Genomic DNA, 114,901 nt, shown 5'->3' on the forward strand with positions numbered 1-114,901 from the left:
AAAGAAATGAAACAGGTTCTTTCCGAAATCCAGGACGGCACGTTTGCCCGCGACTGGATGCTGGAAAACCAGGTAAAGCGTCCGCACTTTATCGCAATGAGAAATATTGGAAAAGAATCTCAGCTTGAAAAAACAGGTGAAGAGCTGCGGGGCAAAATGAGTTGGCACAATAAGGATAAATAAACGGGAAAAGACACGCATTCAACGAGGAGAAAGGCGCTGGCAGCACAATAAGCATATGCTGCCCGCCGGTACATGAGGAAGTTATGAACAGCGATAACATCAAAAAAGGCGTGCAGCGCGCGCCGCACCGGTCCCTGCTTTATGCTCTGGGACTGACAAAAGAAGAAATCGAGCGTCCGCTGATTGCAGTGGTAAATGCGCAAAGCGAGGTGATCCCCGGGCACCTGCATCTTGATACGGTGGCCCGTGCGGTGAAGGATGGAATCCGTATGGCGGGCGGCACGCCCATTCAAGTTCCGGCAATCGGTGTGTGCGACGGCCTTGCGATGAACCATAAGGGCATGCACTATTCACTGCCTTCACGCGAACTCATCGCCGATAGTGTGGAAACATTGCTCATCGCCCATGCGTTCGATGGCGCGGTAATGGTTCCCAACTGTGACAAGATCGTGCCCGGGATGCTGATGGCGGCTGCACGGGTGAATATCCCGGCAATCGTTTGCTCGGGCGGCCCTATGCTTGCGGGCCGGTTCAACGGCCATAAGACGAGCCTGTCCAGCATGTTTGAAGCGGTGGGAGAACACGCAAACGGGACGATGACGGATGAGGAATTGGAAAACTTTGAACAGAAAGCCTGCCCGAGCTGCGGAAGCTGCTCCGGGATGTATACGGCAAATTCCATGAATTGCCTTGCGGAGGTCCTCGGCATGGCACTTCCCGGAAACGGAACGATTCCGGCGGTGTTGTCTGCACGGACAGCACTGGGAAAACATGCGGGCATGCAGGTGATGAAGCTGGTAGAGCAAAACCTTCGCCCGCACGATATCATGAACGAAAAGGCGTTTCGTAATGCAATCACGATTGATATGGCGCTTGGCTGCAGTACGAACAGCATGCTGCATCTTCCGGCCATTGCCAACGAATGCGGAATTCAGATTGACCTTCGCCAGGTGAACGAGATCAGTGAAAAAACGCCGAACATTTGCCATCTCGCTCCGGCGGGCCGCCATTATATCGAAGAGCTGAACGAATGCGGCGGCATTCCGGCGGTGATGGCTGAGATCAACCGGAAGGGATTGCTCGAGGACAATATAACCGTAGACGGCACGGTCATGGAACGGATCCAAAATGCGAAACGGACAGGCGATGTGATCCGCCCGGTGGACAATCCTTATTCTGAGAACGGCGGGATCGCTGTTTTGTATGGAAATCTTGCCCCGAACGGATGCGTAGTGAAACGTGCGGCGGTCGCTCCGGAGATGATGAAAAGCGCATGCACAGCCCGGGTCTTTAACAGTGAAGAAGAAGCGAACGAAGCGATCCTGGGCGGAAAGATCAAAAAAGGAGATGTGGTTGTGATCCGTTATGAGGGACCAAAAGGCGGCCCGGGTATGCGCGAGATGCTTGCGCCAACCGCCAGCCTTGCCGGGATGGGACTCGATAAGGAAGTGGCGCTTATCACGGACGGACGGTTTTCCGGCGCGTCGCGCGGGGCGGCCATCGGGCATGTGTCGCCGGAAGCGGCAGCGGGTGGACCGATTGCCTATGTGCAGGAAGGCGATGTGATCGAAATTGATATCAATGCATATTCCATTCACCTCAAAGTGGATGAGGCCGAACTGAACAAGCGACTTACGAGCTCGCGGCTTTTACCGCCGAAAGTATCGGCGGGATGGCTTGCGAGGTATTCAAGATTGGTATCCGGCGCAGATACGGGCGCCGTATTGAAATAGAGTAAGCGCCTGGAAAATATCCGGCGAAAGCCTGAAAAGTGAATCCCGCCGAAGGCGGAAAAGAAGGCGTTCCCGGGTATCAGGAAGGAAAAACAGCCGCCTGCAAAGCGCTGATTCGGCGCTTTACGGCAAACAGGAAAAGCAAGGCAGGCTGCGACGAAAAGGAGTATGAGCTATGAAAACCATTAAAATTTTTGATACGACGCTGCGTGACGGGGAACAGTCTCCCGGATGCAGCATGAACCTGGCCGAAAAAATCGAGGTCGCAAAGCAACTGGAATTGCTGAAGGTGGACATTATTGAAGCGGGATTTGCGGTTTCGTCGCCCGGCGACTTTGAGAGCGTACAAACCATTGCAAAGACCATCAAGGATTGCACCGTCGCCTCTCTGTCCCGTGCCGTCAAAAAGGATATCGACGCTTCCTATGAAGCTCTGTCACAGGCTGCGGCCCCGCGGATCCATGTGTTTCTGGCAACCTCGCCGCTGCACATGCAGTATAAATTGAAGATGACGGAAGAACAGGTTCTGGAACATATCAAAGAGTCTGTCAGCTATGCGAGAAGCCTCGTGCCGGACGTGGAATTTTCCGCGGAGGATGCGTCGAGAAGCGATATGGCATTTCTGGCAAAGGCGGTCAAAACGGCGATCGACGCAGGCGCAAAGACAATCAACCTGCCCGATACGGTGGGATATGTCCTGCCGCAGGAAATGTATGATATGATCACGTATATGAAGCAGAATGTAGAAGGCGTGGACGAGATCGACCTGGCGGTCCACTGCCACAACGACCTCGGCATGGCGGTCGCAAATTCATTGGCTTCCGTGGGCGCGGGTGCAACGCAGGTGGAATGCACGGTGAACGGTATTGGTGAGCGTGCGGGAAACGCGTCTCTGGAAGAGATTGTTATGGCGATCCACACGCGCCGGGCGCTGCTCAATGCGGATACGGGTATCAACACCAAACAACTATACCGTACGTCGCGGCTGCTGTCTAAAATCATCGGCGTTTCCATTCCCCCGAACAAGGCGATTGTGGGCGCAAATGCGTTTGCGCATGAAAGCGGCATCCATCAGCACGGCGTATTGGCAAAACGGGAAACTTATGAAATTATGACGCCCGAATCGGTCGGGCTGACAACAAACAAGATGGTGCTGGGCAAGCATTCCGGACGCCATGCGTTTGACGATTTTCTCAAAGAACTGGGTTATAACCTGACTCAGGAGGAATTGGATACGGCATTTGCCCAATTCAAAGAGCTGTGCGACAAAAAGAAGGAAGTGACGGAGTACGACGTGGAAGCGCTGGTCGCCCAAAAGGCAGCGAAAGTTGTGGAGCATTTCCGCCTGAAGCAGTTTGTGGTAAACAGCGGGAATACTATCCAGGCGACGGCAAATGTTACGCTCGAGGATATGAGCGGCGCGTCGCAGGAGCAGGTGGCGCTTGGCGACGGCCCAATTGACGCGGCGTACCAGGCAATTGAAAAAATTGTCCAGATGCCGCTTGTTTTAAACAACTATAAGATCAACGCGGTATCGCACGGTGAAGACGCTCTGGGCGAAGTTGTGGTCAAGGTGTCGTCGGACAACAGGACGGTTACGGGACGCGGGTTATCTACCGATATTATCGAGGCATCCATGCTGGCGTACATCAATGCGGTGAATAAACTCTTAGGATCCTGACCGCCTGCAATATGGCGTATTGTTGAAATTTCCCAGCGCGGCGTATGCGGGGCGCAGCGAAGCCCGGACGCAGCAGGTTTTATGGGAAAGCGGACGCCCGGGTTCCCGCAGGCACGGAAGAAGTGCAAGTGAATAGCAAAGCACGCGGAGGCAGCCGCCGCTTGAAGGCACGGTTTCATCTGAAAGGATAACCAAACAAAAGCGGATTTGGGCGGGAATCACACGATATGTCCCGCAATGCAGCTACCTTATGCGCGGCTGGCAGACGTTTCCAATATGCGAAAAGCTGAAAAGGAAAGAATTTATGAGTAAGAAAATATACACCTTCGATTCCACGCTGCGCGACGGTATGCAGGGGGAAGGCATTGCCTTTTCTGTAGAGGATAAGCTTAACATCGTCCGTGCGCTGGACGCGCTGGGAATTGATTTCATTGAAGCGGGCAATCCCGCTTCCAACCCGAAGGACCTGGAGTTTTTCCGCCGGCTGCAAAGCGAGACGCAAACACATGCGAAGCTGTGCGCATTTGGCAGCACCCGGCGCAAGAATATCCTGCCCGAGGAGGATTCCAACGTAAAAAGCCTGATGGAGGCAGGGACGCCCGCGGTTTCGATCTTTGGAAAATGCTGGGATTTGCACGTCCTTAGGGTGATTAATACCACTCCTGAGGAAAACATTGCGATGATCGAGAGCACGCTTGCCTATATGAAACAAAACGGTAAGTATGTGGTGTTTGATGCGGAACACTTTTTCGACGGATACAAGGCGAATCCCGGATATGCGATGGAAGCGCTTGAAGCGGCGGCAGCCGGCGGCGCGGACGTCCTTTGCCTGTGCGATACGAACGGCGGCACTTACCCCACGGATATCTATGAAATAACGGGACGGGTGGTAAAAGCATTCCCGGACGTACAGGTGGGCATCCATTGCCATAACGATACGGGCATGGCGGTCGCGCAGACGATGTTTGCGGTGGATGCGGGCGCAACGCAGGTGCAGGGAACGTTCGTCGGATATGGGGAACGGTGCGGAAACGCAAACCTTTCCACGATTATTCCGAATCTGGAGCTAAAGCGCGGCTACGACGTACTGGGGGAGGAAAACCTGAGGAACCTTACGGAGACCGCGCGGCGAATCGCCGATATTTCCAATACCTGGCTGCCTTCAGGGGCCCCTTACGTAGGGGCGAGCGCGTTCGCGCACAAGGGCGGTATGCACATTGACGGCGTGGAGAAAATACGCGAGAGCTTTGAGCACGTCGATCCGCAAAAGGTAGGCAACAGCCGCAGGTTCCTGATGAGCGAGGTTTCGGGCAAGGCGACGCTGATAAAGAAAATACAGAAGGTGGAGCCGTCGGTTACAGTAAAAGACCCGGTGGTGACGGAGCTTGTAGACAAGCTTAAGCAGCTTGAATTCGAGGGCTATCAATTCGAGGCGGCGGAACAGAGCTTTGAGCTGGTGATTCGCAGGCTGCTCGGGAAATATAAAAAGTATTTTGAGCTCGAATACTTCAAGATCATCGGCGAGCAGCCCTTGCAGGAACAGGAGTATCCGTCTTCCGCAATTATCAAGGTGAAGGTGGACGGACAGCCGCACATCACCGGCGCAGAGGGCGATGGCCCGGTGCACGCGCTTGACCTTGCGCTTCGGGGCGCGCTCAAGGGCTTTTACCCGGCGCTTGAAACCATGCGTCTTGCGGACTATAAGGTGCGCGTGCTCGAAAGCTCGGCCACTACGGCCGCCAAAGTGCGCGTCCTGATCGAGTCGACGGACGGAAAACATACGTGGAATACCGTAGGAGTATCGACGGATATCATCGAAGCCAGTTTCCTTGCGCTTACGGATTCGATCGAGTATAAACTGACATTAGACGAGGACAATAAGTAGGAGATTTATTCCTGGCGGTTTCGCCGGGAAACAATCCATTTCATAGGCGCATATTTACGCGAAATGGAATATTATTAAACAGGGAAAGGCCGGGAAAGGGTTCTGCCCCTTTCCCGGAGCACCCATAGGGTGCGAGGAGTATGATATTATGGGTATGACAATGACGCAAAAAATATTGGCAGCGCACGCGGGGCTTCCGAGTGTGGTTGCGGGACAGCTCATTTCCGTGAATCTTGATATGGTTCTCGGGAACGACATCACGTCGCCGGTTGCGATCCGGGAAATGGGCAAAACCGGAAAAGAGGTTTTTGATAAAAACAAAATCGCGCTTGTGATGGATCACTTTACGCCGAACAAGGATATCAAAGCGGCGGAGCAGTGCAAGCTGGTGCGTGAATTTGCGCAGAAGCACGGCATCGTGAATTTCTTCGATGTAGGCCAGATGGGCATCGAGCACGCGCTTCTACCCGAAAAGGGACTCGTAGTCGCGGGAGACGCGGTGATCGGCGCAGACTCGCATACATGCACTTATGGAGCGCTTGGCGCGTTTTCCACGGGCGTCGGCTCCACGGATATGGCCGCGGCTATGGCGACGGGAAAGGTGTGGCTGAAGGTGCCGGGATCCATCCGTTTCAACCTGCGCGGCAAGCTGAAAAAATATGTCAGCGGCAAGGATGTGATCCTGCACATCATCGGTATGATCGGTGTGGACGGCGCGCTTTACCAGTCTATGGAATTTGGCGGGGAAGGTCTTGCCTCCCTTACGATAGACGACCGCCTGTGCATTGCCAATATGGCGATCGAAGCGGGCGGCAAAAACGGAATTTTTGAAGTGGACGACCAGACGATAGAATATATCCGTGCGCATTCTGAACGCGAATTCAAGGTGTATGCGCCCGACCCGGACGCAGTATACGAACGCGTTATCGATATCGACCTTAGTGAAATCAAATCAACGGTTTCCTTCCCGCATTTGCCGGAGAATACCAAAACCATCGACGAGGTGGGAGAGATAAAGATCGACCAAGTAGTGATCGGTTCATGTACGAACGGCAGGATCAGCGATTTGCGGGCGGCAGCCGATATTATGGTAGGCCGCAAGGTTGCGCCGAACGTCCGCGCGATTATTTTCCCCGCGACTCAGGCGATTTACCTGCAGGCGATGGAGGAAGGATTGCTGAAAATTTTTGTGGAAGCGGGCTGTGCGGTATCCACCCCTACATGCGGGCCGTGCCTTGGCGGACACTGCGGCATTCTTGCGGAAGGCGAACGCGCCGTTGCAACCACAAACCGGAACTTTGTGGGGCGGATGGGCCATGTGAAATCAGAAGTATACCTGGCGAGCCCGGAAGTGGCGGCGGCAAGCGCAATCGCAGGGAAAATCGCTTCGCCCACGGATATTTGAGGAGGAGATACAAATGAAAGCAAAAGGCAGAGTTTTTAAATATGGGGACAATATCGATACGGACGTCATCATTCCCGCGCGTTACCTCAACACATCGGATTCGAAGGAGCTTGCATCCCACTGCATGGAGGATATTGACGCCGAATTTGTGGGAAAAGTCAAAAAAGGCGACATTATGGTGGGTGTAAAGAATTTCGGCTGCGGTTCCTCGCGCGAGCACGCACCCATTGCGATCAAGGAATCGGGGATCAGCTGCGTAATCGCAGCGAGCTTCGCGCGTATCTTTTACCGCAACGCCATCAATATCGGCCTGCCCATCCTCGAATGTGCGGAGGCGGCGGAAGCGATTTCGGACGGCGACGAGGTGGAAGTGGATTTTTCGACAGGAGAAATTCGGGACCTCACAACCGGGAAGAGCTATCAGGCGCAGCCTTTTCCGGAATTTATCCAGGATATCATTGCATCGGGCGGGTTGATCGAGGCTGTGAAGCAGGATAAGCTTTGATGCGCGGCGGGAAGCGGCATTTCCATGAACCAAAAAGGGACTGCCTCAAGTGAGAAAAGCCGGAAGCAAAAAAACAGGCGGGTGCATGGGCGCAAGCCTGTTTTTCTGTTATTTAAGGATTTAGCCAGCAGGAAACGTAAAGCGTTTAGAACAAAAAACCATCCATTTTACGGGCGGCCATGACAGGATGAATTTATGAGACGTCTATACAATCTATAAAAGACAACGCAATTGCAGCCCAAAAAACAAGCGGCGCTTCCGGTGTGCTGTATGGTGCCCGCAGCAGCTAAGGAAGGGCTGGCCGGCGAATGATTAAGAGAAATAAGCAGCACTGTGCACCGCTCTTTTTTATTGGGAGGAACCGCTTTTCCGCAGGTTCTCTTCCGCATATTGCAGGCATTCGTCATAGTGGGCGATCTTTTTGTTAAGCCGTTCGAGTGTTCGCTGCATGTCTTCCATGCGGGCAAGAAGCTGTTCGCGCTGCTCCAGCAAAATTTGTTTGCGGGCTTCCCGCGTATTATCCCCTTGCTGGAACAAGGCTACATACTCGATCAGCGCCTCCACCTGGATACCTGCCGCACGCATGCATTTGATAAATTCGACCCAGTTGCAATCCGACTCAGAATAATCCCGTATGCCGTTATCCTTACGGCGCACACTGGGAATCAGCCTGATCCGTTCATAATACCGCAATGTATCGGCTGAAAGCCCATACTGTTTACTTACTTCCGCAATTGTCATCACTAGTTACCTCCGGCAAGGCTATTGTAACACCTGGAGTGGACTCCAAGTCAAGCGTATTTTACCGCAAAATTATAATCCGCTCAGCCAGAACGGGAATTTTTTGCCGCGCGGCAGGCAGGCTGTTACCCTGGCCCGCTCGGCTTCCTGTTTCCCGCGCAGGAACGCAAGTTCCTCCGAACTGACAGGATGCCGGCTGAATTTAGCCTTGAGCGCGATGTCTTTCACGCCTTGGGGAATTTCTCCGCCAAACGCACGGAGCTCGTCAAGATATGTATAGATGCCGAGCGCGGCATGGTTGGGATCAGGATCATCCATCAAGCGGGCACGCTTCTTCCGTGCCAGACAGCGGCGGACGAGCGGGACACAGGCCAGGGCCACGATAATGGTCAGGAGGGCGGCAGGCCCCGCATAACTGCCGGATTTTGCCGTTTGCTGCGTACCTGGCTGCACGTCTTCCGGGAAATCGGCGGAGGGGGGAGGCGTTTCGGCCGGGGAGGGGGTTGGAGCAGCGGAAGAAGAGGCCGCGGCAGCGGGAGATGAGGGCATGGCCACGGCTTCACTGGCAGCCGTTCCGCCGGGCGTGGAATCAACCGGGATCCAGCCGATGCCGGGCAGCCAGATTTCTGCCCAGGAGTGTGCCTGGTCTGCCGAAACGGACGCCCAGCCATCGCCGCCAAAAGAGTCTTTGCCTACCACATACCCCTCTACATAGCGTGCGGGAATGCCGAGCGCGCGCAGCATAGCGGTGGTGGCGCTCGCATAGTGGATGCAATAGCCCTGTTTTCCTTCGGTGAGGAAATATTCCACAAAATCGCGGTTTGTGGGCTGCGGGCCGGGATTGGTGGTGTAAGAGCCGCTTTGGGAGATTTCCGACGCGACGAGCTCCGCAGCAATTTCCCAGTAGGGAGGAGAAATTTCCCCGGGAGATTCGTAAAACAATTGCAATGGAACCTGCCCGTCTTCACCGTGAAGGCTGCTCCACCATGCGAGAAGCGTTTCCCGCAGGCCGTCAGGAAGCTGGGTGTATTCATTTTGAATATAGGAAAGGTATCCGGCGTCGGGGGTTTCTTCCGTTTGTAAAAGCCCGTCCTTGTCCGTGCCGCCCATAAAGAAAACATCTGTGAGAAGCGCCTCCGCTTCTTCCATTACGGCGGGGGGAATGCCGCTTCCCTCCGGATAGTAGAGGACTCCGCCGGCGGAAAATATCTCATACCGGAAGGTATAGCCTTCAAGCTCCATGCTGCCCGTGTTCTGGGGAAGCTCTGCCTTGAGCTGCCAGAGGTTGCTGGCACTGCCGGCAGTGATGATCCCATTTCCGTGGGAAGTGTAGGCTTCAAAGGTATAGGATGCCTGCCCGTCCGACGCGAGGTATGCGTCGCCGTGCCACGACGGAGCGGGGTCGGCAGATGCAATATCCACAAGCAGGTAAGGAGTGAACAGGAATTTGGAATCGGTACGGTCGGGCTCGACGGTAACGGTGGTGGTTATGCTGTCTGGGGAAAGAAGATTTTCTGTTCCCAGATATTGCAGCGGCTCGATGCTGACGCCCGATTCCGCAAAGTCCTGTTCATCCGGCTGCAGCCATTCGTGCCCGGTGTAAACAGAGGCGGAATAGCCACGCAAGTACATGGTGTATGGGTTGTCGCTGTGTACGCGCAGGACTTCCCGATCCGCAAACTGCACGCTGCCCGTAGTATCGAGGCGAATCGTGCCGTCCGAACTCGAGAGGGGCATACCGCTTGGAAAGCCGCGTAATCCGCGAATTGAATAACCGAAATCCATCGCTGCATTGGTGAGGTCGAGACGCAGGTTGATTGCGTTTTTGGACGCGTGGTAAGTTTCCTGTGGAGCGGCGGCGAAAATGGTGCAGAATACCCCCGCCGCAAGCGCGAGGCACAGGAGGGAAAAGCCCGGCTTTACATCTTTGTTCATGCGCAGTACCCTCGATTGCAGGATTATGGCAATCCAGAACACAAACAGAAACGCCAGGGAAACGCCCGAGGGACGGGAAAGATTGCCGTAAGAGAATGCGAACAAAGGAACTGTGCCAAGAAGGGAAAGCAGGGCGCTTTTGCGAAATACAACAACCCACGTAAGGAAGCCGGTATAGGGAAATACGCAGTAAACGCAAAAATCTGCACACGCTTTTATCCCGGCCTGCCCGCCCGGAACCGCCGCGAACTCAAGGTGCGTGATTTGCGATAAATACGGGGTGATATAACCGGAGGCGGTTTGTGCGCCAAAGGCCAGATAGTCAAACGAGAACAGTCCGATCAGCAGCCACACGCCAAAAATTCCCAGCAGCAGGAAAGTTCGGGTACGGCCTTTGAATATAAGAAATACGAGCGAAAAGAGGAGGGCGAAAAAAACACCCGAAAGCAAAATATAGCCGATATTCGGAAACCCGGACTGGCCAAAAAAGAGGGAAAGCGTCGCAAGAAGGCCAAAGAAAAGCAGGACAACCTGCACCACTGCGCCAATCCATGAATCCCGCGCCTGCCGTTTCATATAACCGCCCCCTTCCGAAAGCCGTTTTCATACGCCAGAACCGCGTCCGGCTGCATCAGGAGAAAGCGTGCCTCCTGCCCGGTTTCGTCCGAAACAAAGGAAGAAAACCCATTCGGCAGGGGGGATGGAGGCTTTGACAGAGCCTGCCAGAAAATTGCTTCCAGGGCTCCGGCGTCCGGGGAAACATACCGGCGAACCTGTCCTTCTTCTATCCATAAAATGACATAGGGGCCGTGTTCGGAAAAAAAGCGCGCCGCGCCCGATAGGCGGCCGAGGACAAGCGAGAGTTTTTCCGGGGTACCGTTCCATATAACGGCAAGCGTTTTCACGGACGCAGCCGAGAATCCGTATTCGCGTACAATCGGATGGCCCAAGCGTGCGGTGAGTTTCCAGTGGATATCACGCAGTGAATCGCCCGCTCGATAGCCGCGGAGATCGAGGAACTCGCGTTCACCCGCAAATTCCGCAAGCCCTTGGGACGGTACAGACGCAGGCGGCGTTTCTGAAATACGGTCGAGGCCTTCGCCTGAAAAAGGGATTTCCCGCGGAAGGGAAAGCATATCGCAGGGGCCGGGCCTGCGCAGCGGCAAACAAAACAGCCCCAAAAGATCAAGAAGATGCGCGCTTTTGATACTGCAGCGAATCACGCCGCACGCGTTATTCTGATATGGAACCGGCACTGCATTTTCTCCCGGCGGCGTACGCGTGACCCGAATTTCCTGCACTGCGGTTTCCCCTGTAAAAAGGTTCTCAAAACGAATCCGCACACGAACCGGGGTATAGGGCAGAGCGGGAAGAATGTGCAGTACTATGGAACATTCGCGCGCCTGGACGGAACCGGCCTGTAGCTGTATATGCAGCCCACGGCGCAGCAAAAGCGTGATAAGAATGCTCAGGACAGGCAGGGAGACAGCTACGCAAAGCAGGAGCCACGACAGGTATCCCGTATGGAAAATATAATAGAAGAAAACCGCCGTGCAAAACAGCAGGTAAAAAATCCGGCGGAGAAGCATCATTTTAGCCTCAGGTGCGGCGCTTCGGTGGAATCAAGGATATCCGTAAGCACACTTTCGGGCGAAACGCCGTCGTGTTTGGCCTGTGCCTTTAAAATCAGCCGGTGCGCAATACAATCCGTGTAAATACCCTGTACATCTTCCGGGATCACGAAATCGCGGCCGGCAACATAAGCGGAGGCCTGGGAAAGCGCCATAAGCGCGACACTGCCGCGTGGGCTTGCACCTTGCGCAACCGATTCATGGGAGCGCGTCGCGCGTACAAGCCGCAGGATATACCGGTAGATTGCCTTTGCGACATAAATTTCAGATACCTGCCGGCGCATCTCGAGCAGGCCCGCCGCGCTTGTGAGCCGTACGACCGGCTCTGCTTCCCCTTCGCCATGTTTGCGGAGCAGCATTTCGAGTTCGGCTTTTTCATCCGGATATCCAAGGGAAAGGCGCATCATAAACCGATCGGTTTGGGATTCGGGAAGAAGCTGCGTACCTGAAGAGCCGGATGGATTCTGCGTGGCGATGACCATAAATGGTTGCGGCAGGGCGTGGGTTACTCCGTCCACTGTAACCGCGTTTTCCTCCATAGCTTCGAGAAGGGCCGACTGGGTACGCGTAGACGCACGGTTGATCTCATCGGCAAGAAGGAGGTTGCACATAACCGCTCCCGCCCGGTATTCCATTGCCTGCGTATCCTGGCGCAGCATGGTAAAGCCCGTTACGTCGGCGGGCATGATATCCGGGGTAAACTGGATGCGGTGACAGGAAAGTTTAAGCACTTTGGAGAAGGCCATGGCAAGGGTGGTTTTTCCTACGCCCGGCAAGTCTTCCAAAAGGACATGGCCGCCTGCAAGCAAAGTAAAAAGTATCTTGCGGATCGCGGTATCGTTCCCGACAAAGGATTTGCCGACTTCTGCGACGATCAGGTCGCTGATTTCCATATGGCCCGGCCGTATCGTTGTCTCTGGCATAAAATGATCTCCTGGTTTTATTTTTAACGAGCGTTTAAAATAAAAAATGAATTCCAACCTGCTGCCGGATACAAGATGATGTTACTTTTATTTAACACCCGCGTACAGTTGCGGTCAAGGGCTGCGGAAAATTGTTACATTTTTTTAACAAATAAACGCAGGCGGCGCCGCGCACCCAGCCCCGGGCGCCGGATTCCGCATGACCGCAGATTCGCATCTGGAGTCCACACCGGGCCCAGCGTCTTTCGATAAAAATTTTTTCTTGTGTTGAAAATCAGGCATCTTCATTCTTTTTCCTGTCATAGATGTAAATACACGCTACCGTGCCCCGACCTTCGTTGGAATGGAAATACAACCCGGAATTCTTGGAGAAATACAGCTTAATGCGTTCGTCCACATTGTTTACGCCAACGCCGTTCAGGCTGCCTTCCGAAATGTGTTCCCCGCGCAGGATCTGTTCCAGCTTCTCTTCGGGAATGCCTAGGCCGTCATCCACGACCTCGATGAGTACATGGTCTTCATAGCGGAATGCATAGACCGACAGGACGCATTTCTTGCCGGACGGCTTAATTCCGTGGTAAATCGCATTTTCGACCAGGGGCTGCACAATCAGTTTTGGCACGTAAAAATCCGCGACGTCCTGCGTGTATTTGATTTCATAGTCAAAATAGCTGTCATACCGGATTTTTTGGATATGCAGGTAAGTTTCCGTATGCATAAGTTCTTGCGCGAGCGGGACGATATCGTCCCCGCGTGAAAGGGACAAACGAAAGAATGACGCCAGCATATATGCCATATCCGACGCGCCCGCCGGATTGGCTTCCGCCATCCATACGATAGAATCAAGCGTATTATAGAGGAAATGCGGGTTGATTTGTGCTTGCAGCGCGGCAAATTCGGCTTTGCGTTTCTGGTTTTCCGTATCGGAAATATCCGAGATTAATTGTTTGAGCTGCCCCGTCATGCTGTTAAACCCGGCGACAAGATCGCCGATTTCATCGTCTGCGCCCACGGAAAGCGTTTCATCCAGATTACCGCTTTCGATCTGCATCATATGTTTTTTCAAACGGAACAGGCGGCGGAAAACATTGGAACTGATGAACAGTGAGAGCAATACCGACACTACCGATGCGACGATAACCCCTACGATAATCTGCGTTGCACGCAGCGTTACCGCAGGTGAATTGAGCTGGCTGTAGGGGACGACGCCGACCACGTACCAGTCGGTATTTTCCACAGGGGCCGAGAACACAACATTTTTTTCGCCGAGGAGATTGTTGGCGGTGAACGTGGTATCGCCGGAAAGAATTTGCTCATTATAGGCGGAATCCGGTGTGGAGACCGCTGCGGGCTGTTGGAAATCCATCCCCGGATAATAGAGGTATTCGCCTTTGGAATTGATGATATAGGCATATCCGTCGTCGCCAAGCGAAACGTCGTTGCAGATATCCGCAAGGGAGCCGACGTCCAGGTCAATCAGCACCATTCCTACCGGCGGAGCGCCGGCGGCGAGCGTGATGGGCTTTAGGTAGGAAATGACGGGGGTAGCGGCATTGCCCGTAATATATTCAGGGACATGGGGCGGCAGCAGCGTGGCGCTGCGGGGCGTTTTGATCGCATCCTTATACCAGCCCTGCTCACGAAAGACATAAGTGGAATCAAACGGGCTTGAGGAGCTACTGACATAATAATCGTGACGGTCGGAAATAATCGTGACGTATTTGACGTTCTTTTGCGCGGCAGACAGGTTCATCAGATACATGCGGATTGAATTCACCAGTTCATAGTAAGCGGAAAAATTAGGAAAGCTTGGTTCGGACATATACAGGAAATTCAATACGTCGGATTGCGTAGATGCGACGGCGGCGATATTTTCCATAGCCGAAAGGTAATTACTGATATTGATATTGATCTGCTCGAGCAGTTGGAAACTATAATTTTTTGCGTCGTCGAACGAGTTTTCATATAAATTATTTCCGCTGTAAAAGGACAACAGCAAAAAAGCCGTGAAAATGATGATAAACGTAATCAAAAAAACACGGAACATCAGGGAGGGCCTGCGTTTTTTCCAGTTTGCGATTTTCATGGCAATTACCCGGGAGACGCGTCTGAGCGGAATTCGGAGGGAGTAAGCCCCGTATATTTCTTGAAACTGTTGGAGAAATACTGCGGGTCCTTATATCCGACCTGTAAAGCGATTTCATAGGCCTTAAGGCCTGTAGAAAGCAACATTTTTTTAGCGCTTTCCATACGCAGCCTGGTCACGTAATCCACAAAGTTCATTTCACATTTGCGCTTGAAAAGGTTGCTGAGATAGGATGGGGAAACGTATAGGTGCTGCGCAATGACCGAGAGGGAAAGGGCAGGATCGCGGTAGTTTTCCTCAATATATTCAAAGGCCTGCTGGATGAGCCCTTTTTGTTTTTGCTTTCGCTCATCGTCGCTGCGCCGCTTTAAGCTGAGCACGTAATCCGTAACGGCCTCCTGCAGTTCGTCAAGGGTGGTGAGCGTAAATAGTTTGTGGTAAATTTCGCCGTCGAACGAAAAACTCCCATACTCCATGAAAGCGCGGTTCACGTTGCCTACAAGGTCCGCGCATACAACGCGCAGGTACGCGATATCCGTACAGTTCTGGAAACGGATTTCGTCAAACATCGCCTCCATATGGTGAATCAGCACATCCGCCTGTTCGTAGGGGAACGTTGGGGCAAATTTTGCAGACAGGGAAAAAGGAAGCTCGAATTTGCCGCTGCCAAGGAATGCGGATTCGCTGAGCGCATCGTATACATTGCCGTTGCCGCCGATGACCTGGTTGTTCAGTGCGGCGCACGCGCTTTTGTAAGATACGGGCAGGTCGGAAAGGGAAGAAACATCCGCGCCCACCGCGGCGGTAGCCGTAATGGAAAACTGTGCGCGGATTTGCCGGATAGCGCCGGAAAGCCCCTCTGTGATGGAGCGGCGGTCGCTGCTTTCATCACCTGCGCAGAGGATGATATGGGTGCCTTCGCTGTCAAAAAAGCATACGGCATTGCCGGGAAAGAACTTTTGCAGCACATTCTGGACGGCAAAACAGTGAAAAAATTTATCTGCCGGATTTTCAATAGGCGGGTGGGAGAGTACGCACACCGTATAGGTTTGACCGGCGAGGCCGATACCGAGGTAACGGAACTGGTCCCGCACCATTTCTTCAGGATAAGAGTCATAAAGAATGATGAGCAAATATTGCTGCCGGAGAATGGGCAGGCTTTCTTCAAGCTGCATTTCAATATGTTCGAGCTCTTTTTGCCTGTTCGCTTTTTCATCGAGCTGCGCTTTCAGCTTTTGCATTGCCTCCACAAGGGCGTGCGGCCGGATTGGCTTCAGAAGATAATCGGAAGTACCAAGCTGCATGGATTTTTTGGCATAGGAGAACTCGTCGTGCCCGGAAAGCACAATGATGGCGATGTCCGGGAACTGGCTCTTCAATTGCTCGGAAAGCTCGAGTCCGTCTACAAAAGGCATACGGATATCGGTCAGGAGCGCATCGGGCACGAAACCATCCCTGACGATTTCGAGAGCCTCCTTGCCGTCCCGCGCGCCGCGTACGCAAAACCCCAACAGTTCCCAGTCGATTTGCTTAATAATAAGGTCGCGCAGATGATCCTCGTCATCAGCGATCAAAAGATGATACATGTTTTTTATTCTCTCTTATTTCAAATATAGATATAAAACAATACGTTTTCTCTACCATATACAGTTTGCGAAAAAAAGTAAAGCGGATTTAGATAAATTTTACACTGGTTTCATGAAACAGTTCAAATTTTTCCAAGTTTTGCTAAAAATAATCCATTTGTTTTTGGAAAAAAATACACTATAATGACAATCACAAAATAAGATTTTCCAAAAAACAAGCGTATAAAAACCAAATCATTCAGTACTGTATTTGTGTCTTATTCGTGCCGTATGAAGCACAATCAAAAAGAAGAGAGGGAGTTTTAGCATGAGTGAAATGCCAAACAAAACACCGGCTTATGCACTTGAAATGAAAAACGTTACCAAACGTTTTCCCGGAACGCTCGCAGTGGACGGGGTATCGTTTGCTGTAAAACCGGGTGAAGTGCATGCGCTGGTCGGGGAGAACGGCGCGGGAAAATCCACGCTGATGAAAGTTCTGGCAGGGCTGTTTAACGACTACACCGGGGAGATCCTGATCAACGGGAAGGAGTGCCAGCTCCATACGCCTTCCATGGCTAAGGACCACGGCATAGGGATGATTTACCAAGAGCTTAGCCTTGCGCGCTGCATTTCGATTTACGAAAATATGCTTGCCGGACGGCTGCCCAAAAAAAACGCGCTTTTCGTGGATAAAAAAGAGGCGATTGAACAATCTAAAAAGCTGCTGGAACGCGTGGGCCTCGATTACATCGATCCCACCAAGGAAATTTCCGAGATCAGCCAGTGCGAGGCACAGCTCGTTGAAATCGCAAAAGTGCTGGGGACAAGCCCGCATATTATTGTTATGGACGAGCCGACGTCGGCGCTTTCAAGCGAAGAAGTCAAAACGTTGTTCGGGATCATTGAATCGCTGAAAAAGCAGGGACTCGCGATTATTTATATTTCACATCACTTGCAGGAAATTTTTGAAGTGGCGGATAACATTACCGTCATGCGCGACGGGAAAAAGGTGGGAACCTACCCGGTTGAAGAAACTTCGACAGACCACCTGATCGAAATGATGGTGGGAAAGTCGGTCAAGGATTTCTATGCGAAGCGTACGGCTACGATCGGCGAAGAAATGATGCGCGTGGAAAATTTTACCCGCTGGGGATTTTTCCATCACGTTGATTTTGAGGTGCACAAAGGAGAGGTTCTTGCCGTCGTAGGGCTTGCGGGATCGGGCCGCTCGGAAATTGGCCGTGCGCTCGTGGGGGTTGACCCGGTGAATGAAGGCAGGATACTATTGAACGGCAAGGAGCAGAAATTCGGTTCCATGTCGGATGCAATCAACGCTGGAATCGGGTACCTGACGGAAGACCGCAAAGTCGCGGGACTTGCGCTCACGCAGAGCGTGACGGACAACGTCCTCTCAACCATTATCGACAAGCTTGAAAAAGGGCCATTCTATTATCCGAAATCCCACAGGGACATCGTGAATCAAAAGATCAAAGAACTCGATATCTATCCGCCGGAACCCGACCGGATTGTCAACAACCTTTCGGGCGGCAACCAACAGAAAGTGCTGATGGCCAAATGGCTGGCGACGGACGTTTCGATTTTGATCCTCGACGAACCGACCCGCGGCGTGGATATCGGCGCGAAGCAAACCATTCACCAGGCGGTGCTCGATTACGCCGCACGCGGGAATGCGGTGCTCCTGCTGTCGAGCGACCTTCCGGAGGTCGTAGGGCTTGCGGACCGTGCGGTGATCCTGAGGGAAGGCCACATCATCGGTGAGATTAGTAAAGAAGAGATTACGGAGCATTCGCTCCTGATCGCGGCAAACGGGGAGGGGAAACATATATCATGACGAATAAAGCTGCAGATGCTGCCGCCGTGAAAAAGGACGTCCGCAGGACGGATATCAGCAAACGGAGCATCATCGTAAACAAACTCGGAATTTATATTGTGGTCGCAATCCTTCTGGTAGTCGGCCTTATCATCAAACAGGGAGATTATGTATCCATTGACAATCTCCGGTCGATCCTGAGCGCGGTGGCCCTGACGGGCATTTGCTGCGCGGGTCTTGCATTCGTGGTCTATTCGGCGAATTTCAACGATATGTCCCTGCCGATGACCATCGCGCTTTCAGGAATGATGGCGGTGCAATTGATTCCGTTCGGCATTGTTGTCAGCGTGCTCGGGGGCCTTGCCGCCGGAACGCTTGTGGGCGTTGTAAACGGTGTGCTGATCGGCAAATTCCGCGCCAACCCGATTATCTGGACGCTGGCGTTCAACCTGGTGCTTTCGGGCATTGTGCGCGTGGCGTGGGGCGGTTCGCAAATTTATCCGGATGTAGTCGCCGGGGATAGCCCGGCGGCGCTTGCGGCAGCGGAACAATTTACCTCGTTTGCCCGCACGTATTTCCTGAACGGAAGCCTGCCGCTGATGGTGGTTGTGATGATCGTGCTGTTTGTGGTCGCTTATATCCTGCTGACCCGCACCAAATTCGGCAACCAACTGAAGATCGTGGGGTCCAATTACGAAGTGGCGAAGCTGTCGGGGATCAATACGTCAAAAACAATTATCCTCGCCTATGTTTTCTGTTCTTTCTGTGCGGCGGTAACAGGAATCTTCTATGCGTCACAGACCAAGATCGGCGCCTATTCCAACGGCGAGGGTTATGATTTCTCGTGCCTTACGGCTGTGCTTCTTGGCGGCATGATGCTTTCGGGCGGTAAAGGAACGATTGTCGGCGTATTCGGCGGTGTACTGGTTGTCGGCATGCTGAACAACATCATGACACTGATCGGCATTCCGACCTTCCAGCAGTATCTTGTAACAGGCCTTGTGTTCCTGTTCGTCGTGTGGCTGAATACCAATTCTGAAAGAAAGCTGGGGAGGGCATGATGGAAACGACAAAAAAAGTAAAGCTAAACGCGGGTTTTATCAATGATTACAGGGCATATATCTTCCTGGCGGCCGTACTCGTGGCGGGGCTGTTTGCAAATAATTTTTATACAGTATTTAACTTTACCTCGATTTTCAACAGCTCGGCGCTTTATACCTTTATTGGCATTGGCTTCACGCTGTGCATGATCGCCGGGCACATGGACCTGTCTGTCGGCTATATGGCGACGCTGGGCGCGATTATGGTGCTTGGAATGCATACGCTGTCCGGCCTTCCGTGGGCGGTATCCTTTATTATAGCGATTGGCGTAGGCGCACTGTTCGGGCTCTTTAACGGCGTACTTGTCGCAAAGGCGAAAATCCATTCCTTTATTGCAACGCTGGGTACGCAGTTTGTGATTAAGGGCATCATGAATATCTATTGCAACGGCGCGGAAATCAGCGTCAAAGGCGATTACGGGCTTACAGACGCCATGGCGGTGACGGTTCCGGTGCTGCCGTTCTCGGTATACTTCCTGATTACGCTGGCCACGGTTGTTATCTTTGCCGTTGTACTCTCCAAAACAAGGTTTGGCAGGAATGTTTACATACTCGGCGGAAACCTTGAGACGGCATGGCTTGCCGGAATCAAAAGCGATAAGAATACAATCGTTATTTTCATGCTTTCGGGCATTGTATGCGGCTTCGGCGGCGCGCTCTATGCAGTATATACCGGTACGGCGACGCCGACGCTCGGTGAAAAGGGTATCGCCCCCCTGATGGTGGCGCTGACAGCGACGATTATCGGCGGTACGGACATCAACGGCGGTAAGGGAAGCGTGGTCAATACGTTTATCTCTATCCTTGCAATCGTCGCCATGTTCTCGGTAATGACCACGATTGTCGGAAAATTTGAAATGCAGATCCTGTTCATTGGTATTGCGCTTGCCTTCTGCGTCATTTATGAGACGCTCAGCAAGTACAATAAGCAGAAGACGATCGGCCTGCGCCCGAATTTGTACAATGAATACAAAAAAGAGACCGGGCGGCAAAGAATCTAGTTTATGGTGGGAAAATCCTATCTATAAAATAAAAATACAGGAGGAAAAAAATGAAAAAATTTGTTGCAATTATGGTTGCGGTACTGATGGCGGCTGCGCTGTTTACGGCATGCGCTCCGGCGACTGAACCCAGCGCTTCCACGGAAGCGTCGTCGGAAGCTTCGGCAGAAGCTTCGGCGGAGGCGTCTACGGAGGCCAGTGAGCCGGCTGTGGACGGCGGAGACAACCTCGCTGAGTCCATCGAGATGTGGAACACAGCGGTAAAGGAAGAAATGAGCACGGATAACCAGCTTCTGATGCCCGATCCGATCGAGAAGGCTTTTCCGGAGCGCCCGGATGATCCGGCAGCCCTTGCGGAAGACGAATCCGGCCACTATTACGACCAGGAATACGTCGGATGGGATGCAGGCCAGAAATCCGACCAACTTCCGCAATCCCCCGGGGATGGCGCGAAAGGCAAGCACATCATCGTTATCGTACATGGCGACCACGCATGGACGAATGCAAACATGAAGGGATGGGAGCAGGCTTGTGAAGCGCTCGGCATGACATGCGAAATCCTTTCCCCGAACTGGGACCAGGCACTGCAGGATCAGCTGATCGACCAGGCAATCAACGCGAAACCGGATGCAATCGCCCTGATTCCGCTTTCAGCGGAGAATGCGACGCAGCAGTTCCGCAAGATTACCCAGGCAGGGATTCCGGCGTTTGGTTACAACACGCTGACAACCTCTGACGCAATGCCTTACATGATCGCATGGACAGGTCCGGACGACTGGGCACAGATGAGAGACCTCGCCGACACGCTTGGCGAAGCAATGGGCGGCGAAGGCGGCGTTGCCTACATTACGCACAATGTTGGAACTTCCCCATACTATGCACGCACCTATGGCCCGATCACGGAACTGAAGGAAAAATATCCGAACATCAAAACGCTGGATATCCAGTCCCCCGGCTTTGAGGCTGCGGACGTAAAACAGGTTGTTGCGGACTGGATCACCCGCTTTGGGGATGACCTCAACGCAATCTTCCTCGCAGACGACTCCGCACAGGCGACTGGCGCGGTTGACGCGGTGAAAGAATCCGGGCGCACGGACATCAAGATCGTTGCGGCCGGCAACTCCAAGACGGGTCAGGACCTCGTAAAGAGCGGCGACCTGCTGTCGATCAACTATCAGTCGGCTGAAGGCGATGCGGGCCTTGCCGCACGCACGATTGCCCAGTGGTTCAACGGAGAAGAAGTGCTTCCGGTTGGGTACCTCACGACGGCAATGATTACAGCGGACAACGTGGACGATTTCTATCCGACGCAGTGGTAAAAAAGGGTAGGCTGGACTTGAAGAAACGGGGAGGAGCGATCCTCCCTTTCTTCAAAAAAGGAGTATTGAAGTGACACATAAGGAAAGAGCATTGGCGCCGTTTTTAAAAAAGAATATGGACCGATTCCCGATGTGGTACGGCGGTGCGCCCGAAACGACGCAAAATATAGTGGAAGCGCTTGACGCGCGGGATGAGGCGGAGGCGCTTTATGGGATGCTTGATCTCGATTTCAAGACAGTGCATCCAAGATATGCAGGAAGCAGGCGTGAAGTCTATGAAGATGGAACAAGGCTGTGTGAATGGGGCATCGTAAGGGGGGGAGCCCATTACGGACAAGCCCTTACGCATCCGCTTGCAGGCGCGGCAAGCGCGGCGGATGTGGAAGCATACGGCGGGTTTGAAGACCCGGATGAATATGATGTAAAAATTGCGCCCGAAGAACTGGAAGCGGCAGAGGAGTATTGCCTGATAGGCGGTTGCTGGTCCCCGTTTTTCCATGATTCGACGGAGCTTAAAGATATGGAAGAATTTTTTGTGGATATGTATGCTGCGCCGGAGGTATGCGAAGCGATCATCGACAAATGTTTTTCCTTTTATTATGAACTGGATCGAAGGATGTTTGAGGAAAATTCCGGGAAAATCGATATGTATTTTATCGGGAATGATTTTGGTTCCCAGCGGGCGCTTCTGATGGCGCCGGAAATGTGGCGGAAATTTTATAAACCGTATGTCGCCAGGCTGATCGGGCAGGCAAAAAAGAATGGATGTGTGACGGCCATCCATTCGTGCGGGGATATCCACGAGATTATCGGGGATTTTATAGAGATCGGCGTGGATGCAATCAACCCGATTCAGGTGAATGCGGAAAATATGGAACCCGAAAAGCTGATAAGGGAGTTTGGGGACGACTGCGTTTTTTTCGGGGGGATAGACGAAAACGAAATCCTGAAATTCGGTACGGAACAGCAGGTGCGCGATGAAACGCGCAGGATCATAGATATTTTGGGAAGCCGTGGGCGGTATATCGTCGCCGCATCGCACGATTATATCCTGCCGGAAATTCCGGCTGGGAATATTATTGCGATGTTTGACGAAGCCAGAACCTACGGGACGGGGAAATAAGGAGGAACATCATGCTGCATGACCCAAGCCATATAACACCGATACCGGTGGAAGAAGAAATCCATCTTAAACAAAGCGACAAAGATATCCTGAGAAGCCTTGGGGCCGAGCTTGCAGAAATCGGAGCGCGGGACCAAAAATCGGGAAAGGCCGAATTGTGGCGCGACCTTAACGACCTGAAGTCGAAGCGCCCAATGGTATGGATCAATGAGATTCCATGGCATGAGATGAACGTTGAGGACGAACTTACTCTGCGCTGTGAACATGAATGGGCACGGGAGCTTGAGACCGATATGCGGCGGACGATTTACCAGAGCAGGCATATGCCGGGCGATATGGTCGTAAATGACTATATTGAATGCCCAAAGGTGTTCCACAGCACGGATTTCGGAATTTTGGAAGAGGTTGAAACTGCGCATACGGACGCAGAAAATGAGATTTATTCGCGGCATTTCAAGATCCAGATTAAAGAACCGGAAGACATTGAAAAAATCCAAATGCCCAGGATTACGTATTTGGAAAAAGCGACACAGTATCGGTATGAAGCGATGAGAGAAGTCTTCGACGGAATCATCGAGGTAAAAATGGCGGGACAGACGCATATTTGGTATACACCGTGGGATTTCCTCATCCGCTGGTGGGGAATTTCAGAGGCGATGATGGATCTTGTGGTGCGCCCGGAAATGGTGCATGCGGCTTATGAACGCATGGTAGACGCGTGGATGACGGAGCTTGATCAACTGGATGAGCTGAACCTGCTGTCCCTTGACTGCAACAATACGCGCATTGGATCGGGGGGCTATGGATATGTTTCGGATTTGCCGGGAAAAGAATACAACCCGGAGCACGTGCATCCGCACAATATGTGGGGATGCGCGAACGCGCAGATTTTTTCAAGCGTATCGCCCCAGATGCACTGGGAATTTGCCGTGGAGCATGATATGCGGTGGCTTGAGCGTTTCGGACTTACCTACTACGGCTGTTGTGAACCCCTGCACGATAAAATGGAGGTGATGCGCCGCATTCCAAACCTGCGGAAGCTCTCTGTTTCAGCGTGGTGCGATATTGACAAAATTACGCGTGAAGCCGGAGGAGACTATGTCATGAGCAGGAAGCCCAATCCGGCGATTTTTGCGGAATCTGTATTCGATGCGGCGGAGGCGGAACGCCAATTGCGGGAGTTTATGGATGCGGCAAAGGACGGCCATGTAGAGATCATCATGAAGGACATTTCGACTGTAAATTACAAGCCGCAGAACCTATGGGAATGGGAAAAAATTGCCATGCGCATTGCGGAAGAATATGCGCATTGAACTGAAAAAGGAGAGGCGAAATGAACAGTATCGAAAGATTTTTAAAGACTGTGGAACGAAAGCCGGTGGATTATCCGGCCTCGTGGCTTGGGATGCCGGATGTGGAAACGCTGCCGATTTTATTCGATTATTTTAAGGTGGATGATATGGCAGGCTTGAAGGCGGCGGTTGACGACGACGTATACCCGGTGGAAATTCCTTACCAGTCCCCGGTTGCAAATGCGATTTATGCGGCGTTTGATTTTAAGCAGAGCGGCGCGGTGGACTCTCACGACCGTACGCTGACGGAAGAAGGGTGTTTTGCGAAGAGTGAGGATCCGGCGGACGTAGAGAAGTTCGATTGGCCGGATCCGGAAGAATATATTTCCCTCGATGCGTGTGAAAAGCTGTTCCAGAGCGTCCCTAGGGATAAGGCGATCCTTGGAATGGCGTGGTCGGCTCATTTTCAGGATACGTGCGCGGCGTTTGGCATGGAAAATGCGATGATGAACATGATTGCCAACCCGGACCTGTATCGTGCAGTGGATGAAAAAATTGTCCAGTTTTATTTGAAGGCAAATGAAATATTTTTCAAATCTGCCAAAGGACGGCTGCACGCGGTGCTGATTGGAAATGATATGGGCAGCCAGAGAAGCCTAATGCTCTCGCCGCAAATGGTGCGGGATTTTGTAATTCCGGGAGCGAAACGCCTGGTGGCGCAGGCAAAAGAATATGGTCTCAAAGTGATTTACCATTCATGCGGGGCCATCAGCGAAGTGATTCCCGACCTGTTTGAAGCGGGGGTGGATGTGGTACATCCAATTCAGGCGCTGGCCGCAGGCATGGAGCCTGACCGCTTGAAGCGCGATTTTGGAGATATGGGCGCGTTCTGCGGTGGCGTGGATACGCAGGATCTCCTTGTGAATGGGAGACCGGAAGAGATTAAGAACAAAGTGCGCGAACTGCGGGGCATTTTTCCGACGGGCCTTGTGATTTCGCCAAGCCATGAGGCGATTATGCCGGACGTAAAACCGGAAAATATCAAAGCGCTGTTTGAAGCGGCAAAGGAAGCCTAAGGCGCATAAGCGGACGGGATCCGAGCCATGCGCCTGAAGCAGAGAATTGGAGGAAAGCAATGAAGCGGTATGGACAGGTACTCCGGGTGCGCCCGGAAAAAGAGGCATATTATAAAGAATTGCATGCGAATCCGTGGCCGGGCGTGCTGGAGATGATACGGAAGTGCAACATCAGGAATTATTCCATTTACCTGCGGGACGGCTACCTGTACTCGTATTATGAATATGTAGGAGACAACTACGAAAAAGATATGGAAAAAATGGCCGCCGATCCGGAAACGCAGAGATGGTGGGCGGAATGCAATCCATGCCAGCAGCCTGTGGACTCGGCAAAGGACGGAGAGCTTTGGGTAGAAATGGAAGAAGTCTTTCATTTAGATTAATAGCAAAAGCAAAGGAGAGGAAAGGAAATGGTAAAGATAGGAATCAGGCCGACAATAGACGGACGGGAAAAGGGAATCCGGGAAAGCCTGGAAGAACAGACGATGCGCATGGCGAAAGCGGCGGCTAAACTGATCAGTGAAAATGTGTATGATGAAGAGGGCAATCCGGTTATGTGCGTGATTGCGGACAGCACGATCGGCGGACTCGCGGAAGCGGCGAAGTGCAAGGAGAAGTTTGACCGGGAGTGCGTATGCGCGACGCTGACGGTCACGCCGTGCTGGTGCTATGGCAGCGAAACGATGGATATGGACCCGAAGACGCCGAAGGCGATTTGGGGACTGAACGCGACGGAGCGGCCGGGCGCGGTATACCTTGCGGCGGTATTGGCGGCGCACGCGCAGAAGGGAATCCCGGCGTTCTCGATCTATGGGCACGACGTGCAGGATGCGGACGACGAAAGGATCCCGGAGGACGTGGCGGAGAAAATCCTGCGGTTTGCGCGGGCGGCAGTGGCCGTAGGGGAGATGAAAGGGAAATCGTACCTGTCGGTAGGGAACGTGGCGATGGGAATTGCGGGAAGCATGGTAAACCCGGATTTCTTTGAGGAATACCTGGGGATGCGGTGCGAATACAAGGACATGAGCGAGATCATCCGGCGTGTGGAGAATGAAATCTACGACAAGGAAGAATTCGAACGGGCGCTCCGGTGGGTGCGGGAAAACTGTAAAGAAAACGAGGACGTCTACAACGGGGAAAACGGCCACAGCCGGGAACAGAAGGACGCGGAGTGGGAATACTGCGTGAAGATGGCGATGATCGTGCGGGATATGATGCAGGGAAACGAGAAGCTGAAGGAAATTGGATGGAACGAGGAAGGCAACGGGAACCATGCGATCGCGGCGGGATTCCAGGGGCAGAGGCAGTGGACAGACTTTATGCCGAATGGGGATTTCATGGAGTCGATCTTGTGCTCATCGTTCGACTGGAACGGGATTCGCAAGCCGCTTGTGGTGGCGACGGAGAACGACTGCCTGAACGGGGTGGCGATGCTGCTAGGGCATCTTGTGACGAATACGGCGGCGGTGTTCAGCGACGTGAGGACGTATTGGAGCCCGGCAGCGGTGAAGCGCGTGACGGGCTATGAGCTCGACGGATATGCGGAGGACGGAATCATCCACCTGATTAATTCGGGAGCGGCGGCGCTGGATGCATCGGGAGAACAGGAGAAAGACGGGAAGCCGGCGATGAAGCCGTACTGGGAGATCACGGAGGCGGAGGCGCAAAAGTGCCTCGATGCGACGAAGTGGACGCCGGGGAACCTGGGATATTTCCGCGGGGGCGGATTCTCGTCGACATTTAAGACGCGGGGCGGGATGCCGGTGACGATGTGCCGGATGAACCTTGTGAAGGGTCTTGGGCCGGTGCTGCAGATCGCGGAGGGCTACACGGTGGAACTGCCGGAGGAAGTGAACAAGGCGCTGTGGGACAGGACGGACCCGGGCTGGCCGTGCACATGGTTTGCGCCGGTGCTGACAGGGGAAGGCGCGTTTACGGATGTGTACAGCGTGATGGCGAATTGGGGAGCGAACCACGGGGCGTCGGTATATGGGCACGTGGGAGCGGACCTCCTGACGCTGGCGAGCATGCTGCGGATACCGGTGAACATGCACAATGTAAGCGAAGAGAAGCTGTTCCGTCCGGCGGCATGGAACGCGTTCGGCACGCAGGACCGGGAAGGCGCGGACTACCGGGCTTGCAGAACCTACGGCCCATTGTATAAGTAAAGGGGATTCCGGAAATACTTTCCTCCAGATAAAACGCTTAAAGGAAGGACGCGGCCAAAAAGCCGCGTCCTTTCCCTGTTTTGCAGAATTATTGCTGCCAGGCCCTTGAAAGTACATATCCATAAGGATAATATAAAATCAGGAAGGAAACGAAAGTGAAATCACGCAACGATACCCACACTGTGCTTCAGCGGTTTCAAAACTTTAGGTATGGGCTCATTCTGCAGGGCGTCCTTGTGGGCGCGGCAGCGGGCTTTGTTTCCGTACTTTTCCGCCTTGCAATCGAGCGCGTGGATGATTTCCTGGAATTTATCCTGGATGCAGGCAACCAGCAGGTTCTTTTTAAAGTGATCTGGTTTGGAGCGCTTATCGTGCTGGCACTTTTGGCAGCGCGTTTGGTGAAATGGGAACCTATGATCGGCGGAAGCGGTATTCCGCAGGTGGAAGGGGAACTTCACGGCGTATTCAGCCAGAAATGGTGGCGGGTATTGCCGGCAAAATTTGCCGGGGGTGTACTTTCCATAGGCGCGGGCTTATCGCTTGGACGGGAAGGCCCTTCGATCCAGCTTGGCGCGATGACAGGCAAAGGAATTTCGCGTATTTCAAAGCGCATTAAAATTGAAGAAAAATTATTAATGACATGTGGCGCCTCCGCAGGACTTGCAGCGGCTTTTAATGCGCCATTTGCGGGCGTACTGTTTTCACTGGAGGAACTGCACAAAAGTTTTTCCGTGGAAGTGCTCTTATCCACGATGGCGGCTTCCGTTACGGCAGACTTTATTTCGCGTAATGTGTTTGGGCTCGCACCGGTGTTCAGTTTTGATATTACCATGGACATCCCGCTGAACCTCTATTGGGTTATCCTCCTGCTTGGGCTTGCGCTTGGCGCGGTAGGGGTGTTCTATAATTTTTGTATCAGGAAATCGCAGCAGGTTTACGGCAAGATCAAAAAAAAGGAAGTGCGTTTTTTAATTCCGTTTTTATGCGCGGGATTCCTTGGATTTACTTTTCCCGCCGTACTTGGCGGAGGACATAAATTGATTCCAATGCTCGTAAGCGGGCAATTTGCCTTGTTGATGATTTTCGCTGTATTTGCAGTGAAATTTATTTTTTCTATGGTCAGTTTCGGCTCTGGCGCGCCGGGCGGCATCTTTTTACCCCTCCTAGTGCTTGGGGCGCTTCTCGGCGGGGGAATCGGCACACTGATGGTACAGGCGTTTGGTATTCCACGGGAGTTGCTGCAAAATTTTATCGTTTTGGCGATGGCGGGATTTTTTGCGGCGATTGTGCGCGCCCCCATCACAGGGATCATACTGATTTGCGAAATGACAGGATCGTTTACCCAACTGTTGTCCCTGACGCTTGTTTCGCTGATTGCCTATATTATTGCCGACCTCCTGAAATCACAGCCCGTTTATGAACAGCTTCTGGAGCAGATGGCCGCCCATGGACAGGAGGAAGATCAAAAAAAGAAAGAGGAAACTAAAATATTGCTGGAAATTCCCGTGCACTTTGGAGCGCCGATCTGCATGAAAAAAATCAGCCAGGTCGAGTGGCCGGAGAACAGCCTGATTGTCGCGGTGAGGCGGGCAAACCATGAAATTATTCCCAAGGGCACGGTGCGCATCCGGCCGGGGGATATCCTAATCATCCTGTGCAACGACGAGAATTCGTTTGCGGTGCGTGAGCAGGTTGTGAAGCTTGCACAGACGGTGTAAAAAGGAAACGCCCGGCGCATTCCGGGCCGGGCGTTTAGCCGCAGGTTAAACGGAACAGCTTAATCCTGCCTGTTTGCCTTTGCCGCTTCGATTTGCGCGGTTAGATCCTGAATTTTTTCCTGGCATTCGGCAATCCGCGCGAACAAGGCCTCTGCATCTGCGCCAATAGCGCGCTGCTGGTACACGACCATGCCAAGTTCGCGGTAATAGCCATCTATTTCACCGGTGACCTGCGTCCTCTTTGAACTCAGCTTAGTAACGTCCACCATTTCCTTGGATTTCGACGCGACCGTCTCCCCAAAAGAGACAATCCCGTCTTTGGCTTTGCCGAGGAATCCCCCGAATTTTTCCATGGTTGTTTTTTCTGACATAAAATAAAGTTCCTTTCTATTCCACATGATCCTTTCTACAGTATACTACGTTTTTGAAAGAGAAGGAAATCAAATGCTTCGCGTTATAGCTTTCCGCCGGTACGGAGCCTGCTTTTGCAGGCGTACATTCGCCTATCGGCACGGCGCAGTACGGAATGAATATCTTCCCCGGCGGCAGAGGGATCGAACATGGCATAACCAACGGAAAAGCAAGGGGAAAGAGAACCGTCGTTCGGCCGGATGTAGGGCTGCAGAGCTTCATAGCATTGTTTGGCACCTTGCGCGCTGCCCGAATAGATCATAATAAATTCGTCTCCGCCAAACCGAAACAACTGTCCGTATGGACGGCTGATCTGTTTGAGAAGGTTGGCTGTGTTGCGGATAAACTCATCTCCTGCCTGGTGGCCCTTCGTATCGTTTACTTTCTTCAGTTCATTGAGGTCGATCATAAACAAATAGAACGGAACCTCCGCAGTCTGCGCCAGCTTTTCCAAGTCGCGTTCGAAAGCGGCACGGTTTAAAACGCCGGTCAGCTCGTCACGATAGGCCATTTTTCGAAATTCAGACTGCAGGATGAGCTGGTTATGGATTTCTTTTGATTCACTGTTCCATACATACAACATGCACAGTGTGAAAGCGAGGAGCGCCAATTCGAGAAATGAAAAGCGCAGGAACCGGAAGGACATCAGGTAATATGTTACCAGTTCAAGCACGGCGCCGCATGTCAGAACCACAACGCCTGCCCGAAGCGCCTTCATGTGCGGAGTGCGTGCGGGATCCGCGCGGAACACGCTGATTATAATGCATACGATATCCGCAAACAACAACGGGTGAAATATAAACAGGGTTTGCGTAAAATCAACGATGCGGAAAAAGTGGAGCAGGCACGCGCCAATAACGAACAATGTATTGGCGGTAAGGCAGATGAGGAGACGTTTATCCGGCAGGAGAAGACGGCGCTGCACAAAGCGAAGCGCAAAAATCGGCAGGAAGAAAAAGGACAAGAAATCAATGCCGTTGATTAGGAGAAGATTATTTGTAAAGAATTGCAGGAGGCCGGAACGCGCAAGAAGCCAGACTGCCGCAGTGATTGCGAGGAATGTGAGCGGTTGGGTACTGCCTGCGGTTTTTCCTGCCCTTGCAGCGCCGGAGATCAATGTATAAATGAAGACGGCAAATAAAATCAGAACAGCGGCAATTGTAAAAATATGATTGCGCAGGAAGCGTGCCATAAAAGCTGCACCGGGCATAACGGAAGCTTCCGACAGGATTGCGCCGGGTATTCCATTGGAAAAATCCACGGCAATGCGTATTTCACCCGGTCCGTTGGGCAGATCGATGATGTGGAACCCGCTGCCGACGCTTTTGTAACCTGCATCCAGGGCCTGTATTCCGTATTCGTAGATTTGTTCCCCGTTGAAGGAGACCGTAAAAGGAGCCGTATAAAAAAAGATACATAAAGCGCTGTTTTCAGGACGTTGAGCGGAAATATTGCGGGAAAAGAAAACCTGCCCGGCATGACCGGAAAGGACGGAAATGGGCAAGGAAACATTCTCTTTGGTTTCGCCGCCGCGCGCGACGGTCCAACCGTCACCCAGGAAAACCGCCTGGCTGGAACCGAAAGAGACTGAGGCCGGAGCGGCCGCGTTATAGACGAGAACACAAATAATGCACAGCAAAAGAAGGAAGATTATGGCAATCTGTATTTTTTTTGGAGCCGGTTGTTTCATTGTGCAAACCTTTCCTTCGATTCGGCAGTGTGAATTCATTTTACATCCGCAATAATAAAATATCAATACGGGAAGGTATTGAATAGTGGGATGTAAACTGAAAATGGCATATACATTGGTTACAGACCTATTATTTTTGCGTGCGAATTCAGGAAGCGATATTCCCTATGGTACCCGGGTTTACTGCCGCGGGCGTATCATAGCCGCTGACCGTATTTATTTGACCTGCTGGCCTGAGCCTGCGGCGGGGAAGACAGCGGGGGGCCTTCTGCATTTGCGGGAAGAGTGAGAATCTATTAGAGAGGCGCGTCTCCGCAGCCCACCGACACAACCTTTTCCGAACAAGCCACCGCGTTTTTGCCTGTGCCTTTTGGGGGATGTATGTCATCCATAATCCGGCCAGTTCATTTTATATGTTATAGGTATAGTTTAAAAGCAGGTCTCTGTTTTCAAAATAATATATGACTTCGGTAAGAGCGGCATTGCCGCCGACCGTGAAGGACGCCGTATCCATACTTCCCGATACATCTAACAAAGGATACAGGCTTTCCCAATCCTGCCTGAAAACGCCTGTATTCAGTTGGCCGGATACGGAGAGAGCAACATCCGCTGCTATTACAGCATAATTTGCTTTGATCAAATTCTGCGTATATGCTTCGTTTTTGGCAGCCAATACCCGCTCGTCGAATCCAGCCTGCATGGCGCATCCTGTGAGGCAGAATGCCAGAACCAGCAATAAGACAATCCATTTCCGGGAGCTTCATTATAATTCGCCCAGCAAGCGTTTTTTCTTGTCGCTGCCATCCCTCAAAAGATTGCACAGTGCTTCTTCATCCCCGGCAACGATAGCGTCGCGCAGCGCGGTAATATTGCGCTGGAGTTCGTCGATCTCTTTTGCGAGTTCGTCGCCGTTGAGCACAAAAAGCTCTGCCCACATTGCCGGATTGAGTTTGGCTACGCGCGTGAGGTCCATAAAGCTGCCCGCCGAAAAACCGTTAAAACTCTGGGAGGCTTCGCTTTTCACATAGGAGTTTGAGACCACGTGCGCAAGCTGCGACGTATAGGCGATTACTTCATCGTGTTTTTGGGCGCTGCATCTGGTGACACGTCCAAAGCCAAGCTCCTTTGCGAGCGCGGCCAAAAGACATATGGCGTCCGCGTCCGTAGTTTCATCCTCGGTGATGATAAAGCTTGCGCCCTGAAAAAGGTTGGCGTCACTGCTTACAAAACCACTTGTTTCTTTTCCGGCCATGGGATGCGTACCCACATAACGTATGCCGCGTTCCCGAAGAGGTGCGGCGACCTCCTGCGCAATGAAGCGCTTGACGCCGGAAATATCCGCCGCTACGGCATTTTTTTTAAATTCGGTATTTAGCAGATAGGAAACGCAGTCGCGCGGATAGAGGCACACAAAAACGAGGTCGCAGCCTGAAACGTCCGTATCACAATCGATGGCTCCCGCTGCGTAGGCCGCCGTAAGGACATTTTTGTCGCGGTCCACGCCGCATACCGTATGACTTGTATATTTTTTAATTGCCCGGGCGAGGGAACCGCCGATCAGCCCGAGCCCAACCACGCCTATTTGCATAAAATCTCCTTCAAGGCAGAAAGAAACAGGTCCATTTCTTCGCGTGTTCCTATGGTAATGCGCAGGAAATTGCGCGTACGCTTTCCGGAAAACCACCGTACCAGTACGCCGCGTTCGCGCAGGGCTGCAAAGACGGCTTCCGCGGACGGATCGTGGAACCGCGCGAAGACAAAATTTGCGTCGGAAGGCAGGGTAGAGATTCCCAGCTTCCACAATTCGCCGATCGTGTAGGCGCGCGTTTCTACAATTTTTCCGGTTACTTCCCGGCAATAGTCCGCATCGCGCACCGCAGCCTCCGCGCCTGCCTGCGCAAGCATGTCGAGCGGATAGGAATTAAAGCTGTCTTTTACCGTTTGCAGGGCGGCGATCAGGTTTTCATCCGCCACTACATACCCCACACGCAACCCTGCGAGACTGTGTGATTTGGAAAGCGTACGGACGACCGCAAGGTTCCTGTATTTGCTGACGAGCGGAATCGCGGTGGCACGGCTGAAGGGGGCGTAAGCCTCGTCGACCACAGCGACGCCGTCTGTTTTTTGTATTATTTTTTCTATGTTGGGTATGGAAAGCGCAATACTGGTAGGCGCGTTCGGATTTGCAAGGATCATGCCGCTCCCGCCGCACATCTTATCTACATCCACCGAATAGTCCTCCTTCAGGGGAACTATCTCGAGCGGCACATCGAAAAGATTGGCCCACACCGGATAGAAACTATAGCCTACGTCCGGCGTTTTTACCCTGCGGGGAATGGAGGTGCCGGGGAACCAGCCGGCCGCTCCCGCCGCACCGTTCTGGAAGAACGCGGCGTAGCAAAGCGCAAGAGCCTCATCCGAACCATTGGCGCAAAACACCTGCTCCGGCCGCACGCCGTGGTATTCAGCGATGGCGGCGCGCAGGCGATGTGCATCCGGGTCAGGATACAGGCGCAGGGCGCCTGCCGCCTGTGCGATGGCTTCCGCTACCCTTGGGCTGGGCGGATAGGCATTTTCATTTGTGTTCAGCTTCACCAGTTTTTCTTTTGGTTGTTCGCCCGCAACATATGGGGTCAGGCTTTTTGCCTTTTCACTCCAAAATTCTTTCATATTCACAAAACCTTTTCTTAAATTTGTGTAAATTCAATATAATTCTACCATAACCATCGTGAAATGTGTTAATATATGTTCTATGGAAAAATTAGCAAATCCGGGAACGGAAAAAAGAAGGTGCAATTGGGTTACGGATCTGCTGCTGAAAGAATATCATGACAATGAATACGGCAGGCTGAAGACGGACGATGCATCCCTGTTTGAAAAGTTATGCCTCGAGAGTTTCCAGGCGGGGCTTTCGTGGCGCACGGTGCTTGCGAAACGCGAAGCGTTCCGTGAAGTCTTCATGGACTTCGACATACGAAAATGCGCGCAGCTTGAAGACGAATACCTGGACTCCCTGTTGTTTGACAAGCGGATTATCCGCAACCGCAGGAAGATTTTTGCGGTACGCGAAAATGCCCGTGCCACCCTGCGTGTGATTGGGGAGCACGGCAGTTTTTTTAAATATGTATATTCCTTTAAGAGGCCGGAAGCGCTGCTTGCCTCCCTCAAACGGTATGGCTATGTATTCGTAGGGCCTACCATGGCGGAAGCTTTCATGCAGAGCATTGGAATTCTGGAGGCGCATGAGCCGGGATGCTTCCTGTATACATCCGTGCCCGAAGGATAAAAATGATTGGTTAAGGCAGGCGGGAACTTATGCCCACATCACTGACGCATAAAATCGCCGCAGACAATATCCTGGAAAGGATGACGGATCCGCAGGCGAAAAAGATTATTACGGAAAACCTGCCCGCGTACTATTCGGGTTCGCAGGGTGGGGATATTTTTCTGCTCTATAAATTCTATTTCTTCCTGTGCGGCGCGAAAATGAAAATGCTCGGTTGGGCGCTCCACTATACGCGGCCCCAACGCTTTTTCTGCGAGGGTGCGGACTATGTAAAAAAGCAGGGGAGCGATACCCTGAAAAGTTATTTTTATGGCTATATCACACATTATTGCCTCGATATGTTCCTGCACCCGCACATCAACGCGGAGACGAAGCCGATGTCTACCCACAATACGCTGGAATGCGCGCTCGACATCCTCTATGCGAAGGAAAATGGCGTAGACGCCTATACCTTTGACAAAGAGAAGTTTGCACGCGACACCATAGTACATGGGGAAGAAATCGATACCTTTTACAAAAAAATGTCCTACTTGTTTCCGGGTCTGAAAGTGGACGAGCATCCATATACCAAGGCCGCCAATTATTACGTCTATTACAACGGACTTGTGTCGCAGCCGACAAAAGCCGACCTCGCCAAGCTGAAAATGCTGAACATTATTTCGCAGTTAAAGCTCAAAACCATGCTGTACCAGCCGGTCGAAACTTATGAAGGACTGTATGACTATGATTTCTATTTTGGCTTGCTCGATACGGCGGTAAAATGGGCTGTACGCCGCATTGAACTTGTACAGGCCTACTTTGAAGACCGGGTGAATATTACACAGCTCCAGAGCGAGTTTTACAATATTTCTTTCCATGGCAAGGCGATCGTGCCGCAGGAGGAACGCAAACCGTTCAAGCGCCTGTATAAAAAAGCGCCTTTGGTACGGGCGAAGGAACGCCCGAAAAAAGAAGCGGATATGAAGGACGCGAAATGTAAAACCTGAAAAGAGCTGCCGCCGGAAAACCGGGGACAGCTCTTTTTTACAGTGTCATTTATTTTATCCCGCCTGATTTGCCCGCATTCCTCCTCTGCCGGGGCTGCCCATCTGTCTGGAAACGGAGTCTTCCGCCGTTACGCTTCCTTGGGATTCCCCGTCCAGGGAAACATCATAGGAGACGCCGTCTGCAATATCCGGGCTGGTGAACAGAATTGTCTGGCATGCCTGTGTAAGCTCCGTACTGAAAAGTTCCGTACCGTCCGCGCTGATGGAGAGGGTATCGCCGGTTTGTCCTTCTATATTCATAGCAAGAAAGTTCTGGCCACTGCCGGCAGGGAGGGTGATATTCGCGCCCGCTGCAAATACCGTTCCGCCGTTTATGGCAACGCCGCTGTCAGCGTCGAGACCGCCATTTGCATCGTTTATGGAGCCGAAGGTCACGATTTCACCGCCGTTGATCTCAATAGACCCGTTGGAGTCGATTCCGTCTCCGCCGGAATCGATGAAGAGTGTTCCGCCGTTGATGATGATTTCACTGATTCCGTCATTATTGGCATTGATTCCATCGTCGGAAGAGGCGATATTGATTATACCGCTCTCGATGGTCAGGTGCATTTCACTTGCGATCCCTTCTTCCACAGTGCCGTTTACGTTGAGTGTACCGTTTCCGTTGATCGTATAGGAAACGCAGCCGTAAAGGGCACCGTCATAATCACTTTCTCCTGCATCTTCGAGCGTATTGACCGTACCGTCCGCAAGGGTTACGATTGCAGTTTCGGCTTCCTTGATGAGAACGGCGGGCCCTGAACTGTTTTTGATCGATACGCCGCTTAAGATAAGGACAACTTCCTCACCTGCCGCATCAACAGTAATTGAACCATCCGTTGTCTCTCCGGATAACCGGTAGGTTCCCCCGGAAGATACCGTTACGACGGCGCCGTCCGCCTGCGCGCCAGTACCGTCGATTTGTGCTTCGCTGCCGTCCAGTACGATACTTGTCTCGTTTTGTGTGCCGGAAACGGAGGAATCCGTATCGGCAGCGGCAGAGGGATCGGACGCCAAGACAACCGGCTCCGCCGTTTGCGCGCTGCTGCAGCCGATCATTGCGGCCGCTAACAGGGCGATTAATAGAATAGGAATGATTTTTTTCATAGCCGTGTCCGCCTTTCTGTAGGATAAGTACAGTATGGCGAAGGAGTGTGATGGAAATATGTTCGGAGAATGAAAGTTCCGGGTGCGGCGGCTGTAAGGCAGGTGAAGGCAGACGGAATTTTTTCGTGCAGGAATGATCCGGCAATGCAGGGAATAAAAAACGCCCCGGGTTTATTCGGGACGCAAATTGTCAAAAAAAACGAAACGGAGATTGAAAAGGGAATAACCTTTTGAGGTATAAATTTGCGGATAAACTCCGAGGCGGTGCGGCGGCCCCGGCTTTCTTGTTTTACGCCGTGCGTTTCCCACGCCGCGTCCCCGGGGCGGTGAATTTGTATTGGGCGATCATGCCGGCGATGGCAAAAACTACGACCGGAAGGATCAGCATCCATGTAGCCGTATGGTTGAAAACGCTGACGGAAGTAAGGACCTGTTTATAATTTCCGAGCGTCACGGTGCTGAGAATATCGGCGTTAAAGAACAGGCCGATGATGATACCTACGGTGCTGACGAGCGTATATCCGCCGTAAATGGCAGAAAAAATAATCACAAAATGCCTGCGGGAAGCGAGCGTAACCGCACCCAGGACGACAAACAGGCCAAGGCCGATAAAAAACAGGGTGAGGGGTTCCATCCCGGCGAAAGCAGAAGGGAAAGCCTGCTTTAACAGATCAAATATCATCAGGCCGACCATGCCGCCTACCACAAAGATAGCGAATTTCACAAAGAAAAACGCAAGCAGCGCAAAAACAATGCCGATAATCAGGCTCACAAGCCACAGCCAGTCCGCAACTGCGGGAACATAAGCGCCAAGATAGGTATAGGAATAATAAACGCCCATGAAAAACGCATACAGGAATAAAATTACCTTAAGATATTTATATCCCCAAAAACAGTACAGGATTCCCAGTACAAGCATGACAAGCAGTATAATGATGGGAATGATTCCGGTCATAATGCACTCCTTTACAGGATTTTCTTATTCATTATTATAGACAGGGAAACCCACAAATGCAAATAAGCGGTTCAAAAGTAATAAAAAATTAAGATGGACGTATAAATTTTATTTTGTAAAAAAAGCAATTATGCTTTAAAAAAAAATATGTTGTGCTATAATACAACTTGGTAAACATGCGCGGAAGGCCGCGCTACGCAGGATATCCGGGGGGTAAAACATGAGCCTGACATTTGCGGGCGGAATTCATCCGCTCCATCATCTGTACGAAGGAAAAAAACTGACGGAGAAATGCGCAATCGAAGAGATGCCCGCAGGGCATATCGTGAAGATTCCGCTCTCCCAGCATATTGGCGCGCCCGCAAAACCGATTGTGAAAACAGGGGAGCGTGTGCTGATGGGCCAGAAAATCGCCGAGGCACAGGGATTTGTCAGCGTACCTGTCCACGCGAGCGTTTCGGGGATCGTTACGGAAATTACGGAGATTCCTGGCATAAACGGGCATCCGGTGCAGGCGATTGTGATTGAAAATGACGGAAAAGATGAAACGGCATTCGAAGCGCCGGAAAACATGGAAAGCCTGTCACGGGAACAGTTGATCGAATGTATTCGGGACGCAGGAAACGTGGGCATGGGCGGAGCGACGTTTCCGACCCACGTGAAGCTTTCGCCGCCGGAGGGAAAAAATATCAACTTACTGCTGATAAATGGGGCGGAATGCGAGCCGTTCCTCACAGCGGATTACCGGCTGATGGTGGAATGCCCAAAGCGCGTACTGGCTGGGGTAAAATTACTTATGCAGACGCTTGATGTGAAAAAAGCGATTATTGGAATTGAGGACAATAAACCGGAAGCAATCGAAAAAATGTCTGCAGCCGTCGATACCCACGCGATCCGCGTGGTGCCTGTGCAGACGAAATATCCGCAGGGTTCCGAGAAACAATTGATCAATGCCATCACGGGCCGCGTGGTGCCCGCAGGCGGGCTTCCCATGGATGCGGGCGTCGTGGTGGTTAATATTGCATCCGCGAAAGCGATTGCGGACGCGTTTTATGTGGGAGAGCCGTTGATCCGGCGGGTAGTTACCGTTTCGGGCGCGGTGAAGGAACCGAAAAACCTGCTTGTCCGCCTTGGCGTGAGCGCCCAGGAAGTGCTTGACTACGTCGGGGGATTTTCATCTGAGCCGCTTAAAATCGTATCCGGCGGGCCGATGATGGGCCTGCCCCTGCCAACGCTTGAATGCGTAGTGACAAAAGGATTTTCCGGCCTTCTCGTATTGGATAAGGAATATACAAAAAAACAAAAGGAAACAAATTGCATCAAATGCGGCAAATGCGCCGAGGTATGCCCGATGCGCCTGATGCCGATGATGATTTCCGCCTCTGCATTATACGAAGACTTTGACCGCGCAGAGGCGAACCATGCCATGGACTGTATGAGCTGCGGCTGTTGCAGTTACGTTTGCCCGGCGAAAAAGCCGATTGCCCAGAATATCAAGTTTGCCAAAGATATGATTGCGGCAAAGCGCTTGAAGGAGCGGGCCAAGGAAGCAGAACGCAAACAGGAAGAAGCGCCTGGGAAAAAGGCGGAATAAAATTTCATCTGCGTTTTTTTGGATGATTCCCGATGGGAAAAATTCAAGTTGAGATAAGCGTCAATTAATATTTCTGCGAAAGGAAAGGCTATGCAACAAGAGTTGATTTTGTCCGGGTCGCCGCATATCAAATCAACACAGAGCACCACGCGCATTATGCTCGATGTAATCATCGCACTCATTCCTGCGTGCATTGCCGCTGTGTATTTTTTTGGAACCGGCTGCCTCATGACGATCGCACTGTGCATCGGGAGCGCGGTAGGCTGCGAGGCCGCGGTGCAGTTTTTTACAAAAAAAGAAGTCACAATTAGTGACCTGTCCGCAGTTGTGACGGGACTGCTGCTCGCGCTCAACCTACCGGCGAACGTGCCGTGGTACTTGCCGGTCTGCGGCAGTGCGTTTGCGATCATTATTGTAAAACAATGTTTTGGAGGTCTCGGCCACAACTTTATGAATCCCGCGCTTGCGGCGCGGTGTTTTCTGCTGATTTCGTGGCCGGTTGCCATGACGACGTTCATTGCCCCGCATGCCGGGGTAGATGCGGTCGCGTCGGCAACACCGCTCGGTATCTTAAAAGAAGGCGGCGACGCCGTTCCCGGGCTATGGGATATGTTCACTGGAAATATCGGCGGGAGTATGGGCGAAACAAGCGTGATTGCCCTGCTGATCGGCGGAGCATACCTGCTGATACGCCGTGTGATTTCCTGGCGCATTCCGTGCGCATATCTCGGCACGGTCGCATTGATTACGCTTTTGACGGGCCAGCCGGGTATGATTCTTTTCGAACTTTTCGCGGGCGGCCTGATGCTTGGTGCATTTTTTATGGCGACGGATTATGTTTCTTCGCCGTCTTCGCCAAAGGCGCAGCTCGTATTCGGCATCGGCTGCGGCGTAATTACAATGGTCGTGCGTTTGTGGGGCGGGTATCCGGAAGGCGTATCCTTCTCGATCCTGTTTATGAACCTCTTGACGCCCCTTCTAGATAAGGTGCTTCGGCCAAAGGTATTCGGGGAGGTGAAGAAGGTCAATGAATAAGGCAAATAATGACAGCATTGCGAACCTTGTACTTCGTCTCGTAATTATTACCGTATGCGCGGGCCTGATCCTTGGCCTTGTATATGCCGTCACCAAGGAGCCGATTGAGCAAAATAATATCCAAAAGGCTACGGAAGCCCGCCAAGCGGTGCTTTCTGCGGCGCAGGAGTTCAGGCAAATTGCGCTTGACGGCATCGATTACGATCACGAGAAATATGCGGATATTAAAGAAGTGTATGAGGGAACGGCAGACGGCCAGACGGTTGGTTATACATATTCCATCGTTACCAGAGGATACAAGGCGGGACTCACGCTGACTATCGGTATTTCTTCGGACGGCAAGGTGACGGGCGTGGAGATTACTGCGCACGACGAGACGCCCGGATTGGGCGCGAATGCCACGGATCCGGAGTGGCTCGAGCAATTCAAGGAAACGGACGGGCCGCTGGTGGTGGCGAAATCGCCCACCGGTGCGGCAAACGAGGTGCAGGCCCTGACGGGCGCGACGATTACGAGCAAGGGCGTTGCAAATGCAGTTAATCTTGTACGTGAATTCGGCGAGCAATACCTCGGGAAGGGGGCGTGACGGGAATGGATAAACAAGTGATGAAGGGCGTATTCTTAAACGGCGTCTTCAACGAAAACCCAACGTTCCGGCTGGTACTCGGCATGTGTCCGACGATTGCCGTCACAACATCGGCGATCAATGCAGTTGGCATGGGGGCAGCGGTTATCTTTGTATTGACCTGCTCTAATATGCTGATTTCCCTGCTGCGGAATTTCATTCCGGATAAGGTAAGGATACCGTGTTATGTTGTAGTAATCGCAATGTTTGTTACTGTAGTTCAGATGGTACTGCAGGCATTTATCCCATCGTTGTATGAGTCTCTGGGGCTGTTCCTGCCGTTGATTGTAGTGAACTGTATCATTCTTGCACGGGCAGAGTCGTTTGCTGCAAAGAACAGCGTGCTGCCGTCCATGATGGACGGTATTGGCATCGGCGTTGGTTTTACCGCGGCGCTGACGATGATTGCGGCGGTGCGCGAGCTTCTTGGAAATGGATCGCTGTTTGGTATTTCCGTGTTTGGAGCGGACTATCCTCCGGCGTTGATGTTCATTCTCGCGCCGGGCGGCTTCCTTGTATTGGGATTGCTGCTTGCACTGATCAATAAAATTGTGCTCCAGCGTGAAAAAGCAAAAGAAAAGGAACCGAAGGAAAAGACAGCACGGGCAGAGGAGGTGCATGAATAATGGATACTTTTATTCGCATCCTTACAATCCTCCTGAGTTCAATTTTGGTCAACAACTTTGTGCTCTCGCGGATTCTCGGTATTTGTCCGTTCCTCGGAGTTTCCAAAAAAGTGGAAACGGCGGTAGGCATGGGCATGGCCGTTACGTTTGTTATGGCGATGGCGTCGCTCATCACGTGGCTTGTGCAATATTATATCCTGGTACCGCTGGGTGTGGAATACATGCAGACGATTGCGTTTATACTCGTCATTGCCGCGCTTGTGCAGCTCGTTGAAATGGTGCTGCAAAAGACGAGCCCCGGCCTGTACCAAAGCCTCGGCGTATATTTGCCGCTGATTACGACCAACTGCGCAGTGCTTGGCGTTGCAATCCTGAATATTACAGAGCAGTACAACCTTGTGGAATCGTTGGTGAACGGCGTTGGTGGCGCGCTTGGTTTTACGCTTGCCATTGTGCTCTTTGCAGGAATCCGGGAGCGGCTCGAGCTTTCCGCGATTCCGAAGCCTTTCCAGGGATTTCCGATTGCCCTGATTACGGCATCGCTGATGAGTGTGGCATTTATGGGCTTTTCCGGCCTGGTGTAAAAGCTAAAGGCGTATATTGCGATGATTTGCAGCACCGGTTCCCTGTTTTAGGAATAGGGGCAAAGCGCTGGAGTCTATCCTACCCTGCGAAATATTGCCAGTGCGTAATTTTATCCGTTATATACCGTGGAAACAAAGATTACCGCCCTATAGCGCGCTTGCACAGGAGGCATATATAAAGGACCGCGAAATCCGGAAGACAGGTTTTCAGGAGAGAGACGCGGTTCAAAAAGCACAGGCGCAGAATATTGAGTGGGGGGATGCAGGACAATGAATTTCGTAAGGAAGGGATGCAATCGTTCGAATGTGAGGCTTCGTTCATAGGAAGAAGCATAAAGAGCGAATTGTAACGAAAAGAGGAAATGAGTATGTTTGAACCGATTATCTGGTCTATCATTGTGCTGGGGGGGCTCGGCGCAGTGTTTGGGATCATGCTGGGCGTAGCGTCCAAAAAATTTGCAGTAAAAAAAGACGAGCGTGTGGTCGCGGTGCGGGAAAACCTGCCGGGCGCTAATTGCGGTGGCTGCGGATATCCGGGTTGTGACGGCCTTGCAGACGCTCTTGTGGCAGGAACGGCGGAGGTTTCAGCTTGCGCCGTGCTTTCACAGGACGATGCGAAGAAGATCGGCGAAATTCTTGGTGTCTCTGTGGGAGATTTGGTGCCCAAGGTTGCACGCATTATGTGCCTCGGGAGCGAGGGGCATTGCAAAAATAAATTTGAATACGACGGCGCGCTCGACTGCCGGGCGGCCTATGGTATTGCGGGTGGTTTTAAGGCGTGCAAATTTGCTTGCCTGGGGCTTGGGACTTGTGCAAAGGTATGTAAATTTGATGCGATTACGATGGGGCCGGACGGCATAGCCTTTATTGACGATGAAAAATGCACGGGATGCGGCCGGTGTGTGGAACAATGCCCGCAAAGCTCAATCGCGGTGCTCCCCAAAAATGTGGATGTCTACGTCGGTTGTACCAATACGGGACGTGGACGAGAGGTGATGGAAAATTGCAGCGCGGGCTGTATTGGCTGCGGAAAATGTGCCAATTTATGCCCGTTTGGTGCGATTACAATGGAAAACAACCTTCCTGTGATCGATCCGGAAAAATGCAGGAGCTGTTGGCTGTGCGTGGAGCAATGCCCGCGTAAATGTATCCTGACAACGAAACCTGACAAGAAAGCGAAGATCAACCGCCAGAAATGTGTGGGCTGCAACCTGTGCACCAAGGCCTGCCCGTTTGGAGCGATTGAGGGAGAACTGAAAATGACGCACACGGTAACGGATATCTGCCGTGGCTGCGGTTTGTGCGAGGAAGCGTGCAAACTGGGGGCCATTACGATGGTGCCAAAATCGTGATTCTTGCATCTGCCTCCCCCCGCAGGCGGGATTTGCTTGCGTTGATTACGCCGGAGTTTGAAGTGGCGGTATCCGGCGCAGACGAGAGCTGCGATATAGCAGATCCCCGTAAGATGGTGCGGTTTCTTGCGGAAAAGAAGGCGGCAAGCGTCGCACAGGATTATCCGGATGAAACGGTAATCGGCGCAGACACGGTTGTGGAAGCAGGAGGAGAGGTTTTTGGAAAACCCGCAGATTTCGAGGATGCGCGGCGTATGCTCCGGGCGCTCTCGGGAAATGTACATTTTGTGCATACAGGCGTATGTGTGACATGCGGCGGCAGGAAGATTACGGAAGCATTTACGACAAAAGTGTTTTTCCGGCCTTTGGATCCGCAGGAAATTGAGGAATATTTGGCGCAGGAGAACGTGATGGACAAAGCGGGGGCTTATGCGATCCAGGGTTCCGCGGCCAGGTTTGTCGAGGGCATCGAGGGCTGCTTTTTTAATGTGGTTGGGCTGCCGGTTTCAGGCTTGTATGGTATGCTGAAAAAACTGGATCAGGTTTGAGCATTTGAGCGAAATAGACGTGCTTATCACCCGGGAGGTATCTTCCGGGTGTTTTGATTGTGCGTTTAAGCGAGACATAACCCCCCGGCTATGCCGGGGGAGTTAAAAAAGCTTTAGCTTTAAGCAAAAACCTCCAATGCTAGAATGGTGCGAGTCTGGCCAACTGCATTACAAAAGCAAAGGAGGTGTCCAAATGGACAAAAATACATTAGGACACACAACATGGGAATGCAAATATCATGTAGTATTGGCAGAAAAGTTTCGGAGACAGGTAATATACGGAAGGATTAAAACAGATATAGGAAAAATACTCCGCGAATTATGTGCCAGAAAAGGAATTGAAATCATAGAAGCGGAATTATGTCCAGATCATGTGCATATGTTACTGCGCATCCCCTAACAATTTGCGGGTTCATCTCTTGCATCTTAACTGCGGAGACGCTATGGTAAATACACAAAATATGGAAAGAGATTGCGGAGGAAAAGCCGATGGTGCCATGGAACAGGAGGGAGTTGTGGATAGGAACCTCCCAACAGAAGTTTTCACGGATCAAAAACCTGCTTGCAGAAAATGGGGTTCCCCATGATGTTAATGTGAGGTCTACAAGCTGGTCAGGCGGAAGGGGATTTGGGGGACGGAGCGCCGGAATGATGCGCATGGGGGAGGATGCCGCGCAAGTGAATACCTATTATAATCTATGTACATAAATACGACTGCGAGAAAGCGGAGCACATGATACGAAAAGTATTGGAACAGCCAGGTTCAAACGGTGTTAAAATTGTATAAAAATTGCTGCGATTCCCTTGAAAAGAGAAATACAAGGTTCTAAAATGACAGTACACAATCCGTAATGGATTGCAGTACGCGGCGGAGCGCCGAATCCGCAGCATTTAAGATCAAGGAGGAGGATTGCAGCATGATCCCACTAAGCCGGCGGGAGGTACTGGGTACGCTTTCTGCCGAAACATTTTCTGAGGCAAAGAGGCTGCTTACGGGCAGCAGTATCCTGTGTGATTACAGCATCGTCTATTGCGATCATACGGGCAGGCCGGGCGAGATGCACCATCTTTATGTCCGCGATGTGGATTATGGGAAGGCGCAGCGTGTGCTGGCAGGGCTTGGAAAATAAGGGGAGATTCATCCGACGAAAACAGGGGCGCGGCAAGCGCCTTTGTTTTTTAATGTAATGTAAAGCAAACTTGGCATTATGCTGGAAACAACGTATCATAACGGAAAGCAAACGTTCCATATGGAGGATTGGATTTGAAAAACCGGCTGGAGGAAATCAGGAAGGAAAAAGGAATACGGCAGGAAGAATTGGCGGCGGCACTCGAGGTATCCCGGCAAACAGTCAGCTCACTTGAAAATGGACGGTACAATCCATCTATCCTGTTGGCGTTCAAAATCGCACGGTATTTCGGGATGCAGATTGAAGAATTGTTTCTTTACGAGGAGGACGAAAATGAAGAATAAAAAGGCTGTATCTATTGTTCAGGCCGCGGTTGGGGCGATCTTGCTTTTGGCAGGCCTGCTTGTATGCTCAAAGGAAGGGATGTGGGCGCAGTTTGGCGTATGCATCGGGTTTGGAGCGGCGTTTTCCGTACTGGGGATTTCAAATTTGATTTATGGCTTGCGGCTGTCGCCTGAAGAACGGGAAAAAATCGGAAAACAAAAAGAAATTGAGGTAAACGACGAACGCAACGTACGTATCCGGGAAAGAACGGGCAACATGGTTGCCAAAATTATGACTTATGTGTTATGCGCCTTTATATTGATTCTTGCACTATACGGCGCGGATAAAACGGTGGTGCTTATGGCTGTCGGGCTTCTGGCCGTTCAATTCACTTTATTGATTGCGTGTTCCAGCTATTATTTTAAAAAGATGTGAAAAAGCGCTTGACCTTACCCTTGGGGCAAGCTATATACTGGGAACATGAACCGGTTCTGATAGAAAAAGACAGGAGAACAGTTGATGTTTACGATCGGAGAATTTTCAACGCTGTGCATGGTGACAACCAAGACTTTGCGGCATTACGACCGGATTGGCCTGCTTACCCCTGCGCACACCAGCGGTGAGACGGGCTACCGTTATTATGAGGCGAAGCAGTTTCGGGATATGTTTTTCATTTTGAAGTGTAAAGAATACGGATTTACGCTCGATGAAACGGCGGAACTTCTCCATGCCGCGCCGCATGCGGTGGCGGCACGGTTTTCCGCAAAATATGAACGGCGGAAAAAAGAAATCGTGCATCAGCAGAACCTTCTTGCGAAAATGCGGGAAGAGATTGAATTGCTCAAGAAAGGAATTGATATCATGAGCCAGGGAGCACAGGAAGTTAAAATTGTAGAAACAAAGCCGTTTGAGATTGTAAGCGTCCGCGGCAGTATTGCCGTAAAGAATTTCGACATACTATATGATAAGATGATTAAAATCCTGCAGGACAATAACCTACAGTGCCGGGGAGGAGTTGTCGCGCTTTACCACAGCACCGAATTTGACCCGGAAAATACAGATACGGAGGTGGGGGCAATCGTGCCGCAAAAGTGTGCCGTTTCCCGGACGCTTCCGGGCGGGCCTTGCGCAATGGCAGCCCACCTGGGAGCATATGCCAATCTTGGCGAAACATATGCGGCAATTGTCAAATGGATTGAAGACAATGGATACCGTATCATAAACATACCATATGAAAAATACCTCAATAGTCCGCACGAGGTGCCGGAGGAGGAACTTGTGACAGAAATTTATTTCCCGGTTGCAAAGTAAAGCGTACGGAAAATACTGTAAGACGCCAACAAGGAACCCCGCAAAAGAGGCGGCAAAACCGCCGTGGAGCTTGGGCAGGCTGGCACTGCGCCTGACAGCGTCAGCTTGCTGTTTGCTCTTCTATCGCGTCGGTTTCTTTTTCAATTCCCATCAGGTTCGCGCCGGTATCCGGATCAAAAAGATGGATAAAATTTTCTTCAAAACTGAAATGAATTTTCTGGCCGATGCCCAGCGTTCCATACGTTTTCTGGACTTCCAGCATAGGCAAACGCAAAATGATATCCTCTCCGCAAAATTGAATATGGATATAAAGCTCGCTGCTCATCATTTCGTTTACATCGACCGTTGCCTCTATGGCGTTCCCTCCCGGCTGGGACAGGCAGGTGTTTTCCGGACGTACTCCCATCAGAAGGTCGCGTTCGGGCGCCTGGTTTTGCTGGAAGAGCTTCTGGTATTTCTCCGGCACCTGCACGCAATAGCTGCCGGCAGCCACGTAATATTTGTTGTCCTGTATTTTTAGATGTGCGGGGAAAATGTTCATTTTAGGCGTGCCGATGAATTCCGCGACAAACAGATTGGCCGGTTCGTTAAACACCTGCTGCGGCGTACCGATTTGCTGGATATGGCCATCTTTCATAATTACGATCCGGTCCCCGAGCGTCATGGCCTCGGTCTGGTCGTGCGTCACATAGATGAAAGTCGTGTTGATACGCTGACGCAGTTTGATGATCTCCGAACGCATCTGGTTGCGCAATTTGGCGTCCAGATTGGACAGCGGCTCGTCCATCAGGAATACCTTGGGTTCGCGCACGATGGCGCGGCCGATTGCGACGCGCTGCCTCTGCCCGCCGGAAAGAGCTTTGGGCTTGCGTTCCAGCAAATCTTCGATGCCAAGGATTTCCGCTGCCTCCCTGACCTTGGCGGCGATAACCTGCTTGTTTAATTTTTTCAGTTTAAGCGCAAACGCCATGTTTTCAAACACCGTCATATGCGGATACAGGGCATAGTTTTGGAAAACCATAGCAATATCGAAGTGTTGAGCATTTACGGACAAATTTCCTGCCAATGGAAATGCGAAGGAGGCCGGTTCGTGCTGGAAGCGGCGGTTCCCTTTAATACCAGCGCAACCGTGGTGCTTCCCAGCGGAGAGGTAAAGGAAGTGGATTGCGGAAGCTATCGTTTTGAAGAGCCGTATATGGTATAATACGATAAGCGGAATTTCCGGGCAATTGACAACAGGCAGCGGGCTGCCGCGCACAGAAGCGGGGGGAAAAGAACATGAAAGCAGCGGTGTTTTATGGAAAACAGGATATCAGGATAGAAGACATCCCGATGCCGAAAGTGGGCGATGACGATGTCCTCATCCGCGTGAAGGCCTGCGGCGTATGCGGCACAGACGTACATATTTATCATGGGAACCAGGGATCGGCAGATGTGGTTCCGCCACGCGTGCTGGGGCACGAGTTTTCCGGGATGGTCGAAGAAGTTGGAAAAAACGTGACGGAGTTCCAGCCCGGGGACCGTGTGTGTGCAGACCCGAATAAACTCTGCGGCGCATGCTATTACTGCCGCAGCGGAATCGGGCATTTTTGCGAACATATGACTATTTACGGCGTGAGCGAAAACGGTGGTTTTGCGCAGTTCTGTAGTGTGAATAAAAGCCAGGTGTTAAAGCTTGCCGCATGGACGGCGTATCATGAAGGCGCAATGGCGGAGTCGGTATCCTGCTGCCTACACGGTATGGACATGTGCAATATCAAATCCGGACAAAAGGTAGCGGTGATCGGCGGAGGCATGATTGGGCTGATTATGATACAGCTCGCGGTGATTGCCGGGGCATCCCGGGTAGCGCTGATCGAGCCGGTTGAGGGAAAGCGGAAAATGGGTGAGAAGCTGGGCGCGGCAGTATGTATCGACCCGGCTTCGCAGGACGTACGGGGCGAACTTGAAAAAAGCGGAATAGACCGCCTCGACGCGGTCATCGAGTGCGTGGGCCTCCCGGAGACGATGGAACAGGCGATTGAACTTGCGGGCAGGAAATCTGTGGCAATGCTGTTTGGCCTTTCGTCTCCCGAAGCTACGATTACAGTAAAGCCTTTCGACCTTTTTCGCCGGGAGGTGGATATCAAAGCGTCTTACATCAATCCCTATACGATTGACAGGGCGGCGGAGCTTATCAATTCGCGGCGTATCGACGTAGGATTTATGCAGTGTGATCCGCTTCCGCTGGAACGCCTCGCGGATGCGGTTTCCGATCCTGAACTGCGCAGGCAGGGAAAGCTAATCATCGATCCTGCCTTGTAAAAACATGAAAAGCGGAAGCGGCAGCTTCCGCTTTATTGCATAGGCATCCTTTCTTTTCCTGAAAATCGTGGTATAATAAATGCTGCGTGAGGTGAAACAGTGGCATTAAGGGAAATCAGGACGTTTGACGACGAAATATTGCGTAAAAAAAGCAGGGAAGTAAGGGAAGTAACGGACCGCGTCCGTACCCTTTTGGATGATATGGCGGAAACGATGTACCATGCGGAAGGCGGAGGGCTTGCCGCGTGCCAGATTGGTATTTTGAAACGCCTCGTTGTCATTGATGTAGGAGAAGGGCTCATCAAGCTCGTAAATCCGGAGTTTGTGCTTCGGGAAGGCGAGCAGATTGTGGAGGAAGGCTGCCTCAGCTTTCCGGACGTATGGGGCAAGTTAAAACGCCCGGAACGGGTGATCGTCCGCGCACTCGATGAAAACGGAGAGGAGATTACCGTGGAAGGGACGGGTTTGCTTGCAAAATGCCTGTGCCATGAGCTTGACCATCTGGATGGAATCGTGTTTAAAGATAAGCTGATTGAATTTACGGAATAAAAAAGGCCCCCCGGCCTTTTTTATTTAAGTCTGTGACAACGTTTCCAGCGCAGGAGGCTTTTGCGGTTCCCAACCTTGCCGGGCATGCCGTTGCCGCTTCCCAGTTAAATGGCGGACGATGCGGTCCAAAAAATGCATGGCAAGTACAATTGCGATTCCAATGCCAAGCAAAAGGAGCCGGTTTCCAATGGCCGTGGTGGAATCAAACAGCACAAGATTTGCATTAATGGCGCTGATGGTGTTGATGATTTGCACATATTTATATTCCTTTACCCAGGTTCCTATGTAACCGAGGAAAATAATAAAGAAAAAGATGTATTCCTGCGGGATCAGGTACTGGCAAAACAGCAGGAAAAGGAATACGCCGGTGATTGTTGCGATGACGCGGTATTTGATGCGCTGGTGCGTTTCCCTGATGTCGATCTGTGTCAGCGAAAAAACGACAATGCTGATCCACATCGGCTTTTTTAAATGCAGGGCAAAAGAGATGATTCCGGCCAGCGTCAGGCCGAGGGCCATGCGCAGGATAAAGCTTTTATGTCTGATGGAAAGATAAATTTGCTGTCTGAGGCTATGCCGTTCAGAGTTTTTTTGCCTGTACTTCCATGTAAAATAGGCTACGAGGGCAACGGCAAGCCCGCTGACAGTAAGGCACATCATGCGCGACGCAAATTCCCCGGCGTTTGCCACAGGGCTTCCCTGAGAAAAAATGTAACACAGCAGGAAGGTAACATACGGTTTTACTTCCTTCGGTTCAACGCTGAACATCAGGATCAGCAAGACAATGCCGAAGTTGCATAGTATACTCAGCCAGACGTTCATAAGGGAGGCCGCGGCAGCAAATCCAATGAGAGGAAACAGCAAAAAGGTCATGATGGAAAAATGCAGGTGGTTTGTTTTGAGGTCGAGGAGAGGAAACGTCATCAATCCAACGACAATCGCAACGGACGGCAGGATATTCTGCGGCCCGAACAAAAAAAGAAATAAATAAATACATCCCATGCAAAAGGCGAAGGACGCCGTATTTTTGCCAATTAAACTCCAGATTTTTTTCTTTTTTACCGTCAGCAAATCTTTCTCATATCCATCCTGAAAAATTTTCAATGCCATTATTATAAAAAGTTGCGGGATGTGATACAAGTACGTATATTTATGAACAAATTATGAATTTTGCCATTCGGGCGCTTTTGGAAAGGGAAAAACAGCGGATGGAATGCAATAAAAAACAGCGCGCCGCCAAAGCGCGCTGTTTTGCGGCCATTAGAATCCCTGAATCAGGCAGGCTTTGATGAAATCGTCGATATCGCCGTCCATCACGGCATTGATGTTGCCTGTTTCCACGTTTGTACGGTGATCCTTCACCATGGTATACGGGCAAAATACGTATGAACGGATTTGGCTGCCCCATTCGATTTTTTTCTGATCCCCTTTAATTTCCGCCAGCTGGGCCATGCGCTCCTCTTCCCGTTTTTCCGCCAGCTTGGATTTCAGCATACGCATTGCTGTTTCCCTGTTTTGCAGCTGGGAACGTTCATTCTGGCACTGCACGACAATTCCTGTTGGGAAATGCGTAATGCGAATCGCAGAGGACGTCTTGTTGACGTGCTGCCCGCCCGCGCCCGAGGAACGGTATGTATCTACACGAATATCATCCGGCGCAACTTCAATGTCATTATCCGCATCGTCAATTTCCGGCATGACGTCGAGGGAGGCGAACGAAGTATGCCGCCGCGCGTTGGAATCGAATGGAGAAATACGCACCAACCGGTGTACGCCCTTTTCATTGCGCAGATATCCATATGCATTTTCACCCTCGATACGCATGGTCACGCTTTTGATGCCCGCGTCGTCGCCGTCAAGGTAGTCGAGCACTTTTACGTCGTATCCATGGCGCTCCGCCCAGCGCGTATACATGCGCATCAGCATTTGCGCCCAATCCTGCGCCTCTGTGCCGCCTGCGCCTGCATGCAGCGAAATAATCGCATTGTTTGCGTCGTAGGTGCCCGAAAGGAGCGTCTGCAAATGGAAATTATTGATATCTTTTTCGAATTCCGCAAGTTCGGTATTGAGTTCCGCAAGCAGCTCTTCATCCTGCTCTTCGTCTACCATTTCCACAAGCACTTTCAAATCTTCAAGGGAAGAATGAAGTTTTTCACACAAGGTAATCTTAGCCTTAAGCGGCTTTTCCTGCTTCGTAACTTTATTTGCCGTTTCTACATCGTTCCAGAAATCAGGCGCTTCCATTTGAACCGTAAGCTTTGCGAGCTCTTCTTTGAGCGCGGGAAGGTCGAGTGAGGCGGCCGCCTCGTTAAGCTTTTGCCCGGCTTCCTGTATTCTCTGTTTTTGGTCGTCCGTTATGATCATTGTAAAACCCCGTTTTTTGTTTCATTACTGCGGCATTTGCCACCTGATAATCTTATCAATTCCCGGCCCGGCTGTCAACCGAATCGGGAGGGGAACTGTAGGTTGCGGATCGATGTAAAATATGTACCAAAAGAACGTCACACGCCGGGGATTGCACAGAAAATTTCATTCAAATATGGGGTGGGCGTTATTCTTTCCCGTTCCAGCAGTAAGTGCACATTTTGCACGGATCAATCCCCACCGAAGCCTGAAGATCGTCGAGACGGTGATAACGCAGCGAGGTGAAATTCAATTCTTGGCAAACCTTTTCAGCAAGATCCGCATGCCGCGCGCTATTCGGATCGGCATACTCCTGCAGCGTTTCCATAGTGACGTTTTCTTCCTGCCGCGCGATTACCTTGCGGGCGATCAGGTCGAGATCCGAAGTTGAACGGGAAAAATTCAGGTATTTACAACCGAACAATATAGGCGGACACGCCGAACGCACGTGTACCTCCCGGGCGCCGCTCTGGTACAAAAATTCCGTCGTTTCACGCATTTGTGTCCCACGGACAATTGAATCGTCTATCATCAGCAGTTTTTTACCCTGGATCAGCCCCGCAACAGGAATCAGCTTCATATGCGCGATCAGGTTGCGCAGGTCCTGTTTTTGCGGCATAAACGAACGCGGCCATGTAGGCGTATATTTGATAAAAGGACGCGCAAAGGGAATGCCCGAAGCGTTTGCATAGCCAATCGCGTATGCTGTGCCGGAGTCTGGCACACCCGCCACTGAATCGGGATGTACGTTATCACGCGACGCGAGGATACGTCCGCTTGCATAGCGCATTTGTTCCACGTTCACGCCTTCGTAGCAGGTGGTAGGATAGCCGTAATACGTCCACAGGAAAGAACAGATTTTCATTGGTTTTTTCGGGGGCAGTATTTGTTCCACACCATCCGGCGTAACCAATACGATCTCAGCCGGGCCAAGCTCCCGCAGGTCGTGATACCCAAGGTTCAGGTAAGAAAAGCTTTCGGAGGCCACACAATAGCCGTCTTCCTTTTGGCCCAATACGAGGGATGTGCGCCCGACATTATCGCGCGCGGCGTAAATACCGTCCCGGGTAAGCACGAGCATGGTCATGGAGCCGTCGATCATCTCCTGCGCATAGCGAATTCCTTCCGCAAGCGTAGACTGGCTTCCCACCAATGCCGCCACCAGTTCGGTGGGGTTCAGGTGGCCGTTGCCCATCTCGGAAAATTGGGCGAAATGGTTTTTAAAACACCGTTCGATGATTTCATCGGCATTGTTGATGCGTCCTACCGTAGCGACTGCGTAGGTGCCGAGATGGGAACGCACCGTAAGCGGCTGCGGAGCGGTATCCGAAATGCTGCCAATGCCCATGGGCCCGGTCAGGTCTTCCACGTCCCGTTCGAACTTGGTTCGGAAAGGAGAGTTCTGGATTCCGTGGATTGCCCGCAGGAACCGCCCGTCTGAATATACCGTCATGCCACCGCGATAGGTACCCAGATGTGAGTGATAATCTGTCCCAAAAAACAGGTCATATGCGCAATTTCCCTTTAATGCCGCACCAAATACACCGCCCAATTACTTATCCTCCGTTGTTGGTTTCTTTTCCTATTATATCATCTTGGCGCAGGGGGGACTATACAAAAAGGGAAATTCCCTATTAAAGATTAGAAAGTTTTACCACGGAATAATCCGCAGAGGCGCATATTGCCTATGGATATGTACATAATGGAATATAAGTATGCATATGAAAAGATGAGGGGCGTACAGATTGAAAGCGCGCGTGAGGAAAGCAAACAGTGGGTTCTTGCAAGAGCAAGAAGAATACTCTGGACAGAACGTCTCTTCAAAGAAAAATATAAGTGGGTTAAAAAGTGGGTTATTTTTTGCCCGCCGTTAATAGATATGGGATTCCCATGATTCGTCCGTCACGAATTGATAGAAGGTTAAATTATAAAGTTTTACTTGTCTTTATTGCTCCAAATATCAATCTTACCGTTATCTTTTTCAAATTGGTTCATAGCCATTGGCTCGTGTTTGCATGAACCACCGGTGGTTCGAACCTAACGCCATCAAATAAAAAAGCCCGTACCTTCGATACGAACTTTTCTATTTGCTTACCTTTGACAATTTAGATATATTTGCTCGCGATATAATTCATGTTATAAACATAATGAGAAGTTAGTATTAATGCATAATTTTGGAATAACCAATTCGTATTCTGTTAATCAGTATGTGCTTCGTTCCATGTTCTGTTTTCAGCTATACACGCTTGGATTTCCTCCTTGCTACGAAAATCTGCCGGAAACATTATGTTGCACTCAAAGTATGGTAATTGCATTTCGACAGAACATTCATCTTCGTATTTATAATCTGAAAATGATGTAATGTCAGGGTAGTCATATGAGATTTCCTCTGTTGGGTTAAAGCATAAAATGAAGCCCATCGGATATGTAGCAATTTCGGAAATGCAATTGATAATTGGTTTATGGTTCCCACCAGATAACAATTGTACTGAAAGCGGAGCATAACGCTGTAAACCCGGTTTGCATAAGTACATATTAATGCGGTATTTGTTTTTCGGGAGGCAGGTCGCATCTTTGTCGAGAACAAACTCGCGAATATACTTTATGCGACTGTCATTTGCCATACTGCGGTTAACTGAACAAAACATAGAGAGAACCTGCTTAATAAACGGAAGCGGTCGAAATGATTCACTTTTCACCTGAATATAACCGTTGACTGTAATATTGGTACTCTTTATGAGATCGTGAAATCCGCGTGCAACTTTTATATATTCATCTCCGTAAAGCGTTCCGGTCAAACTGTTGCATTTTGAACATAGAGAATAAAAACCTTGTCCCTGCTGACGATTGCTGTACTGAAGGCCATCAAGATTCCATGGGTTCCGTTCGTTAGCGACAGAATTAATCAAAGTGTCTCCGGAAACAGTTTTTGTCGGCGTCCAATTAAATGCTTTGCGAGGGGGAATATGTTCAAATGTAAGGTTGCTCTCTTTTCCGCATAATGCGCAATGACCAATATATCTACGTTTATTTTTCATAAAATTACTTCCTTCAATTTGCGCTTATAGTCTATCAATAGCGGCAGTTAAACATAATTGGTAGTTCAAGTAATGTGTTTAGTAGCATTATAAGAACTCGATCTCTTCAGCTGAGAACCAGCCATTCGAAATAGCCGTGTTTTTAACAGCTTGTTTATTCTCTGTATATGCTACAACTGCTAAGCTTTTTTCTGCTCGTGTACACGCTACATAAAAAAGTCGCGTCGTTCGCATAATTCCCGTATCTTTTCCTTCGCGTTCATTTTTAATATCCGTTTCTGTTTTAGATTTTGCGCCAAAAAGCTTCTCATAACTAAATAAAAATCCTTTGGCCTCAGTATCATCCATAATAACCATGACTCGGGGGAACTCTCGTCCCTTTACTCCTTGATGCGTAGCAAATTGGGTATTGTCAGTTACATATGCCGAATATTTTTCTAACTCATCAAAAGGGACAGAGAGTGCTTCCCTCAAAGCTACTGTTTTTTTATCCTCATCTTTTACTGGTTCGGATAGGATATCGTCTACACGATCGTTGAGGGTGAAAAGGTTAGTTTTTTTGATGGCCTTTAATATTTCAATACAAGTAGGAGTAGCTCCACATTTCCAAAGAAGAAGCAATTCTTCGACTGCATTTTCAGCAGTTTCTAGTAACTTGGTCTGATCTGCGGAATTTTCCTGGAAAGCCTTCTTATCCAGAAGAGGAGAGTGCTGCCGTACAATTCTTGAAACCTCGAAGTCATTGCTACTTTGGTGTGCTTTTACTAATGGAGAAACAACGTTAGATAAAAATGATATTTCAGATATTGACCCATCACGTAAAGATGTGTCAAAAGATTTAGATTCATTAAGCGGTGCATATAGGTCAAAAAAACCAAATCTACTGGCTGCCATGTGATGCTCCAGTATCAGACTTTTATATCTGGCAGCATCAAGCCAGTCTTTATCATTAGCCTTCTTAGCCATAATTTGAGCTGCTCGACATTCCATCTCTTCTTTATTGGCCGAAGAGTCTACTATAAATAGACGCACTGTTCCCCTATCGGCATCAGAGCGTGGACGCTGTTCCTGTTTATCAATGGTCTTCCGAATTGCATTGGCTAATTCCACTATTCGCGTAGCACTCCGATGGTTCATGACCTTTTTTGGTTTTTCCCATTCATCAGGGATACAACATGCTAAATTATCTTTGCCATCCATATATATCCGCTGCATTGTATCACCAAACATGCCAATAACAAATCTGTCCTTGTATTTCTCATAAACAATAAGCAGCGCATCAACAAGTTCTTTCTTTGTATCCTGGCTCTCATCAATTAGTAAGACTGGATATTTACCCACTAAAATTTCTTGCATGGTTTCTTCGATGGCTATAAATTCAGAACCCATTTTGACAACTTCACTATGACTTAGAGAATCATAGCCCACATTATCCCCATTAGGATTGTATGAAAATTTTTTTACAGTTTCAATCTTAGCAAGACGAGTAGTCTTCCTCTTAATTTCGCTTTCTCTTTTAACGGCGGCATCACCGCCACGTCCTTTAGTCTGTTTTTCATTCAGCTCGGCAATTTCTTTTTTTAGGGATTCAATAACCCAGGCCTTTATATCAAGCTGATAATTTTTTATCAGTTCCCATAGGAAACTATGGATAGTTGACACTGCAAAAACAGGCTTATATTGAAGCCTTTTAGAAATTTCATCACAAGCGGCATTTGTGTAAGTTATAACTGCAACCTGTTTGGAGTGTGCAGATAATTTTGATCCCATTTCTTTGTCTAAAAAAGAAAGCGCGTTAATTAAGCTCCGCGTTTTGCCGGAACCTGCTCCTGCAAACATAAAGAAGCTTTTGGGACTATCGTCAGAAAGGCACAGCTTTATTTCGTCGTCCACATGATCATCTATATGGTTATCAGATAATTGCTGAGCAGCTTTTATATCTTCCATCTTTCAACACTCCTCTGGATGCAGAAAAGTTTGAAGCCATTCTAATCCCTCCGCAATATATGGAGGAATTGTGAGTTCGCTGGGATCGATAGTATAAATCAAATCTAAAGCGAATTCAGCTTTTTGATCAGACTTTCCGTCACGAAGCTCACTATATATTTGCTTGTGGAGTTCGTCAAATGATTTTGCAGCACTAAGTGCGATATTTACCTTCTTAATAAGGCTTCCAGCATCACTTCCGACATTGTCTTCTTTAAGGTTCTTGAATAATTTGTAATTCGTGTAGACCATACTGTCTTCAAATGTGCTTGACAATGCTTCTGTTGGCGTTCCATCAAAATCAATTTTTATCGGGGTCTGATAGGCAATACGAATAGAATATTTGTAAGCTGTTTCATTCGTAAACACTTTTCGTTCTGCCGGAAGATCAAGAAGCTCGTCCAAATTCTTTTCCTTAATCAACCAATCAGTGATAGCATAATTGCTGCTTATTAACCCTTTGTTTCGCACAGGGCGAGCAGCCTTATGGTGACCATCTGGTTCCACAGAGTCTAAATCGGAAATCACTAATGTTGGTAAACACAGTTTATCAATTAAAGGACTCAGCCGATGTGAATGGCGGCCATTTATATTAAGTATAGAAACATATCTTTGATGTAACTCTGGATAATGATCTTTTATAAAATGAGGTACTAACATACTTTCGGCAGAGCCTTCAACTAATATGGCAGCATCTGCAAAGAATAAGTCGCAATGAGTTGTTTGCAGGTATCGCGTTACGAATTTGTCCGTCTTATCTTCTTTGCCGAATACATCAGATAGATTAATTACTTTTGCTGTGGCAACATTACAGATAGCGCATTCAGGAAGTCGCTTGAAATAGCGTAAATCTGCGAAGTCCGTTTCACGCGCAATATGGCTGGAATGTGTGCTAATCACAAGCTGTGTGGCAAAATTCTTGTTGTCTTTAAGAAATTTATGATTTCGCAGTACCGAGTAGGCCTTCCGTATAAATACTTGCTGTACCTGCATGTGCAAATGTGCTTCCGGCTCTTCTACTAGAACCAGGTGCAATGGTTCAATTGTGTCTGTAGTGTCTTGTTCTTGCCGGGCTTTTCCCACCCTCATCCAACTATCTCGAAAGCTCATAAGATCGAAAACCATGGAAATAAGATTCTGATAACCCAAGCCATTATATTTTTCCGGTAGCTTCAGTGTCCCATCATTTTTGCTTAGAGCATACTGTACAGCAGAATCGTGTTTCAATGTCTCACTCGTGCTAACTTTAGTGGTAATTGTAATTTTAGGATCAGTTACGCCGGGATAACCTAAACCTTCCAGCTCCGAAATTGCAGGAGCAAATTTATCAGCTAGGTTTTTATCAAAGACACATCTCGCTTGTTCGGTAACTTCCAATATTTCTAAATCCTTAGGGGTAGGGAGCTTCTCGGGATCTAAGTGTTTGTCGTAATAGCTGCGCATTTGGGTAGACAATTGTTTTCGTGACCTTTCAGTATCACCGGAAGAATCCGGATCAGAAAAGCCACGCTGAGCATCAATCATATCTATTCTAATGATATCCTTTAAGGGGTTTTCAGTGAAACACTCCATTCCGTACGGGGTTGGCTGTAGCACATCCGCTTCTGACTGCTTGGGATCGAGCACATATGACTTGATAGAAAAATATGTGTTTAATTTTTTGTCGAGAAAATCACATAAGTTTTTTGGATAGAGATTTATATGAGGCGCATCTTTTCCTTTCCCAGCAGTTTCAGTAGTACGAGCCGCAAAATACGCTTCCCGATATTCTGTAAATAACTTTGAAATATCTTTAGGCTGAAAAGCCAAGCGAACTCCAAGCTTTCCGCCGCGCCATTTTAGTGTTGGTATAATACTGGCAACATAGTGAATTTCACTATGCTCAACTTCCAACCAAACGTCCATTATAGGCACAAGATTGTCCCATTTCGCTAAATCCTCCGGAATCTTATATTCTTTGTTTGCCCACTCTTCACCAATCGCATTTATTGCGGTGCGGTTTGAGATGGTGAAATCATTAAAAACAAAGCTTCGTCCTGCCAAAAATTTGCCAAGTGCATCCATGGCTGATGTTTTTCCGCTGTTATTAGCTCCAACGAACAGAGTGGTATTTTCACTGAAATCTATGCGACATTGTTGTAGTTTTCGAAAATTCTGAACGTTTATGGATGAAATTCTCATATCCGTCTCTCCTTCGGCTTAGATTGTTATCTATTTATCTCCAAATTTGATAATATGCTATTATTAAAATCGAATGTCACATTATTGCTATAATACGCAATCCAAGCACAATTTCTTGAGTCAATTATACCACATGCTATACTCATAATAAAACACATAGAAAGTGAGTATAGTATATGAAACACAGCGATGATCTTCAGAAAGACGTGGTTGGAAAATACGTATCCGGTATATCTATTACAAAACTCTCAAAAGAAACAGGCATCCCGCAAAGCACTCTTTACGGATGGATAAAGCCATATAGCAGGATCCAATCTACTGCAGAGAAAACACCAACCATGCAAGAATATAATAGGCTCAAATCACACGTTAAGAAGCTAGAGAACATGCTTGCTATTCTGCAATCCGTTGGCTGTACTGCTTCTGCTCCTCTAAAGGACAGGTTAGAGACAATCGAAGCGCTAAAAGGACAATATAGTGTTACGACCTTGTGCGACGCCCTGAAGGTGGCAAAAGGAACTTACTATAATCATACTATAATCATATTTTCAGAAACAAGAGAGAACTATCTCAAAATGCACTTAGGAGAGATAACCTGCGTCCTGTTATTAAAGAGATATTTGACAACTCGAATCAACTATTTGGGGCAGATAAAATCACAGCTATTATGAACGAACAAGGTCATAAAGTGTGCAATAAGACAGTACTGGAGCTTATGCGAGAAATGGGGTTATACAGTATCAGCACAAACGCAAAGAAGGAATATTTGAAATGGAAAAGGGGCGAGAACAGAAAAGTGCATTGACTCGTATATGACTTTTTACAATGAAAAGCGGCCTCATTCATATTTGCAATACAAAACGCCGATAAAATATGAGGAATTACACTATAAGAAAGGTACTTCTTAAAAACGTGACCGGTTCGGATTTATTCTGATTAAATTTTCTGCAATGTAATATTTCGTTTTTTACAAAGGACATTACGAAACAATTAGCTTAATTGAAATAATAAAAATGCCTTAGTGTAGGTGTTTTTTGGCAAAAGAAAACCGACGTTATCGAACATGGGGGTTCAGATTACGTCGGTGATTCAAATGGTAGCGGCGAGTGGATTCGAACCCCAATATTTAAATCAATATAAAAATTGTAATTGCCAAATATGGCTTAACAATCATCATTTCAGTACATTTTGCATTTTGGATTATCAACGAGAAAAGGGCGATTATTACCACTTTAACAATCAAAGTGTGGTCAAAAGTGTGGTCAAAAAATCACTCTCCAAGTATCCTCTTAAAGGCATTGTCAACCATTTGTGCCGCCCTTGCAGCGTCGCCCTCTTGTTCATGACTGTATGTTGCAAAACCGTCAAAAGACTTGCTATGTCCCCCAATAGGCTTAATCAATTCTTCTGGAATGTCCTTTCCGACAGAAAAGAATGTGTGCCTCAATTCATAAGGAGATTTTTCGGAAATCTTATTAAATATCCTATATCTATTCCAGTTACGGAGGTATACACGCTGAACTGTACGTCCCCCATCTGGGGTCGGAAAAAGTGCATCAGATTGTATGCCGGCAGACAGGAGCATTTTGCGTTGTGTCCTAATCTCTGATAGGCCAATCTTTGGAATTTCAAATGTACGCAGCGCGATCTCACGTGATGCGTTTTTGTCTTTACCCTTAGTTATTTCATCATACCGATTGAGCGACCTATTGATAGTACAACGGTTGCCTGAAATATCGGACATCTCTAACCCCAGTAATTCGCCTGGTCGTAATCCTATGATAGTCTCAAGGCGGTAGGCATGGATATACCAGTCATGGACAATCTTCCCTCTATACGTGGTCTTGTCACTGGAAAAGAGGATTTTAATATCATTAGGTTGCAACGCACCGCGAGAACTCCGTTGCGCATCATTGGGAATCATAAGGCTTTCAGGAAACAATGTGGTAACCCGTGCGATCCGGCAGTATTTTATAAAAGACCTAAGAACGGCCCTTAAATTCTTCAATGTTTTATAAGATAAGCCGTTGCCTTTATTGCCGATTGAGTGCGCGTAAGTGATAATATTTTGAAGATGTTCTTCTGTTACTGTGCCAATCTTTTTATTGCCAATTTTCGGGGTAGCGTACAGGCGCAGGAACTTCTCATTTTGCTCTATATGTTCACGGCTCACGTGACGATCTCTCAATGAATTAATAAAGCGGGCGATCATAACAGACGTTTTAACACTGCCGTCCACACCGTCATCTAACCAAAGATCAGCCTTTGAATTTGCCTCGCGCTGGCCCCTGCGTCCGGGAGTGGAAGAATAAAAGGTTTTTCTTTCCCCATCCTTTTGCACGTTGATACGCCAGCGTTTTTGTTTTTCATTCCATGCAGCGGTATTGACTCGTTTTCCCATGATAAAAACTCCTTCCATTTTACCCCGCCCATATGGTAAAATAAAAGGGCAGAGTTCTCTTCCTCGTAGTGGTGGAATAAATTCTGCTTGCCCTCTGCTGGTGTTGCTGCATCGCAGGGGGCTTTTCTATTTATCATTCGTAATGCGTCCACATACTGCGTATAACGACGATCTGAGCGTCTTTATCTATCGAGTAGACCAATCTATGCTGTACGTTGATACGACGGCTGTAATGGCCTTGCAAGTCGCCTACGAGCTTTTCGTAAGGCGGGGGATTCTGGAAAGGGTTTTGCTTTAGAATATTGATTAACTCTCCAGCCTTTTTTAGGATGCCCGCCTGTTTCAATTTCTCGTAATCTTTGAGCGCGCGTTTGGTTAGCTTTACTTCATACATAGCTTACTCCCAATCGAGGTCATCAGCGCTTACCATTTCTTCTACAGGCTCGTTCTCGCTCTCCTTGATGCCCTCTACAAGGCCAGGAACAGAATACAGGTATAAAGTCTCCTGTATAGACCTCCAATCGTCCTCAGAGAGCAGAACGGCGTTTCCGTCTTTGCCGAGTATCTGTATTGGGGCGTGAGATTCGTTGGTATCCTTCACAAGCTTATATAAATTCTGCCGTGCTTTTGTAATATTGATCGCTTCCATGTTTATCACCTCAATATTATTATAGCGTACGCAATAGCGTACGTCAAGAGGGCTTTTAAATTGGCTATTTTATAAATTTATCGTGATTAACTCGGAATCTAAAACATCATCCCATGTATTTGAATTGATAGCTATCAATCTCAGTTCTATTGTCTCGAAAGTCGTTATTCCGTTTGCTTCAAGATCGGATTCCATAATAGTTATTGTGCTATTTGACTTTTTCCCTGCCGCCACATCTGCCGACAAAATCGGATCAATCATATATCCATTCAATGATACGTCACGAGTTTGAACCGTTATTGGCTGATCGGTATTATTTTCAATTGTTATTTTAAGTTCCTGCCCCCACAATTCATTCTCCTGCAAGCCGTTATAAGTTATCAAAATGCCGTCTTGGTCTACTAGAACCTGCTGCGTCGTTGCTGGAGATGTGCTCTCTGCTTGTGCTGTAGGTGCATCACTTACGCTTGCTTCTTCTGTCATTGTACTAATTTGATCTTTGAGTAAATCGCGCTCGGCTACAACTTCATCGTATTGTGATTGTAACTCCGTTAGATCATTTTTAAGCTTGTCGTAATCACCCTGGCTTACGCCGCTTGAACAAGAGACTAACGCTATAGACATGGCGGCGCACAGAACTACAATTAATAATTTTTTCATTTCTCTACCATCCTTTTTATTTAATAATGCGGATTAACCGCTTTACTTCGCCCAATACTCTGCATTGCTCTAGGTCTACGCCTGCAACACGTTTTGTCTGAAATTCCGGGTTTATCGGGATCAGGTCAACCCAATCTTCACCATTTACATATTTTACCTGCTTTACCGTCGCGACATTCCCATCATACAGCACGACGGCGATTGATCCACTGTCCACGGTTGTTTTCCTATGAACAAGGACGCGATCCCCGGCAATAAATTTTGGGTACATGGAATCACCCTTGACACGCAGGACGAAGAAGTTATCTGGGTTATGTCCGCGGAGCCATTCAATGGGTATCTGCTCATAGTCTCCGGTTTCTTCCTCTACGGCCTCACTTCCGAATCCTGCGGTTACTTCTCCGATTATAGGATAGGGGCGGCAGATAGTTTCATTGAGGTTGCGCCAGCCTTCCGTAGCTATGCGCTCCGCATTTTTTAATTCTGTATCAATGGGTGCGCCGGTACGCTTTGAATGATCTATTTCGCCGAGAACAAGATCGGCGGTTCCATCTTCGTCCTCCCAGCCCAATAGGTAGGCTTGAGTTGTATGTAGGGCTTTAGCCATAATAGATAATCGGAATTGCTTAGGCATATATTTTCCAGAGCGATAATGTGAGATAGTTCCTTCTGGGATATTGGTAATGCGTGATAATTCAGCAGGGGTAATATTAGCACGCTCCAAGGCTTTATTCAATCTTTTAGCGAAAGTTTTCATGTTACAACCTCCTATAGTATTGATTATAATGATTTCTTAGGAAAGCGCAAGAAAAACTTTAGAAAGCTAAAAAATAAATGTTGACTTTAGAAAACTAAAGATGGTAGAATGGAAGCAAGAAAGGAGGGTGAATAATTTGGTGAAATATAATTATGCTAAACTTTTGGGCAAGATTAGGGAAAGCGGAAATACTCAGGAAAGCCTTTCTATAAAGGTAAAAATGAGTCCATCAACACTTAATTTGAAGTTAAATAACAAACGGGACTTCACACAAAAACAAATAAAAAAAATATGCGAAGAATTGCATATTGAAAATGTGAATGAGTATTTTTTTTGCCAAAATACTTTGGAAAACGCAAGAATAGGGCAAGCAGACCAAAAATAACCACCACTACAAAAAATTTATGAAAGAATGGAGAGGAAATATGACTAAAAAAGAATTTCTGGCAGAACTAAAGAGGCGCGGAATCAATGGATTAAAGGCGAGAAAAATCGCAAAACAAATGTATGCCCTGTATGGTTCATACGACAAGGCTTTTGCATCAATGAATGGTATGCAGAAGGGATTTCAAGGTGCTTTCGCAGGATTAACAAAGGCAATTAACATGATGGCAAAATCTATTGGCGGGGATATGGAGGAATAGTAATGAAAAAATTCAAACTTTTAAGACTGAAAATGTACGACCAGGACGTTACACAAGAGGATATTGCGCAGCATATTGCCAATGTTCTGAACAACACTTGCTCAATATCTCATGTCAGCGATCTATTTAACGGGCGCAGTTCATGGCGCATGGATGAAGCGTATGCCGTCCTTGAACTGCTCAAGGTTCCCCATAGTGAGCTTCATAAGTATTTCCCTAAAGATGGGGAAAGATCTTGCTATGTGCAAATATAGGAGGATTGAATAATGACAAGAGAAGAAAAGAATTTTATGAGGTGGTTATTCTGGATTGGAAAAAATGTGCGCAGAAAGGGCCTTCCGTACTTCAAAAATGGTACAAGGGTAACGGTAGATCAATACTACTCAATATTCAGTAAGGTTATGCGCGAAAAAGAGGAACAGGACCGTATGCTTACTGACGAGGAGACCGAAATATTCTTTGGCGAAATCGGGAAAAAGTATTTTCGCATGGGATATTACGGCCATATGCCCTATGAAATCAAATCTAAGTGGCAAAAGAAAAGATCGCTGCGCCAACAACGATCAATTCAGAAAGACACTCTATCTACGCCTATTTTACCATAGGCGGAAAGGAAAAATCAAGATGATTAATTTATTCAATATAATGGATTCCGTCGAGGAAGAGGAAATGGCGCTTAAAAAAGCCGGCAGTATCTTGATGGCTGTCAGTAATGCCATGCAATATGCGCCCCATAATAGCAATTGCTACATTATGGCTGTTTGCGCGGCGGGGGATATAGTCAAAAATACGGAAGTAATGTTGGAAGTGTTGAAAGATGGCATATCCAATCATTTACAAGCAGAGCGCAAGAATATCACAAACGTAGAAGGTGGTACAAGATGAATATTGAAGTTGTGAAGCAAAAAAGCTATGAATTAGGGCGTTATGATCTCACGCACGATGAAGTGTCTGAATTGATTACCGAGGCGAAAAATGGGGGAGTGGACGCTATATATGACCTGACCGCCCTGTCATACGCGTACGGCTTCATACGCGGCGGTAATGCGGAACGGAATAAGCGTAAAAGAGGTTAGACAATGACATCTGGCGGTTTTATAAAACTTCATAGGAAATTGACGGAATGGGAGTGGTATTCCGATCCATGCACAAAGGATGTATTTCTCCATCTCTTGTTGACCGCCAATCATAAGACGCGGCGCGAAAAGGGAGTTACATATAAACGCGGGCAGGCGGTTTTTGGTCGCCGTGAAATGGCTTTAAAATTGGGGATTTCAGAACGCAACGTGCGCACTGCGCTAAATCATCTAAAATCGACCAACGAAATAACCATCAAGGCGACCAAGCGCGGAAGCGTCGCAACCATTATTAATTATGATAAATATCAAGTGGCAGATATCGAAAGCGTCCAACAAAGTGACCAAGGCAATGACCAGAAAGTGACCAACAACCGACCAACAAGTGACCAACAGGTGACCACTAACAAGAATGATAAGAATGATAAGAATATAAAGAGAGGAGGGGGCAAGTCCCCAGCTCCACCTAAATTTATCATTCCGAGCATTGAGGAAATAGAGGCGTATTGCCGTGAGCGTGGTAACGATGTTGATGCTGAAAGGTTTTGGAATTTCTATAATTCGAAAGGCTGGTATGTCGGGAAAAATAAAATGAAAAGCTGGAAGTCGGCGGTTATTACGTGGGAAAAACGGAACGGGCATGATTCAGGGGAACACTACGAGGAGTTTTAGGCAATGGAAGAATTGGAACTTATACCGCAGGATATTGAAGCGGAGCGTAGCGTAATAGGGGCCGCGCTGCTGCGCCCGGAGTGTGCCTTTGAAGTGCTGTCAAGCTTGCAGAAGGATGATTTTTCAAGCATCGTGCATATGCATGTCTATGAAGCGATGGAGAAGCTTGCAAAAGAGGGAATCACGCCGGATATTGTAACGGTCAATAGCAGGCTTGAAGCCCTGCATTTGGCAACGCCCGGAACCATCGAGTATTTAAGCGGGCTTACAGTCGAGACCATAACGACGAAAAATATTAAAAGCCACATCGACATTATCCGGGAGAAATCAAAGCGGCGGCGGCTAAAAGAAATTTGCGCAAGGGCAATCTCGGAAACGTCTGACCCGGAAAATGACATTGACGGCATAGCGAACGGGCTGTGTAACGCCATCTATGACCTTGACCGCCGCAAGTCGGATGTAAAGCCCCTAAAAACGGCATATCAGGAAGCGTACGCCGAGATCGTGGAAGCGGTAGAGGCCAAAAAGGAGGGCAAGCTACTTGGCATACAAACAGGGTTCCCAAGGCTTGACAAACGGCTTGCAGGACTGAAAAAGGGTGAGTTGATCGTAATAGGCGCACGGTCCAGCATGGGGAAAACCTCTTTTGCTATGAACATAGCGGATCACGTAAAGAAAGATCACAAGGTGTTGTACTTTTCACTTGAAATGGTTCCGTCCCAACTGGCATTGCGGCTCATGGCGGGGGACGCGAAAATCTCAATGCAAGACCTTAGAACCGGAGATATAGGCGGCAAGGAAATAGCGCGGCTTGGAACGGCGATACAGAGCGTGAATGGGAATATGTTTATCAGTGACAACTTCAGGCAAAGCACAACGGATATCATGGCGCTGTCTCAAAAGGTACGCCGGGAGCACGGGCTTGATCTGGTGATTATAGACTATTTGCAGCTTATCACGCGCACAGAGTTTAAGGACAACGAAGTGCAGGCGCTTGACGCGATCACACGGCAGCTAAAAGTTATTGCCGGAGAATTGGAGGTACCCGTTATCCTCCTTAGTCAATTATCGCGGGAGGCTGATAAAGGCAACAAGGGTGGTCAGCGCGGAAGGGTGCCGGAATTATCAGAGCTACGCGGAAGCGGGGCCATTGAGCAAAACGCAGATGTGGTGCTCCTGCTGCATAAGCAATCACGTGACAGCACAGAAGCCAAGTTGATTGTCGCCAAGCAGCGCAACGGTGCAACGGGCATAATGGGGCTGCACTGGAACGGCGAAACTACACGGTTTACAGAAGAAGACTCGGTACACAGATATTACGGCAAAACACCGTTTGACAAACAGGAGGTAGAGTATTGATAACGCCATGCATGATACTGGAGGCACAAAAGAGGCTTAAGCGGATCACGAGAGCTAAACCATACAAATACGCCATGCGGCAGTATGGACAGGAAAGACGGAGGTTTATCAGGGCGGCGCTGATAGCCAAGCTGCTAAACGATATTTATGATGAGTGGAGCGCATGACATGACGATACGCGAAAAGCTGGAACAGTACAGGGCGCTTGTGGCAGAAGTGCGCAACCTGGAACAACGGATCAGCGATATGCAAACACAGAAAGTGTCTTCCTGCGATATAGTAAAAATGTCGTCGCCTGAATTTCCTTTCACGGAGCACAGCAGTAAGGTGATTGGGCATGCCATAGACAAGACAATGCTTCAAAAGGTTGTGGACATCTATAAAGACCGGCTTGAAAAGGCAATGGCCATGATGCTGGAAGTAGAAACATTCATCTCATCTGTAGAAGACAGCGAGATGCGGGAGCTTTTGCGGCTGCGGTATGTGGAAGGATTGCCGTGGTGGAAAATACCCATGCGATTGGAAATGGCTGGTGATGGGAGCTGGCAGCGCAGACTGGTATATGGCTTCTTGCAAAATTTTGAAAATTGTCCAGAAAGTTCAGATTGATCCGTGGTAAAATGCTATTAGTGAAAAGTAGCTAAACGTCATCCTGATGGGTGGCGTTTTTGTTTTGCAAAAAAATGCGGTGGCGGAATAGGTAGACGCGCGGTGAGCCTGCAAATCATATCATAGCAGTGGAGCAGGGTTTGAACCGGAAGCGAGGCAACGAGATTTGCTATGGCGTTGTCATTCATGCGGGGTGCAAATCCCCGCCCGCGTAATTCTGAAATCAGGGGTAGGGTATGGATATCTACAACATGAGCCATTGTAAGGACTTAACCGCCGCAATAGCGGTTTCAAGGGCGGACCGGAGAAAGACGGTCGCGTTTTTGATGCGCGGCGGGAGTTACCGCATTGGAGAAGTATATAGATTTGAGTGGGTAAACGGGAGGTTAACGTTGTGGCGGCTAAGCTAACGCCGAGGCAAAAAGCATTTGCAGAATTTTACATTCAGCTAGGCAACGCTACGGAAGCGGCGAAGCGCGCGGGGTATTCAGAGAAAACAGCAAATAGAATTGGCGCAGAAAACTTGACAAAACCTGTTATACGTGAATACGTCGATAAAGTGCAGTCAGAAATATCCTCAAGCCGCATAGCAGACGCGCGAGAAGTGCAAGAAACATTAACGCGCATATTGCGTAGGGAAGAAACCGAAAGTGTTGTAATTGTCTGCAAGACCCGTAAAAGCTCGTATGACAAAGCGGGGAAACGAAAGACGGAAGAAAAAGAAACCCCGGAGATCGTGCAGATTCCAGCAAAGATCAGCGACGTAAATAAAGCCGCTGAATTACTGGGCAAGGTTCATGGTCTATATACCGATAAGGTTGATCTTTCGGGCGGCGTGGATTTGAGGATACAGGTAGACTATGGCAACGATCAGGGTACAAGCGAATAAAGTATTTGCTCCGGCAAATCAAAGCAAATGTCGCTATGTGCTTCTGAAAGGGAGCGCGGGAAGCGGGAAAAGCGTTGACACGGCACAGCATTATATATTGCGTCTGATGCAGGATAGGGGTCGAAACCTCTTGGCATTGCGTAAATCGGAGGTAACGAACCGTGATAGCACTTTCGCGGAGTTATCCGGGGCAATATCGCGCATGGGGCTGTGGGACTACTGGAAGCCTATAATGTCGCCGCTTGAACTGCGCTGCATTAACGGCTCAAAGATAATCTTTCGCGGCATGAACGACGACAGACAGCGCGAGAAGATCAAGTCTATCACGTTTGAAAAAGGAAGCCTTACAGATATATGGCTCGAGGAAGCGACGGAATTTTCAAGGGCGGATGTGGACATACTAGATGACCGTTTGAGAGGGCAACTTCAGGACGGTCTTTTTTATCAAATGCGGTTCACGTTCAATCCGGTGGCAGCCACGCACTGGATCAAGCATGATTATTTTGATATAGTTGATCCAAATGTTTTCACGCACCATAGCACATATCTGGATAATCGGTTTATAGATTCTGCCTACCATGCACGTATGATGCGACGCAAAGAATTAGACCCGGATGGGTATCGGGTATATGGCCTTGGAGAGTGGGGAGAAGTTGGAGGACTTATACTGACAAACTGGACCGCAGAAGAGGTCAGCCAAGATATAAACAACTATGACAGCGCTGCGCTTGGGCAAGACTTTGGGTTTAACCACGCTAACGCTATTTTATTGCTTGGATTTAAGGACGATGAAATATACGTCTTAAAGGAGCAATACGATTACGAGAAGGACACGGGAGAGATCATAACGTCTTGCACCATGCCGAAACACGTAATAATGTACTGCGACAGCGCGGAGCCAGACAGGATTAAAACATGGCGTTCTTCCGGGTATAAAGCCGTGGCAGTTAAGAAAGAGCAAGGGAGCGTACAAGCGCAGATCGACTATTTAAAAGCGCATAAAATACACATTCATCCTTCATGCGTAAATCTTATGAAGGAGCTCCAGCAATGGAAGTGGAAGCGTGACGAAAAGCGGGATGTGTGGCTAGATGAACCCGTTCCATTTCTTGACGATGCAATCGCCGCACTGCGGTATGGAATAGAGCCAGTGCGCAAGGTGCGCAGACTACAGAGTTTTTCAAAGGAAGGGCTAGGACTTTGATAGAGTATAGAATCAACAAAGACAAAGAACTTACTGTTGACGAAATCCGGCAGCTTATAACGAATAGCGCGGCAGAGGCGGCGCGTAGGCAGTATTTGCACCAGCAGTATGACGGGAAGCAGGACATTTTAAATCGCACTGTTTCAGACCCGACCAAGCCGAATAACAGGCTTGTGAATAATTATCCGGCGTATATCACAGACAGTTACACGGGTTATTTCATGGGTGTACCCGTCACGTATAAGGCGGCAGAGGGCGCGCCGGATGATATGCTGATTGAGATAAAAGCGCTATTTGACTATAACGACGAACAGAGCGAAAACGCAGAACTCGCAAAAGAAGCCAGCATCACGGGCGACGCTTATGAGCTTTTATATCTGGATAGTGATTCAAACGTTAGATTTACGGCGTTGGATTACACGGAAACCTGCATTGCGGTATATGATGCAGCCCTAGAGGGTGAAATGCTGTACTTCATCCGGGCATACGATGTGCTAAAAGACCTATTCTCAAACGAAAAAACGCAAATGGTTGAGGTGTACGATCAAAAGCAGGTATCATACTATACCGCAGATGCTACTACGCTAAAGCTTACTGGACAAAGACTGCATTACTTCAATGATGTTCCCGTTGTGGTATATAAAAACAACAAAGAGGGCATAGGCGATTTTGAGCGCGAAATGACGCTTATAAACGCCTATGACAAGATGCAGAGCGACAGCGCGAACGACCTCGAATATTTTACTGACGCCTATTTAGTGCTGCGTGGTCTTGGCGGGACGACTGCGGAAGATGTATTTGCAATGAAGGAGCAGCGCGTACTGTCTTTGTCGGATGCGGATTCTCACGCTGAATGGCTGATAAAACAGATCAATGATACGTACATCGAGAACCTTAAAAACCGTATAGATGATGATATTCACAAATTTAGCAAGTGCCCGAAACTTACGGATGAATCGTTTGCAAATAACCTTTCCGGCATTGCGATCAAGTATAAACTGATTGGATTTGAGAATGTAACGAGCGTAAAAGAGAGATATTTTAAAAAGGCACTACAGCGAAGAATTGAATTGATTTGCAATGTGCAAAATTTGTTTGCTAAGAATTACGATTACACCATGATAGATATGACGTTCACCCGCAATATTCCGGTAAACGCGATAGAAGCCGCCGACATGGTAAATAAGATAACGGGGATTGTATCTAAGGAAACGGCGTTAGGGCAGTTGCCTTTTGTAACGGACGTTGAAGACGAACTAAAGAAAATCGATGCTAAAGAACCAACGTATGAGATATCTTACCGGGAAGATGACGACGAAGATCAGCCGGAGTTTAAATGATGGGTAGCGCAGAATACTGGCGAAAACGCACGCTTGAAAGTGAAGCTTACGCGAATGGGCTCGCTGAATCCGAGATTATAAGACAACAGAAGCTATACAAGACGGCTTATAAGCAGCTTGCGGAACAAATAGATGATTTATATATTCAGATTGCGGAGGGTGGCGAGGAACTAAGCAGGACACAGCTATGGAACTTCTCTCGGTGGTATCAGCTTGAACAACGGTTAGGTAAGATTACGGGGGATATTACCACAAACCAGATACGCGGGACGGAGAGGACGCTTATAAAGGTGTTTGAAAAGACAATGGGCGTAACGCTTAAAGATTTGAAACAAAGCGGCGCGCCCGTCAACCCGTCCTTTGATATGCTGGACAACGTGCAGATCAAGCAACTTGTGAATACCGCATGGAACGATGCTTCTTTCTCTCAGCGTTATATAGAAAACGGTATCAAAATGGGCGAGAGGGTGAAGCAGGATATTACCGATATGCTTATATCTGGTAAATCACCCGGAGCTATTAAGAAAGCATTGCAAGGCGACCTTAACATGAACTACTACGCGGCTGATCGCCTTGTGCGGACGGAAGCAAATCACTACTACAACGATGCGGCAATGAAATCTTATAAGGCCGCCGGGGTGATAATGGTTGAATACATCGCTGAAGTGGATGACCGTATTTGTGATGAGTGCGAGGGTTATTCCGGTCAGATTTACCCGATAGATGGCGCGCCAACGCTACCAATTCACCCGAATTGCCGTTGCTGTTATGCCCCGGTGGTGGAAGTGGGCGACGATTTAACGGAAGCGGCAGAGCTACTAAAAAAATATGCTTAATAGAAGTTCTAACAGGCTTCTTTTTTATTACGCTTTATAGGGCTGTGCGATAACAGAACTAAAGGGGCGGCAATGCCGCAACTTACGGAGGTTAAGAAATGGAAAAATTTTTACAGGGTTATTTACTTAACAGGCTTACACCGATGATGGACGCAGACGGGGGCGCGGCCGGAGACCCGGGCGGCGAACCAGATGGAGGCGGTTCCGGCGGTGGAAGGCCGGACGGTGGCGAAGGTAAAACTTACACCGAAGCCGAGATTGCAGAATTATTGCAAGCGGAAGCGGACAGAAGGGTTACGGCGGCACTGAAAAAGCAAAAGAGAGAGTATGAGGAAAAGCTATCCCTTTCAAAGCTGGATGAGGAACAGCGCAAGGAAGCTGAAAAGGACCTTGAAATTAAGCGCCTTAATGAGCGTATTTCAGAAATGAGCACGAGCATTAACAAAGGCGAGGTAATCAAAGTTTTGGCGGCGCGTGGCCTTGATCCCGCTTTTGCCGACATCATCACGATTGGGGACGACATCAAAGAAGCGCAGGCGCGCATTGATACGCTCGACAAACTGTTTAAACAGGCGGTTGAGGCTACGGTTAAGAAGCGCATTGCGGGAGATGCGCCAGCAAAAGGTAGCGGGACGGGAACGCCCACGACCCTAAAGGGGATGAATGTTCAGCAGAGGGCAGAGCTTTACGAGAGCAACCCGGAACTATTTAGAAAGCTAAAAGGAGCAGAGTAAATGGCAAATATTGTATATCCTAACGAAGTTCTTGAATCTACAGTTGAGGACATTTTAGAAACGCGACTTAACACCAGAACACTTATGACGGTTGATATGTCGCTTAGCGGCGCAGCCGGCATGAAAAAAGTAATTAACCGCTATACCTATACGGGGTACGTTGAAAGCCTCTCGCAGGGCGAGAAGAACACACAGCGCGGCAAACTTGAATTTCTGCCTTATGAGTATGAAGTAGGCGTAGCTCAACAGGTATGGGATTACTATGATGAAGAAGTGATGAAAGATCCAGGCATTGTCAATCTCGGCGTACAGGGAATGGCTAATGCTATGTGGAATGACATGAACCAGAAATTTTTTGATGAACTGCGCAAGGCTGAAATTTTCCAGACGATTGAATCAGCGAACAAGATCGCGTATGACGATATTGTTGACGCAATCGCGGCCCTTGACCTTGAGGACGAAAGCCAGCTTTATATCTTGTGCGGGCTGAATACCAAGGCTGCACTTAGGAAAAATAACCTTTTCACAGGCGCGAAGCAAGGCGAGATCATCTTTACCGGACAGATCGGCGACATTAGCGGATTGCCGGTTGTGTACTCAAAAAAAGTACCCGCAGACCTTGCTTATGTAGCAACCAAAGAAGCGGTAACGCTTTTCACCAAAAAGGATAGCGAGATTGAGCAGGAGAGGGACAAGGAAGCGAGAAAAAATACGATTATTTCCCGTAAGGTGAACCTCGTTGCCCTCACCAACGCGAAACGCCTTTGCATGATCGGCAAAGCGTCGGCTACCCCGGTTCTCACACAATCCAGCATTGCGGCGGGAAATAATAAGACCATATCCGGTACGAACGCGGCGGGGGCGGTTGTTCGCGTGTACGTGAATGATATTCCGGTAGGCTATGCGGCTGTAGATGGCACTACATGGACGTATACTATTGACGCAGTTTCATCGGGCGATAAGGTAAAAGTCTCTGCAATGACGGACGGGAAAATTCCAGCGTTCTGCGCAGCGGTTACGGTCTCTTAATCTACTACAGGGGGCAAGTCATGAGCGCGACGGATAAATTAAAGGCGTACATCCCTGAAATCCAAAACGCTACAGCCGCCGCTATAATCGAAGATACCGAACAGGCATTTAAGGAGCTTTGCAACGTCGAGGCCATACCCGATGAAGCAAGCTCCTTGATTGTTGAAATGGCGGTTATACGGTACAACCGATTAGGTAGCGAGGGTTTAGCGTCACAAGGCTATAGCGGCGCATCAGAGAGCTTTATAAACGGTCTGTCGGATGATCTATTGCGTAGGCTTGGGAAGTACAGGAGGCTTAAAACGCTATGATTAGCAGGCGAATGAAAGCGGTTAAGATCGTGGAGCGTGATATAAGCGATTCGGTGTTTGGAAAAGATTCCAGGCCGCGAGAAGTAAAGACCGTGCAAATGGCAATCTGCACGCTTACGGGCGCGGAAGTCCAATATTTAAACATCAACGCTCAAGGAAGCTCGCACGTTGGATTGACGCTTGACAGGACGCTTAAACACGGGCAAGAGGTACACGACGGAGATGACGTTTATAGAATCACGTACCCAAACAACGATGCGCGGTTATCACAGATTTTTCTTGAAAGGGTGATAGCAGATGGCTAGTGCAGAAGTAGACGCAAGCGAGGTTTTAGGGAACTTTGAGAACTTTGTTAAAAAAGCCTTGCCGGACGCTATCAAAGATGGTCTTGAACAAGCTTGCCTTGTGGTCGAAAATGCTGCAAAAAATAATTGCCCGGCAGATAAAGGCACTTTGCGCGCAAGCATAACTCACGTTGTGGAAGAAAACGGCGAAAACCTTGAAGGATATGTAGGCAGTGGGATAGATTACGCGCCATATATTCATCAAGGTACAGGGTTATTTGCCATAGATGGAAATGGGCGAAAAAATGTTCCTTGGCGGTATCAAGACGAAAAAGGCGAATGGCACACAACCGAAGGGCAGCGACCCAATCCGTTTATATCCGATGCAATAGAACAAAACCGGGCAAAGATCATAAATTGCTTTAAGGACGTGATGAAGAAATGATAATTGAAGACGTTGTAACCGCCCTAAAAGCAGACCCCGCCGTAAGCGGCTATGTGAGAGATCGTATGACCGCATTTTCGACCGACTCAACAGATGATGGTATTGTTTTCAATTTCTCGCCGCAGACGGATGACAAGATTTCCCGCGTTGATAAGCTGGAAATCATGATTATATCCAAGAGCGTTGCACGGGTGTACGAGATTCACGAGGCTGTGAAGAATGTATTGCTTACGCTTGGAGATGATCCGTTTAATGATACGATTTTAGGCGTTGAAATAAACGGCGGCGGCGTTCTTGAAAATCTGAAAACAGGAACCTACCACCACACAACATATTATTATTTAAGGAGCAAAGTATAATGGCACAGGCAAATGAAGAAGTAATTTTAGGATCAGGCGATCTGTTTGTAATGAGTTATACCGGGGAGGCAATCCCGGAGGATTCTGTAATCGAGACGACCTCCAATCAGATAGGCCATATCCAGGGCGGCGCAACGCTGGAATACAAGCCGACAGACTACAGCGTTGTAGATGATATGGGAGCGGTCTTAAAACGCTTTATTACAGAGGAAGAAGTAACGCTTAAATCGGGCGTGCTGACGTGGGGCGTTAATACGCTTGCAAAATTATGTCCGGCCGGGGCACTTACGGAGGATTCTTCAACGCACAAATCCACGCTGAAAATCGGCGGACGCGGTAAGACGGGCATTAGCAAGGTTTTAGCGCGGTTTGTTCATACATATGACACCGGGCTTAAGCTGCGCATTACGATCGTTGCAACCGCATCTAGCGGCTTCACCCTTGCTTTTGCAAAGGACAAGGAAACTGTGATCGATGCAGAATTAAAAGCCGTGCCGCATGATACAGACGGTACGCTCGTTGTTATTGAGCAGGACACAAGGACAGCCGGTTAAAATATGAATATGGGGCGCTCCCTGCGAGCGTCCCTTTTCTTTTATAAGGAGTAATTAATAATGGGAAACATTCTTGATCTTGGAGTTTTTAAAAAACAAACCCTCCCTATCCGTATGCCAGATGGGAAGCTGGTTCACATAAAAAAGCCAACGCAGGCTATGACGATTGAGTTGCTTGAGGTAGTGGAGGTTATGAAGGATTGTGATGAGGGAAGCATGGAAAACTATGTGGACGCGCTCTATAAGTCTGCCTCCGGCGTACTTAATCACAATACCGAAGGAATCGAATTTGATGACCAGTATATCAAAGATGAAATAAGCCTGCCTATGCTTACGGCGATATATAAGGGGTATTGCGACTTTATGAATGAGGTTCAGGATCAAAAAAACTGAAAATGCCGTCTTTGCCGGGGCAAGGCAAGGGCGGCGATGGCATAGAGATCATGCCGTCTGTGCGGCGCGTAATGCGTTACTGCGGATGTACGTTCGATGAGGCCATGCGGCTTCCCACGGACGTTTTTTTATTATGCAGCAAGAACATGTTCATTGAAGACTTACAGAAGACCCCGGAAGGGCGTAAGTACCTTGAAGATTGCGAGCGGATGGCAAAAACAGAACCAGACATAGAAGCATTAAAACAAAAAGGGCTGGAATATAGGAGCGTGAAAGAGTGAATACGTTAGATTTGGGCGCGCTTAAAATAGGGCTTGTTACAGACCTTGCAAAAGGGATAAGCGAAATTAAAAAGGTTGGGGACACAACCGAGGAAACGCAGAGTAAAAGCAAAAAGAACTTCTCGGCTATCGGAAAATCTGTCGGAATTATGGGGGCGGCAATCGGCGGAGCTTGTGTGGCGGCTGGTGCAGCTCTTATAAAAATGACAAACGATATGGCCGATTACTCTGACGATATCCTTACTTTTTCGGCTAAAACAGGCATAGCAACCGACAGCGTACAAAAACTTTACTACATGCAGGAAAGCGCAGATGTTTCCATGCAGAGTTGGCAAAAGGCGATTGCAAAGACTACTACAGCGGTAAAGCAATACCAGCAGGGCAACGCCGAAACGGTTAAGGCAGTAGATGCTTTGGGTGTATCGTTTACGGATGCGGGCGGCAAAATGAAGTCCCAGTATGATATCATGTTTGACATGCTGGGGGCTCTCGAAAACGTAGGAGACTCAACACAGCGTGATGTATTGGCGAACCAAATCTTTGGGCGCTCATATCAAGACCTTTTGCCTGTTATGGAAATGGGCGTAGATAATTTCAAGGCACAAGCAGATGAAGCGGAGAAGTTGGGGCTTGTAGTAGAAGAAGATGTATTGACATCTTTTAATGACTATAAGGACGCAATGGACAAGATAAAACAGCAGCTTGCAAAAGCGTTGTTGCCAGTCTTGCAAGCATTCTTGCCGTTGCTTCAATCCCTTGCGGAAGCCTTTTCTGAATGGCTGGGAAGCTCTGAAACAAAAGCGGCGATCCAGTCTATAGCAAATACGCTGTCCGACTTTGTGACGCAAAATAAACAGGCTATCGCAGACTTTGTAAAGGGTGCACTTGAGGCCCTGCTAGGCATCTTTAAATGGATCATAAACAATAAAGAGGCAGTTTTAATTGCGCTGGCGGGAATCACGGCGGCGGTTATAGCTTTCAATGTGGCAGCATCGGCAAACCCGATAGGTGCAATTATTTTGGCAGTAACGGCGCTACTCGCTTTGCTTACATCGCTACCAACGGAAATGGACGGCATTAACGCCAAGGTGAGAGAAGCAAACGCGGCAACGGCGGCGTGGCGGTCTGAAATGGACAATTTAGATACGAGCATCAACAGTTTTTCAGACATGACGAACTCGGCGGGGCAAACCCTGGGCGATCTCGCGGGCATCATTAGCGACAATCAAAACAAAATCAATGAGATTTACAAGACGGCATTTGATGAAAATCGAAGCCTACGGGACGACGAAATTCAGAGTGTGCAGGAATACCTTGACAATATCGCGGCGGCTCAAGAAGAACAATATCAGCTCTATCAAGCGCAGCTCGGCGCACAAGTAACGCTTCTGCAAGAGCAGCTTAAAAACGAGAATCTTACCTATGAGCAGCGCAAGCAGATAATGGGGCAGCTAGAAACGGCGCAGGCGCAGTATGCGGAGAGCGTGAACGGAAGCATTCAAAACGAGCTCGCAGCCCTAACAATGCGGTTGCAACGCGGAGAGATTACGCAGGAGCAATATAGCCAGATGACGCAAGCCGCGCTTGATAGACAAAAGGAATATGCGGCCCAAGGTTCGGCAATCACACAGGGCATAGTTGATGAAAATATTTCCACTATGGAAAAGCAATCACAAATAAATATGCAGGCATATAATAACCGCACTACGCACACAAAAAGCATGGAAACGGTGCAACAGCATTATGCACAGCGCATGAAAGAGATAAATAACGATGAAACATTAAGTTGGTTCGACAAAACCGCATTGTTGCAGGAGGCAGAACGACAAGCCATAGCGGATTTCGCAAAACTTGCAGCCGATCAGGAAGTAACCTGGGACAATTATCAGTTTTTAACAGATAGCAATATACAGCAACAGACGGCAAAATTTTTCGACTGGATAGGCACAAACAAGGCTCAAGGGGGGCAGCTTTCAGAAGACAGTAGGCAAAACGCGCGTGACATTCTGAACGCTTATGCTAGTTTGCCGGAAGATATGCAGGAAAGCGGTCTTAACTCGTTGCGTGGGCTTGCACAGGGCATGGCAGACGAATTTCCGGGGCTTAAAGATGCCGCCAGTATGGATATGGATCAGCTTATACAGGCGATGAACGACGCTCTAGGCGTTGCCTCTCCTTCTGTGAAAATGGATAGTGCAGGGCAAAACCTTATGGAAGGGCTGAAACAAGGCACAAATAAGAAAGCACCAAGCCTTATGGATCATATCAGAAACATAGGGCAATCCATGATTGATGGGTTTAAAAACCTGTTTCAAATCAAATCGCCGTCGCGTGTTTTCCGGGGGTTCGGTGAGAATATCGGCGCAGGGCTGGAAGAGGGCCTTTTATCCAGCACTGACGCAGTAATGAAGGCCGGGGACGAACTAAGCAAAGCGGCGCTAGATGGCTTGAACGCCAATAAACTTGAAATGGAGGCAGTAGCCTTTGCGGGAGATGCGCTAGCAGACGCTTACAGAACGCCGGACATTAGCGGGTATATAAATACTCATGAAGGTAGTAAAGACGCATCAGGAAGCGTTATAAAGAACGAGCAGAACAACTATTTCACGGCGCGGGAACTTACGCCATACGAACAGGCGCAACAGACGCGCCGGCTTGGGAAGGCGTTGTTTGAAGGTGTATAAATGGAACGGATAAAATTTATAAACTCGAAGAATCAAATTTTTACCGCGTCATATGACGAAAACGCAAGGTTTATAATCAATAGCCTTGGAGGGTTGCGCGCTGCGGATATTCAGATCGTTCAATCGTCTGGGTATTTGCAGCATGGCGCGACCTATGGCCGAAGCCTTTACGGGGTGCGCCCAATCCCGATCCAGTTTTACTATAGCTATTTCAGCACAGCGGAGTTTTACAAGACTATGGACGGACTCCAGCGCGTTTTTAATCCTATGCTTGGCGAAGGCGTCTTAATCTATGAAAACGACCATCACAGCCGCATGATAAGGGCTACGGTGACGGAACAACCGGACATTGCCTCTAACACTGGGCTTGGGCTACGGGTGATAGGACTTGAGCTTACGGCGCACGATCCATTCTTTGAAGACCTGATAGAAACGCGCGTCAGAATGGCTGACTTTGTAGGCGGGTTAAAATTCCCTCACAGAATGCCCATGAGGTTTGGCAAGCGCGGCGATTCCGTGACGATCAATAACAGTGGGGATGCGCCCGCGCCGATCCGATGCGAATTTAGAGGCGCGGCCACAAATCCGGCGCTTAAAAACGACACAACAGGTGAGGCGCTGAAGGTAGTGGCGACGATTGCGGCGGGCGATACGCTTGTAATTGACACCGCATACGGTAAAAAAACCGTCACGATTGAGCGAGGCGACGGAACGATTGAGGACGCTACAAACTCCGTGGATGATGAACAATCTTCCTTCTTCTCTCTTGCGCTTGGAAGCAATAGGCTTTCTTTTTCTGCTGATACCGGCGCGCCGGTAGTTTATGTAAATTATAAACGTCTATATGGGAATGGATAACAAATGGAAATCAAATGCTATAAATTTACGCCGACTGAATTAAAATTTTGCGGGGTAATAGATGATCCCGTTTCTTTTATGTTTTGCCGCAAGTACAGTGGTATAGGAGAATGGCAGATAGTCCAAAGCCTTGATACGGTGAACGCTGCCCGGATTGCGGATTTCGATTTTATTCAAATCGCGCCCCGTGTGGCTGGGATTGTGACAAAGGTTATCACAGACAAAGGAACTTCCAACAAGCGAACGATTAAAGGCATAGAGCTAAAAGGTATAGCCAAGCAAAGAATCGTAATGCCGCCTACTGGTAGCGCTGAACTTTCATACAGCAATACGGCAGTAAATAAGGTGATGGAAGGGTTGTTTGCAACGCAGATCGTAAGCCCTTCCGATACCAATAGAGCGATTCCGCTTACGCGGGTAATCCCTCTTGCGTCGGATGTTACAACAAAAATTTATTATAGTGGGCGTTTTGCCGATCTGCACGAAGACCTGGCGAACATTTCAGCGGCCAGCGGTGTTGGGTGGTATGCCGAAATAGCAGAGGGCTATATTGATTTTTCATGTATGATCGGATTAGACAGGACGGCAGGACAGCAGGAAAATCAAAGGCTTATATTATCCCTGCATAACAATCGCCTAGACAGCTTATATGTCGATAAAAATACCCGATGGGTGAACCTTGGATATGTTGCCGGGCAAGGTGAGGGAACGCAAAGAACGGTGATAACGCAAAGCGTGAACAATGATATTGCAGATATCGGGCGTTATGAAGTCTACATTGATGCGCGCGACCTTTCTACGGTAGATGAGCTAAAAAGCCGTGGAGACGAAAAGCTAGCGGAGTATGGCGACAACATAACCGTGACCGCTGCTATGTCAAAATCGTTTGCGGCACAGTACGGAACGGCGTTTGACCTTGGCGACATTGCCACAATAAAGGATGATGCGTTGCCAACGGGCGCGCTCGATGCGCGCATCACAGAAATAGAAACCGTGTACGAGGGCGGCGAGCAGACAATAAGCGTTACGCTTGGATATAACAAATCTCAAATAAATGATGTTTTGAACCGTTTGAAAAACAACAAATCTATAAACGCGAGGTAAAGAAGATGGCAGTAAACTTTGACAATTTCGGATTTTTCGATTATGTGGAAGGGGAGCTTGACGACCGCTACGAGTATAATTCAGATGAATATAGCGAGATCATGGATAGCATTTTGGGGACTGGAATTATACAGGGCAAAGGAGATAATCTTGCGTGCGAATCCGGCGCAGGTGCAGTTATTGTCAATACGGGTGTGGTAGTCGTGGATGGGCGAACCGGGATTTTGCACGAGAGCAAAAGCGTTCTAATTGATTCCGTGGAATCCGGCTATAGCCGAATAGACCGCATTGTTGCACGAAAGGACCTTGCAAACCGCATAGTATGCCTTGACGCAATCAAGGGAACGCCGACCACTGGAACGCCTACAGCACCGGAACTGACGCGTGACACTTCAATTTATGAGGTCTCACTGTGTCGGGTGCTGGTCACGGGCAACGGGATCATAGTCACAGACGAACGCGGGGATGCGACGTTGTGCGGCTACATTCCGCAATATAATAATTTGATGGGTAAATCAATGTACGACACTAATAACGACGGAGTAGTTGACGCAGCAGACGATGCGGAGAAGCTGGGCGGGCATCCTGCAAGTTATTTTGTCCCCGCGACAAAACCGGCGATGATCTCATTTTCGGGAAGTGGAATAACATGGGAGGCAAATTGGGCGTGGTTTGACGGACGGCAAGTCCATATAAATTTCAGCGGGCGCACAACCGCGGGCACGGATGCTATTTCTGGGGTGTTCGCTCAACTTCCCGCAAGCATACCAAGGCCGAGCGGAGATTTTTTCATCCCTGCATTTTTTCGCAAGGCCACAAACGATACCGTCCACTTTGGGCGCATTGTAGTAAGCGCCAGCGGGCAAATTTCCACTTCCGCTGATTCCGGCGGCGGATGGATGGCGATTATGGCAGTTGGCTGTTATCCGGCTGGATAAGGAATTGGAGGACAGGGTATGATGCAAATAGAGATCACAATTCTGATTGCCGTAGTCGGGTGCTTTGTCGGGCTTGCGGGATGGTTGTCCGGTCGGGACAAAAAAATAGCGAATGACAGCAAGTGGCGGGGCGGCGTAGACGCTAAGCTCGATACAATACTCGGTATCAAAAACGACGTCGAAAAGCTCGATTGCAAGGTGGACGACCACGAACATAGAATTACGGCAGTGGAGCAGAGCGCAAAGCAGGCGCATTACAGGATCACAGAACACATAGAAAAGGATCGCTAGGCGGCGAAAGCCGTTTTTATTTTGGAAAGGAGCTATTATAATGGCAAAAATTACAGCGGCGCAGCTCATAGAGGGTTGCAAGAAAAGGCTAGGCTGGGGGTATGTCCTCGGCGGGCAGGGCGAATTGTATTCCGAGGATGTGGGAAAGCGGTTTTTTGAAAGGTATAACGAAAAGCCCTTGTCCTACTATATCAAGGAATGCGCTAAATGGTTTGGTAAGCACGTTGTAGATTGTTCCGGGCTTATCATCGAGGCCTTCAGGGATTATCTGCCCAGCTACGGCGATATGACGGCAAACGGTCTTTATGACAGATGCTTTGAGCGTGGGGCAATCGGGACGATCCCGGAAGTGCCGGGTGTGTGCGTTTGGAAGAGCGGGCATATAGGGATTTATATCGGCGGCAGTAAAGTCATTGAATCGCGCGGTAAAGCCTATGGAGTGGTGGAAACGACGTTAAGCGCGCGGGATTTCACGAACTGGGGCAAGTTGCGCGATGTAGACTACGCAGCGTCCGCGCCACAGCCCGCAGCACCTTCACAGAACGTTCCCGCTCTTACGCGCAACCTTTCCAATGGAACGCGCGGCGAAGACGTGAGACGGGCGCAGGAGCGGCTTGAAAAACATCTTGCACAGCCGGGAAAGATTGATGGTATCTTTGGAGAAAGGACGGAAGCAGCCGTAAAGCGCTTCCAGCAGGCGCGGAAAAATGAAGGCCGTGACATTGGCGCGGTAGATGGGATCATTGGCCCAAAGACATGGGCGATCCTGTGGGAATAAGGAAAGGAGAAATAAGGAATGGAAATTATGGAACAGTACGCAATACCTATTGTAATGGGTATTTGCTTCGGCCTCGGGTTTGTACTTAAACACGCGATTACGAAGTTGCCGAACAACTGGATTCCGGCACTTCTGGTAGCCATTGGCGTGATCGTCAACTCATGGCTTGAGGCGTGGACATTTACGCCGGAAATCTTGATCGGCGGTATCGCAAGCGGGCTTTTGAGCGTCGGCCTATTTGAGACGGCAAAGACGCTGATCGATAGGGTAAAGAATACGTTCAGTTCGAAGGAATGACGAAGGGCGGGGGCTTCGGCTCCCGCTTTTTTGTTTGCTGGGTGTGGTCAAAAGTGTGGTCAAAACCAAAATAAAAACCCTTCAAACCTACTGTTTAAAAGGGTCTTGATGGTAGCGGCGAGTGGATTCGAACCACCGACCAATCGGGTATGAACCGAGTACTCTAGCCAACTGAGCTACGCCGCCATTCGATTAAATTGTCTTGCAATATAATATCATACGCCCATTCTAAAAGCAACAATTTTCCTGCGGGATTGATAAAAATATTTTTCCGGATTTCACCACACGCCGTCCGCGATAGAAGCGATATATTCCTCCACTCTATCAAAGGGAATGCCGGGCACCGCTGAAATTTCTCCATGCAGGAAACGCTTAGCACGCCTCCCATATTCGTCTTTCCCCGGCATCAGGCGTTTTTCGCGCTTTTGAACATATACGGTTTTAATGACCCGAATCCATTCGAGTTCATCATATTTTTCCAGGGAGTCTTTATAAAATTCTCTTCGCGTCTTGGCACCGGGCGCCTGCATGGTTCGTATGTAGGGAACGGCTGCGGATATCCAGCAAATCGTCCTTTGCAGTCACCGGGCGCACAATCTCTTCACTGCATGCATCCGGCGTCTGCTATTCGCCGGAATTTTCGTGCGGCTATCAACACCGGGGAAGCTCCTTTTGATCCCAGAACATGCCATATGCCTCCACCTTTACAAACTACATAATCGCCTGCTTTATACATGGTCGTTGTTTTTTTCCGCGGGCGCTTGAACCTGTTCGAAAATAAACGGCAGGACCTCGTCGCGTTGAAGTTCCAAAACATGTGCAAACTCGTCATACAACGCTTTTTCGGCATCCTTTAAGAAATGCTCGTCGGATAAATGGAGCTTTTTTCCCATTTTCTGCAAGGTGCGGCTATGGAGGTACAAAGCCTTAATCAGCCGGATCAGTTCGCGGCAATTGCCGCCCGCAAGAATTTCTTTGTAACGGACTTTGCGTTCATTTTCATCTTCGATCCAAATGGGTTCCTCATCCGGTATCTGGCGAATGATTTCATGTGCCTCCCCGGGAGAAAGAACACGCCGCATTTTAGATGTAAGCGCTTCATTTTGCGTAGGCACAAAAACCCGTGTGTCTTTTCCGTCATAAATCGGCCGCAGGACATAATATTCAACAGATGTCTTACCGAAAGTCTTTTTTGCGATCTCAACAATCTTGCAAACGCCCTGTATGCCATATAAAACCGATTCATTCACCTGAAACATCTTGTCCTCCTTCAACTTAGCGCGACAACCCTGACAAAAAAACGTGCGGTTTGCACGAGCTGGACTTACGTTCCGCAAAGCAAACTGCACGCTGACCTTCTAATTTCATTCTACCACTTTTTTCACAAAAATGGCAGAGGGAATTTTCATAGATATATTAAAACTCCCCGCCATCCGTGCGGGGAGTCCCTAAATAGCTGTTAATCTTCAAATTTGATCGATACGTCTTTCTTAAGCGCAAGCCGGCATTCCGCTTCCATACATTTGATGATTCCGGATAAAACGGGGCATGCGGCATGAACCGGGAAATGCTCCTTGGCATAGTCGAAAAATACTCCGTCGCCGGGCTTTTTCAAACAGATCTCATACGCATCGAATGTGCTGCCAAGCTCGTCCATCATGGCGCGTATGCTGTCGCACCCGGATTTCACTGTTACTTCCACGGTCATCTGGTCGTCTGAATGCGCTTCGACGCTGGTAATAAGGCCGCAAACGCCGGGATCAATAAGTACTTTTGTCATCGTTTCCACCCTCCTTTTGGATTATCATACTCCTTTTTGCGGCGCGGCGCAATCCAAAAAAATGCGGACAGGCGTTTTCATTTGCAATTTCGTGGTGTATGATAAGGGAAAACGGCATTAGAAGGAGATGTTTTCGTTGCAGGAGTTTGTAGCGCGTCCGCATTGCGGAATGGTAAAAGGAACGGAAGACGGCGGAACGATCGTATGGCGGGGAATCCCGTATGCGCAGCCGCCCGTACGGTTTGCGCCGCCGCGTCCCGTCCGGCCATGGAATGGAATACGTGCTGCCACAGAGTTCGGGCCTTCCTGCCCGCAGGAAAATGGGAAGCGAAGCCCGATGGACGAGGACTGCCTGTATCTTAATATATGGTCGCCTGCGGCGGACGGAAAACGCCCGGTTATGTTTTTTATCCACGGCGGTTCGTTTGCGGGCGGGAGCGGCAGTGAGGAAGCATATAACGGTGCAAATCTTGCGCATAATGAAGACGTTGTGGTCGTAACATTTAATTATCGCGTGGGAATTTTGGGGTTTCTGGATTTTTCGTTCATGCACGATGGCTTTCATGCCAATTGTGGGCTGTGGGACGTACTTGAAGCCCTGCGCTGGGTCAAAGAGAATATCGCGGCCTTTGGCGGCGATCCGGACAACGTCACCGTCTTTGGCCAATCGGCAGGCGGGACAATTACAAGCGTGCTTCCTGTCCTTCCCTCTGCCAGAGGGCTTTTTGCAAAATGTATCGTAATGAGCGGCGGCCCAACGCTCCTGCAGGGCCGGGAGGAAGGCAGGCGTACGGCGAGGGCTTTTTGCAAAGCGGCGGGAATACGGACCGCGGACGGCTTGCGTTCCATCCCTGCGGAAGAAATTCCGGCCTGCCAGCATGAATTTGTATCCGCATGCGGGCTTGGAGCGGGAACGTTTCGTATTTCGGTGGATGGGACGCTTGTTCCCGATTATCCGATTGCCGCCGCCCGCGGCGGATATGCAAAGGGAATCCCCATGCTTATTGGCACAACACGGGAGGAAATGTCATTTTTGCTGATAAAACCACTGGCAAAAGTGCTCGATGTGGATGGTATCATGCAGGCGGGTGTGGAGCATGAAACAGCCGAGTGCAAGGAACGCATTCCACAAGCTTACCAAAAGCGTTATGGAAAACGGCGCGGGCAGGCAATGATGTTTTCCGATATGGTATTCCGTATGGGAAATATATGGTATGTCCAGGAATACAGCCGCCATTGCGACACATGGATGTACCGCTTTGACTACGAAACGCCGGCCATGAAAGTGAGCGGCCTGCACGCATTTCACTCGAGTGATATTCCGTTTGTATTTGGAAATTTTAAGGCCGGAATGGGTAAACTGATTTTTCTACTTTCTCCATCCATGAAAAAGGCGCGGGAGCTTTCACGCGAAATACAACGGGATTTCGGCTTGTTTGCGCGCACCGGCGAGGTGAAATGGCCGAAATGTACCAATACGGATATTCCGGCAAAATGTTACGCAAAGCACTGCTCCATACTTCCTGCCGTCGAAAAAGAAATTTGTCGGGAATATGAAAAGACTCATTTCAAACAAACCAGCTTTTCAAGCTGCTGGGATGAATAATGTGCAAGTACGCCCCAGAGCAGCGCATTCAGGCTGTCGATAAACTTTTATCGCGGGAATTGACCGGCGTTTTCTAAACTGTTATTTGCTGGCAAGAGACAGGCCTGCGCTCATATGGCGGTTTTGCGGCCGCGCGGCAGTGAGGTTTTTTCGGCAAGCGCGCTGGGGTATAGGCGTTTTCTTTTTACAATCCAAGTTTTGCCAGTGTACGGCTTTTTTCACTGATGCTGCGCGAAGGAAGAATCTGACGTGCGGCATACATCTTGTTGCCCAGCAATTCATTCAATTCAAAAATGTTATTTTCGCTTTGCAGGTACATATATGAGAAAAACAAACGCAATGCACGCATTGTAAGCTTGGATTCGTCGATTTTTACCATGCCGCCCAAAATCTTGAGCTGGCGGCAGATATAGGCACGGTCGATAATACGGTTCATACCCCTCCCATAGAAAATAATACCGTTTTTAATGCCGTTTTCCCGGCAATACTGGCTGAGCACCTCCTGGAGGTTACGCGAGATGACGATATCCCATGCCTTTCCGCTGCGCTCGGCGTTTGCATAACCGTTCTTTACCGCATCTACAGTGATGAATTCAAGATCGCTGTAGTTGATTCCCGTGCCAGCGACCGTGCGGATAATATAATACAGTTTGCTGTCTTCGCGCGCCGCCGCGGCAAGGAGCTTTTTATATTCCGCGCGCGTAAGCACTTCGGGAAGGCGTTCCGGCTGCTTTTTTCTGATATTTCTGATGCAGAAACGCTCTTCGTGCATAAAGCGGAACAAACGGTTTGTGATGCCGATAATATTGATGGCAGTGGCGTTTTTATATTTGGCTTCCACATGGGCGCGAAATTCAGCTACATCTTCAGGCGTGATCCCGTGCAGGCCGCATTCATGCTCAAAATAACCGTTCATATAAGCCAGGTTGCGTGCGTAAACGTTGAATGTAGATCCTGCGAGCCCTTTTTTCGCAAGCACATCCAGATATTCCTGCGTGCCGTGCTTGAGCTTCTTCAATGTAATTTCCATATTGCCTCCTTTGGTCGTGGAATACTTATATATTGGGGATAAAATTATTGCTACTATTATTTATAGCACGTAGAGTTGCCTTTGCCATGCGCCGCCTGTATGTTTCACGGATTATAATTGACGAATGCGTGGAAAACAAAAAACACATTGACAAGGATGCGGTTTAACGTTAAACTAATTAATAAAGTCGAGAATCTTTTCAAGCAAAAACAGAAAAATAATCAAAAGCCAAGGGGATGATTTTATGGATTTTACGGGACGCACGGCGATTGTTACGGGCGGAGCGAAAGGGATTGGACGTGGCTGCTGTGAATTGCTTGCCCAAAACGGCGCAAACGTAGTGATTGCGGATATGAACCTTGAAGGCGCGAAGGAAGTAGAAGCAGCGCTTTGTGAAAAAGGACTTTCCGCCAAAGCGGTGCAGGTAAATGTCAAGTCGGTGGCGGACGTGCGCAACATGGTTAAGACCGCTGCCGGTATGTTTGGCAGTGTGGATATCCTGATTAACAATGCGGGAATCCTCCACACAACGCCAATTGAAGACGTGACGGAGGAAGAGTGGGACAATATTGTGGATATCAACCTGAAAAGCGTATTTTTTGCAACGCAGGCGGTTCTCCCCTATATGAGGGAAAAACAATATGGAAAAGTGCTTAACCTGTCTTCACTCGCGGGCCGCAACGGCGGCATTGCGAATGGGCTCGGCTATTCCGCAACCAAGGCGGGGATCATCGGCCTTACGCGCGGCTTTGCCTCGCGGCTGGCAAAGGACGGAATTAATGTAAACGCGATTGCGCCGGGTTCTACGGATACGGGCATTCTCGATACGCTTCCACAGGAAAAGATTGACGATCTTGTATCAAAGATTCCGCTCGGGCGGTTTGGGAAGACGGAAGAGATTGCGAACGTGGCTGTATTCCTGTGCTCGGATGAAGCCGCCTTTGTTACGGGCGCGGTGGTAGACGTGAACGGCGGAATGTATTTTGGATGAGGAAAGAACAGTGCTGAAAAAAATTGTAATAGCGCCCGATTCATTTAAGGGAACGATGACTTCAATTGAAATATGCAGTTATATCGAGGATGCCGTTAAAAAATACCTGCCGGATGCGCAAGTGGTAAAAATACCCATTGCGGACGGCGGTGAGGGAACGGTAGACGCCTACCTTTCCGGAATTGGCGGAATGCGCCGCAGGAAAACAGTCACCGGGCCGATGGGCGCGCCGGTAGAGGCGGAATATGGCATCCTTCCAGATGGGGAAACGGCGGTGATCGAGATGGCGGCGGCAAGCGGCCTGCCTCTTGTAGAAAAAGAAAAGTCTCCCATGAATGCAACGACATTCGGGACGGGAGAGCTGATTGCAAACGCCGTGGAAAATGGCTGTACAAAAATTATTCTGGGAATTGGCGGCAGCGCGACAAACGATGGCGGCATCGGTGCGCTTACAGCGCTGGGCGTCCGCTTTTTGGATGAAACGGGGCGGGAAGTCACGCCCGATGGCAAAGGGCTCGCACGGATTGCTTCTATTGATGCGGCCGGGCTTCCTGAAAGAATCCGGCGGGTAAAGCTTACCATTGCGTGCGATGTTAAAAACCCGCTTGCCGGGAAAAATGGCGCGGCCCATGTTTTTGGCCCGCAGAAGGGCGCGACTCCGGAAATGGTGGAAGCGCTTGACGCAGGGCTCCTGCACTACAACAGTATCCTGACAAAGCTTACGGGGATTGACCGCAAGGATGAGAGCGGGATGGGAGCCGCGGGCGGCCTGGGGCTTTCATTGAAAACGTTCCTGGACGCGCGGATGGAGCCGGGAATCGATTTGATTCTGGATACGGCGGCGTTCGATGAGAAACTTGAAGGCGCAGATCTTGTTATCACGGGCGAGGGCAAGATCGACGGACAGAGCAAGCAGGGGAAAGTACCCGTAGGCGTCGCGTGGCGCGCCCGGAAAAAAAAGGTCCCGGTAATCGCGCTGGTGGGCGACGTGGGCGCGGGGTATGAAGATCTCTACGAGGAAGGTATTACGGCGATTTTTTCCACCAATAAAGCAGCCGTCCCTTATGAGCAGGCGCGAAAGACAAGCGTGGAGGACCTGAAGTTCCTGACGGAATCCCTCTTGCGTGCTTATTGTGCGGTAAGGTAAAATGAATCCTGATACAGCGAGGTGCTAACATGAAGATATGCAGGTTTGAAAAATATGAGAAAGACTTCTATGGGGTGCTCGATGGAGACGATATCTCCGTAATTGCCGGGCAGCCTTATGAACAAATTTCGCTTACAGGCGAACACGTAAAGCTTGGCGATGTCAGGCTGCTCGCGCCGACTGTGCCCAAAAACATCGTAGCGGTGGGGCTTAACTACAGGAAACACGCAGAAGAGATTGGTATGCCTCTTGTGGAAGAACCGCTTATTTTTTCGAAGTTTGTAAGCTCTATCATCAATCCGTTTGAGAAAATCGTAAAACCGGACGTATGCAAGCAGCTCGATTATGAAGCGGAGCTTGCGATTGTAATCGGGAAAAAATGTTCCAAAGTAAAAAAAGAGGACGCGAAAAGTTATATCCTTGGTTTTACCTGCATGAACGACGTGACCGCGCGCGATTTGCAGGATATGACGAAACAATGGGCGCGCTGCAAAGGCTTTGACACCTTTTCGCCGTTCGGGCCGTGGATTGAAACAGAGGCCGACGGCGATAATTTGCATTTGCAGGCTGTGCTGAACGGCAGAGTGGTGCAGGATGATACCACAGCGGATTTTATTTTTGATACGGCTGCGCTTGTGGAGTATATCAGCGGCTTCATGACGCTGTACCCGGGGGATATTATTACCACCGGCACGCCGGGAGGCATCGGCCCCATGAAAAGCGGCGATGAAATTAAAGTTGTAATCGAAGGGATTGGCGAGCTTGTGAACTATGTGAAATAAGGGCGCGCGGCAGGGCCGTCTGCCTGAAAATAGAATAAAAGGAGAGAAATTGACAATGAAAAAGTATTTATGCGTCATCGAAATCAAGCCGGAGTGCAGGGACGAATATATCGGCATCCACAATAACCCCTGGAGGGAAATGCTGGAAGCAATCCGCGCCGCCGGGTATACAAACGAAGCAATTTTTTATCATAAAGACCAAAGCATCATCTACCTGGAATGCCCGGACGATACGACGCATGAGGAGTGCGACGCGCGCCTGCGCGCGACAGATGTCTGCAAAAAATGGGATGTTACGGTATGTCCGTGGTTTGCTGCGGAACCTGTGATGTGCGAAAAGATCTTCGACCTGAACCAGCAGCTTGACGGAGAGCTTCTTGCAGACTAAGGGATCAATAAAAATTTTTGGAACGAAACGCCGTGGGGGTCATTCCCGCGGCGTTTTTGAATGACCGGATGAGAATGTTCACATTGGAAAAACCCACGCGGTCTGAAATATCCTGTACAGTCATCTGCGTGGTAAGCAGCAAGCGCCTGGCTTTGTCAAGACGCCTTTGGTTAAGATAGGCATGCGGTGCGACGCCGATCTGTGCCTTGAAAGTGCGCGACAAATGGTACGGACTCAAAAGGGAAGCACGGGCAATGTCTTCAAGGGTAACTTGCTCGGCATAGTGCTGGTCGATAAACTCTTTTGCCTGCCTTACGGCAGGAGAAAGTTCGGATGTCTCCATACTCCTGTGCGTGCTTACCGCAAGCTCCGTTAAAATACGGGAAAGCGCGAGGGAAATTTCGAGTGGGGCGTGGTCGTCTGGAGACAGGCACAAATTGATAATCTCCCCCACCAGTTTTCTCGTAGCCTTGATATCATTGCAGGAAAGTACACGCCATCCGTCCCGGTTGATATAGTCGTGATAGGTGCGGGCTGCGCTGCCGTCGAAACGGATATAATAGTTTTCCCAGAAATCGCCGAGCGTACAATATTCGTGATACTGTGTGCAGTCAATAAAGACGATGTCACCCACGCCGAGGACGCACGTTTTTCCCTGATAGGTAAAACGGCCCTGCCCGCGCGTCGTTACGAGCAGCAACACGCCGTCAAGATACCACGTTTTCGTATAACATTCTTTTTTCGCGCCGATTTGTCCAGCGCAGTATACGAAAAAAGGCAGGCTGCGCGCGAGGGCTGAAGCATTGGCAATGACCCCGCAGGATTCATCGGTAATATCGAGGTTGTACTCACGGTTCGGTTCGCGTACAATCATGACTGCCTCCTGAAGAATAGCAAAAAAAGTATATAATATGGCACGAAAAGATGATTACAATCCAGCCGCACTATGTTAGTATTATACAAAATAAGGAAGTTTAAAACAATACCATTTCCCTCCCGGAAGCAGAAGACATCATTAAATAAAAACGTCATTTAGTCGTATAATATGGATGTTATTCAGGAAATGGTATCCTTACAAGTTTTGTGCCTTCAATTTAACCGGAACTAAAATGCCGCACATGCGGGGGCGAAAAAGATATTGGGAAACCAAAAGCAAAAAAAGTGTATCATAGGAGGTTGACGCCATGAACAGCAGGGAACGCGTGCTAAGAGCGCTCAAGGTAAAAGAGGGAATGCCCGACCGTATTCCGGTGCAGTTTGATCTGTGCCGGCAGCTGCAGGATCATTTTGCAGAAAAGCTTGGGATCGAATCCAGATATACAAATAACCTGTTTGAAGACGTTACTTACCGCATCAGTGGAAACGAAGTGCGGCTCGCTCTGGGAAGCGATGCAGTGGTTGTAGGCGCTGCGGAACGGGCGGATTTCAAGCCGGAAAAACTTGAAGACGGCAGTTGGTATAATGAATACGGCATGCGCCTCATGCAAGGGCCGATTTATGTGGAAATACTCGATTATCCGCTTGCGAATGCGCGCACGAAGGAAGACATAGACGCATACCAGTGGCCGGATCCGCGCGATCCGTCCCGCTATACAGATGTAGAATATTATGTCAATAAGTATAAAGAGGATTACTTCATTATCGGCGATATCGAAGTAACGATCCTTTCGCTCGGCCAGCAGCTCGTAGGGTTGGAAAAACTGTTGCTTGACATGGCGATGCAGGAAGAATATGTGGAATACCTGTTCCAGAAATGCGAAGAGTTCCAAACGCAGGTGGGCCTTGAACTTGTGCGGCGCGGAGTAGATGCAATCTGGGTAGGCGATGACTTCGGTTCGCAGCAGAGCCTGCTGTTTTCGCCGGATATGTTCCGCAGTATGCTGAAAGATCATTATGCGAATCTGATCCGTGCAATGAAAGCGGAAAATCCGGATATCATCATGGCGCTGCATTCGGACGGTGCGGTTAAGGCGCTCCTGCCGGATATCAAGGAAATCGGGTTTGATATCTTTAACCCGGTTCAGCCGGGCGTGCCAGGGCATTCGCCGCGGGAAATCAAGGATGAGTTCGGCGATATGTTTGCTTTCTGGGGAGCGATTGACCAGCAATACCTGCTTCCGCAGGGGACAGACGAGGAAGTAGCGGCGGATATCAAGGAAAAATGTGAAATCCTTGGTAAGGGCGGCGGATATATGATCGCGCCTGCGCATATCATGCAGCCGGACGTATCGCCGGAGCGGGTGGAATTTTTCATCGAAATGTGTAAGAAATACGGACAGTATTGATTGAAAAGAAAGGTGCGGAGGGACGCGCCTTTCAAATGATAAAAAGTGGTAACGATGCAATTTTGGGGAGATAAAAGAAAGGGGAATACAAAATGGCTAGTTTGGAACAATTAAGAAAACCGGATAAGGAACGCACGCTGGCAGCTCTGCGCGGAGAAATACCGGACAGAGTGCCGCATTTTGAGGTGGCAATTGAAGAAGACGTCGTAAAGGCGATTCTCGGACGGGACGCGGGTTCTACCCTTGCGGCAGCGCGCGGCGCGTCGGATAAAACATTTGTGGCGCCGCCTATGGATCCAAAGGATTATATAGAAATCCTGAATTTTAATGGGCAGGACGTCATGGGCTTTGAAGCGCTGTGGGCGCCTTTCAAATATAAGGACGAAAAAGGCGACCTGCATATTGTAAACGACGGCCGCATTAAAAGTTTCGAGGATCTCGAAAAGATTGTGGAACCGAACTGGGAACTCGATTTTGCTCCGCGCAAGGAATATTTCGATATTTATAATAAGGCGATTGAGGGAACGGGAATCGGTACATTTATTCTTACGGGAACCATTTTCCAGACTTGCTACCAGTTCCTGATCGGTTTCGAGGACTTCTTTGCAATGGCCTATACGGATACGGAATTTATCGAAGTGATGATGGACAAGTGCATGGATTACTATATGAAGGTCATAGAGATTGCGCTTGACAGCAATATCACCTTTTTGTTTTTGGGGGACGATATCGCGTTTGGCTCGGGTACGTTCATGAATCCGGAAAAATTCAAGGAAATGTGGCTGCCGCGGTACAAAAAGATGGTCAACATGGCAAAGCAGGCGGGTGTGCCGGTAATGTTCCATAGCTGTGGAAATATCACGGAAATTTTTGACGACGTTATTATGGAATTGGGCGTAGATGCGGTGAACCCGATCGAACCCTATTCCATGGATATTTATGACATCAAGGAGAAATACGGAGATAAGATTACCATCAGCGGTAACATCGACGTTGCAGGGCCGCTTGCGATTGGCACGCCGGATGAAGTAAAAGCCGAGGTTCGCGAGCATCTGGAACGCCTGAAGCCCGGCGGACGGTACATCTGCAGCTCGAATCACAGTATTATGAACGATGTGAAGGTGGAAAATTATAAGGCTATGATCGACACCATCATTGAATACGGCCAGTATTGATGTTAAAGTAATAAGGAGCCGTAAATCAGGAACAACTCTTCCTGCATGGCCCTGTGCCGGATACGGCTCCCTATTGCTTATGACACGATATCCTGAGGTATTGCGATGAGTACGATCTATGATGTAGCGCGGCTTGCGGGCGTTTCCAAGACAACGGTTTCCAAAATATTGGGCGGGAGCAAAAATGTGCGGGCTTCCACGCTCGAGCGTGTGAATGCAGCCATTGAGGAACTCGACTATGTTCCAAGCTGCTTTGCGCAGGGAATGCGGAAAGGGGCGACAAATACCCTTGCCGTGCTATTGCCCGAGCAGTATAATTACGGATATATGGAGCTTTTGGCGGGCGTGGAAGACTATGCCGACCGAAGCGGATATATGACGTTTGTCTGCTCCACCGGGCGGGACGGCAGGTATGAAGAAAAATATTTGAAAGAAATGGTGCGCCGGAAGGTAGACGGAATTTTATATTTCGCGTATCGCCGCAATGAAAAGAGCCTGGCATACCTGGAACATATTTCAACCAATATTGCCGTAGTAGTAATGGATAATGTTCTCCGGGGAGAGCGGCTTGACTGCGTCCGTGTAGACGGCTCAGGGCTCACCAAACAGGCAGTACGGTACCTTGCCGATAAAGGATGCAGGCGGATCGCCTATATTCGCGGCTTGGGGACGTATGATGTAACAACGGAGCGCTACCAGGGCTACCTCGACGGTCTTGAAGAAAGCGGAATTCCCTTTGACGCGGGCCTGGTTCAGGAAGCGGAATTCACTATGGAAGGCGGCGCGGGCGCTGCGCGCGCTCTTTGGTCCCAAAAACCTGAAGCGGTTGTCGCGGCGACGGATATGCTTGCGCTTGGGGCGCTCAATTGGCTGGAGGAAAACGGAGTGCGCGTACCTGGGGATGTGAACCTGATTGGCTTTGACAACATTCCTTTATGCGTATGGAGCCGGCCGCGCCTTTCGACGATTTCACAGAATCAACGGCAGGTGGGCGAAATTGCGGTAAAACATCTGCTTGCGCGTATGGATGAACCAGACCAGGAGCCTTCCCGGCTTCTTTTGGGCGGAGAGCTCATCCTGCGCGAAACAACATAAAATAACGGGGATTTTTTACAGATAAAGGCATAGCGGGCAATCCACTGTGCTTTTCAAAAAACAAAAAGTGGTAACGATACCATTTGTATAAAAGGAGGGAGAGAAAAATGAGTTTTGGGAGTGGATTTTTGACGGAGAGGCAACGTTTTTTGAACCAACTGCGGTATAAGCCGGTAGACCGGGTGACGATGTGGCCGCCGCTCGACGTATGGGCGACGACGTGGAAACGTTGGGAAAAAGAAGGGCACACGAATATGTTCGCGGAGCAGATCGGGGAGCACGGCGGCGCGGGCGACCTCAGCTTTTGGGATTATTTCGGCTGCGACCGGCAGGACGAGGTAGGCATCTACTACGGCTTTGCGCCGGGCTTCGAATACGAAAAGCTTGGGGAAGATGAACATACAATTACTTTCCGCAACCATGAAGGAATCGTTATGCAGGAACTGAAGGAGGGGCGGGAAACATCAATGCCGCATTGGCTTGATTTTCCCATCAAAACGCGGGAGGATTTTCGCAAAAACCTGTACCGCTGGGAACTGAATTTTGAGCAGCGTTTTCCGGAAAACTGGGAAGAAAAGTGCAAACTATGGAAACACCGTCAGATTCCGCTGCGTATGTGGGCGGACCGTGAGGGAGGATTTTTCGGACCGCTCCGAAACCTGTTTGGAATTGAAGACCTTTCCTACCTCTTTTACGACGATATTTCCTTTATTGAAGAAGTGCTCGACCAAAAGGTAGAGTGTATGACGCGCATTATCAATAAAATCTGGGAATATACGGATTTTGATTATTTCGTATTTTGGGAAGACATGTGTTATAAAAACGGGCCGCTCCTTTCCCCTGATATGTTCAAAAAATATCTCGTGCCGCGTTACCGCAAGATTACGGATTTACTGCGTTCCAAAGGGGTCGACCTGATTTTTGTGGACAGTGACGGCGACGTAACCAAGCTTGTCCCGCTGTGGCTTGAGGCGGGCGTAAACGGCATCCTGCCTTTTGAAGTACAGTGCGGTATGGATGTAAATGCGTTCCGCAAGGAATACGGCCGGGATCTCCTGATGATGGGGGGGATCAACAAGCGGGCGCTCATTACGGGCGGCAAGGACATAGACGACGAATTGCGGCGCGTTGCGCCTCTTGTGGAAGACGGCGGATATATTCCATGGCTGGATCATTCCGTACCGCCGGATGTGAGTTATGATAATTTCCTCTATTATATGGATATGCTCCAGAAGCTGTGTACCGGGAAACTTTGATTTCTGCCCGCGTATAGGCCGCCAACCGGCGGCCTATACGCATAAGTTAATTCGTTCACGAAATTTTACTAAAATCAATTTGACAAATTGTAAAATATCCCATATACTTTGGTTAAAAGGTTTTAGTAATCCAATCATAAAGCCGCAGGGGATGTTCCGATGGCAGAGAAAAGGACAAAAGTGAAAAAGCCGACAATGGTTGACGTTGCGGCAAAGGCAGGCGTAACGATTGGGACGGTGTCCCATGTAATCAATAAAACCGCGCCTATTTCCGATGAAACGACGGAACGGGTGCTTGCGGCAATTAAAGAACTTGGCTATAAGCCGAATTCAATTGCCCGTGCGCTGCGAACCAAGAAGTCTTATGTGATCGGCTTTTTGCTTCCGGATGTAACAAATGATTTTTATTCCCCGGTGCTGAGTTCCTTTATCGATAGCGCGTATCAGGACGGCTACACGGTTCTTGTGGTCAGCTACCAGTACAGCAGCAAGCGTGAAGAGATCGAGATGGAGCGCCTGGCGGATAAAAACGTAGACGGAATCCTGCTGTTCAACGGCTGCGATGACCTTGCCCTGCTCCAGCGTATGCGGGCGGAGGGTATGCCCATTGTCATTGCAGACCGCCGTGTGGACGAGCTTGATCTTCCCACGGTTGAATTCGACAATGTGGCGACGGTCAGCAAGGTGATCGGCATGATGTGCAAAAAAGGATACAAACGGATTGGTTTCCTCTCCGAATCCACCCGTTTGAGAAACCTCAATGACAGGTATGAAGGATATAAGAAAGGACTTATGGAAAATGGGCTTTCCGTAAATCCGGAGCTTGTTTATATCAGCGAAGATATGGAAATGAATAACCTGGAAAAAGGATATTCCTATATCAAACGCATTCTTGAAAATACGGATAAGGAAAATCTTCCCGATTCCATCTTTGCAACGACGGATCTTCTGGCGATTGGCGCGGTACGCGCATTCAAAGAAGCAGGTTTCCGCATACCGGAAGAAATCGGCGTCGTCGGTTTCGATAACATTTCCTTTACGGATTTTATCGAACCCAAACTCACGACAGTAGAGCAGGATAAAACATTGATGGGCCGTATCGCGTGGGATATCATGAAAAGCACGCTTGCCGGCGAAAACAAGAAAACGCAGCATGTAATACTCCCGCAGAAAATTATTGTCAGGGAATCCTGCTGAAATCAAGGGAAACAGAACAAACATAAAAAGAATACTTTGAAAAGCCGCCAAGAGCGGTATTTCATAAGGCAGGCCGTTAAAACGTTTTAACGAATCGCGGCCTGAAAACGAATAAAGGTACAGGGGGAAAAAACATGAGTGAACGATTCAAACAACTTTCGGCGGCCCTTGAAGACAAGGGCATGGATGTAACCGCTATCCTGCAGCGGCTGAAGGAGCAGGTCATTGAGCTTCCGTCGTGGGCGGTGGGCAATTCCGGTACGCGCTACGGCACATTCCGTGAAGAAGGATCCGCACGTACCATATGGGATAAAATCGACGATTGTGCTGAAATACAGCGTGTTCTTGGCATTACGCCGGTGATGGCGTCGCACGTCGCCTGGGATGTGACGGAGGATGGACAGTATGCACCGGTTCGCAGCTACGCAGAAGAAAAGGGCCTCAAAATCGGCACCGTACATCCCGATGTCTTTTCGCGCCAGGAGTATATTTACGGCAGCATTTGCAGCCCTAAACCGGAAGTGCGGGAATTCACACAGCAGCATTTCCTCGACTGTGTACGCGTTGCCAAAGAAATGGGTTCCAAAGTAATTGGGATGTGGGTTGCGGATGGCACAAATTATCCGGGGCAGGATAATTTGAGGGAACGCAAGCACCGCCTTTATGAAGGGCTTAAGGTATTATACGATGCAATGGACGAGGACATGAAACTTGTCATTGAATATAAACCGTTTGAACCGTTCTTCTACACGACGGATATTGCGGATTGGGGTATGTCCATGCTGATGTGCCAAAAACTTGGGAACCGCGCAAAGGTACTTGTAGACCTTGGGCATCATCTTCCAGGCGTAAATATTGAGCAAATTATATCAACGCTGCTTGATGAAAACATGCTCGGCGGGTTCCACATGAACAACAGGCGCTATGCAGACGACGACCTTATTACGGGCACCGTCAACCCGATGGATTTGTTCCTGATCTATAAAGAAATTATCGATGCGGAACAGGGCGGCGTCAAGACCGATATCACGTATATGCTTGACCAGTCGCACAATATCGAACCGAGCATCGAAGGCATTATTTATTCTGTCATGAATGCGCAAACGGCCTATGCGCGCGCTCTTGTGATTGACCGGGAAGCGCTTGGAAAGGCGCAGGAAGAGTATGATGTGGTAGGTGCAAATAAGATCGTAATGGATGCGTTTAACACGGACGTACAGCCGCTTTTGGAGCAGGCCCGCATAGAACTCGGGCTTTCCGATACGGATCCGCTGCGCAACTACCGGCAAGGAGGGTATGCACAAAAGATTAAGCAGGAACGTGGTTTTGATGGAATCAATACACTGGGAGGTTGATTAAATGACAGGAAGAGAACGAATCCTTACCGCTTTAAAACGGCAGCAGCCGGATAGGGTACCTACGATGGAATGGGTACTGAATCCGGATGTAACGGAAGCAATCACGGGCGACCGTAACCAGATTGAGTTTGCCAAAAAAATGGGCGTAGATGCTGTAGCAGTATCGCTCAATTATACAAAAGAGAAGATCGACGACGAACATTTTGTGGACGAGTGGGGTGTAAAACGCATCAGCTATGATGAATATCCAACGCCGGTCGGCTATCCGATTAAGGATGAAAACGATTTTAAAAATTTCAAGGTGCCGGATCCGGATGCGGAGCACCGTTTTGATTCCATCCGGCAGGCATTGAAGGAAGCGGATGGGGAAGTGGGAGTTGTGGCGCGCGTGAAGGACATCTTTTCCCTGCCGCGTGATATGATGGGGTTTGAAGATTTCCTGATGTCCTTCTACCTCCAGCCGGAACTCGCGGCCCAATTGATGCAGATGTGCGTCGAGCACAGTACGCGCATCGGCCATAATCTGCGGGAAATCGGTGTAGAGGCCGTAGTAATTGGGGACGATATTGCCAACAATACAGGCCTTCTGATGCGGCCGGATATGTATGTAGACCAAGTTTATCCCTATTTTAAACAACTGGTGCAGAATTTGAAAGCCGAAGGGCTCTTTGTCATCAAGCATTCGGACGGGGATCTTAGGGCTGTGCTTCCGGAACTTGTGGATTCGGGAATCGACTGTCTTGATCCCATCGACCCGCTGGGCGGTATGGATATCGGCTACATGAAAAAGACATATGGCGACCGGATCGCACTCAAAGGGAATATCGACTGCGTCGAAACTCTGGTGGAAAAACCGCTTGCCGATGTGCGCAAAGAGACTGCGCGCTGCCTGTTGGATGCCTCGGAGGGCGGCGGACATATTATTTCATCAAGCAATTCCATCCATAAGGGAATCAATCCGGAAAATTATAAATATTTCCTGGAACAGGCGCATGAACTTGGGACATATCCGCTGGACCGGGCTGCTTTGGAAAAAATTGCAGATGGAAAATAGAAAAAATAAACTAAAATAAATCAAAACAATAAAAGCGGGCTGCAAAAGGGAACGAGATGAGGCAGCCCGTTTTTTTGTGCGGAAATGGCAGGGGAAAGAAGAAAAAGAGGAAATAAAATCGCTTTTTTGCTATATAATTGAATATTCTTGTTGTTTTTAAAAAAAGAATTGACAAGGAGAAAACAGCTTGTTAAAATTGGTTTAACGTTAAACATAATTTTCAATACACAATGTTCGCTGATCTTTTCTTTTACGGCATGGACTTTTAAAGGAGGTACATATGGCAAAGTTTCAATTCCTGGGATTCGCGTCCTTTCTGATTACGGCGGACGACGGAACCACAATCCTGATCGATCCATATATCGACGACAACCCAAAGGCCCCGGTGAAGACGGATGATCTTCCGAAGATTGACCTTATCCTTGTGAGCCACGGCGCCTTTGACCACATGAAGGATACGCCAAAGGTTGCGCTGCGGGACGGCAGCAAGATCATCTGCGGCGGCGAGACAATGAACCTGCTGATCGACCAGGGCGTTCCCGCAAAGCAGATTACGCAGTGCGTATGGGGACTTGCGGTGCGCGAGTGCGGCATCACGGTGCGCCCGGTGGTGAGCATGCACCGTTCGTCCGTTCGGCTTTCGGACGGCACGGCAATGGACGGCTTTGCACTCGGGTTCATTATTTACCTGCCAGACGGCACGCGGGTATACAACGCAAGCGATACGGCACTGTTCTCGGATATGAAACTGATTGGCGAGCTGCACAAACCGCAGGTCGGGCTCATGAACGTAACGATTGAAAACTGTTTCGATTTCCTGCCCGAATTCCTGACGGGGGAGATGACGCCCTATGAAGCGTCGCTTGCCTGCCAGTGGCTGGGCCTCGAATATGCGGTGGCCTGCCATTATGCGGACAAGGATAACCCGGATGTACGCGAGTTTGAACAGCTTCTCCGTTTGATGAAAGATAAAAATGGAGAGGGGTCGCCTGTTCCGGTTGTGATGGATCCGGGCGGCGTGTTCGAATATCCGGTGAAAAGCAAATCATAAACAAGTCATAAAAGGAGCGTTTCAGCTCAGAACCTACCGGCGGCGCCGGTATATTACGGAGGAAAATGGTATGTCGAAAGTTGGATTTATTGGCCTTGGAATCATGGGGAAACCTATGGCAAAAAATTTGGTAAAAGCAGGTTATGACCTCATCGTTTACGATATCGTGGATGCGGCAGTCAAAGAACTTGGCGAAGCGGGCGCGCAGGCGGCGCCTTCAATTGCCGAAGTTGCGCAGGCTGCGGATATTATCGTAACGATGCTGCCGAACTCCCCCCACGTGAAGGAAGTTGTGCTGGGGGCGGACGGTGTGCTCGAACATGCAAAAGAAGGAACGATTATTGTTGATATGAGCTCTATTTCGCCGATTGCATCGCAGGAAATTGCTGCGGAGTGTGAAAAAAAAGGCGTGATCCTGCTCGATGCCCCGGTGTCCGGCGGAGAGCCGAAAGCCATCGATGGAACGCTCGCCATTATGGTGGGCGGCGATGAAGCGGCGTTTAAAAAGGTCGAGGAAATGCTTCTTAAAATGGGTTCGTCCGCGGTGCTTGTGGGTGCGGTTGGCAGCGGCAACGTTACCAAGCTTGCGAACCAGATCATCGTGGCCCTCAACATTGCGGCCATGAGCGAGGCGATGGTTCTGGCGACGAAAAACGGCGTTGATCCGGAAAAAGTATACAATGCAATCCGCGGCGGCCTTGCAGGATCAACCGTGCTTGATGCAAAAATGCCAATGGTCCTCAGCGGCAACTTCAATCCGGGATTCCGTATTGAACTTCACATCAAGGATTTGCAAAACGCGCTCGACTGTGCGCACTCGGTAAATTCGCCCATACCGTTGACGGCTGAAGTCATGGAAATCATGCAGGGACTCAAGGTAGCAGGCATGGAAAAGAACGATCACGACGCGATTATCCGTCATTATGAAAAACTGGCGGGCGTGGAAGTAAGAAGAGACTAAAGCAGAAGGGGAAAAATCATGGATAAGAAAACACAGGCTTATGTAAAACAAACATTGCCGGCATTAAAGGAACTGAAGGCGCCCGAAGGGATGTCGCTTGACGAACAAAAACGAATCTACCGCCAGATGTGCCTCATCCGGGAGTTTGACTCCCAGGTAAAAACGCTGTGGATGAAAAATGAAATCTACGGCCTCGCGCACTCTTACGTGGGCGCGGAAGCAATCGCGGTCGGTGCTTGCGAAAACCTGAATAAGGATGACTTCATCACCTCCACGCACCGCGGCCACGGACACACCATCGCCAAAGGCGGAAACACGCGCGCGATGATGGCGGAACTCCACGGAAAGTATGAGGGCCTCAACCGCGGCAAAGGCGGATCGATGCACATTGCGGACGTCGATATCGGAATGCTGGGCGCAACGGGCATCGTGGGCAGCGGTATGCCGATTGCAATCGGCAGCGCGATTTCAGCCAAGGTTCTGAAGAACGACCGGGTTACGATTTGTTTCCACGGCGACGGCGGCACAAACCAGGGCGTGTGGCACGAATCCATCAATATGGCAGCCGCGTGGGACCTGCCGGCGATTTTCCTGATTGAAAACAACCAGTATGCCATTGCGACAAAGCTCGGCTGGGTCGCGAAAGAGACGGATCTTTACAAGCGTGCCATTGGCTACGGCATTGAAGGCGTACAAATTGACGGGTTCAACGTATTCGATGTGTATAACGCGGTGAAAAAGGCTGTTGAAAAAGCCAGGAAGGGCGGCGGCCCCACACTGATTGAAGCGCGCTATATCCGCCTGCTCGGGCACTTCGTAGCGGATGACCAGTGGTACCGGGATCTGAAAGCGGACGAAATTTTCTGGGAATACGAACCGATCAAACGCATGAAGGAATACTTCATCAGCAATAAGCTCCTGAGCGAAGAAGAAGTGGACGCGATCCAGCAGGATGCGATCGATGAGATCGCGGACGCAGTGAGCTATGCGCAGAACGAGTGCACGGAACCGTCGGCAGATACGCTGTATGACGACATCTATGCAGACGGCGAGATCATCTATTAAGGTTGGAGGAAACGAAAAATGGCAGTTATAACCGTTAGACAGGCACTCAATGATGCCTTTAAAGAAGAAATGAAAATAGATCCCACCATCATCATGATGGGATGCGACATCGGTGTGCGCGGCGGCCCGTTCGGCATTACGCTCGACCTGATGAACCTGTATGGCAAGGACCGCGTCATCGATACGCCCATTTCCGAACCGGCTTTTGTAGGCGCGTGCGTAGGTGCGGCGGCGACGGGCCTGCGCCCGGTTGCTGAGGTTTTGTATTCCGACTGGATTACACTCGGGATGGACCAACTCGTCAATATGGCGGCTAAAATGCGCTATATGTTTGGCGGCAAAGTGCATATGCCCCTTGTGGTCCGCGCGCCGTTTGGCGCGGGTGGCGGCATCGCGGCGCAGCACTCCCAATCATTTGAAGCATGGTTTAACCATGTGCCGGGCTTTAAAGTAGTCGCGCCGATCGAGCCGTATGACGTAAAAGGTATGATGAAAACAGCGCTCCGCGACGACAACCCGGTTATCTTCTTCGAGCATAAGCGGAGTTACCAACTGAAAGGCGAGGTGCCGGACGGCGAAGAAGGCGAAACCTATACGGTGCCGTTTGGAAAAGCGGCTGTTCGCCGCGAAGGTACGGACGTAACGATCGTGGCTTATTCCATGATGGCAATCCGCGCCAAGAAAGCGGCGGAGGAGCTTGCGAAGGAAGGAATCTCATGTGAAGTAATCGACCTTATTTCCCTGCTGCCCCTCGACTATGATACGGTTATGAATTCCATAGGGAAAACGAACCGCGTTGTGGTTTGCCAGGAAGCAAACCTGCGGGGCGGCATGGCGGGAGACATTGTTTCCGAGATCATCGACAGGGGCTTCGACCTCCTCGATGCGCCGCCGGTACGCGTAGGCGCATTGAACGTGCCGATGCCGTATAATAAGGGCCTTGAAGACCTGTGCATCCCGGATGAACAGAAGATCAAGGACGCGGTATACAAGGTTCTCGACAACAAATAAACAGAGGGTAGGATTATGGCAAGAAAAATGGCTTTGCCTAAAATAGGCGTAAATATGACGGAAGCCGTCATCGCAAAATGGCTTGTGAAGCCGGGCGATACGGTAAACGAAGGCGATCCGATCATTGAGGCGGAAACAGATAAATCCACACAGGAAATCTATGCCACGGAAGGCGGAATCGTTGCGAAGCTCCTCGCGGATGAAGGCGAGACAGTGGAATGCTATACGGACATTATGGTCCTTATAGACGAGGGAGAGGAATATAAAGAGGAAGAAGAAGCTCCGGTGAAAGCGGAAGAGCCGAAGGCAGAAGAACCGAAGGTTCAGGCGGCTCCTCCTGCGGCGCCCGCGCCGGTTCCGGCTCAGGCGGCTGCTCCCGCACCGGCAGGGGCGCGCGTGCGCGTGTCCCCGCTTGCGAAAAAGATTGCCAGAGAAAACGGAATCGACTTTCATATCGTTCCGCCGGCAGTCCCGGGCGGGCGTATCGTGAAAAATGATGTGCTCAATTTCCTTGCAAACGGAGGCGGAGCGGCTCCTGGCGCGGGTGAGAACCTCGATGTGATCCCCATGAGCCCAATGCGCAAAATAATTGCCGCACGCATGACGCAGAGCACGCTTGAAAAGCCGTGCGTAGGCCTTGTGACTACGGCAGATGCGACGGCGCTCCTTGCGCTGCGCAAAAAGTATAAGGAAAAAGGAATCAAGGTTAGTATGGATGCGATCCTTGCGAAGATGGCCGCAAAAGCGCTGACCATCCACCGCAACATCAATACGGTCCTTGAAGGAAATGATTTGCTCGTAAAACGCGATGTCAATGTAGGCGTTGCGGTTGATACGGAAAAAGGGCTTATGGTTCCGGTTGTAAAAAATGCGGATCAAAAAAGCCTTCTCGAAGTATCGGAAAATCTTTCGGCAATGGTGGAAGATGCGCAGGCGTCGCGGCTTTCTGCGGACAACATGGGCGGCGGGACGTTTACGATCACCAACCTCGGCATGTTCGGGGTAGAAGAGTTTGGGCCGATCATCAACCCGCCGGAGTGCTGCATTTTGGGCGTGGGCGCGCTCAAAAAGGAGTTTGTGCCGGATGAAAACGAAAAGCCGAAACTGACCACAACGTTCAAGATGAACCTGGTGTTTGACCACCGCATTGTGGACGGCGCACCGGCGGCACGGTTCCTCAAAACATTGAAGGAATTCGTAGAGATGCCGGAACTGCTGATCTGACGGGGTGGATGACATGGCAAATTATGACGTAATCGTAATCGGCGGAGGACCAGGCGGCTATGTGGCCGCCATCAAAGCGGCGCTTGGCGGCAAAAAAACGGCGCTTGTAGAAAAAGAGCATCTTGGCGGCGTATGCCTTAACTGGGGCTGCATTCCCACCAAGTCCCTCCTGAGGAATGCGGAAATTGTACGCGATCTTTCCGAGGGAGAAAAATTCGGATTTTCGGTGGGGGAAATCAAGACGGACTACGCGACTGCACAAAAACGCAGCCGTGAAGTAAGCGCAAGGCTTGTCAAAGGCATCGAATACCTGATGAAAAAAAATAAAATCACGGTATATAAAGAGTCCGCGCGTTTTTCAGGCAAGCTGGAGCTTTCGCTTGCTCCGTCAGGCGAAAAACTCAATGCGAAGAATATCATCATCGCTACGGGAAGCAAGCCGTTCGCGCTTCCGATGCTCGACTATTCCATGCCCAATGTTCTCGATTCAAAAAAGGCGCTGCAGGTGACGAAAGCGCCGAAAAGTATTATAATTGTGGGAGCAGGGGCAATCGGAATGGAGTTTGCAACGGTGTTCCGTTCCTATGGAGCGCAGGTGCATATCGTAGAGATGCTGCCCCGCGTACTTCCCAATGAGGATGCGGAAATTTCCGCCCTGGTTGAAAAAGAATTCAGGAAAAAAGGCTTTGACGTGCATGTCGGGACAAAGCTCACCAGCGTTGAAAACGATGGCAAAACGGTCAAAGCACAGTTTGAAAAGGACGGCAAAACGTTTGCGCTCGAGAGCGAATGTATTCTCGCGGCGACAGGGGTGCGGCCGAATACGGAAGAACTCAATTTAAAAAGCTTTGGAATCAAAATGGACCGGCGCGGATATATTGAAGTGGATGCAAATATGCGTACCAGCGTTCCCGGAGTCTATGCCATCGGCGATGTGACGGGCAAGCTTGCGCTTGCGCATACGGCGAGCGCACAGGGGATGCAGGCGGCAGGTCATATCTGCGGCAAGCGTACGGAACCCCTCAACTACAATAATATTCCCAAATGCACCTATGCCGTACCGGAAGTGGCCAGCGCGGGCCTTACGGAAGCAAAGGCAAAAGAGGAAGGATATCAGGTTGGGACGGCGGTATTTCCCCTTTCCGCAAACGGAAAAGCCATTTCCTATGGGGACGATACGGGCTTTGTGAAGCTGGTATATGATAAAAAATACGGTCAGCTCCTGGGGGCCCATATGACGGGCGTCCATGTTACGGAAATGGTTTGGGGTATCGTGGGATATCTCGGCATGGAAATGACGGTAGAAGAAATGGCGGAAGTTGTGCATCCGCATCCGACGGTCAGCGAAGCGATCATGGAAGCGGCGCACATGGCGTCAGGAGAACCGATTCATATTTGAGCGGTTAAAAAAAATCCGGATGTGCGGATGGCCCCGCGCGGGGCTTTCCGCCGGATTGGAAGGGAAGAAATTTTTTATGGCAATCCAAAAAAATCCAAAATGTACGGAAACAGTGTGCCCGGTCTGCGGGCTGAAACTGTCCTTTGACGATGGAGTTTGTTTCTGCCCGGCAGAGTACTGTGGCTGGAAGTGCAGCAAATGCAGGGAAGAGGCGGAAAAAAACGACAAATAGGGAGAAGTGTTTTGAAAGGAGTGGTCTAGTTGAAATACAAGTTTGCAAGTGCGGATTTTACTTTCCCGCTGCTTGGGCATGATAAGGTAATCAAACTTATCGGACTCCTCGGCTTTGACGGAATTGATATCGGGCTTTTTGAAAACCGCGGGCATCTTCAGCCATCCGCGATATTTGACGATGCCGCCGGAAACGGACGGGCGTTGAAACAGAAAACGGACGATGCGGGCATTGTGGTCGCAGATGTATTTTTACAAAGCGATGTGGACTTTGAACCCCGGGCGATCAACCATCCGGATAAGGAAATCCGCAAGGGCGTACGCGAATGGTTTTTGAAAACTCTGGAATATGCAAACGCATGCGGCAGTAAACACGTTACTTGCCTGCCGGGCGTCCATTTCGCGGACGAAGACTATGAGACCTCCTTTGTACGTGCGAAAGAAGAGCTTGCATGGCGCGTGGAGCGTGCGAAGGAAGCGGGTCTTGTTTTTGGCACGGAAGCACATACCGGCGCGGTGGCGGACACACCCAAACGGGCGGAGCGTCTGGTGCGCGAAGTGCCGGGCCTCACGCTCACCCTCGACTATACCCATTTTGCCATCGAGGGAATTCCCGACAGTGAGGTAGAACCATTAATTAAATATGCCTCTCATTTCCATGCCAGAGGTGCGGCAAAAGGCGTGCTGCAAGCAGTGATACAGGAAAATACGATCGACTATCCGCGCATTGTGGAAGTGATGCAGGAGGTGGGTTACGAGGGCTTTATTGGCGTAGAATATATTTGGATGGAATGGCAGAATGCCAATCGGGTGGATAATATATCCGAAGGGATCCAATTGCGGAAAATTATGGAAGCGGCCATGAAGTAAAAAGCAGAAGAAACGGAATCCTTGGCGTGGAAAAACGGCAGGAAAAAGAAAGCGCCCTGATGCAGCGTTTTTCAGGCAGAAAAACGGAAGGCGCGCAAGGGCGGAACATCATGAAAGGGAGGATTTTGACTATGGCGGGTAAACTTGAAAATAAAGTTGCGTGGGTCAGCGGCGCCAATAAAGGAATCGGCGAAGGAATTGCGCGCCTTTACGCCGCGGAAGGCGCAAAAGTCGCGATGATTGGCCGCACGGTTTCCGAGGGGGAAAAAATTGCGCGGGAAATCAAAGATGCGGGGGGAGAGGCTTTCTTTTTCCGTTGTGACGTTACAAGGGAGGAAGACATCAAAGCCTCCATTGAAGAGACGGTGAAACGGTATGGAACCATTGATATCCTCGTGAACAATGCGGGTATCGTGGATGTAAAAATGCTGCACGAATATACAATAGAGGATTGGGATTGGGTCATGGACCTCAACGTGCGTTCCATCTTCCTCTCCTTCAAGTATGCGTTTCCTTATTTGAAAGAGCATGAGCATAGCTATGTGGTCAACCTGGGTTCTATCTCGAGTTTTGTAGGGCAGGATTGCACGCCTGTCTATACGACGTCAAAAGGGGCGGTGCTCAATCTTTCCAAGTCTATCGGCCTTGATTATGCGCGTTATGGGATTCGCTGCAATTGCGTCTGCCCGGGCATCACAGAGACGCCCATGCTGCGTACCCATTTGAATGCGGAAAAAGATCCGGATGCACATTATAAAAACCGGCTGCGCCGCGTTCCGCTTGGAAGACAGCTCTACCCGGAGGATGTGGCAAAGTCCTGCCTGTTTTTCTCCTGCGAAGATTCCGCGGGCGTGACGGCGACGTCTCTTATTGTAGACGGCGGCTATCTTGGATGCGCGGAATGGGATACGGCAAAGTATCCGGAGGAAGGGGAAACAGAACGGCGGTAGACAGTCTCCGGCTAACCGGAAGTTAAAGGATATTGTGGGGGCGGGCGGCCCGGTTTGTTCTGTATGATATTGACGAAACAGGTTTATTTTAGTACAATTTTAATTGAAATAAACCGGGCCGCCCGTCAGAACTGAAATTGCCCGTTTAAGGAGCTGTAAGTGCCGAAAAAAGTAGTGACATTAAAAAATATAGCCGAAGAGCTGGGGCTTTCCATTACCGCGGTGTCCAAGGCGCTGCGTGGGGAGGGCGGCATCGGGAAAGATACGGTGCTCCGCGTACAGGAAACGGCAAAACGAATGAATTATTTGCCGAATTCCGTGGCGAAAAGCCTGCGGACGAATACGACAAAAACACTGGGGCTTATTGTATCCGACAGTTCCTTTTCTTTTTTTACCCCTGTGATTGAAGGGGTTGAAAAATCTGCAGCGGAATATGGATACAATATTATTTTGTGTAATGCCTATTCAAACGTGGATAAGGAACGCGAGGCGGTTCGTATTCTTGCCAACAAGCGTGTGGACGGGCTGATCTTCGCTGCCTCTATGCTCAATGGGGAAGAACACAGGGGGTTCCTGGATTCCTTTGGGATTCCTTATGTTTTTGTGATTCGAAAGAGCGAAACAGATGAGAGCGATTATGTGATCAATGATAATACGAACGGCAGTTTCCAGATGGTGGATTATTTAATTAAAACCGGTTCGAAGAAGATTTATTTCATTAATATTTATGAGAAAATCACATCCTATTCCGACAGAATGGTCGGGTACCGGAAAGCCCTTGAAGAAAATGGTATTCCCCTTGATGAACACCTGCTCTACGGCGCTAAACCCACGGTGGAGGACGGGTATGCCGCTATGAACAGGATCCTTGCGTCCAGCCAGCAGATCGATGCTGTATTCTGCGGCTGTGACGTCATTGCGATCGGCGCAATGGAAGCGATTATAGAGGCGGGTCTTCGAATACCGGAGGATATCCGCGTGGCGGGGTATGACGATATTGAATATGCGGCCTATTTGCGCGTCCCGCTTACGACGGTGCGCCAGCCGAAGTATAAGATTGGCAAGATGGGAACAGAGATCCTTCTCGACCGAATCCAAGGCAAATTTGAAGGGCGCCAGAACATTATTTTGCGTCCCGACCTCGTATTGCGCCATTCTACATAAGTTATTTTTTGGAATATCTGCTTTATTCTTGCAAAAAAAGCGTATAAAATTTCAGAATCTTGTGGCAAAATTATAATTTTTAAGCCTTTGTGAAAAAATAGCATTGACAAGTGCGGTGTTTATGATTTATAGTTTAGAAAACATAAAGGGAGCAAAAGTCCCGAGGGTGGATCAATCATTATAAACAGAGAGAATAAAAATAAGTAGTTGACAAAAGGCTCCTTTTGGAATAAAATAGGTTTAACGTTAAAGAAACATATTGCTCAACAAAATGATAGTATTTTATCAACACTGAAAAGAAAATACGGAGTAGTCAAAAGGCGGTTTGCAAAAAGGGTGGACTGCATTTAATACAGGCATTTAAGTTCAATTCATCATTGGCGTAGTGATTCAAAAGGCACAAGTGAAAAGAGAACGAAAATTGGCTTATTATCAACGATACTAGAACGTTTTAATTGATGTTAACTTCATTAAAACGATTTAACAGTTTGCCGGCCGTTTCCGGTCCGGCAAAGAAAAAATAGACGCAAATAATAAAACTGGGAGGAAAAGAAATGAAGAAAATCACAGTAGTAGTAGCGGTAGTGTTGGTCGCATTGTTCATGTTTGCGGCATGCTCCACGCCTGCTCCGGCAGAGTCTTCGGCCCCGGCTGAAGCGTCGACAGAGGCGTCCACGGAGGCATCGACAGAGGCTTCCACAGAAGCTTCGGAACCGGCTGCGGAAGCGAGCGAGTGCGTGATCGGCCTGAATGCCGGCACGGAATCAAACCAGTTCCACAACGACGTAAACAACAGCATCAAGAACGTTGCGGCGGAAAAGGGTGTGGAAGTCCTGTATGCAGTATCCGAATTCGATCCGCAGCAGATCATCCCGAAGGTGGAATCCTTGCTTCAGCAGGGCGCGAACGTCATCGTTGACTTTAACGTAAACGCTCAGGTTGGCGGCAATATCGTTGACGTCGTGAAGGAAAAAGGCGGCAAGGGCGTGATCGGCATCGATGTGGAATATGTTTCCGCAAGCGGTGACAAATCGTGGTTCATGGGCGCCAATAACCAGATGGCAGGCGAGCTGTGCGGTGAAGCGATCGGCGACTATGTCAATGCAAACAAAGACGGCAAACTGGATTACCTCGTACTGTTCCACAATTCTGAAAACGGCGACGAAGTGAAAAAGAGAATGGCTGGCGCAATCGATGGTCTGAAGAATAAGGGCATTGAAGTAGCGGAAGACCAGATCGAATGGATCGAACTGGGCGGCGGCGGATCTGAGACGACAATCGCTGGCCGTGATAAAATGACGGCGTGGCTGACGGCTCATCCGGATGCGCACAGCGTAGGCGTGGTCGCGGTTAACGACGAAACGACGACGGGCGCTCTGGCGGGTGCTGAAACACTCGGACGTGAGGAAGACTGCGTATTCGCTTCCCACAACGTAAGCCAGGTTTACATCGACGCGGCTCTCTCCGGAGAACTGTATGAAGGCTACACCGGTTCCGTTGCATACTATCCTGAACGGTACGGCGAATACATCGTTCCGCTGGCAATGGACATCGCTTCCGGGAAAAACACGGATCCCGATACGAAGATCACGGTTGATCACGTATTCGTTTCACCCGACATGATCGCGGACTATGCGCAGGCATATGAAGATTACAAGGCAGCTTGGACCATCAAATAACAGGTTCACTGCGTAGAGAGTAAAGGGAAAGGGCCGCTGCGTTTATGCGGCGGCCCTTTTTAATCGGAAAATTCTGAAGAAATTAGGGGAGAAACTATGGGTAGCGAATACAGGCTTCAGATGAAGGGTATCACAAAGCAATTCCCCGGCGTGCTCGCGCTCGATGGTGTTGATCTGGAAGTGAAGGCAGGGGAGGTCCTAGCGGTGATCGGCGAAAATGGCGCCGGCAAGTCCACTATGATGAAAATACTTTCCGGCGCGCTTTTAAACGACCATGGCGAAATTTATTTGGACGGGGAACTGGTCCCGCCGGAAAAAAATGCCCGGGAACGCCTCGATCTGGGAATTGCAATCATATACCAGGAACTGAACTATTTGGATGAGATGACGATAGCTGAAAACCTTTTCATGGGCGAATTGCCTGTAAAAGGCGCTTTTAAGACGGTTGATTTTAAAAAACTGAGAAAACAGGCGCAGGAGCTTCTCAATAAATTTGATCTGCCATACGATCCGTTCACCAAGGTAGGGACTTTGACGGTTGCGGAAAAGCAGATGATTGAAATCCTGCGTGCGGTTTCCAAGGACGTCAAAGTGCTCGTGATGGACGAGCCGACTTCGGCTCTTTCTGAAACGGAGATTGAACAGCTTTACGCATTTATCAAGGATTTGGCCTCAAAGGGAGTATCGATCTTATATATCTCTCATAAGCTGGATGAAGTGTTTGCGGTGACAGACAAAATACAGGTTATGCGCGATGGAAAACGCGTAGGTTATCTGAATACTAAGGATACTACCGAAGAAGAACTCGTTGAGCTGATGGTAGGCCGCGAACTTTCGGATATGTATCCCAAGGAAGAGGCGCAGATCGGCGAAACGGTTCTCGAAGTGAAGCATCTCGACTGCGAGATTGCGCATGACGTCAGTTTCAAGGTTCGTAAGGGTGAAATCCTCGGCTTGTTCGGTTTGCTCGGTTCCGGGCGTACGGAAGCTGTGGAGGGTATTCTCGGCAAGAAGGAAATGACGGCCGGAGAGATCTACATAGAGGGGAAGCAGGTTACGATCAAAAACATGATCGAAGCGAAAAAGTACGGCCTTGCATATGTGCCGGCCAGCCGGAAAGATGAAGGCTTGATCCTGATCCAGACCGTGCGTGCCAATACGTCCGTCACGGTGCTCGACCAGCTTGGCGCAATCATCGATAAAAAGAAGGAAACGGAGCTGATCGACGATTGGATCAAAAAGCTCCGGATCAAAACCCCGTCGCCGGACGTTCCGGTAGATTCCCTTTCGGGCGGCAACCAGCAGAAAGTCGTTCTGGCGAAGTGGTTGGCGGCCAGTCCGAAAGTGTTGATTGTCAATGAACCGACGCGTGGAATTGACGTGGGCGCGAAGGTGGAAATCTATAAGCTTTTGGAAGAATTGTGCCAGGAGGGAATTGCGGTCATCATGATTTCGAGCGAGTTGCCTGAAACGGTGGGCATCGCGGACCGGATACTGATCTTCAAGGAAGGCGAAATCAAAGGCGAATTTGATCGCAAAGATTTCACGCAAAAGCAAATTTTACAGATTGCGGTAGGAGGAGAACAATGAAGACGAATGAGGCTGCTGTGCAGAAAAAATCAATGAAAGAAAGAATGGGGAGCATGGGCAATAACCTCAGCCTGATCATTGCTATCGTTGCCCTGTGGGTGGTGCTTGGCATCGCGTCTCCCTTCTTCTCATCGTTTGACAATTTAATGAACATCTTGCTGGCTTCGGCGATTACGCTTATCCGGGCGTCCGGTGCGACGATCGCCATGATTACCGGCGGCATGGACCTTTCCCAGAATGCGACGGGCGCGATTGCGGGCGTTGTATGCGCGACGGTATCCGTTTCCATGGGCGCGCCGGTTTGGCTGGTAATCTTGCTTGCGCTCGGCATTGGGCTTGGCTTTGGCGCGATCAATGGCGTACTGATTGCTTACCTGAAGATTAACCCGATCATCACGACCATCGCTACCATGCAGATTTTCCGTGGTATTGCTTGGTTGTTTACGGATGTAACAATTCAGGTGGCGGATAAGAGCCTCATTTTCATGGGACGCGGCTACATCGGAGGCGTGGTTCCGGTTTCTGTACTGATTGCGTTTGGTTTCTTCTTCCTTGCGTTCTTCCTGCTCAAGTATACGCGGTTTGGACGTCAGGTCTACATGGTCGGCGGAAACGAGACGGCCAGCCGTCTTTCAGGTATCAATTCGAATAAAATTAAATTTATTTGCTACCTGATCAGCGGCTTGTGCGCGGGCTTTGCAGGCATGCTGCTCTCGGCGCAGGTCGGCGCGGCGCTGCCGTCTTCCGGTGCAGGTACGGAAATGGACGTCATCGCGGCTATCGTTTTGGGTGGCCTTTCGCTCTCGGGCGGCAAGGGATCCATGGTGGGGACCTTGCTTGGTATTTTGATCCTGTCCATCATCGCCAACGGTCTGCAGGTAATGGGGGTCAACCAGTATGTGCAGTGGGTTGTTACAGGTTCGATCCTGATCCTTGCGGTCTTGATCGACGTTATCCGCAGCGGGGCGCTCAAGAAACAGTAAACCCAGTCAAGCAAATCAGATCAAAATCAAAAATCAAATCAGATTGGCGGGGGGCGGCAAAACGCCCCCTGTCGTTTCTGCAAAGCGCCGCGGGGAGAGGCGCCTTACAGAATAATAAAAAAGATATATTTTAAATGCAATTTAATATTTTGCCCGAAATGGGGAACCGGTTTTA

General features: G+C 49.5%; 123 protein-coding genes, 1 tRNA gene and 1 pseudogene (1 of these 125 only partly in view). 94 read left to right on the forward strand and 31 right to left on the reverse strand.

From position 1 onward, the window contains the following. From ilvC to leuD, 7 genes are all read left to right on the forward strand, one after another. Window positions 1-183 carry the 3' end of a ketol-acid reductoisomerase gene (ilvC, locus tag H8S18_RS03935; protein WP_186857392.1) on the forward strand. The gene continues 810 nt to the left of window position 1, outside the view, so only the last 183 of its 993 coding nucleotides appear in the window; the start codon falls outside the window, past its left edge; it ends in the stop codon at window positions 181-183. Window positions 184-266: 83 nt separating this feature from the next. Further along, on the forward strand, window positions 267-1,916 hold the full coding sequence (gene ilvD, locus H8S18_RS03940) for a dihydroxy-acid dehydratase (RefSeq protein ID WP_186857008.1): 1,650 nt from the start codon (window positions 267-269) through the stop codon (window positions 1,914-1,916). Window positions 1,917-1,954: 38 nt separating this feature from the next. Next, complete coding sequence (locus H8S18_RS03945) at window positions 1,955-2,095, forward strand: hypothetical protein (RefSeq protein WP_186857009.1); 141 nt, start codon at window positions 1,955-1,957, stop codon at window positions 2,093-2,095. Beyond that, window positions 2,092-3,597, forward strand: coding sequence for a 2-isopropylmalate synthase (locus tag H8S18_RS03950; RefSeq protein WP_186857010.1), 1,506 nt, complete (start codon window positions 2,092-2,094; stop codon window positions 3,595-3,597). The genes H8S18_RS03945 and H8S18_RS03950 overlap by 4 nt, the downstream gene beginning before the upstream one ends. 304 nt (window positions 3,598-3,901) lie before the next feature. Further along, window positions 3,902-5,482 carry a citramalate synthase gene (cimA, locus tag H8S18_RS03955; RefSeq protein ID WP_186857011.1) on the forward strand — a complete coding sequence of 527 codons (1,581 nt, stop codon included), beginning with the start codon at window positions 3,902-3,904 and terminating at the stop codon, window positions 5,480-5,482. Window positions 5,483-5,630: 148 nt separating this feature from the next. Next, complete coding sequence (leuC, locus tag H8S18_RS03960; protein ID WP_186857012.1) at window positions 5,631-6,887, forward strand: 3-isopropylmalate dehydratase large subunit; 1,257 nt, start codon at window positions 5,631-5,633, stop codon at window positions 6,885-6,887. A gap of 13 nt (window positions 6,888-6,900) precedes the next feature. After that, window positions 6,901-7,392 (forward strand): 3-isopropylmalate dehydratase small subunit, encoded by a 492-nt coding sequence (gene leuD, locus H8S18_RS03965; protein WP_186857013.1) that lies wholly within the window; start codon window positions 6,901-6,903, stop codon window positions 7,390-7,392. Between the two features lie 348 nt (window positions 7,393-7,740). Here leuD and H8S18_RS03970 read toward each other — a convergent pair whose 3' ends face one another. From H8S18_RS03970 to H8S18_RS03995, 6 genes are all read right to left on the reverse strand, one after another. After that, window positions 7,741-8,133 (reverse strand): MerR family transcriptional regulator, encoded by a 393-nt coding sequence (locus H8S18_RS03970; RefSeq protein WP_186857393.1) that lies wholly within the window; start codon window positions 8,131-8,133, stop codon window positions 7,741-7,743. Window positions 8,134-8,205: 72 nt separating this feature from the next. Then, on the reverse strand, window positions 8,206-10,644 hold the full coding sequence (locus H8S18_RS03975) for a DUF3488 and transglutaminase-like domain-containing protein (RefSeq protein WP_186857014.1): 2,439 nt from the start codon (window positions 10,642-10,644) through the stop codon (window positions 8,206-8,208). Next, window positions 10,641-11,660: a DUF58 domain-containing protein gene (locus H8S18_RS03980; protein ID WP_186857015.1), complete on the reverse strand. Its 1,020-nt coding sequence runs from the start codon at window positions 11,658-11,660 to the stop codon at window positions 10,641-10,643. The genes H8S18_RS03975 and H8S18_RS03980 overlap by 4 nt, the downstream gene beginning before the upstream one ends. Then, complete coding sequence (locus tag H8S18_RS03985) at window positions 11,657-12,622, reverse strand: AAA family ATPase (protein ID WP_243165061.1); 966 nt, start codon at window positions 12,620-12,622, stop codon at window positions 11,657-11,659. Before H8S18_RS03985 ends, H8S18_RS03980 begins: the two co-directional genes overlap by 4 nt. 274 nt (window positions 12,623-12,896) lie before the next feature. Next, complete coding sequence (locus H8S18_RS03990; RefSeq protein WP_186857016.1) at window positions 12,897-14,708, reverse strand: cache domain-containing sensor histidine kinase; 1,812 nt, start codon at window positions 14,706-14,708, stop codon at window positions 12,897-12,899. Window positions 14,709-14,713: 5 nt separating this feature from the next. After that, window positions 14,714-16,294: a helix-turn-helix domain-containing protein gene (locus H8S18_RS03995; protein WP_186857017.1), complete on the reverse strand. Its 1,581-nt coding sequence runs from the start codon at window positions 16,292-16,294 to the stop codon at window positions 14,714-14,716. Between the two features lie 307 nt (window positions 16,295-16,601). Here H8S18_RS03995 and H8S18_RS04000 point away from each other — a divergent pair, with 307 nt between their 5' ends. The 10 genes from H8S18_RS04000 (at window position 16,602) to clcA (ending at window position 28,904) form a co-directional block, all read left to right on the forward strand. Further along, a complete protein-coding gene (locus tag H8S18_RS04000) occupies window positions 16,602-18,128 on the forward strand; it encodes a sugar ABC transporter ATP-binding protein (protein ID WP_243165062.1) in 1,527 nt (508 codons plus the stop codon). Next, window positions 18,125-19,168 carry an ABC transporter permease gene (locus H8S18_RS04005; protein ID WP_186857018.1) on the forward strand — a complete coding sequence of 348 codons (1,044 nt, stop codon included), beginning with the start codon at window positions 18,125-18,127 and terminating at the stop codon, window positions 19,166-19,168. Before H8S18_RS04000 ends, H8S18_RS04005 begins: the two co-directional genes overlap by 4 nt. Beyond that, the gene (locus H8S18_RS04010; protein ID WP_243165063.1) at window positions 19,168-20,208 is read left to right on the forward strand and encodes an ABC transporter permease; all 1,041 of its coding nucleotides are present in this window, start codon (window positions 19,168-19,170) and stop codon (window positions 20,206-20,208) included. Before H8S18_RS04005 ends, H8S18_RS04010 begins: the two co-directional genes overlap by 1 nt. A 50-nt stretch (window positions 20,209-20,258) precedes the next feature. After that, the gene (locus H8S18_RS04015; RefSeq protein ID WP_186857020.1) at window positions 20,259-21,527 is read left to right on the forward strand and encodes a sugar ABC transporter substrate-binding protein; all 1,269 of its coding nucleotides are present in this window, start codon (window positions 20,259-20,261) and stop codon (window positions 21,525-21,527) included. A gap of 70 nt (window positions 21,528-21,597) precedes the next feature. Continuing rightward, the gene (locus H8S18_RS04020; RefSeq protein ID WP_186857021.1) at window positions 21,598-22,650 is read left to right on the forward strand and encodes a uroporphyrinogen decarboxylase family protein; all 1,053 of its coding nucleotides are present in this window, start codon (window positions 21,598-21,600) and stop codon (window positions 22,648-22,650) included. Window positions 22,651-22,661: 11 nt separating this feature from the next. After that, window positions 22,662-23,963: a hypothetical protein gene (locus H8S18_RS04025; RefSeq protein WP_186857022.1), complete on the forward strand. Its 1,302-nt coding sequence runs from the start codon at window positions 22,662-22,664 to the stop codon at window positions 23,961-23,963. A 20-nt stretch (window positions 23,964-23,983) separates the two neighbouring features. Then, complete coding sequence (locus tag H8S18_RS04030) at window positions 23,984-25,018, forward strand: uroporphyrinogen decarboxylase family protein (RefSeq protein ID WP_186857023.1); 1,035 nt, start codon at window positions 23,984-23,986, stop codon at window positions 25,016-25,018. A 59-nt stretch (window positions 25,019-25,077) separates the two neighbouring features. Continuing rightward, window positions 25,078-25,401 carry an L-rhamnose mutarotase gene (locus tag H8S18_RS04035; RefSeq protein ID WP_186857024.1) on the forward strand — a complete coding sequence of 108 codons (324 nt, stop codon included), beginning with the start codon at window positions 25,078-25,080 and terminating at the stop codon, window positions 25,399-25,401. A gap of 27 nt (window positions 25,402-25,428) precedes the next feature. After that, window positions 25,429-27,186, forward strand: coding sequence for an L-fucose isomerase (locus tag H8S18_RS04040; RefSeq protein ID WP_186857025.1), 1,758 nt, complete (start codon window positions 25,429-25,431; stop codon window positions 27,184-27,186). Window positions 27,187-27,341: 155 nt separating this feature from the next. Continuing rightward, window positions 27,342-28,904: a H(+)/Cl(-) exchange transporter ClcA gene (gene clcA, locus H8S18_RS04045; RefSeq protein ID WP_186857026.1), complete on the forward strand. Its 1,563-nt coding sequence runs from the start codon at window positions 27,342-27,344 to the stop codon at window positions 28,902-28,904. Between the two features lie 59 nt (window positions 28,905-28,963). Here clcA and H8S18_RS04050 read toward each other — a convergent pair whose 3' ends face one another. From H8S18_RS04050 to hisC, 5 genes are all read right to left on the reverse strand, one after another. After that, window positions 28,964-29,275, reverse strand: coding sequence for a hypothetical protein (locus H8S18_RS04050; protein ID WP_186857027.1), 312 nt, complete (start codon window positions 29,273-29,275; stop codon window positions 28,964-28,966). 83 nt (window positions 29,276-29,358) lie between these two features. Further along, entirely contained in the window at window positions 29,359-31,005 is a 1,647-nt protein-coding gene (locus tag H8S18_RS04055) for a GGDEF domain-containing protein (RefSeq protein ID WP_186857028.1), read from the reverse strand. A 409-nt stretch (window positions 31,006-31,414) separates the two neighbouring features. Beyond that, window positions 31,415-31,705 (reverse strand): hypothetical protein, encoded by a 291-nt coding sequence (locus tag H8S18_RS04060; protein WP_186857029.1) that lies wholly within the window; start codon window positions 31,703-31,705, stop codon window positions 31,415-31,417. A 63-nt stretch (window positions 31,706-31,768) separates the two neighbouring features. Then, window positions 31,769-32,593, reverse strand: a complete 825-nt coding sequence (locus H8S18_RS04065) for a prephenate dehydrogenase (RefSeq protein WP_186857030.1) — start codon at window positions 32,591-32,593, stop codon at window positions 31,769-31,771. Further along, window positions 32,584-33,675 carry a histidinol-phosphate transaminase gene (hisC, locus tag H8S18_RS04070; protein WP_186857031.1) on the reverse strand — a complete coding sequence of 364 codons (1,092 nt, stop codon included), beginning with the start codon at window positions 33,673-33,675 and terminating at the stop codon, window positions 32,584-32,586. The genes H8S18_RS04065 and hisC overlap by 10 nt, the downstream gene beginning before the upstream one ends. Window positions 33,676-33,757: 82 nt before the next feature. Between hisC and H8S18_RS04075 the strand changes: the two genes are divergently transcribed. Both H8S18_RS04075 and H8S18_RS04080 read left to right on the forward strand, forming a co-directional pair. Then, window positions 33,758-34,291, forward strand: coding sequence for a DNA-3-methyladenine glycosylase I (locus tag H8S18_RS04075; protein WP_186857032.1), 534 nt, complete (start codon window positions 33,758-33,760; stop codon window positions 34,289-34,291). Window positions 34,292-34,320: 29 nt separating this feature from the next. Further along, a complete protein-coding gene (locus H8S18_RS04080) occupies window positions 34,321-35,277 on the forward strand; it encodes a zinc dependent phospholipase C family protein (protein WP_186857033.1) in 957 nt (318 codons plus the stop codon). A gap of 54 nt (window positions 35,278-35,331) precedes the next feature. On the opposite strand, the gene H8S18_RS04085 is transcribed toward H8S18_RS04080, so the two are convergent. Both H8S18_RS04085 and H8S18_RS04090 read right to left on the reverse strand, forming a co-directional pair. Then, window positions 35,332-36,423 carry a carbohydrate-binding domain-containing protein gene (locus tag H8S18_RS04085; RefSeq protein ID WP_186857034.1) on the reverse strand — a complete coding sequence of 364 codons (1,092 nt, stop codon included), beginning with the start codon at window positions 36,421-36,423 and terminating at the stop codon, window positions 35,332-35,334. 289 nt (window positions 36,424-36,712) lie between these two features. Continuing rightward, entirely contained in the window at window positions 36,713-37,378 is a 666-nt protein-coding gene (locus tag H8S18_RS04090; RefSeq protein WP_186857035.1) for a TM7S3/TM198-like domain-containing protein, read from the reverse strand. Window positions 37,379-37,598: 220 nt separating this feature from the next. Here H8S18_RS04090 and rsxC point away from each other — a divergent pair, with 220 nt between their 5' ends. The 13 genes and pseudogenes from rsxC to H8S18_RS04155 all read left to right on the forward strand — a co-directional run bounded on the left by rsxC (window position 37,599) and on the right by H8S18_RS04155 (window position 46,507). Then, window positions 37,599-38,972: an electron transport complex subunit RsxC gene (gene rsxC, locus H8S18_RS04095; RefSeq protein ID WP_186857036.1), complete on the forward strand. Its 1,374-nt coding sequence runs from the start codon at window positions 37,599-37,601 to the stop codon at window positions 38,970-38,972. A 90-nt stretch (window positions 38,973-39,062) separates the two neighbouring features. Then, complete coding sequence (locus tag H8S18_RS04100; RefSeq protein WP_186857037.1) at window positions 39,063-40,007, forward strand: RnfABCDGE type electron transport complex subunit D; 945 nt, start codon at window positions 39,063-39,065, stop codon at window positions 40,005-40,007. Then, on the forward strand, window positions 40,000-40,593 hold the full coding sequence (locus H8S18_RS04105; protein ID WP_186857038.1) for an RnfABCDGE type electron transport complex subunit G: 594 nt from the start codon (window positions 40,000-40,002) through the stop codon (window positions 40,591-40,593). Before H8S18_RS04100 ends, H8S18_RS04105 begins: the two co-directional genes overlap by 8 nt. 5 nt (window positions 40,594-40,598) lie before the next feature. Next, window positions 40,599-41,258 (forward strand): electron transport complex subunit RsxE, encoded by a 660-nt coding sequence (gene rsxE / locus H8S18_RS04110; protein WP_207721645.1) that lies wholly within the window; start codon window positions 40,599-40,601, stop codon window positions 41,256-41,258. Next, window positions 41,258-41,842 carry an electron transport complex subunit RsxA gene (rsxA, locus tag H8S18_RS04115; RefSeq protein WP_186857039.1) on the forward strand — a complete coding sequence of 195 codons (585 nt, stop codon included), beginning with the start codon at window positions 41,258-41,260 and terminating at the stop codon, window positions 41,840-41,842. Before rsxE ends, rsxA begins: the two co-directional genes overlap by 1 nt. A gap of 368 nt (window positions 41,843-42,210) precedes the next feature. Further along, the gene (locus tag H8S18_RS04120) at window positions 42,211-43,194 is read left to right on the forward strand and encodes an RnfABCDGE type electron transport complex subunit B (protein ID WP_186857040.1); all 984 of its coding nucleotides are present in this window, start codon (window positions 42,211-42,213) and stop codon (window positions 43,192-43,194) included. Continuing rightward, entirely contained in the window at window positions 43,191-43,742 is a 552-nt protein-coding gene (locus tag H8S18_RS04125; protein ID WP_330598669.1) for a Maf family protein, read from the forward strand. Before H8S18_RS04120 ends, H8S18_RS04125 begins: the two co-directional genes overlap by 4 nt. A 193-nt stretch (window positions 43,743-43,935) precedes the next feature. Beyond that, a pseudogene (gene tnpA / locus H8S18_RS04130) lies at window positions 43,936-44,139 on the forward strand (IS200/IS605 family transposase); the annotation flags it as partial. 92 nt (window positions 44,140-44,231) lie between these two features. After that, window positions 44,232-44,450, forward strand: coding sequence for a hypothetical protein (locus H8S18_RS04135; protein WP_186857041.1), 219 nt, complete (start codon window positions 44,232-44,234; stop codon window positions 44,448-44,450). 209 nt (window positions 44,451-44,659) lie between these two features. Continuing rightward, on the forward strand, window positions 44,660-44,872 hold the full coding sequence (locus tag H8S18_RS04140; protein WP_186857042.1) for a hypothetical protein: 213 nt from the start codon (window positions 44,660-44,662) through the stop codon (window positions 44,870-44,872). Window positions 44,873-45,006: 134 nt separating this feature from the next. After that, window positions 45,007-45,216 (forward strand): helix-turn-helix transcriptional regulator, encoded by a 210-nt coding sequence (locus H8S18_RS04145; protein ID WP_186857043.1) that lies wholly within the window; start codon window positions 45,007-45,009, stop codon window positions 45,214-45,216. Further along, window positions 45,206-45,631 (forward strand): hypothetical protein, encoded by a 426-nt coding sequence (locus H8S18_RS04150; RefSeq protein ID WP_186857044.1) that lies wholly within the window; start codon window positions 45,206-45,208, stop codon window positions 45,629-45,631. The genes H8S18_RS04145 and H8S18_RS04150 overlap by 11 nt, the downstream gene beginning before the upstream one ends. 84 nt (window positions 45,632-45,715) lie before the next feature. After that, the gene (locus H8S18_RS04155; protein WP_186857045.1) at window positions 45,716-46,507 is read left to right on the forward strand and encodes a MerR family transcriptional regulator; all 792 of its coding nucleotides are present in this window, start codon (window positions 45,716-45,718) and stop codon (window positions 46,505-46,507) included. A gap of 100 nt (window positions 46,508-46,607) precedes the next feature. Here H8S18_RS04155 and H8S18_RS04160 read toward each other — a convergent pair whose 3' ends face one another. Then, entirely contained in the window at window positions 46,608-47,561 is a 954-nt protein-coding gene (locus H8S18_RS04160; protein WP_279288435.1) for an ABC transporter ATP-binding protein, read from the reverse strand. Between H8S18_RS04160 and H8S18_RS04165 the strand changes: the two genes are divergently transcribed. The 3 genes from H8S18_RS04165 to def all read left to right on the forward strand — a co-directional run bounded on the left by H8S18_RS04165 (window position 47,496) and on the right by def (window position 49,360). Further along, window positions 47,496-47,711 carry an alpha-L-rhamnosidase C-terminal domain-containing protein gene (locus tag H8S18_RS04165; RefSeq protein WP_243165064.1) on the forward strand — a complete coding sequence of 72 codons (216 nt, stop codon included), beginning with the start codon at window positions 47,496-47,498 and terminating at the stop codon, window positions 47,709-47,711. The genes H8S18_RS04160 and H8S18_RS04165 overlap by 66 nt on opposite strands. Before the next feature lie 74 nt (window positions 47,712-47,785). Then, window positions 47,786-48,811, forward strand: coding sequence for a zinc-dependent alcohol dehydrogenase family protein (locus H8S18_RS04170; RefSeq protein ID WP_186857048.1), 1,026 nt, complete (start codon window positions 47,786-47,788; stop codon window positions 48,809-48,811). A gap of 99 nt (window positions 48,812-48,910) precedes the next feature. Further along, complete coding sequence (gene def / locus H8S18_RS04175) at window positions 48,911-49,360, forward strand: peptide deformylase (protein WP_186857049.1); 450 nt, start codon at window positions 48,911-48,913, stop codon at window positions 49,358-49,360. A gap of 24 nt (window positions 49,361-49,384) precedes the next feature. On the opposite strand, the gene H8S18_RS04180 is transcribed toward def, so the two are convergent. The 3 genes from H8S18_RS04180 to H8S18_RS04190 form a co-directional block, all read right to left on the reverse strand. Beyond that, window positions 49,385-50,431 (reverse strand): FUSC family protein, encoded by a 1,047-nt coding sequence (locus tag H8S18_RS04180; protein WP_186857050.1) that lies wholly within the window; start codon window positions 50,429-50,431, stop codon window positions 49,385-49,387. A 189-nt stretch (window positions 50,432-50,620) separates the two neighbouring features. Further along, window positions 50,621-51,724 carry a peptide chain release factor 2 gene (prfB, locus tag H8S18_RS04185; protein ID WP_186857051.1) on the reverse strand — a complete coding sequence of 368 codons (1,104 nt, stop codon included), beginning with the start codon at window positions 51,722-51,724 and terminating at the stop codon, window positions 50,621-50,623. A 187-nt stretch (window positions 51,725-51,911) separates the two neighbouring features. Next, window positions 51,912-53,315, reverse strand: coding sequence for an amidophosphoribosyltransferase (locus H8S18_RS04190; RefSeq protein ID WP_186857052.1), 1,404 nt, complete (start codon window positions 53,313-53,315; stop codon window positions 51,912-51,914). Window positions 53,316-53,450: 135 nt separating this feature from the next. Here H8S18_RS04190 and H8S18_RS04195 point away from each other — a divergent pair, with 135 nt between their 5' ends. Further along, entirely contained in the window at window positions 53,451-53,657 is a 207-nt protein-coding gene (locus tag H8S18_RS04195) for a hypothetical protein (protein WP_186857053.1), read from the forward strand. A 304-nt stretch (window positions 53,658-53,961) separates the two neighbouring features. Here H8S18_RS04195 and H8S18_RS04200 read toward each other — a convergent pair whose 3' ends face one another. The 3 genes from H8S18_RS04200 to H8S18_RS04210 form a co-directional block, all read right to left on the reverse strand. Beyond that, window positions 53,962-54,801 (reverse strand): hypothetical protein, encoded by an 840-nt coding sequence (locus H8S18_RS04200; RefSeq protein WP_186857054.1) that lies wholly within the window; start codon window positions 54,799-54,801, stop codon window positions 53,962-53,964. A gap of 87 nt (window positions 54,802-54,888) precedes the next feature. Continuing rightward, a complete protein-coding gene (locus H8S18_RS04205) occupies window positions 54,889-56,748 on the reverse strand; it encodes a UvrD-helicase domain-containing protein (protein WP_186857055.1) in 1,860 nt (619 codons plus the stop codon). Window positions 56,749-56,751: 3 nt separating this feature from the next. Continuing rightward, on the reverse strand, window positions 56,752-58,968 hold the full coding sequence (locus tag H8S18_RS04210) for an ATP-dependent endonuclease (protein ID WP_186857056.1): 2,217 nt from the start codon (window positions 58,966-58,968) through the stop codon (window positions 56,752-56,754). 176 nt (window positions 58,969-59,144) lie between these two features. Between H8S18_RS04210 and H8S18_RS14500 the strand changes: the two genes are divergently transcribed. From H8S18_RS14500 to H8S18_RS15025, 3 genes are read left to right on the forward strand one after another with little or no spacing between them, the layout of a single operon-like run. Next, window positions 59,145-59,639, forward strand: coding sequence for a hypothetical protein (locus tag H8S18_RS14500; protein WP_207721646.1), 495 nt, complete (start codon window positions 59,145-59,147; stop codon window positions 59,637-59,639). After that, a complete protein-coding gene (locus H8S18_RS15020) occupies window positions 59,585-59,773 on the forward strand; it encodes a transposase (RefSeq protein WP_407926957.1) in 189 nt (62 codons plus the stop codon). The genes H8S18_RS14500 and H8S18_RS15020 overlap by 55 nt, the downstream gene beginning before the upstream one ends. Then, window positions 59,769-59,876 (forward strand): hypothetical protein, encoded by a 108-nt coding sequence (locus H8S18_RS15025; protein WP_407926958.1) that lies wholly within the window; start codon window positions 59,769-59,771, stop codon window positions 59,874-59,876. The genes H8S18_RS15020 and H8S18_RS15025 overlap by 5 nt, the downstream gene beginning before the upstream one ends. 362 nt (window positions 59,877-60,238) lie before the next feature. Here H8S18_RS15025 and H8S18_RS04225 read toward each other — a convergent pair whose 3' ends face one another. The 5 genes from H8S18_RS04225 to H8S18_RS04245 form a co-directional block, all read right to left on the reverse strand. After that, window positions 60,239-61,369: a tyrosine-type recombinase/integrase gene (locus H8S18_RS04225; protein WP_186857058.1), complete on the reverse strand. Its 1,131-nt coding sequence runs from the start codon at window positions 61,367-61,369 to the stop codon at window positions 60,239-60,241. Between the two features lie 133 nt (window positions 61,370-61,502). Further along, complete coding sequence (locus tag H8S18_RS04230; protein ID WP_186857059.1) at window positions 61,503-61,763, reverse strand: Txe/YoeB family addiction module toxin; 261 nt, start codon at window positions 61,761-61,763, stop codon at window positions 61,503-61,505. 3 nt (window positions 61,764-61,766) lie between these two features. Then, window positions 61,767-62,018, reverse strand: a complete 252-nt coding sequence (locus tag H8S18_RS04235; RefSeq protein ID WP_186857060.1) for a type II toxin-antitoxin system Phd/YefM family antitoxin — start codon at window positions 62,016-62,018, stop codon at window positions 61,767-61,769. Window positions 62,019-62,087: 69 nt separating this feature from the next. After that, entirely contained in the window at window positions 62,088-62,678 is a 591-nt protein-coding gene (locus tag H8S18_RS04240) for a hypothetical protein (RefSeq protein WP_186857061.1), read from the reverse strand. A gap of 16 nt (window positions 62,679-62,694) precedes the next feature. Next, entirely contained in the window at window positions 62,695-63,435 is a 741-nt protein-coding gene (locus H8S18_RS04245) for an XRE family transcriptional regulator (RefSeq protein WP_186857062.1), read from the reverse strand. Window positions 63,436-63,535: 100 nt separating this feature from the next. Between H8S18_RS04245 and H8S18_RS04250 the strand changes: the two genes are divergently transcribed. The 30 genes from H8S18_RS04250 (at window position 63,536) to H8S18_RS04395 (ending at window position 83,404) form a co-directional block, all read left to right on the forward strand. Continuing rightward, window positions 63,536-63,820, forward strand: a complete 285-nt coding sequence (locus H8S18_RS04250; RefSeq protein WP_186857063.1) for a DUF739 family protein — start codon at window positions 63,536-63,538, stop codon at window positions 63,818-63,820. A 40-nt stretch (window positions 63,821-63,860) separates the two neighbouring features. Then, window positions 63,861-64,079, forward strand: a complete 219-nt coding sequence (locus tag H8S18_RS04255; RefSeq protein ID WP_186857064.1) for a hypothetical protein — start codon at window positions 63,861-63,863, stop codon at window positions 64,077-64,079. A 2-nt stretch (window positions 64,080-64,081) separates the two neighbouring features. Beyond that, the gene (locus H8S18_RS04260) at window positions 64,082-64,333 is read left to right on the forward strand and encodes a helix-turn-helix transcriptional regulator (protein WP_186857065.1); all 252 of its coding nucleotides are present in this window, start codon (window positions 64,082-64,084) and stop codon (window positions 64,331-64,333) included. Window positions 64,334-64,345: 12 nt separating this feature from the next. Beyond that, window positions 64,346-64,684 carry a hypothetical protein gene (locus H8S18_RS04265; protein WP_186857066.1) on the forward strand — a complete coding sequence of 113 codons (339 nt, stop codon included), beginning with the start codon at window positions 64,346-64,348 and terminating at the stop codon, window positions 64,682-64,684. A 19-nt stretch (window positions 64,685-64,703) separates the two neighbouring features. Further along, the gene (locus tag H8S18_RS04270; protein WP_186857067.1) at window positions 64,704-64,964 is read left to right on the forward strand and encodes a hypothetical protein; all 261 of its coding nucleotides are present in this window, start codon (window positions 64,704-64,706) and stop codon (window positions 64,962-64,964) included. Beyond that, window positions 64,961-65,155, forward strand: coding sequence for a hypothetical protein (locus H8S18_RS04275; protein ID WP_186857068.1), 195 nt, complete (start codon window positions 64,961-64,963; stop codon window positions 65,153-65,155). Before H8S18_RS04270 ends, H8S18_RS04275 begins: the two co-directional genes overlap by 4 nt. A 3-nt stretch (window positions 65,156-65,158) precedes the next feature. Next, complete coding sequence (locus tag H8S18_RS04280) at window positions 65,159-65,827, forward strand: hypothetical protein (RefSeq protein WP_186857069.1); 669 nt, start codon at window positions 65,159-65,161, stop codon at window positions 65,825-65,827. A 3-nt stretch (window positions 65,828-65,830) separates the two neighbouring features. Next, a complete protein-coding gene (locus H8S18_RS04285) occupies window positions 65,831-67,186 on the forward strand; it encodes a replicative DNA helicase (RefSeq protein ID WP_186857070.1) in 1,356 nt (451 codons plus the stop codon). Beyond that, window positions 67,183-67,353, forward strand: coding sequence for a hypothetical protein (locus H8S18_RS04290; protein ID WP_186857071.1), 171 nt, complete (start codon window positions 67,183-67,185; stop codon window positions 67,351-67,353). The genes H8S18_RS04285 and H8S18_RS04290 overlap by 4 nt, the downstream gene beginning before the upstream one ends. Window position 67,354: 1 nt before the next feature. Then, entirely contained in the window at window positions 67,355-67,795 is a 441-nt protein-coding gene (locus H8S18_RS04295; protein ID WP_186857072.1) for a hypothetical protein, read from the forward strand. 394 nt (window positions 67,796-68,189) lie between these two features. Continuing rightward, the gene (locus tag H8S18_RS04300) at window positions 68,190-68,684 is read left to right on the forward strand and encodes a terminase small subunit (protein ID WP_186857073.1); all 495 of its coding nucleotides are present in this window, start codon (window positions 68,190-68,192) and stop codon (window positions 68,682-68,684) included. Then, a complete protein-coding gene (locus H8S18_RS04305; RefSeq protein WP_186857074.1) occupies window positions 68,656-69,888 on the forward strand; it encodes a PBSX family phage terminase large subunit in 1,233 nt (410 codons plus the stop codon). The genes H8S18_RS04300 and H8S18_RS04305 overlap by 29 nt, the downstream gene beginning before the upstream one ends. After that, complete coding sequence (locus H8S18_RS04310; protein WP_186857075.1) at window positions 69,885-71,228, forward strand: phage portal protein; 1,344 nt, start codon at window positions 69,885-69,887, stop codon at window positions 71,226-71,228. The genes H8S18_RS04305 and H8S18_RS04310 overlap by 4 nt, the downstream gene beginning before the upstream one ends. Beyond that, the gene (locus tag H8S18_RS04315; protein WP_186857076.1) at window positions 71,225-72,064 is read left to right on the forward strand and encodes a minor capsid protein; all 840 of its coding nucleotides are present in this window, start codon (window positions 71,225-71,227) and stop codon (window positions 72,062-72,064) included. Before H8S18_RS04310 ends, H8S18_RS04315 begins: the two co-directional genes overlap by 4 nt. A gap of 98 nt (window positions 72,065-72,162) precedes the next feature. Further along, window positions 72,163-72,798 (forward strand): DUF4355 domain-containing protein, encoded by a 636-nt coding sequence (locus H8S18_RS04320; protein ID WP_186857077.1) that lies wholly within the window; start codon window positions 72,163-72,165, stop codon window positions 72,796-72,798. Further along, a complete protein-coding gene (locus H8S18_RS04325) occupies window positions 72,799-73,827 on the forward strand; it encodes a phage major capsid protein (RefSeq protein ID WP_186857078.1) in 1,029 nt (342 codons plus the stop codon). Window positions 73,828-73,847: 20 nt separating this feature from the next. Next, the gene (locus tag H8S18_RS04330; RefSeq protein ID WP_186857079.1) at window positions 73,848-74,138 is read left to right on the forward strand and encodes a phage head-tail connector protein; all 291 of its coding nucleotides are present in this window, start codon (window positions 73,848-73,850) and stop codon (window positions 74,136-74,138) included. Next, window positions 74,135-74,443, forward strand: a complete 309-nt coding sequence (locus H8S18_RS04335; protein ID WP_066523678.1) for a hypothetical protein — start codon at window positions 74,135-74,137, stop codon at window positions 74,441-74,443. The genes H8S18_RS04330 and H8S18_RS04335 overlap by 4 nt, the downstream gene beginning before the upstream one ends. Further along, window positions 74,436-74,867, forward strand: coding sequence for an HK97-gp10 family putative phage morphogenesis protein (locus tag H8S18_RS04340; RefSeq protein WP_186857080.1), 432 nt, complete (start codon window positions 74,436-74,438; stop codon window positions 74,865-74,867). The genes H8S18_RS04335 and H8S18_RS04340 overlap by 8 nt, the downstream gene beginning before the upstream one ends. Further along, window positions 74,864-75,226, forward strand: coding sequence for a hypothetical protein (locus H8S18_RS04345; RefSeq protein ID WP_186857081.1), 363 nt, complete (start codon window positions 74,864-74,866; stop codon window positions 75,224-75,226). The genes H8S18_RS04340 and H8S18_RS04345 overlap by 4 nt, the downstream gene beginning before the upstream one ends. Next, window positions 75,226-75,780 carry a hypothetical protein gene (locus tag H8S18_RS04350; protein WP_066523672.1) on the forward strand — a complete coding sequence of 185 codons (555 nt, stop codon included), beginning with the start codon at window positions 75,226-75,228 and terminating at the stop codon, window positions 75,778-75,780. Before H8S18_RS04345 ends, H8S18_RS04350 begins: the two co-directional genes overlap by 1 nt. Window positions 75,781-75,840: 60 nt before the next feature. Next, window positions 75,841-76,173 (forward strand): hypothetical protein, encoded by a 333-nt coding sequence (locus H8S18_RS04355; protein WP_186857082.1) that lies wholly within the window; start codon window positions 75,841-75,843, stop codon window positions 76,171-76,173. Window positions 76,174-76,175: 2 nt separating this feature from the next. Next, complete coding sequence (locus H8S18_RS04360; RefSeq protein WP_186857083.1) at window positions 76,176-76,454, forward strand: hypothetical protein; 279 nt, start codon at window positions 76,176-76,178, stop codon at window positions 76,452-76,454. After that, complete coding sequence (locus tag H8S18_RS04365; RefSeq protein WP_186857084.1) at window positions 76,451-79,138, forward strand: phage tail tape measure protein; 2,688 nt, start codon at window positions 76,451-76,453, stop codon at window positions 79,136-79,138. The genes H8S18_RS04360 and H8S18_RS04365 overlap by 4 nt, the downstream gene beginning before the upstream one ends. Next, window positions 79,139-79,996: a phage distal tail protein gene (locus tag H8S18_RS04370; protein ID WP_186857085.1), complete on the forward strand. Its 858-nt coding sequence runs from the start codon at window positions 79,139-79,141 to the stop codon at window positions 79,994-79,996. Between the two features lie 3 nt (window positions 79,997-79,999). Further along, window positions 80,000-81,100 carry a siphovirus ReqiPepy6 Gp37-like family protein gene (locus H8S18_RS04375; protein ID WP_186857086.1) on the forward strand — a complete coding sequence of 367 codons (1,101 nt, stop codon included), beginning with the start codon at window positions 80,000-80,002 and terminating at the stop codon, window positions 81,098-81,100. A gap of 5 nt (window positions 81,101-81,105) precedes the next feature. After that, window positions 81,106-82,038: a hypothetical protein gene (locus tag H8S18_RS04380; protein ID WP_186857087.1), complete on the forward strand. Its 933-nt coding sequence runs from the start codon at window positions 81,106-81,108 to the stop codon at window positions 82,036-82,038. A gap of 18 nt (window positions 82,039-82,056) precedes the next feature. Then, complete coding sequence (locus tag H8S18_RS04385; protein WP_186857088.1) at window positions 82,057-82,329, forward strand: hypothetical protein; 273 nt, start codon at window positions 82,057-82,059, stop codon at window positions 82,327-82,329. Between the two features lie 40 nt (window positions 82,330-82,369). After that, a complete protein-coding gene (locus H8S18_RS04390) occupies window positions 82,370-83,107 on the forward strand; it encodes a C40 family peptidase (protein ID WP_186857089.1) in 738 nt (245 codons plus the stop codon). Between the two features lie 18 nt (window positions 83,108-83,125). Then, window positions 83,126-83,404 (forward strand): phage holin family protein, encoded by a 279-nt coding sequence (locus H8S18_RS04395; RefSeq protein ID WP_186857090.1) that lies wholly within the window; start codon window positions 83,126-83,128, stop codon window positions 83,402-83,404. Window positions 83,405-83,513: 109 nt separating this feature from the next. Here the strand turns inward: H8S18_RS04395 and H8S18_RS04400 are convergent. The 4 genes from H8S18_RS04400 to H8S18_RS04415 form a co-directional block, all read right to left on the reverse strand. Beyond that, window positions 83,514-83,590 (reverse strand) — tRNA-Met (locus H8S18_RS04400). A 92-nt stretch (window positions 83,591-83,682) separates the two neighbouring features. After that, window positions 83,683-83,934 (reverse strand): hypothetical protein, encoded by a 252-nt coding sequence (locus tag H8S18_RS04405; protein ID WP_186857091.1) that lies wholly within the window; start codon window positions 83,932-83,934, stop codon window positions 83,683-83,685. A gap of 198 nt (window positions 83,935-84,132) precedes the next feature. Then, the gene (locus tag H8S18_RS04410; protein ID WP_186857092.1) at window positions 84,133-84,663 is read right to left on the reverse strand and encodes a CarD family transcriptional regulator; all 531 of its coding nucleotides are present in this window, start codon (window positions 84,661-84,663) and stop codon (window positions 84,133-84,135) included. Window positions 84,664-84,863: 200 nt separating this feature from the next. Continuing rightward, a complete protein-coding gene (locus tag H8S18_RS04415) occupies window positions 84,864-85,184 on the reverse strand; it encodes a DUF6951 family protein (protein ID WP_186857093.1) in 321 nt (106 codons plus the stop codon). Window positions 85,185-85,320: 136 nt separating this feature from the next. On the opposite strand from H8S18_RS04415, the gene H8S18_RS04420 reads away from it, so the two are divergent. Then, window positions 85,321-86,790, forward strand: a complete 1,470-nt coding sequence (locus tag H8S18_RS04420) for a carboxylesterase/lipase family protein (protein WP_186857094.1) — start codon at window positions 85,321-85,323, stop codon at window positions 86,788-86,790. 184 nt (window positions 86,791-86,974) lie between these two features. On the opposite strand, the gene H8S18_RS04425 is transcribed toward H8S18_RS04420, so the two are convergent. After that, window positions 86,975-87,820 carry a tyrosine-type recombinase/integrase gene (locus tag H8S18_RS04425; protein WP_186857095.1) on the reverse strand — a complete coding sequence of 282 codons (846 nt, stop codon included), beginning with the start codon at window positions 87,818-87,820 and terminating at the stop codon, window positions 86,975-86,977. Between the two features lie 244 nt (window positions 87,821-88,064). Here H8S18_RS04425 and H8S18_RS04430 point away from each other — a divergent pair, with 244 nt between their 5' ends. From H8S18_RS04430 to H8S18_RS04445, 4 genes are read left to right on the forward strand one after another with little or no spacing between them, the layout of a single operon-like run. Continuing rightward, window positions 88,065-88,811 carry an SDR family NAD(P)-dependent oxidoreductase gene (locus H8S18_RS04430; protein ID WP_186857096.1) on the forward strand — a complete coding sequence of 249 codons (747 nt, stop codon included), beginning with the start codon at window positions 88,065-88,067 and terminating at the stop codon, window positions 88,809-88,811. Between the two features lie 13 nt (window positions 88,812-88,824). Then, window positions 88,825-89,958 carry a glycerate kinase family protein gene (locus H8S18_RS04435; protein ID WP_186857399.1) on the forward strand — a complete coding sequence of 378 codons (1,134 nt, stop codon included), beginning with the start codon at window positions 88,825-88,827 and terminating at the stop codon, window positions 89,956-89,958. Window positions 89,959-89,987: 29 nt separating this feature from the next. Then, window positions 89,988-90,740 carry a fumarylacetoacetate hydrolase family protein gene (locus H8S18_RS04440; protein ID WP_186857097.1) on the forward strand — a complete coding sequence of 251 codons (753 nt, stop codon included), beginning with the start codon at window positions 89,988-89,990 and terminating at the stop codon, window positions 90,738-90,740. A 55-nt stretch (window positions 90,741-90,795) separates the two neighbouring features. After that, a complete protein-coding gene (locus H8S18_RS04445) occupies window positions 90,796-91,128 on the forward strand; it encodes an L-rhamnose mutarotase (RefSeq protein ID WP_186857098.1) in 333 nt (110 codons plus the stop codon). 4 nt (window positions 91,129-91,132) lie between these two features. On the opposite strand, the gene H8S18_RS04450 is transcribed toward H8S18_RS04445, so the two are convergent. Beyond that, the gene (locus H8S18_RS04450; protein ID WP_186857099.1) at window positions 91,133-92,002 is read right to left on the reverse strand and encodes an AraC family transcriptional regulator; all 870 of its coding nucleotides are present in this window, start codon (window positions 92,000-92,002) and stop codon (window positions 91,133-91,135) included. Window positions 92,003-92,312: 310 nt separating this feature from the next. Between H8S18_RS04450 and H8S18_RS04455 the strand changes: the two genes are divergently transcribed. The 20 genes from H8S18_RS04455 to H8S18_RS04550 all read left to right on the forward strand — a co-directional run bounded on the left by H8S18_RS04455 (window position 92,313) and on the right by H8S18_RS04550 (window position 114,726). Then, on the forward strand, window positions 92,313-93,413 hold the full coding sequence (locus H8S18_RS04455) for a uroporphyrinogen decarboxylase family protein (protein ID WP_186857100.1): 1,101 nt from the start codon (window positions 92,313-92,315) through the stop codon (window positions 93,411-93,413). 92 nt (window positions 93,414-93,505) lie between these two features. Next, window positions 93,506-94,588, forward strand: coding sequence for a uroporphyrinogen decarboxylase family protein (locus H8S18_RS04460; protein WP_186857101.1), 1,083 nt, complete (start codon window positions 93,506-93,508; stop codon window positions 94,586-94,588). A 105-nt stretch (window positions 94,589-94,693) separates the two neighbouring features. Further along, window positions 94,694-95,683 carry a LacI family DNA-binding transcriptional regulator gene (locus H8S18_RS04465; RefSeq protein ID WP_186857102.1) on the forward strand — a complete coding sequence of 330 codons (990 nt, stop codon included), beginning with the start codon at window positions 94,694-94,696 and terminating at the stop codon, window positions 95,681-95,683. A gap of 107 nt (window positions 95,684-95,790) precedes the next feature. Continuing rightward, a complete protein-coding gene (locus H8S18_RS04470; RefSeq protein WP_186857103.1) occupies window positions 95,791-96,939 on the forward strand; it encodes a uroporphyrinogen decarboxylase family protein in 1,149 nt (382 codons plus the stop codon). Between the two features lie 159 nt (window positions 96,940-97,098). Continuing rightward, the gene (locus tag H8S18_RS04475; protein WP_186857104.1) at window positions 97,099-98,136 is read left to right on the forward strand and encodes a LacI family DNA-binding transcriptional regulator; all 1,038 of its coding nucleotides are present in this window, start codon (window positions 97,099-97,101) and stop codon (window positions 98,134-98,136) included. A gap of 134 nt (window positions 98,137-98,270) precedes the next feature. Then, the gene (locus H8S18_RS04480) at window positions 98,271-99,491 is read left to right on the forward strand and encodes an L-rhamnose isomerase (protein ID WP_207721647.1); all 1,221 of its coding nucleotides are present in this window, start codon (window positions 98,271-98,273) and stop codon (window positions 99,489-99,491) included. Between the two features lie 4 nt (window positions 99,492-99,495). After that, entirely contained in the window at window positions 99,496-100,548 is a 1,053-nt protein-coding gene (locus tag H8S18_RS04485) for a uroporphyrinogen decarboxylase family protein (protein ID WP_186857105.1), read from the forward strand. A gap of 280 nt (window positions 100,549-100,828) precedes the next feature. Then, on the forward strand, window positions 100,829-101,599 hold the full coding sequence (locus tag H8S18_RS04490; RefSeq protein WP_186857106.1) for an MBL fold metallo-hydrolase: 771 nt from the start codon (window positions 100,829-100,831) through the stop codon (window positions 101,597-101,599). Window positions 101,600-101,606: 7 nt separating this feature from the next. Beyond that, window positions 101,607-102,560 (forward strand): 2-hydroxy-3-oxopropionate reductase, encoded by a 954-nt coding sequence (gene garR, locus H8S18_RS04495; protein ID WP_186857401.1) that lies wholly within the window; start codon window positions 101,607-101,609, stop codon window positions 102,558-102,560. Between the two features lie 18 nt (window positions 102,561-102,578). Continuing rightward, the gene (locus H8S18_RS04500; protein ID WP_186857107.1) at window positions 102,579-103,625 is read left to right on the forward strand and encodes a thiamine pyrophosphate-dependent dehydrogenase E1 component subunit alpha; all 1,047 of its coding nucleotides are present in this window, start codon (window positions 102,579-102,581) and stop codon (window positions 103,623-103,625) included. Between the two features lie 18 nt (window positions 103,626-103,643). Beyond that, window positions 103,644-104,636, forward strand: coding sequence for an alpha-ketoacid dehydrogenase subunit beta (locus H8S18_RS04505; RefSeq protein WP_186857108.1), 993 nt, complete (start codon window positions 103,644-103,646; stop codon window positions 104,634-104,636). Between the two features lie 15 nt (window positions 104,637-104,651). Continuing rightward, window positions 104,652-105,860 (forward strand): dihydrolipoamide acetyltransferase family protein, encoded by a 1,209-nt coding sequence (locus tag H8S18_RS04510; RefSeq protein WP_186857109.1) that lies wholly within the window; start codon window positions 104,652-104,654, stop codon window positions 105,858-105,860. Between the two features lie 13 nt (window positions 105,861-105,873). After that, window positions 105,874-107,259: a dihydrolipoyl dehydrogenase gene (gene lpdA, locus H8S18_RS04515; protein WP_186857110.1), complete on the forward strand. Its 1,386-nt coding sequence runs from the start codon at window positions 105,874-105,876 to the stop codon at window positions 107,257-107,259. Between the two features lie 76 nt (window positions 107,260-107,335). Then, complete coding sequence (locus tag H8S18_RS04520) at window positions 107,336-107,491, forward strand: hypothetical protein (protein ID WP_186857111.1); 156 nt, start codon at window positions 107,336-107,338, stop codon at window positions 107,489-107,491. Between the two features lie 29 nt (window positions 107,492-107,520). Beyond that, window positions 107,521-108,360: a sugar phosphate isomerase/epimerase family protein gene (locus H8S18_RS04525; protein WP_186857112.1), complete on the forward strand. Its 840-nt coding sequence runs from the start codon at window positions 107,521-107,523 to the stop codon at window positions 108,358-108,360. Between the two features lie 131 nt (window positions 108,361-108,491). After that, entirely contained in the window at window positions 108,492-109,310 is an 819-nt protein-coding gene (locus H8S18_RS04530) for an SDR family NAD(P)-dependent oxidoreductase (RefSeq protein WP_186857113.1), read from the forward strand. Between the two features lie 159 nt (window positions 109,311-109,469). Next, a complete protein-coding gene (locus H8S18_RS04535; RefSeq protein ID WP_186857114.1) occupies window positions 109,470-110,474 on the forward strand; it encodes a LacI family DNA-binding transcriptional regulator in 1,005 nt (334 codons plus the stop codon). A gap of 554 nt (window positions 110,475-111,028) precedes the next feature. After that, window positions 111,029-112,153, forward strand: coding sequence for a sugar ABC transporter substrate-binding protein (locus H8S18_RS04540; protein WP_186857115.1), 1,125 nt, complete (start codon window positions 111,029-111,031; stop codon window positions 112,151-112,153). Window positions 112,154-112,249: 96 nt separating this feature from the next. Further along, the gene (locus H8S18_RS04545) at window positions 112,250-113,743 is read left to right on the forward strand and encodes a sugar ABC transporter ATP-binding protein (RefSeq protein ID WP_186857116.1); all 1,494 of its coding nucleotides are present in this window, start codon (window positions 112,250-112,252) and stop codon (window positions 113,741-113,743) included. After that, window positions 113,740-114,726, forward strand: coding sequence for an ABC transporter permease (locus H8S18_RS04550; protein WP_186857117.1), 987 nt, complete (start codon window positions 113,740-113,742; stop codon window positions 114,724-114,726). Before H8S18_RS04545 ends, H8S18_RS04550 begins: the two co-directional genes overlap by 4 nt. Window positions 114,727-114,901 lie beyond the last annotated feature (175 nt).

Source organism: Christensenella tenuis (genome assembly GCF_014287795.1).
Taxonomy (GTDB): Bacteria; Bacillota; Clostridia; order Christensenellales; family Christensenellaceae; genus Christensenella; species Christensenella tenuis.

Coding starts and splice junctions, on each gene's coding strand:
- ilvD (WP_186857008.1), top strand. CDS start 267: ATGAACAGCGATAACATCAAAAAAGGCGTGCAGCGCGCGCCGCACCGG.
- H8S18_RS03950 (WP_186857010.1), top strand. CDS start 2,092: ATGAAAACCATTAAAATTTTTGATACGACGCTGCGTGACGGGGAACAG.
- cimA (WP_186857011.1), top strand. CDS start 3,902: ATGAGTAAGAAAATATACACCTTCGATTCCACGCTGCGCGACGGTATG.
- leuC (WP_186857012.1), top strand. CDS start 5,631: ATGGGTATGACAATGACGCAAAAAATATTGGCAGCGCACGCGGGGCTT.
- leuD (WP_186857013.1), top strand. CDS start 6,901: ATGAAAGCAAAAGGCAGAGTTTTTAAATATGGGGACAATATCGATACG.
- H8S18_RS03970 (WP_186857393.1), bottom strand. CDS start 8,133: ATGACAATTGCGGAAGTAAGTAAACAGTATGGGCTTTCAGCCGATACA.
- H8S18_RS03975 (WP_186857014.1), bottom strand. CDS start 10,644: ATGAAACGGCAGGCGCGGGATTCATGGATTGGCGCAGTGGTGCAGGTT.
- H8S18_RS03980 (WP_186857015.1), bottom strand. CDS start 11,660: ATGATGCTTCTCCGCCGGATTTTTTACCTGCTGTTTTGCACGGCGGTT.
- H8S18_RS03985 (WP_243165061.1), bottom strand. CDS start 12,622: ATGCCAGAGACAACGATACGGCCGGGCCATATGGAAATCAGCGACCTG.
- H8S18_RS03990 (WP_186857016.1), bottom strand. CDS start 14,708: ATGAAAATCGCAAACTGGAAAAAACGCAGGCCCTCCCTGATGTTCCGT.
- H8S18_RS03995 (WP_186857017.1), bottom strand. CDS start 16,294: ATGTATCATCTTTTGATCGCTGATGACGAGGATCATCTGCGCGACCTT.
- H8S18_RS04000 (WP_243165062.1), top strand. CDS start 16,602: ATGAGTGAAATGCCAAACAAAACACCGGCTTATGCACTTGAAATGAAA.
- H8S18_RS04005 (WP_186857018.1), top strand. CDS start 18,125: ATGACGAATAAAGCTGCAGATGCTGCCGCCGTGAAAAAGGACGTCCGC.
- H8S18_RS04010 (WP_243165063.1), top strand. CDS start 19,168: ATGGAAACGACAAAAAAAGTAAAGCTAAACGCGGGTTTTATCAATGAT.
- H8S18_RS04015 (WP_186857020.1), top strand. CDS start 20,259: ATGAAAAAATTTGTTGCAATTATGGTTGCGGTACTGATGGCGGCTGCG.
- H8S18_RS04025 (WP_186857022.1), top strand. CDS start 22,662: ATGCTGCATGACCCAAGCCATATAACACCGATACCGGTGGAAGAAGAA.
- H8S18_RS04030 (WP_186857023.1), top strand. CDS start 23,984: ATGAACAGTATCGAAAGATTTTTAAAGACTGTGGAACGAAAGCCGGTG.
- H8S18_RS04035 (WP_186857024.1), top strand. CDS start 25,078: ATGAAGCGGTATGGACAGGTACTCCGGGTGCGCCCGGAAAAAGAGGCA.
- H8S18_RS04040 (WP_186857025.1), top strand. CDS start 25,429: ATGGTAAAGATAGGAATCAGGCCGACAATAGACGGACGGGAAAAGGGA.
- H8S18_RS04050 (WP_186857027.1), bottom strand. CDS start 29,275: ATGTCAGAAAAAACAACCATGGAAAAATTCGGGGGATTCCTCGGCAAA.
- H8S18_RS04055 (WP_186857028.1), bottom strand. CDS start 31,005: ATGAAACAACCGGCTCCAAAAAAAATACAGATTGCCATAATCTTCCTT.
- H8S18_RS04060 (WP_186857029.1), bottom strand. CDS start 31,705: ATGCAGGCTGGATTCGACGAGCGGGTATTGGCTGCCAAAAACGAAGCA.
- H8S18_RS04065 (WP_186857030.1), bottom strand. CDS start 32,593: ATGCAAATAGGCGTGGTTGGGCTCGGGCTGATCGGCGGTTCCCTCGCC.
- hisC (WP_186857031.1), bottom strand. CDS start 33,675: ATGAAAGAATTTTGGAGTGAAAAGGCAAAAAGCCTGACCCCATATGTT.
- H8S18_RS04075 (WP_186857032.1), top strand. CDS start 33,758: ATGGAAAAATTAGCAAATCCGGGAACGGAAAAAAGAAGGTGCAATTGG.
- H8S18_RS04080 (WP_186857033.1), top strand. CDS start 34,321: ATGCCCACATCACTGACGCATAAAATCGCCGCAGACAATATCCTGGAA.
- H8S18_RS04085 (WP_186857034.1), bottom strand. CDS start 36,423: ATGAAAAAAATCATTCCTATTCTATTAATCGCCCTGTTAGCGGCCGCA.
- H8S18_RS04090 (WP_186857035.1), bottom strand. CDS start 37,378: ATGACCGGAATCATTCCCATCATTATACTGCTTGTCATGCTTGTACTG.
- rsxC (WP_186857036.1), top strand. CDS start 37,599: ATGAGCCTGACATTTGCGGGCGGAATTCATCCGCTCCATCATCTGTAC.
- H8S18_RS04100 (WP_186857037.1), top strand. CDS start 39,063: ATGCAACAAGAGTTGATTTTGTCCGGGTCGCCGCATATCAAATCAACA.
- H8S18_RS04105 (WP_186857038.1), top strand. CDS start 40,000: ATGAATAAGGCAAATAATGACAGCATTGCGAACCTTGTACTTCGTCTC.
- rsxE (WP_207721645.1), top strand. CDS start 40,599: ATGGATAAACAAGTGATGAAGGGCGTATTCTTAAACGGCGTCTTCAAC.
- rsxA (WP_186857039.1), top strand. CDS start 41,258: ATGGATACTTTTATTCGCATCCTTACAATCCTCCTGAGTTCAATTTTG.
- H8S18_RS04120 (WP_186857040.1), top strand. CDS start 42,211: ATGTTTGAACCGATTATCTGGTCTATCATTGTGCTGGGGGGGCTCGGC.
- H8S18_RS04135 (WP_186857041.1), top strand. CDS start 44,232: ATGGTGCCATGGAACAGGAGGGAGTTGTGGATAGGAACCTCCCAACAG.
- H8S18_RS04140 (WP_186857042.1), top strand. CDS start 44,660: ATGATCCCACTAAGCCGGCGGGAGGTACTGGGTACGCTTTCTGCCGAA.
- H8S18_RS04150 (WP_186857044.1), top strand. CDS start 45,206: ATGAAGAATAAAAAGGCTGTATCTATTGTTCAGGCCGCGGTTGGGGCG.
- H8S18_RS04155 (WP_186857045.1), top strand. CDS start 45,716: ATGTTTACGATCGGAGAATTTTCAACGCTGTGCATGGTGACAACCAAG.
- H8S18_RS04165 (WP_243165064.1), top strand. CDS start 47,496: ATGCGGATACAGGGCATAGTTTTGGAAAACCATAGCAATATCGAAGTG.
- H8S18_RS04170 (WP_186857048.1), top strand. CDS start 47,786: ATGAAAGCAGCGGTGTTTTATGGAAAACAGGATATCAGGATAGAAGAC.
- prfB (WP_186857051.1), bottom strand. CDS start 51,724: ATGATCATAACGGACGACCAAAAACAGAGAATACAGGAAGCCGGGCAA.
- H8S18_RS04195 (WP_186857053.1), top strand. CDS start 53,451: ATGGATATGTACATAATGGAATATAAGTATGCATATGAAAAGATGAGG.
- H8S18_RS04200 (WP_186857054.1), bottom strand. CDS start 54,801: ATGAAAAATAAACGTAGATATATTGGTCATTGCGCATTATGCGGAAAA.
- H8S18_RS04205 (WP_186857055.1), bottom strand. CDS start 56,748: ATGGAAGATATAAAAGCTGCTCAGCAATTATCTGATAACCATATAGAT.
- H8S18_RS04210 (WP_186857056.1), bottom strand. CDS start 58,968: ATGAGAATTTCATCCATAAACGTTCAGAATTTTCGAAAACTACAACAA.
- H8S18_RS14500 (WP_207721646.1), top strand. CDS start 59,145: ATGAAACACAGCGATGATCTTCAGAAAGACGTGGTTGGAAAATACGTA.
- H8S18_RS04225 (WP_186857058.1), bottom strand. CDS start 61,369: ATGGGAAAACGAGTCAATACCGCTGCATGGAATGAAAAACAAAAACGC.
- H8S18_RS04230 (WP_186857059.1), bottom strand. CDS start 61,763: ATGTATGAAGTAAAGCTAACCAAACGCGCGCTCAAAGATTACGAGAAA.
- H8S18_RS04235 (WP_186857060.1), bottom strand. CDS start 62,018: ATGGAAGCGATCAATATTACAAAAGCACGGCAGAATTTATATAAGCTT.
- H8S18_RS04240 (WP_186857061.1), bottom strand. CDS start 62,678: ATGAAAAAATTATTAATTGTAGTTCTGTGCGCCGCCATGTCTATAGCG.
- H8S18_RS04245 (WP_186857062.1), bottom strand. CDS start 63,435: ATGAAAACTTTCGCTAAAAGATTGAATAAAGCCTTGGAGCGTGCTAAT.
- H8S18_RS04250 (WP_186857063.1), top strand. CDS start 63,536: ATGGTAGAATGGAAGCAAGAAAGGAGGGTGAATAATTTGGTGAAATAT.
- H8S18_RS04255 (WP_186857064.1), top strand. CDS start 63,861: ATGACTAAAAAAGAATTTCTGGCAGAACTAAAGAGGCGCGGAATCAAT.
- H8S18_RS04260 (WP_186857065.1), top strand. CDS start 64,082: ATGAAAAAATTCAAACTTTTAAGACTGAAAATGTACGACCAGGACGTT.
- H8S18_RS04265 (WP_186857066.1), top strand. CDS start 64,346: ATGACAAGAGAAGAAAAGAATTTTATGAGGTGGTTATTCTGGATTGGA.
- H8S18_RS04270 (WP_186857067.1), top strand. CDS start 64,704: ATGATTAATTTATTCAATATAATGGATTCCGTCGAGGAAGAGGAAATG.
- H8S18_RS04275 (WP_186857068.1), top strand. CDS start 64,961: ATGAATATTGAAGTTGTGAAGCAAAAAAGCTATGAATTAGGGCGTTAT.
- H8S18_RS04280 (WP_186857069.1), top strand. CDS start 65,159: ATGACATCTGGCGGTTTTATAAAACTTCATAGGAAATTGACGGAATGG.
- H8S18_RS04285 (WP_186857070.1), top strand. CDS start 65,831: ATGGAAGAATTGGAACTTATACCGCAGGATATTGAAGCGGAGCGTAGC.
- H8S18_RS04295 (WP_186857072.1), top strand. CDS start 67,355: ATGACGATACGCGAAAAGCTGGAACAGTACAGGGCGCTTGTGGCAGAA.
- H8S18_RS04305 (WP_186857074.1), top strand. CDS start 68,656: ATGGCAACGATCAGGGTACAAGCGAATAAAGTATTTGCTCCGGCAAAT.
- H8S18_RS04315 (WP_186857076.1), top strand. CDS start 71,225: ATGATGGGTAGCGCAGAATACTGGCGAAAACGCACGCTTGAAAGTGAA.
- H8S18_RS04320 (WP_186857077.1), top strand. CDS start 72,163: ATGGAAAAATTTTTACAGGGTTATTTACTTAACAGGCTTACACCGATG.
- H8S18_RS04325 (WP_186857078.1), top strand. CDS start 72,799: ATGGCAAATATTGTATATCCTAACGAAGTTCTTGAATCTACAGTTGAG.
- H8S18_RS04330 (WP_186857079.1), top strand. CDS start 73,848: ATGAGCGCGACGGATAAATTAAAGGCGTACATCCCTGAAATCCAAAAC.
- H8S18_RS04335 (WP_066523678.1), top strand. CDS start 74,135: ATGATTAGCAGGCGAATGAAAGCGGTTAAGATCGTGGAGCGTGATATA.
- H8S18_RS04340 (WP_186857080.1), top strand. CDS start 74,436: ATGGCTAGTGCAGAAGTAGACGCAAGCGAGGTTTTAGGGAACTTTGAG.
- H8S18_RS04345 (WP_186857081.1), top strand. CDS start 74,864: ATGATAATTGAAGACGTTGTAACCGCCCTAAAAGCAGACCCCGCCGTA.
- H8S18_RS04350 (WP_066523672.1), top strand. CDS start 75,226: ATGGCACAGGCAAATGAAGAAGTAATTTTAGGATCAGGCGATCTGTTT.
- H8S18_RS04355 (WP_186857082.1), top strand. CDS start 75,841: ATGGGAAACATTCTTGATCTTGGAGTTTTTAAAAAACAAACCCTCCCT.
- H8S18_RS04360 (WP_186857083.1), top strand. CDS start 76,176: ATGCCGTCTTTGCCGGGGCAAGGCAAGGGCGGCGATGGCATAGAGATC.
- H8S18_RS04370 (WP_186857085.1), top strand. CDS start 79,139: ATGGAACGGATAAAATTTATAAACTCGAAGAATCAAATTTTTACCGCG.
- H8S18_RS04375 (WP_186857086.1), top strand. CDS start 80,000: ATGGAAATCAAATGCTATAAATTTACGCCGACTGAATTAAAATTTTGC.
- H8S18_RS04380 (WP_186857087.1), top strand. CDS start 81,106: ATGGCAGTAAACTTTGACAATTTCGGATTTTTCGATTATGTGGAAGGG.
- H8S18_RS04385 (WP_186857088.1), top strand. CDS start 82,057: ATGATGCAAATAGAGATCACAATTCTGATTGCCGTAGTCGGGTGCTTT.
- H8S18_RS04390 (WP_186857089.1), top strand. CDS start 82,370: ATGGCAAAAATTACAGCGGCGCAGCTCATAGAGGGTTGCAAGAAAAGG.
- H8S18_RS04395 (WP_186857090.1), top strand. CDS start 83,126: ATGGAAATTATGGAACAGTACGCAATACCTATTGTAATGGGTATTTGC.
- H8S18_RS04405 (WP_186857091.1), bottom strand. CDS start 83,934: ATGCAGGCGCCCGGTGCCAAGACGCGAAGAGAATTTTATAAAGACTCC.
- H8S18_RS04410 (WP_186857092.1), bottom strand. CDS start 84,663: ATGTTTCAGGTGAATGAATCGGTTTTATATGGCATACAGGGCGTTTGC.
- H8S18_RS04415 (WP_186857093.1), bottom strand. CDS start 85,184: ATGACAAAAGTACTTATTGATCCCGGCGTTTGCGGCCTTATTACCAGC.
- H8S18_RS04425 (WP_186857095.1), bottom strand. CDS start 87,820: ATGGAAATTACATTGAAGAAGCTCAAGCACGGCACGCAGGAATATCTG.
- H8S18_RS04430 (WP_186857096.1), top strand. CDS start 88,065: ATGGATTTTACGGGACGCACGGCGATTGTTACGGGCGGAGCGAAAGGG.
- H8S18_RS04440 (WP_186857097.1), top strand. CDS start 89,988: ATGAAGATATGCAGGTTTGAAAAATATGAGAAAGACTTCTATGGGGTG.
- H8S18_RS04445 (WP_186857098.1), top strand. CDS start 90,796: ATGAAAAAGTATTTATGCGTCATCGAAATCAAGCCGGAGTGCAGGGAC.
- H8S18_RS04450 (WP_186857099.1), bottom strand. CDS start 92,002: ATGATTGTACGCGAACCGAACCGTGAGTACAACCTCGATATTACCGAT.
- H8S18_RS04455 (WP_186857100.1), top strand. CDS start 92,313: ATGAACAGCAGGGAACGCGTGCTAAGAGCGCTCAAGGTAAAAGAGGGA.
- H8S18_RS04460 (WP_186857101.1), top strand. CDS start 93,506: ATGGCTAGTTTGGAACAATTAAGAAAACCGGATAAGGAACGCACGCTG.
- H8S18_RS04465 (WP_186857102.1), top strand. CDS start 94,694: ATGAGTACGATCTATGATGTAGCGCGGCTTGCGGGCGTTTCCAAGACA.
- H8S18_RS04470 (WP_186857103.1), top strand. CDS start 95,791: ATGAGTTTTGGGAGTGGATTTTTGACGGAGAGGCAACGTTTTTTGAAC.
- H8S18_RS04475 (WP_186857104.1), top strand. CDS start 97,099: ATGGCAGAGAAAAGGACAAAAGTGAAAAAGCCGACAATGGTTGACGTT.
- H8S18_RS04480 (WP_207721647.1), top strand. CDS start 98,271: ATGAGTGAACGATTCAAACAACTTTCGGCGGCCCTTGAAGACAAGGGC.
- H8S18_RS04485 (WP_186857105.1), top strand. CDS start 99,496: ATGACAGGAAGAGAACGAATCCTTACCGCTTTAAAACGGCAGCAGCCG.
- H8S18_RS04490 (WP_186857106.1), top strand. CDS start 100,829: ATGGCAAAGTTTCAATTCCTGGGATTCGCGTCCTTTCTGATTACGGCG.
- H8S18_RS04500 (WP_186857107.1), top strand. CDS start 102,579: ATGGATAAGAAAACACAGGCTTATGTAAAACAAACATTGCCGGCATTA.
- H8S18_RS04505 (WP_186857108.1), top strand. CDS start 103,644: ATGGCAGTTATAACCGTTAGACAGGCACTCAATGATGCCTTTAAAGAA.
- H8S18_RS04510 (WP_186857109.1), top strand. CDS start 104,652: ATGGCAAGAAAAATGGCTTTGCCTAAAATAGGCGTAAATATGACGGAA.
- lpdA (WP_186857110.1), top strand. CDS start 105,874: ATGGCAAATTATGACGTAATCGTAATCGGCGGAGGACCAGGCGGCTAT.
- H8S18_RS04520 (WP_186857111.1), top strand. CDS start 107,336: ATGGCAATCCAAAAAAATCCAAAATGTACGGAAACAGTGTGCCCGGTC.
- H8S18_RS04530 (WP_186857113.1), top strand. CDS start 108,492: ATGGCGGGTAAACTTGAAAATAAAGTTGCGTGGGTCAGCGGCGCCAAT.
- H8S18_RS04540 (WP_186857115.1), top strand. CDS start 111,029: ATGAAGAAAATCACAGTAGTAGTAGCGGTAGTGTTGGTCGCATTGTTC.
- H8S18_RS04545 (WP_186857116.1), top strand. CDS start 112,250: ATGGGTAGCGAATACAGGCTTCAGATGAAGGGTATCACAAAGCAATTC.
- H8S18_RS04550 (WP_186857117.1), top strand. CDS start 113,740: ATGAAGACGAATGAGGCTGCTGTGCAGAAAAAATCAATGAAAGAAAGA.